Source organism: Haematomicrobium sanguinis DSM 21259, assembly GCF_000688395.1.
Classification (GTDB): Bacteria; Actinomycetota; Actinomycetes; order Actinomycetales; family Micrococcaceae; genus Haematomicrobium; species Haematomicrobium sanguinis.
Genome location: NZ_JIAG01000013.1, coordinates 1 through 103,504 on the forward strand (window position 1 = coordinate 1; position 103,504 = coordinate 103,504).

Annotated in this window: 90 protein-coding genes, 2 tRNA genes, 2 pseudogenes and 3 riboswitches; of the genes and pseudogenes, 52 read left to right on the forward strand and 42 right to left on the reverse strand. The window is 61.8% G+C overall.

Annotated features, from left to right (window positions below; translation table 11 throughout):
* On the reverse strand, positions 1-941 hold a 941-nt coding region (locus O148_RS0111420; RefSeq protein WP_026531021.1), incomplete at its 3' end, for an IS110 family RNA-guided transposase.
* 550 nt (positions 942-1,491) lie between these two features.
* On the opposite strand from O148_RS0111420, the gene O148_RS0111425 reads away from it, so the two are divergent.
* Positions 1,492-2,202: a DUF998 domain-containing protein gene (locus tag O148_RS0111425; protein WP_084157276.1), complete on the forward strand. Its 711-nt coding sequence runs from the start codon at positions 1,492-1,494 to the stop codon at positions 2,200-2,202.
* Positions 2,203-2,222: 20 nt separating this feature from the next.
* Here the strand turns inward: O148_RS0111425 and O148_RS0111430 are convergent, their stop codons facing one another.
* From O148_RS0111430 to otsA, 4 genes are all read right to left on the reverse strand, one after another.
* On the reverse strand, positions 2,223-3,590 hold the full coding sequence (locus tag O148_RS0111430) for a DUF4032 domain-containing protein (RefSeq protein WP_026531023.1): 1,368 nt from the start codon (positions 3,588-3,590) through the stop codon (positions 2,223-2,225).
* Between the two features lie 140 nt (positions 3,591-3,730).
* The gene (locus O148_RS0111435) at positions 3,731-4,813 is read right to left on the reverse strand and encodes an ABC transporter ATP-binding protein (RefSeq protein ID WP_026531024.1); all 1,083 of its coding nucleotides are present in this window, start codon (positions 4,811-4,813) and stop codon (positions 3,731-3,733) included.
* A gap of 108 nt (positions 4,814-4,921) precedes the next feature.
* On the reverse strand, positions 4,922-5,704 hold the full coding sequence (otsB, locus tag O148_RS0111440) for a trehalose-phosphatase (RefSeq protein WP_026531025.1): 783 nt from the start codon (positions 5,702-5,704) through the stop codon (positions 4,922-4,924).
* The gene (gene otsA / locus O148_RS0111445) at positions 5,705-7,177 is read right to left on the reverse strand and encodes an alpha,alpha-trehalose-phosphate synthase (UDP-forming) (RefSeq protein ID WP_026531026.1); all 1,473 of its coding nucleotides are present in this window, start codon (positions 7,175-7,177) and stop codon (positions 5,705-5,707) included.
* 223 nt (positions 7,178-7,400) lie between these two features.
* Here otsA and O148_RS0111450 point away from each other — a divergent pair, with 223 nt between their 5' ends.
* Both O148_RS0111450 and O148_RS0111455 read left to right on the forward strand, forming a co-directional pair.
* A complete protein-coding gene (locus O148_RS0111450) occupies positions 7,401-8,309 on the forward strand; it encodes a DsbA family protein (protein WP_026531027.1) in 909 nt (302 codons plus the stop codon).
* A gap of 98 nt (positions 8,310-8,407) precedes the next feature.
* Positions 8,408-8,481: transfer RNA gene (locus O148_RS0111455), tRNA-Thr, on the forward strand.
* A 94-nt stretch (positions 8,482-8,575) separates the two neighbouring features.
* Here the strand turns inward: O148_RS0111455 and O148_RS0111460 are convergent.
* Positions 8,576-9,304, reverse strand: a complete 729-nt coding sequence (locus O148_RS0111460) for a GAF and ANTAR domain-containing protein (protein WP_026531028.1) — start codon at positions 9,302-9,304, stop codon at positions 8,576-8,578.
* A 152-nt stretch (positions 9,305-9,456) separates the two neighbouring features.
* Between O148_RS0111460 and O148_RS0111465 the strand changes: the two genes are divergently transcribed.
* The 3 genes from O148_RS0111465 to O148_RS0111475 are packed head-to-tail and all read left to right on the forward strand — an operon-like array spanning position 9,457 to position 12,798.
* Positions 9,457-10,623 (forward strand): acyl-CoA dehydrogenase family protein, encoded by a 1,167-nt coding sequence (locus O148_RS0111465; RefSeq protein WP_051620144.1) that lies wholly within the window; start codon positions 9,457-9,459, stop codon positions 10,621-10,623.
* On the forward strand, positions 10,623-12,026 hold the full coding sequence (locus tag O148_RS0111470) for a PIG-L family deacetylase (RefSeq protein WP_051620145.1): 1,404 nt from the start codon (positions 10,623-10,625) through the stop codon (positions 12,024-12,026). The genes O148_RS0111465 and O148_RS0111470 overlap by 1 nt, the downstream gene beginning before the upstream one ends.
* Positions 12,007-12,798, forward strand: a complete 792-nt coding sequence (locus O148_RS0111475; protein WP_026531031.1) for a glycosyltransferase family 2 protein — start codon at positions 12,007-12,009, stop codon at positions 12,796-12,798. Before O148_RS0111470 ends, O148_RS0111475 begins: the two co-directional genes overlap by 20 nt.
* A 16-nt stretch (positions 12,799-12,814) precedes the next feature.
* On the opposite strand, the gene O148_RS16305 is transcribed toward O148_RS0111475, so the two are convergent.
* Complete coding sequence (locus O148_RS16305) at positions 12,815-12,997, reverse strand: hypothetical protein (protein ID WP_035745964.1); 183 nt, start codon at positions 12,995-12,997, stop codon at positions 12,815-12,817.
* A 161-nt stretch (positions 12,998-13,158) separates the two neighbouring features.
* Between O148_RS16305 and O148_RS0111485 the strand changes: the two genes are divergently transcribed.
* Positions 13,159-14,679: a threonine/serine exporter family protein gene (locus O148_RS0111485; RefSeq protein WP_026531032.1), complete on the forward strand. Its 1,521-nt coding sequence runs from the start codon at positions 13,159-13,161 to the stop codon at positions 14,677-14,679.
* A gap of 95 nt (positions 14,680-14,774) precedes the next feature.
* Here the strand turns inward: O148_RS0111485 and O148_RS0111490 are convergent, their stop codons facing one another.
* Positions 14,775-15,629 (reverse strand): siderophore-interacting protein, encoded by an 855-nt coding sequence (locus tag O148_RS0111490; RefSeq protein ID WP_026531033.1) that lies wholly within the window; start codon positions 15,627-15,629, stop codon positions 14,775-14,777.
* A 253-nt stretch (positions 15,630-15,882) separates the two neighbouring features.
* Positions 15,883-16,575 (reverse strand): uracil-DNA glycosylase, encoded by a 693-nt coding sequence (locus O148_RS0111495; protein WP_026531034.1) that lies wholly within the window; start codon positions 16,573-16,575, stop codon positions 15,883-15,885.
* 101 nt (positions 16,576-16,676) lie between these two features.
* Here O148_RS0111495 and O148_RS0111500 point away from each other — a divergent pair, with 101 nt between their 5' ends.
* The 4 genes from O148_RS0111500 (at position 16,677) to groL (ending at position 20,166) form a co-directional block, all read left to right on the forward strand.
* Entirely contained in the window at positions 16,677-16,970 is a 294-nt protein-coding gene (locus O148_RS0111500; protein ID WP_026531035.1) for a DUF3263 domain-containing protein, read from the forward strand.
* A gap of 42 nt (positions 16,971-17,012) precedes the next feature.
* The gene (locus O148_RS0111505) at positions 17,013-17,633 is read left to right on the forward strand and encodes a LytR C-terminal domain-containing protein (protein ID WP_026531036.1); all 621 of its coding nucleotides are present in this window, start codon (positions 17,013-17,015) and stop codon (positions 17,631-17,633) included.
* 17 nt (positions 17,634-17,650) lie between these two features.
* Complete coding sequence (locus tag O148_RS0111510) at positions 17,651-18,241, forward strand: GNAT family N-acetyltransferase (RefSeq protein WP_240470859.1); 591 nt, start codon at positions 17,651-17,653, stop codon at positions 18,239-18,241.
* Between the two features lie 296 nt (positions 18,242-18,537).
* On the forward strand, positions 18,538-20,166 hold the full coding sequence (gene groL, locus O148_RS0111515; RefSeq protein WP_026531038.1) for a chaperonin GroEL: 1,629 nt from the start codon (positions 18,538-18,540) through the stop codon (positions 20,164-20,166).
* A gap of 221 nt (positions 20,167-20,387) precedes the next feature.
* Here the strand turns inward: groL and O148_RS0111520 are convergent, their stop codons facing one another.
* From O148_RS0111520 to O148_RS0111535, 4 genes are all read right to left on the reverse strand, one after another.
* Entirely contained in the window at positions 20,388-20,678 is a 291-nt protein-coding gene (locus O148_RS0111520) for a WXG100 family type VII secretion target (RefSeq protein WP_026531039.1), read from the reverse strand.
* A gap of 161 nt (positions 20,679-20,839) precedes the next feature.
* Positions 20,840-22,309 carry a sensor histidine kinase gene (locus tag O148_RS0111525; protein WP_035745967.1) on the reverse strand — a complete coding sequence of 490 codons (1,470 nt, stop codon included), beginning with the start codon at positions 22,307-22,309 and terminating at the stop codon, positions 20,840-20,842.
* An 8-nt stretch (positions 22,310-22,317) separates the two neighbouring features.
* Complete coding sequence (locus tag O148_RS0111530) at positions 22,318-23,028, reverse strand: response regulator transcription factor (protein ID WP_035745990.1); 711 nt, start codon at positions 23,026-23,028, stop codon at positions 22,318-22,320.
* A 75-nt stretch (positions 23,029-23,103) separates the two neighbouring features.
* Positions 23,104-23,355, reverse strand: coding sequence for a hypothetical protein (locus O148_RS0111535; RefSeq protein WP_157374627.1), 252 nt, complete (start codon positions 23,353-23,355; stop codon positions 23,104-23,106).
* Positions 23,356-23,589: 234 nt separating this feature from the next.
* On the opposite strand from O148_RS0111535, the gene O148_RS0111540 reads away from it, so the two are divergent.
* Together O148_RS0111540 and O148_RS16310 are read left to right on the forward strand one after the other, a co-directional pair.
* Entirely contained in the window at positions 23,590-23,970 is a 381-nt protein-coding gene (locus tag O148_RS0111540; protein WP_026531043.1) for a cold-shock protein, read from the forward strand.
* 21 nt (positions 23,971-23,991) lie between these two features.
* On the forward strand, positions 23,992-24,534 hold the full coding sequence (locus O148_RS16310; RefSeq protein WP_051620146.1) for a DUF3027 domain-containing protein: 543 nt from the start codon (positions 23,992-23,994) through the stop codon (positions 24,532-24,534).
* A gap of 24 nt (positions 24,535-24,558) precedes the next feature.
* Here O148_RS16310 and serC read toward each other — a convergent pair whose 3' ends face one another.
* Positions 24,559-25,686, reverse strand: a complete 1,128-nt coding sequence (gene serC / locus O148_RS0111550) for a phosphoserine transaminase (RefSeq protein WP_026531044.1) — start codon at positions 25,684-25,686, stop codon at positions 24,559-24,561.
* 144 nt (positions 25,687-25,830) lie between these two features.
* On the opposite strand from serC, the gene O148_RS0111555 reads away from it, so the two are divergent.
* The 4 genes from O148_RS0111555 (at position 25,831) to O148_RS0111570 (ending at position 29,440) form a co-directional block, all read left to right on the forward strand.
* Positions 25,831-26,535: an iron-dependent transcriptional repressor DtxR gene (locus O148_RS0111555; RefSeq protein WP_026531045.1), complete on the forward strand. Its 705-nt coding sequence runs from the start codon at positions 25,831-25,833 to the stop codon at positions 26,533-26,535.
* 120 nt (positions 26,536-26,655) lie between these two features.
* Positions 26,656-26,864: riboswitch (cyclic di-AMP (ydaO/yuaA leader) on the forward strand.
* Positions 26,865-27,659, forward strand: a complete 795-nt coding sequence (locus O148_RS0111560) for a M23 family metallopeptidase (RefSeq protein ID WP_051620147.1) — start codon at positions 26,865-26,867, stop codon at positions 27,657-27,659.
* Between the two features lie 124 nt (positions 27,660-27,783).
* A riboswitch (cyclic di-AMP (ydaO/yuaA leader) is annotated at positions 27,784-27,944 on the forward strand.
* Positions 27,944-28,714, forward strand: a complete 771-nt coding sequence (locus tag O148_RS0111565) for a hypothetical protein (protein WP_026531047.1) — start codon at positions 27,944-27,946, stop codon at positions 28,712-28,714. Its footprint overlaps the riboswitch before it by 1 nt.
* Positions 28,715-28,939: 225 nt before the next feature.
* Entirely contained in the window at positions 28,940-29,440 is a 501-nt protein-coding gene (locus tag O148_RS0111570; protein WP_026531048.1) for an HNH endonuclease, read from the forward strand.
* An 84-nt stretch (positions 29,441-29,524) separates the two neighbouring features.
* Here O148_RS0111570 and O148_RS0111575 read toward each other — a convergent pair.
* A tRNA-Arg gene (locus O148_RS0111575) sits at positions 29,525-29,601 on the reverse strand.
* Between the two features lie 442 nt (positions 29,602-30,043).
* Here O148_RS0111575 and O148_RS16315 point away from each other — a divergent pair.
* Positions 30,044-31,660, forward strand: coding sequence for a beta-N-acetylhexosaminidase (locus O148_RS16315; RefSeq protein ID WP_051620148.1), 1,617 nt, complete (start codon positions 30,044-30,046; stop codon positions 31,658-31,660).
* A gap of 101 nt (positions 31,661-31,761) precedes the next feature.
* Here O148_RS16315 and O148_RS0111585 read toward each other — a convergent pair whose 3' ends face one another.
* Positions 31,762-32,412 carry a hypothetical protein gene (locus tag O148_RS0111585; RefSeq protein ID WP_026531049.1) on the reverse strand — a complete coding sequence of 217 codons (651 nt, stop codon included), beginning with the start codon at positions 32,410-32,412 and terminating at the stop codon, positions 31,762-31,764.
* Between the two features lie 35 nt (positions 32,413-32,447).
* Here O148_RS0111585 and pcrA point away from each other — a divergent pair, with 35 nt between their 5' ends.
* From pcrA to sucD, 3 genes are all read left to right on the forward strand, one after another.
* Entirely contained in the window at positions 32,448-34,805 is a 2,358-nt protein-coding gene (gene pcrA / locus O148_RS0111590; RefSeq protein ID WP_157374628.1) for a DNA helicase PcrA, read from the forward strand.
* Positions 34,806-35,008: 203 nt separating this feature from the next.
* Positions 35,009-36,175 carry an ADP-forming succinate--CoA ligase subunit beta gene (gene sucC, locus O148_RS0111595; protein WP_026531051.1) on the forward strand — a complete coding sequence of 389 codons (1,167 nt, stop codon included), beginning with the start codon at positions 35,009-35,011 and terminating at the stop codon, positions 36,173-36,175.
* A gap of 28 nt (positions 36,176-36,203) precedes the next feature.
* Positions 36,204-37,118 carry a succinate--CoA ligase subunit alpha gene (gene sucD / locus O148_RS0111600; RefSeq protein ID WP_026531052.1) on the forward strand — a complete coding sequence of 305 codons (915 nt, stop codon included), beginning with the start codon at positions 36,204-36,206 and terminating at the stop codon, positions 37,116-37,118.
* A gap of 145 nt (positions 37,119-37,263) precedes the next feature.
* Here sucD and O148_RS0111605 read toward each other — a convergent pair whose 3' ends face one another.
* Entirely contained in the window at positions 37,264-37,839 is a 576-nt protein-coding gene (locus O148_RS0111605; RefSeq protein ID WP_026531053.1) for an HdeD family acid-resistance protein, read from the reverse strand.
* Between the two features lie 132 nt (positions 37,840-37,971).
* On the opposite strand from O148_RS0111605, the gene O148_RS0111610 reads away from it, so the two are divergent.
* Positions 37,972-39,198, forward strand: a complete 1,227-nt coding sequence (locus O148_RS0111610; RefSeq protein WP_157374629.1) for a glycosyltransferase 87 family protein — start codon at positions 37,972-37,974, stop codon at positions 39,196-39,198.
* A gap of 32 nt (positions 39,199-39,230) precedes the next feature.
* Here O148_RS0111610 and O148_RS0111615 read toward each other — a convergent pair whose 3' ends face one another.
* Complete coding sequence (locus O148_RS0111615) at positions 39,231-40,334, reverse strand: VIT1/CCC1 transporter family protein (protein WP_026531055.1); 1,104 nt, start codon at positions 40,332-40,334, stop codon at positions 39,231-39,233.
* A gap of 290 nt (positions 40,335-40,624) precedes the next feature.
* Between O148_RS0111615 and O148_RS16320 the strand changes: the two genes are divergently transcribed.
* Genes O148_RS16320 through O148_RS0111630 form a run of 3 tightly spaced genes read left to right on the forward strand, consistent with a single transcriptional unit; the run spans position 40,625 to position 42,188 of the window.
* Positions 40,625-41,446: a TerC family protein gene (locus O148_RS16320; protein WP_084157279.1), complete on the forward strand. Its 822-nt coding sequence runs from the start codon at positions 40,625-40,627 to the stop codon at positions 41,444-41,446.
* A gap of 1 nt (position 41,447) precedes the next feature.
* A complete protein-coding gene (locus tag O148_RS0111625) occupies positions 41,448-41,834 on the forward strand; it encodes a YidH family protein (RefSeq protein ID WP_026531056.1) in 387 nt (128 codons plus the stop codon).
* A 6-nt stretch (positions 41,835-41,840) separates the two neighbouring features.
* A complete protein-coding gene (locus tag O148_RS0111630) occupies positions 41,841-42,188 on the forward strand; it encodes a DUF202 domain-containing protein (protein WP_026531057.1) in 348 nt (115 codons plus the stop codon).
* On the opposite strand, the gene O148_RS0111635 is transcribed toward O148_RS0111630, so the two are convergent.
* Positions 42,185-43,663, reverse strand: a complete 1,479-nt coding sequence (locus O148_RS0111635) for a sodium:solute symporter family protein (RefSeq protein WP_084157286.1) — start codon at positions 43,661-43,663, stop codon at positions 42,185-42,187. The two genes, O148_RS0111630 and O148_RS0111635, sit on opposite strands and share 4 nt — an antisense overlap.
* A gap of 223 nt (positions 43,664-43,886) precedes the next feature.
* On the opposite strand from O148_RS0111635, the gene O148_RS0111640 reads away from it, so the two are divergent.
* Complete coding sequence (locus O148_RS0111640; RefSeq protein ID WP_026531059.1) at positions 43,887-44,459, forward strand: helix-turn-helix domain-containing protein; 573 nt, start codon at positions 43,887-43,889, stop codon at positions 44,457-44,459.
* Positions 44,460-44,510: 51 nt separating this feature from the next.
* On the opposite strand, the gene O148_RS0111645 is transcribed toward O148_RS0111640, so the two are convergent.
* Entirely contained in the window at positions 44,511-46,439 is a 1,929-nt protein-coding gene (locus O148_RS0111645) for an amino acid permease (RefSeq protein ID WP_051620159.1), read from the reverse strand.
* Between the two features lie 305 nt (positions 46,440-46,744).
* Between O148_RS0111645 and speB the strand changes: the two genes are divergently transcribed.
* The 4 genes from speB to O148_RS16330 all read left to right on the forward strand — a co-directional run bounded on the left by speB (position 46,745) and on the right by O148_RS16330 (position 50,803).
* Positions 46,745-47,731: an agmatinase gene (speB, locus tag O148_RS0111650; protein ID WP_051620149.1), complete on the forward strand. Its 987-nt coding sequence runs from the start codon at positions 46,745-46,747 to the stop codon at positions 47,729-47,731.
* A gap of 69 nt (positions 47,732-47,800) precedes the next feature.
* The gene (locus tag O148_RS16325) at positions 47,801-49,459 is read left to right on the forward strand and encodes a thiamine pyrophosphate-binding protein (RefSeq protein ID WP_051620150.1); all 1,659 of its coding nucleotides are present in this window, start codon (positions 47,801-47,803) and stop codon (positions 49,457-49,459) included.
* 177 nt (positions 49,460-49,636) lie between these two features.
* Entirely contained in the window at positions 49,637-50,062 is a 426-nt protein-coding gene (locus tag O148_RS0111660) for a hypothetical protein (RefSeq protein ID WP_026531062.1), read from the forward strand.
* An 84-nt stretch (positions 50,063-50,146) separates the two neighbouring features.
* Positions 50,147-50,803: an FMN reductase gene (locus tag O148_RS16330; protein ID WP_035745974.1), complete on the forward strand. Its 657-nt coding sequence runs from the start codon at positions 50,147-50,149 to the stop codon at positions 50,801-50,803.
* Here the strand turns inward: O148_RS16330 and O148_RS0111670 are convergent.
* Positions 50,800-51,978: a glycosyltransferase family 4 protein gene (locus O148_RS0111670; RefSeq protein WP_026531063.1), complete on the reverse strand. Its 1,179-nt coding sequence runs from the start codon at positions 51,976-51,978 to the stop codon at positions 50,800-50,802. The genes O148_RS16330 and O148_RS0111670 overlap by 4 nt on opposite strands.
* Before the next feature lie 166 nt (positions 51,979-52,144).
* On the opposite strand from O148_RS0111670, the gene O148_RS0111675 reads away from it, so the two are divergent.
* Positions 52,145-53,428, forward strand: a complete 1,284-nt coding sequence (locus tag O148_RS0111675) for a cell division protein PerM (RefSeq protein ID WP_026531064.1) — start codon at positions 52,145-52,147, stop codon at positions 53,426-53,428.
* 112 nt (positions 53,429-53,540) lie between these two features.
* Here the strand turns inward: O148_RS0111675 and O148_RS0111680 are convergent, their stop codons facing one another.
* The gene (locus O148_RS0111680; RefSeq protein ID WP_026531065.1) at positions 53,541-53,987 is read right to left on the reverse strand and encodes a hypothetical protein; all 447 of its coding nucleotides are present in this window, start codon (positions 53,985-53,987) and stop codon (positions 53,541-53,543) included.
* Positions 53,988-54,026: 39 nt separating this feature from the next.
* On the opposite strand from O148_RS0111680, the gene purN reads away from it, so the two are divergent.
* Positions 54,027-54,593 (forward strand): phosphoribosylglycinamide formyltransferase, encoded by a 567-nt coding sequence (gene purN, locus O148_RS0111685; RefSeq protein WP_026531066.1) that lies wholly within the window; start codon positions 54,027-54,029, stop codon positions 54,591-54,593.
* 118 nt (positions 54,594-54,711) lie between these two features.
* Here the strand turns inward: purN and O148_RS0111690 are convergent, their stop codons facing one another.
* From O148_RS0111690 to O148_RS0111715, 6 genes are all read right to left on the reverse strand, one after another.
* Positions 54,712-56,094, reverse strand: coding sequence for an MFS transporter (locus tag O148_RS0111690; RefSeq protein ID WP_051620151.1), 1,383 nt, complete (start codon positions 56,092-56,094; stop codon positions 54,712-54,714).
* 157 nt (positions 56,095-56,251) lie between these two features.
* Entirely contained in the window at positions 56,252-57,478 is a 1,227-nt protein-coding gene (locus O148_RS16335; protein ID WP_169737534.1) for a substrate-binding domain-containing protein, read from the reverse strand.
* 4 nt (positions 57,479-57,482) lie between these two features.
* Positions 57,483-58,673: an ABC transporter permease gene (locus tag O148_RS16340; protein WP_075204357.1), complete on the reverse strand. Its 1,191-nt coding sequence runs from the start codon at positions 58,671-58,673 to the stop codon at positions 57,483-57,485.
* Positions 58,670-60,232 carry a sugar ABC transporter ATP-binding protein gene (locus tag O148_RS0111705; protein WP_026531068.1) on the reverse strand — a complete coding sequence of 521 codons (1,563 nt, stop codon included), beginning with the start codon at positions 60,230-60,232 and terminating at the stop codon, positions 58,670-58,672. The genes O148_RS16340 and O148_RS0111705 overlap by 4 nt, the downstream gene beginning before the upstream one ends.
* A gap of 11 nt (positions 60,233-60,243) precedes the next feature.
* Entirely contained in the window at positions 60,244-61,035 is a 792-nt protein-coding gene (locus O148_RS0111710; protein WP_051620153.1) for an IclR family transcriptional regulator, read from the reverse strand.
* On the reverse strand, positions 61,032-61,946 hold the full coding sequence (locus O148_RS0111715; protein ID WP_026531070.1) for an SMP-30/gluconolactonase/LRE family protein: 915 nt from the start codon (positions 61,944-61,946) through the stop codon (positions 61,032-61,034). The genes O148_RS0111710 and O148_RS0111715 overlap by 4 nt, the downstream gene beginning before the upstream one ends.
* A 174-nt stretch (positions 61,947-62,120) precedes the next feature.
* On the opposite strand from O148_RS0111715, the gene purH reads away from it, so the two are divergent.
* The 4 genes from purH to O148_RS0111740 all read left to right on the forward strand — a co-directional run bounded on the left by purH (position 62,121) and on the right by O148_RS0111740 (position 67,210).
* The gene (gene purH / locus O148_RS0111720) at positions 62,121-63,842 is read left to right on the forward strand and encodes a bifunctional phosphoribosylaminoimidazolecarboxamide formyltransferase/IMP cyclohydrolase (RefSeq protein WP_084157281.1); all 1,722 of its coding nucleotides are present in this window, start codon (positions 62,121-62,123) and stop codon (positions 63,840-63,842) included.
* 707 nt (positions 63,843-64,549) lie between these two features.
* A complete protein-coding gene (locus O148_RS0111730) occupies positions 64,550-65,770 on the forward strand; it encodes an NADP-dependent isocitrate dehydrogenase (protein WP_026531072.1) in 1,221 nt (406 codons plus the stop codon).
* Positions 65,771-65,858: 88 nt separating this feature from the next.
* The gene (locus O148_RS0111735; RefSeq protein WP_026531073.1) at positions 65,859-66,626 is read left to right on the forward strand and encodes a helix-turn-helix domain-containing protein; all 768 of its coding nucleotides are present in this window, start codon (positions 65,859-65,861) and stop codon (positions 66,624-66,626) included.
* A gap of 110 nt (positions 66,627-66,736) precedes the next feature.
* Positions 66,737-67,210 carry a DoxX family protein gene (locus O148_RS0111740; protein WP_026531074.1) on the forward strand — a complete coding sequence of 158 codons (474 nt, stop codon included), beginning with the start codon at positions 66,737-66,739 and terminating at the stop codon, positions 67,208-67,210.
* A gap of 1,104 nt (positions 67,211-68,314) precedes the next feature.
* Here the strand turns inward: O148_RS0111740 and O148_RS0111750 are convergent.
* Genes O148_RS0111750 through O148_RS0111765 form a run of 4 tightly spaced genes read right to left on the reverse strand, consistent with a single transcriptional unit; the run spans position 68,315 to position 74,156 of the window.
* Positions 68,315-70,006 (reverse strand): ABC transporter family substrate-binding protein, encoded by a 1,692-nt coding sequence (locus O148_RS0111750; protein WP_026531075.1) that lies wholly within the window; start codon positions 70,004-70,006, stop codon positions 68,315-68,317.
* A gap of 21 nt (positions 70,007-70,027) precedes the next feature.
* Positions 70,028-72,169 carry a dipeptide ABC transporter ATP-binding protein gene (locus O148_RS0111755; RefSeq protein ID WP_051620160.1) on the reverse strand — a complete coding sequence of 714 codons (2,142 nt, stop codon included), beginning with the start codon at positions 72,167-72,169 and terminating at the stop codon, positions 70,028-70,030.
* A 23-nt stretch (positions 72,170-72,192) separates the two neighbouring features.
* Positions 72,193-73,173: an ABC transporter permease gene (locus tag O148_RS16350; RefSeq protein ID WP_035745979.1), complete on the reverse strand. Its 981-nt coding sequence runs from the start codon at positions 73,171-73,173 to the stop codon at positions 72,193-72,195.
* Positions 73,173-74,156 carry an ABC transporter permease gene (locus O148_RS0111765; protein ID WP_026531077.1) on the reverse strand — a complete coding sequence of 328 codons (984 nt, stop codon included), beginning with the start codon at positions 74,154-74,156 and terminating at the stop codon, positions 73,173-73,175. Before O148_RS0111765 ends, O148_RS16350 begins: the two co-directional genes overlap by 1 nt.
* Before the next feature lie 566 nt (positions 74,157-74,722).
* Here O148_RS0111765 and O148_RS16355 point away from each other — a divergent pair.
* Together O148_RS16355 and O148_RS0111775 are read left to right on the forward strand one after the other, a co-directional pair.
* Positions 74,723-75,694 (forward strand): bile acid:sodium symporter family protein, encoded by a 972-nt coding sequence (locus O148_RS16355; protein WP_035746013.1) that lies wholly within the window; start codon positions 74,723-74,725, stop codon positions 75,692-75,694.
* A gap of 60 nt (positions 75,695-75,754) precedes the next feature.
* Positions 75,755-76,390: a S1 family peptidase gene (locus tag O148_RS0111775; protein ID WP_026531078.1), complete on the forward strand. Its 636-nt coding sequence runs from the start codon at positions 75,755-75,757 to the stop codon at positions 76,388-76,390.
* On the opposite strand, the gene O148_RS0111780 is transcribed toward O148_RS0111775, so the two are convergent.
* Positions 76,371-77,435 (reverse strand): Gfo/Idh/MocA family protein, encoded by a 1,065-nt coding sequence (locus O148_RS0111780; protein ID WP_026531079.1) that lies wholly within the window; start codon positions 77,433-77,435, stop codon positions 76,371-76,373. The two genes, O148_RS0111775 and O148_RS0111780, sit on opposite strands and share 20 nt — an antisense overlap.
* A gap of 305 nt (positions 77,436-77,740) precedes the next feature.
* On the opposite strand from O148_RS0111780, the gene O148_RS17825 reads away from it, so the two are divergent.
* The 6 genes from O148_RS17825 to O148_RS0111815 all read left to right on the forward strand — a co-directional run bounded on the left by O148_RS17825 (position 77,741) and on the right by O148_RS0111815 (position 85,594).
* Positions 77,741-77,833 carry a potassium-transporting ATPase subunit F gene (locus O148_RS17825; RefSeq protein WP_026531080.1) on the forward strand — a complete coding sequence of 31 codons (93 nt, stop codon included), beginning with the start codon at positions 77,741-77,743 and terminating at the stop codon, positions 77,831-77,833.
* Positions 77,830-79,494, forward strand: a complete 1,665-nt coding sequence (kdpA, locus tag O148_RS0111795) for a potassium-transporting ATPase subunit KdpA (RefSeq protein WP_026531081.1) — start codon at positions 77,830-77,832, stop codon at positions 79,492-79,494. The genes O148_RS17825 and kdpA overlap by 4 nt, the downstream gene beginning before the upstream one ends.
* Positions 79,494-81,641 (forward strand): potassium-transporting ATPase subunit KdpB, encoded by a 2,148-nt coding sequence (kdpB, locus tag O148_RS0111800; RefSeq protein ID WP_051620155.1) that lies wholly within the window; start codon positions 79,494-79,496, stop codon positions 81,639-81,641. The genes kdpA and kdpB overlap by 1 nt, the downstream gene beginning before the upstream one ends.
* Before the next feature lie 64 nt (positions 81,642-81,705).
* Complete coding sequence (kdpC, locus tag O148_RS0111805) at positions 81,706-82,311, forward strand: potassium-transporting ATPase subunit KdpC (protein WP_026531083.1); 606 nt, start codon at positions 81,706-81,708, stop codon at positions 82,309-82,311.
* Positions 82,308-84,917: a sensor histidine kinase gene (locus tag O148_RS0111810; RefSeq protein ID WP_026531084.1), complete on the forward strand. Its 2,610-nt coding sequence runs from the start codon at positions 82,308-82,310 to the stop codon at positions 84,915-84,917. Before kdpC ends, O148_RS0111810 begins: the two co-directional genes overlap by 4 nt.
* Entirely contained in the window at positions 84,914-85,594 is a 681-nt protein-coding gene (locus O148_RS0111815) for a response regulator transcription factor (protein WP_026531085.1), read from the forward strand. Before O148_RS0111810 ends, O148_RS0111815 begins: the two co-directional genes overlap by 4 nt.
* Positions 85,595-85,745: 151 nt before the next feature.
* Here O148_RS0111815 and O148_RS0111820 read toward each other — a convergent pair whose 3' ends face one another.
* The 7 genes and pseudogenes from O148_RS0111820 to purU form a co-directional block, all read right to left on the reverse strand.
* Positions 85,746-86,849 carry a substrate-binding domain-containing protein gene (locus tag O148_RS0111820; RefSeq protein WP_026531086.1) on the reverse strand — a complete coding sequence of 368 codons (1,104 nt, stop codon included), beginning with the start codon at positions 86,847-86,849 and terminating at the stop codon, positions 85,746-85,748.
* Positions 86,850-86,871: 22 nt separating this feature from the next.
* The gene (gene mmsB, locus O148_RS16360) at positions 86,872-88,143 is read right to left on the reverse strand and encodes a multiple monosaccharide ABC transporter permease (RefSeq protein ID WP_051620156.1); all 1,272 of its coding nucleotides are present in this window, start codon (positions 88,141-88,143) and stop codon (positions 86,872-86,874) included.
* A gap of 24 nt (positions 88,144-88,167) precedes the next feature.
* Entirely contained in the window at positions 88,168-89,724 is a 1,557-nt protein-coding gene (mmsA, locus tag O148_RS0111830) for a multiple monosaccharide ABC transporter ATP-binding protein (RefSeq protein ID WP_026531087.1), read from the reverse strand.
* 146 nt (positions 89,725-89,870) lie between these two features.
* Positions 89,871-91,076: an ROK family transcriptional regulator gene (locus O148_RS0111835; protein WP_026531088.1), complete on the reverse strand. Its 1,206-nt coding sequence runs from the start codon at positions 91,074-91,076 to the stop codon at positions 89,871-89,873.
* Between the two features lie 305 nt (positions 91,077-91,381).
* Positions 91,382-91,921: a gamma carbonic anhydrase family protein gene (locus tag O148_RS0111845; protein WP_026531089.1), complete on the reverse strand. Its 540-nt coding sequence runs from the start codon at positions 91,919-91,921 to the stop codon at positions 91,382-91,384.
* Positions 91,922-91,979: 58 nt separating this feature from the next.
* A pseudogene (locus O148_RS0111850) lies at positions 91,980-92,168 on the reverse strand (DUF1737 domain-containing protein); the annotation flags it as partial.
* 39 nt (positions 92,169-92,207) lie between these two features.
* Positions 92,208-93,071, reverse strand: coding sequence for a formyltetrahydrofolate deformylase (purU, locus tag O148_RS0111855; RefSeq protein WP_026531091.1), 864 nt, complete (start codon positions 93,069-93,071; stop codon positions 92,208-92,210).
* Between the two features lie 243 nt (positions 93,072-93,314).
* On the opposite strand from purU, the pseudogene O148_RS16365 reads away from it, so the two are divergent.
* The 4 genes and pseudogenes from O148_RS16365 (at position 93,315) to O148_RS0111875 (ending at position 97,789) form a co-directional block, all read left to right on the forward strand.
* Positions 93,315-94,784: pseudogene (locus O148_RS16365) on the forward strand (OFA family MFS transporter).
* A gap of 3 nt (positions 94,785-94,787) precedes the next feature.
* Positions 94,788-94,895 carry an MFS transporter small subunit gene (locus tag O148_RS18265; RefSeq protein ID WP_420805795.1) on the forward strand — a complete coding sequence of 36 codons (108 nt, stop codon included), beginning with the start codon at positions 94,788-94,790 and terminating at the stop codon, positions 94,893-94,895.
* Between the two features lie 472 nt (positions 94,896-95,367).
* Positions 95,368-95,454, forward strand: a riboswitch (ZMP/ZTP riboswitch).
* Positions 95,455-95,529: 75 nt separating this feature from the next.
* Positions 95,530-96,828 carry a serine hydroxymethyltransferase gene (glyA, locus tag O148_RS0111870; protein WP_026531092.1) on the forward strand — a complete coding sequence of 433 codons (1,299 nt, stop codon included), beginning with the start codon at positions 95,530-95,532 and terminating at the stop codon, positions 96,826-96,828.
* Between the two features lie 73 nt (positions 96,829-96,901).
* Positions 96,902-97,789 carry a bifunctional methylenetetrahydrofolate dehydrogenase/methenyltetrahydrofolate cyclohydrolase gene (locus tag O148_RS0111875; protein WP_026531093.1) on the forward strand — a complete coding sequence of 296 codons (888 nt, stop codon included), beginning with the start codon at positions 96,902-96,904 and terminating at the stop codon, positions 97,787-97,789.
* A gap of 489 nt (positions 97,790-98,278) precedes the next feature.
* Here the strand turns inward: O148_RS0111875 and O148_RS0111880 are convergent, their stop codons facing one another.
* Complete coding sequence (locus O148_RS0111880; protein WP_026531094.1) at positions 98,279-99,199, reverse strand: LysR family transcriptional regulator; 921 nt, start codon at positions 99,197-99,199, stop codon at positions 98,279-98,281.
* 71 nt (positions 99,200-99,270) lie between these two features.
* Here O148_RS0111880 and O148_RS16370 point away from each other — a divergent pair, with 71 nt between their 5' ends.
* The 4 genes from O148_RS16370 to O148_RS0111900 are packed head-to-tail and all read left to right on the forward strand — an operon-like array spanning position 99,271 to position 103,092.
* Positions 99,271-100,329: a YeiH family protein gene (locus O148_RS16370; RefSeq protein WP_035745984.1), complete on the forward strand. Its 1,059-nt coding sequence runs from the start codon at positions 99,271-99,273 to the stop codon at positions 100,327-100,329.
* 45 nt (positions 100,330-100,374) lie between these two features.
* Positions 100,375-101,304: an ABC transporter ATP-binding protein gene (locus O148_RS0111890; protein ID WP_026531095.1), complete on the forward strand. Its 930-nt coding sequence runs from the start codon at positions 100,375-100,377 to the stop codon at positions 101,302-101,304.
* Positions 101,297-102,214, forward strand: a complete 918-nt coding sequence (locus O148_RS0111895) for an ABC transporter permease (protein WP_240470860.1) — start codon at positions 101,297-101,299, stop codon at positions 102,212-102,214. Before O148_RS0111890 ends, O148_RS0111895 begins: the two co-directional genes overlap by 8 nt.
* Positions 102,211-103,092, forward strand: coding sequence for an ABC transporter permease (locus O148_RS0111900; protein ID WP_084157283.1), 882 nt, complete (start codon positions 102,211-102,213; stop codon positions 103,090-103,092). Before O148_RS0111895 ends, O148_RS0111900 begins: the two co-directional genes overlap by 4 nt.
* Positions 103,093-103,187: 95 nt before the next feature.
* On the opposite strand, the gene O148_RS0111905 is transcribed toward O148_RS0111900, so the two are convergent.
* The coding region (locus O148_RS0111905) for an IS30 family transposase (protein ID WP_035745987.1) at positions 103,188-103,504 on the reverse strand (317 nt) is incomplete at its 5' end.

The window sequence follows — 103,504 nt, forward strand, 5'->3', positions numbered from 1 at the left end:
GTGTGGGAGTCGTGGGTCATGCGTGAGACCGCGATCATGTGCAGGGCCGCGTTGAGTTTCCGGTCGCCGCTGCGGTTGAGCCGGTGGCGTTGCGTGTTCCCGGAGGAGGCCGGGATCGGGTTCACGCCTGCTATCGCGGCGAACGCGGCTTCGCTTTTCACCCGGCGCGGGTGGGACCACACGATCATCGCCCGGGCGGCACTGATCGGACCGATCCCTTTTTCTTTCAAGAGCACGGCTGCTTCGATGTGTTCCAGGGCGTGGGTGATCAATTCTTTGTTCTCGGCGAGTTGCTCGTCGAGGTCCTGGATGCGTTTGGCCAGCCGGATCGCTTCATGACGCGCGGTAGCGATGTCCAGGTCCTCGCCCTTGCGGGCACGCCAGCCGGCGATCATAGTGATCGTCGCTTTGGACAGGGCTTTGCGGGTGTCCAGACCGAACTCGGTTTTACGTACCAAAGCGCCGAGCGCGTTCACATGCTCGGTGCGTTCCTTGGTCATCGAGGTGCGCGCGGTGTCCAGGATCGCTAATGCTTGACGGGCGTCCTGGTCCTGGCGCGGATAACGCAACTGGTGAGGGTGTAAGTTCCGGACACTGTGCGCGATCCGGTGCGCGTCAATGGTGTCGTCCTTGCCCTGAGCGTGCCGGTCTTTAGCGGACATCCGGGCCGCTTCAACCACCTGGTTCCCCACCTGAGTCAGTGCCCGGTATAACCGTGCCCCGTATGACGCGGCCCCTTCGATCACCCACAAGTTCTCCTGGCTCCCGTGAGTGCGCTTCCCAGCCCAATCGATCGCGTGGTGGTACCCGCGCGAGGTCGAGGGGAAAGAGCGGGTATCCACACTTTCCCCGGTATTCGCGTCAATGAGCGCGAACACATGATTTTTCGCGTGCGTGTCGATCCCGATGATAAACGCGTGTGAGTGCGCGATGATAGTCATAGCGGTTGCTTCCCTTCGGTCAATGAAGTGATACACGGCCGCTCAAGGGCGGCCAGTCACCGGTCCCGGGAAAGCGTTTCGAGACAACACTGTAACGAGCCACACCACACCAACAACGGTATGGTGGGCAACCTTCTGATCAAGTCATCGGAACGAGCGGAAAGAGCACTGGCCGCCCACCCTTGTTCACGTGCCGGACAAATCGACTTCAAAGCACACCCAACCAAGGGCGGCCAGCGCTACATCGAGTCACAACACCACAACAAGAGCGAACAACCAATACCCATCCTGCTAGCCAGTCCCAAACCAGCCAACCCAATCCTTACAGCGCTACATAGATGAGGGGCGACGGCGGTGACTCGCCTTAAGGAGGCGAGTCACCGCCGTCGATCCTCACCTGGCAGCAACCCCGCCCGACCGTGCCCCGCGCACCTGGCATTCCGCCGTTAGACTCTTCTGCACGTAATTCGCGACGAATTACGTGCAGAAGAGTCTAACGGCGACGCGGCGTGATCTAGCCAGCGTGTGTCTAAGCGCTTAGACTCGTGATATGGGTTCTCACGGATTTCGGATGACGCCGGGCGCGGGGCTTTCCCGCGGTCGTTTGTGGGTGTCGGCGGTGGCGCTGACCCTGGTGATTCTGTATGTTGTCGGGGAGGCCATCACGGCCTTGGCCTGGTCCAGGGCGCCCTACAATTGGGCCGACAATTACATCAGCGATCTCGGCGTCCCCGAATGCGTTGAGCTTGACCGGACTGTGTGCTCTCCGCTGTTCTGGCTGATGGATGCGACGTTTGTTCTCACGGGGCTGTTAGCCTTGGTCGCGCTGGTTGCGCTGTGGCCCGTGTTGGCGGGATGGCGCCGGATCATCGCCGTCCCGACGGTGCTGTATGCCATCGGGATCATCATGGTAGGGGTCTTTCCGGGGTCCTTCGCCGAGAACATCGGCGGGGACGCGACGCGGGCGCTCTTGCACAGCGTTGGCGCGCTGTTGGCTATTGGGGTGGGAAACCTCATGGTGCTGACCGGAGGAATCATTGCCTGGCGATCGAACCGCGGCTATGCGGTGGTCTCGATAATCTTGGCTGCAACCGGTATTGCGGCGATCGTGCTCATGCAGACCGGGAATGACCTTGGACTTGGCCGCGGCGGGATCGAGCGTATGACGGTGTACCCGATCGTCGCGTGGCTCGTCGCCACGGGCCTCTCCCTCATCTATGTAGCAGTTAATGCCCATGGTTCACGCCGTGATGGGCATTAACTGCTACACAGTCGAGGGGGTTAGTCTTGGCCGGCCTCCATCGCCTTGAGCGTCGCCGTATCGGGGTTGAGCATGATTGTCGCTTCGTCGCGGCGGTGGCGCAACACCCCATCAATATATGACTGCACCGCCTCGGCGAGGGGCACGTTGCGGTCTTGCTTCTCGGACATGTACCAGCGGTGTTCCAAGACCTCGTGCACCACTTCGGCCGGTTCGAGCTTGCCGCCTAGATCCCGCGGAATGGACCGCACGATCGGTTCAAAGACCTGCGACACCCAACCGTGCGCGCTGATTTCCTCGTCCTGGTCAGGGAAGTTGTCGGCCCGGTAGGAGTCCATGTCATTCAACAGCCGCCGCGCTTGATTCTCTTGAGCGTCGATACCGGTCAGCCGCAGGAGCCTGCGCTGGTGGTGCCCCGCGTCCACCACTTTAGGCTGCAAACGGATTCGTGCACCGTCATCGGTGGTCTGAATCGCATACTCCTCCACGTCAAAGCCCAACTCGTTGAGCCGCCGGATACGCGCGTTGACCCGCCAACGGTCCGCCAAGTCGAAGTCCTCGGTTTCGGTCAATTCCTTCCACAAATTGCGGTAACTCTCCATGATCCGCTCGCTGGTGGCCATCGGGTCCACAGACTCTTCGATGAGACCAGCCTCCAGCAAATCCATGAGCTCGCCAGCGATATTGACCCGAGCGATCTCCAGATCATATTCACGTTGCCCGGTGGACAAATCCGGGTACAACTCGCCGGTTTCGGCATCCACCAGGTACGCGGCAAAGGCGCCCGCATCGCGCCGGAACAGCGTGTTAGACAACGAGACATCGCCCCAATAGAAACCCGCCAAGTGAAGCCGCACTAACAACACCGCGAGCGCGTCAATCAAGCGAGTCAAGGTGTCTTTGCGCAACATTTGGGAGAACAGCGCCCGGTACGGTAGCGAAAATTTCAGGTGCCGGGTGACCAACGCCGGATCAAGTTCTGTCCCGTCCGGCGCCCGCCGCCCGGTGATGACTGCCACCGGCTCCACGCACGGAATGTCCAAACGCTGCAGTTTCCGCAACATGTGATATTCGTGCCGGGCCACGTGCTCGCCGGTCTCTTTGACCGCGATCACCGAGCCGCCTAAATGGGCAAATCGCACAACGTGACGGGAAATACCGCGTGGCAACGCCGCCAAGTATTCCTGCGGCCAATCCTCCAACGGAATCGACCACGGCAAATCCAGCAGTTCGGGGTCGGTCGCCGCTGCAGTGATGCTGAGTGCGGACGGCGCCACCGCGTCGGAAACCGGCACATTGCGGGGGAGCTTGCCGAGTTGTTCGAAGTCGGTCGGCTCATCGGTCCACTGCGCACCCGAACCGGCACTCTCATCAGAATTGGTTGCCACTTACTCCACCCGTCTCATCTCACTTGCCCCGTCCTCAAAAACTAAGTGAGGCGCTTTAACCATTGTCCGCCATAACCGGCACCCAAGAGCTAAAACGCCTCACCTCGATCCCGTCATCCCGGGAACGTCGTGCAACTCAGTTAGTTGCCAATACGCTCCCCGGTCTTGGAATCAAACAAGTGCACGTGACCGCGCTGCGGACGCACGTGGATGACCTCTTCGGCCTGCGGGGGACGGCGGCCGTCCACACGGACCACCAGGTCGGTTTGCTTGTCATTAATAGTCGCGTGGCCGTAGACGTACGCGTCGGCACCGAGCACCTCGACCACATCCACGGTGACCGCGAGGCCCTCGCCCTCGGGGGCGGTTTCCAGATCCTCCGGACGCACCCCGACAACTACCGTATTTCCGGTTGCTTCCACCAGGATCGCCTCCGGCACGGGGTAGGTGTGTCCGCCAAAGACCACGCCTTCCTTCACTGCCGGAAGTTCCATGAGGTTCATTGCCGGGGAGCCGATGAATCCGGCCACAAACACGTTGCCCGGCCGGTTGTACAGTTCATCCGGGGTGTCGACCTGCTGCAGGATCCCGTCCTTGAGCACGGCCACCCGATCACCCATGGTCATCGCTTCCACCTGGTCGTGCGTGACGTACACGGTGGTGACGCCCAGGCGACGAGTCAGCGAGGCAATCTGGGTACGAGTCTGCACACGCAACTTCGCGTCCAGGTTGGAGAGCGGCTCATCCATCAGGAACACCTGCGGGTTACGCACAATCGCGCGCCCCATCGCCACGCGCTGACGCTGACCGCCGGAAAGCGCCTTCGGCTTGCGGTCCAGGTACTGCTCCAGGTCCAGAAGCTTCGCCGCTTCCTTCACACGCTGCGCGCGCTCTTCCTTGGATACGCCCGCAATTTTGAGGGCAAAGCCCATGTTGTCGGCCACGCTCATGTGCGGGTATAGCGCATAGTTCTGGAACACCATGGCGATGTCGCGGTCCTTTGGCGGAACGTCGGTGACATCGCGTTCGCCGATAAAAATGCGTCCGGCGTTGACGTCTTCAAGCCCGGCGAGCATGCGCAACGCGGTGGATTTACCGGAACCAGAGGGTCCCACAAGAACAAGAAATTCTCCGTCGGCAATGTCGATATTGAGCTTATCGACAGCAGGAGTTTCGGTGCCTGGATACAGGCGGGTGGCATCTTCGTATTTGACGGTAGCCATCATTTTCCCTTCACCGGCAGGTACGTGCCGGACGATCCGTTGTGAATGGTGAATATTTAGTTGGTACCGGACACACAAACAGCTAGAGTGGCGTGAGTCACAGTGGATTCAGTATGCCACATTTTGCCGGGCCGCCGCTATGGCCTGCAACACACCGGGCAGTTCCTCGGGCCCGGCAATGCGAAATTCGGCCCGCGTATCACCAGCACCGACCTTCACACCGACGTCGCCTCGAGCCGGATCTAACGCCGCGAAACCGTTCTCATCGGTGACGTCATCGCCGGCAAAAAACACCGCATCGGCACCGGTTGCCTCGCGCAAAATGTCTAGCGCTTGCCCCTTGTCGACCTGCAATACCGACACCTCGACAACCCGCTTTCCCAGCGTCACATGCGTTCCCGGAATGCGTTCAAGCGCCTCGAGCGCGGCCCGGGTGGCGGCCGCATCTTCCGTCTCGCTCAGCTCCCGGGTGTGAATGACGACGCCGACCGGTTTCCTTTCCACGCGGGTTCCCGGAAAGCGTGTGCTCACCTGGGCGAGGGCCGCTTGCGCGGCATTCAGCGCCTCGGATTGCTCGGGGCTGAGTTCTATGGGCGGCTGGATGTTCGAGGGGCCCCACCAAAACTCGGCACCGTGAGAGCCGACCAGAAGCGTGTGCTTGTCCGGCGAGGCGACCGAACGCAAAGATGCCAATGCGCGCCCGGAGACGAGTGCCGTCGTCGTGCTTCTCAAGGAGCCAAGCGCAGCGAAGGCGACCGCCGTCTGTTCAAGCGGGCGCGCATCTTCGGGGCGTTGGACGATGGGCGCCATGACGCCGTCGAAATCGAGGGCGACCAGGATGGTGCCGGTGCGGGCGAAGCGATCGAGTGCGGCGGAGAGTTCCGGCGACATTTACACGTCCAAATCGGAGTTGAGGGCTTCCAAGAATTTTTTCGACCAGGCTTCCACGTCATTGGTCGCGATGATGCGGCGCATGACGCGCATCCGGCGGGATTTCTCCTCGGGGTCCATGGTGAGGGCCTTGACGATGTCCTCTTTCATACCGTCAATGTCATGCGGGTTGATCAGGATGGCTTGTTTGAGGGTGTCCGCGGCGCCGGCGAATTCGGAGAGGACTAACACCCCGTCATCGTGGATGCGCGAGGCGACGTATTCTTTGGCGACGAGGTTCATGCCGTCGCGCAGCGCGGTCACGAGCATGACGTCCGCGGCCATGTAGAGCGCGATCATTTCCTCGATCGGGTAGGAGTGGTGCAGGTAGCGGACCGCGGAGTGTTGGGTGGTGTCGAAGGTGCCGTTGATGCGCCCGACGGTGGACTCGATTTCTTCGCGCAGCAACCGGTATTGTTCCACGCGCTCGCGGCTTGGGCTCGCGACTTGCACGAGCGTCACGTCGCCGACCTTGGTGCGCGCGTCATTGAGGAGTTCCTCATAGGCCTTGAGACGGTGGCGGATGCCCTTGGTGTAATCCAGGCGATCCACGCCGAGCAGGATGTATTTCGGGTTGCCGAGGTCTTCACGGATTTGGCGGGCACGCTCCTGAATGTCGGGGCGGGCGGTGAGTTCGTTAATGCGTTCCATGTCGATGGAGATCGGGAACGCGGCGGCGCGGGCGATTCGGGATGGAACGCCCTGATCGTCGCCGACGTGGATGCTGTTTTTGACCACGTTGTGCGAGGTGAAGCGGGTCACCGATCGGCGGAAGTTCGCGGCGTCGCTATCGCGTTGGAAGCCGATCAGGTCGGCGCCGAGGAGCCCCTCGAGGACGGCCTTGCGCCACGGGAGTTGCGCAAAAATCTCGAGCGGCGGGAACGGGATGTGGTTGAAGAAGCCGATCTTGAGGTCGGGGCGTAGTTCCCGGAGCATTTTCGGGACGAGCTGGAGCTGGTAGTCCTGCACCCAGACGGTGGCGCCTTGATCGGCGATGTTCGCGGCGGCTTCGGCGAATCTCCGGTTGACCTTTTTATAGGCGTCCCACCAGGTGCGGTGGAATTCCGGCGGGGCGATCACGTCATGGTACAGCGGCCAGAGGCAGCCGTTGGAGAAACCCTCGTAATATAACTGGATTTCCTCTTCGGAGAGGCTCACCGGGTGCAGATGCATGTTTTGTTCATCAAAGGGAGCCAAATGATCCCCGGCCGCACCCGACCAACCGATCCACGCGCCGTCGTTATTCTCCATCACCGGGGAAAGCGCGGTGACCAAGCCGCCGGGGGAGCGGCGCCAGGATTCCTCCCCATCGGGACCGGTGACGCGGTCCACCGGGAGGCGGTTGGAAACCACTACAAAATTAAAGGTCTCATCGCTGGTGTGTGTCTCGTCTGCGCTTGCCTGGTCTGCAGGTTCGGACGTGCTGGTAGCCATCGCGTTTCACCCCGGTTTTCGCCTAGTGCCTCACCTTCTACCCTAGTCGGGATTTGGGGGTGTGGCCGAAGTGCGGTGACGGCCGGTGAACTCTTCCGGGCCGGGGTGCGTCTTTCTTGGAGGTGTTTGCCTGGCTGCGGTTAGGTTTTCACCCCGGTAGCTCACCTACAATGAGAAAGTTGCCAGTGGCTACCACTCATTTACCCATCGGACCAGAGGAACCATGAGCAGTAACAATAAGAACCGTTTGACCAAGGCGGAGCGGCAGTCGGCCGCTCGCGAAAAGGCGAAAGCGCTCCGCGAGGCGCAGCTGAAGAAGGAAAAGCGGAATAAGCAGATTCTGGTCTGGTCTATCGTCGGTGTGGTTGTCGCCATCGGTGCGGTGGTGGCCCTGCTCGTGGCGAACTCCCTCAATTCCGCCGTTCCGGATGCCGGTCCCGCCCCGGCTAACCAGACTCAGTATGGCGGTGTGGTCTTTAATAAGGACGGCATTGTGACTTCGGAGTCGGTGGGAGAGGTCAACATGGCCAACCTGCCCTCTCCCCTTCCGGCACCGTCCCAAGCTCCGGATCAAAAGACTGAAGCCCAGATTGAGGGAATGAAGGTCAAGGAAAAGGGCAGCAAAGACCCCATCCAGGTGATCATTTACGCCGATGCCATCTGCCCGATCTGTAAGCAGTTTGAGGACATGAACGGCGCCCAACTGGACACGCTTGTCGAAGAGGGAAAGATCACCACCGAGACCCGCATGGTCGGTTTGCTTGACACGTACTCGCAAGGCTCCAACTACTCCTCGCGTGCGGCGAACATGCTCGCGTGTGTGGCCAATGAGGCACCGGAAAAGTACAAGGACGTGGCGAACCAGATTTGGGCGCAGCAACCGGCCGAGCAAACCACCGGTCTGGACAACGCCACACTCAACGCGATGGCCGCTGATCAGGGTGTGACCAACATCGAATCGTGCGTCAAGGACGGCACTTACCGCCCGTGGGTGAAGTACCAGACGCAGCTGGCGACCAACACCCAAGTCACGGGAACACCGTATGTGGTGGTTGACGGCGAGTACTGGGACGGACGCAAAGACGGCCAGTTCTTGGACTTCTTGAACAAGAAGATCGAAGAGAAGTCCTAACGCTCTAGACGTCGGTGGCGGCACCGGGTCGATTTCGTTCGGCCCGGTGCGCTACCCTTGTAAAGCGCTGTTTTGCGGGCATTACCCGCCGGCGCCGCGCCTCCTTAGCTCAGTTGGCCAGAGCACCTGTCTTGTAAACAGGGGGTCGCCGGTTCGAATCCGGCAGGGGGCTCTATTTTTATGCGCGGGTTGCGTGGCAGCTGACCCGGCGAAACTGCCACATAATCGATTATGTGGCAATTTCGGCAGCGAAACTGCCACATAAACTACGCGTCGAAGTGAGACGTAATCGGCACCTTGGACACCGACTCCACCAACTCGCCCGCCAGCACGCGCAATTTCACGTTGCGGTTGCTGGACGCGTTGCGCAAGATGGAAAACGCCTCGTCCTGGCTGCACCGGTTCTGCGCCATCAAAATGCCCACCGCAATGTTGATCGTGGTCCGAGACTCCATCGCCTCACGCAAATCCGCCGCCAACTGGTGCTTCGCCGCAATCCGCACCGCCAACAGAAGCGCCCGTTGCGCCTGCTCGGAGTACTCGCGGCAAATCTTGATGCTCGTCTCGTCGAAGGCATCCTCGGTGCGCGAAAAATAGTTCAACGCCGCCCGCGCATTATCATCCAGGGTCAGCGGCATCGCGAGAACGCTGGATTGGCCCACCGCTTGGATTGCCTCCAGGTAGTCCCGCCAGCGCGGATCCGTGGCGACATTGCGGACCAGCTGCACCTCGCCGGTCTTCATCGCCTCAATACACGGCCCTTCACCATACGCGGCCTGCACCTCGTCCAACGCCTTCGCCTCTGCGGTATTACCGGCCAAGGTCACGGTCGGCCGCTTCTCCCGCTTGAGCGTAACGGCGCATTGAATGGGGTGGCCGGCCACCTCGGTCACGGTGGCGGCGGAGAACTCGGAAAGCTCCGCAAGGAACACGCTGACGTCCTCGCTGTGCAATACCAAATCTTGGAGCTTTTCGGAGACCGATGAAATCTGCATGCCTTTGAGTCTAGGCGCTTCACACCCGGTTAGCGCCATCTGATTTTCAGACTTCACCTCCGCGAACCACGCCGGGGTGCAATAAGATAATGCCTAGTCAGGTTCAGTCTGCGGCCGCACAACTCTTCCCAAAAATGTCGAGGAGCCGCCACATGCTTTCCCCCGCACAAGACCGTCCGGTCGCCGATCGGGCAACGGTTTGCCTGTGCGCCCGGTCAGCACCCTTTGCCCGCGAGACGATCACCGGCACCCGGTGCCCCAATCATGCGACGTTGGCCGCGCTCATTGACACTCTCGAGCCGCACTTTGGCGATGCCCGCGCTTTGCTTGCGCTGAGCGCGCAGGTGGAGGAAGCGGCCGGATTGCCGGGGCAGGGCAATACGCGCACGCTGTGGGAAACATTGGCCACCATTGCGATGTACGACGTCGGTGCCTCCAGAATCTTCGAACCTCACCTGGATGCTCGCGCCATTCGAGCGCAAGCCGGGCTCGCCGTGGACGCGGAGGGCACCTGGGGCGTGTTCGCCGCCGAAGCGCCGCATGCGCGTCTCACCGCCGAACGGGCACCGCACAGTTCGAGCGGGGAACGCGCGGCCGGCGCGGGAGAAGAGTGGAAACTCACAGGCGCAAAAGCGTGGTGCTCCCTCGCGTCCACCCTTGATCACGCGCTGGTGAGCGCCTTCATCAATGACACGGACCGGGCGCTCTTTGCAGTGGATTTGAAAGCGCCGGGCGTCACTGCCTCGCAAGACGGTTGGGAAGCGCACGGGATGGCCGAGGTCCCCAGCGTCGGCGTCGCCTTTGACCGGGCGAGTGCAACCATGGTTGGCGAGCCCGGCTGGTATCTGAATCGACCCGGTTTCGCGTGGGGCGGCATGCAGGTTGCCGCCGCGTGGTTTGGCGGCGCGCTGGGCCTCGTGCGCGAATTCGACACCTCTCTCACACGGCGCGAACCCGATCAGATCGCCCTGGCAACTCTGGGCAGGCTTTGCCGTGAGGTGTCCGCGTGCGCCGCGCAGTTCGCGGTTCTGGCCGATCTGATCGACGCTGCCGAAGAGGGCGCCGCAACTCGCTCTGGCGATTCTCAGGAGGGACAGCCCGAATGGTGGCCGGCCGCCCTAACGCTTCGCGGAAACGTCGCCGCGAGTGCCGAGTCAACTCTGCACACGGTGTTGCAGGGGATGGGCCCGGCGCCGCTTGCGCTCAATGCCGCTTTTGCCAAGCGCGTTGCAGATCTCACCCTGTATCTGCGGCAACACCACTTCGATCGCGACGACGCAAGCCTTGGCACGCTCATGCGGAAAGGAGAAGAATCCTGATGTCCTTCACACATCTGGATAAGGGCACCGCCGCGGATACCTGGGACGATGCGGGACTCGGCGATCTGCCCACACTGCCCTTCACCGAGCAGGACCTCTCCCGCTCAACCGTGGTTTTACTAGCGGCACACCCCGATGACGAAACTCTCGGCGCCGCCGGTCTCCTTCATGCGGCACGGCGTGCCGGGGCGACGGTACGGATCATGTTGGCGTCGTTAGGCGAACGCTCACACCCCGAATCACTCACCCACTCGCAGGCCGACCTGAAGGAAATTCGGGCACGCGAATTTCACAGTGCCATGGAGCGCCTTGGCCTGGACACCTCTTTTACCGTGGTCCGCTTTCCCGACGGCCACCTCGGAAACCATCACAAAGAAATCTTGGGCGCCCTTTACGGACAGGTCGATGAGTTTCACGGCGCGGGCCGGCAACTACTCCTCGTAAGCCCGTACCGCGCAGATAAACACCCCGACCACGAGGCACTTGCCAAGGTTGCCGCGGAAGCCGCCGAAGAATTGAGCGCCACGCATTTGCAGTACCCGATCTGGTATTGGCATTGGGCGATGCCCTCGAAAAACAGAGACTGGACCAATTGGTATCGGTGGCCACTCAACGCGGCCGATCTGGAAGCGAAACGCGGGGCGCTCGCCGAGCACCGCTCGCAAATTGCGCCGCTTTCTGACCAACCGGGGGATGAGACGCTGCTCTCCGAAAACTTTCAACAGCACTTTGGGCGCGAATGGGAGGTTTTCTCGATGAACAAACATTCCACTCAATTCACCTCCCATGACGCTGCCCGGGTCTTCGACGAGGTGCACAGCGACCAACCCGACCCGTGGGGAACCGAAAGCACCTGGTATGAGCAGCGCAAGCGGCGCCTGTCCATGACCATGCTGCCCTCGGAGCGATACAACAATGTCCTGGAGATTGGTTGCTCCATCGGCACCATGACCGCAGACCTCGCCACCCGCGCCGACACCGTCTTCGCTCTTGACGCGAGCGATAAAGCCGTCGCACTGGCCCGGCAAAACACCGCCTGCTTGCCCGGTGTCGCCATTGAGCGCGCCACCTTGCCCCAGGATTTGCGATCCGTCGTCACCGGCCAGGGAGAATTCGACCTGATCGTCCTTTCCGAGGTGGGCTACTATTTCACCGCCGAGGAACTCGACGAGCTCTTGGACACCGTGGAGTCGATTTCCGCTCCCGGAACACAGTTGCTCGCCTGCCACTGGCGCCACCCCATCCTGAACTGGAGTATCGACGGCGACACCGTGCACCGCACCTTGCTCTCCCGCCCGGCGTGGACCGGTATTGCACACTATGACGAGACGGATTTCCGTGTCGATATTCTCGCGCTCACGCCAGACACTCGATCGGGAAACCATGGCGCCGCAACCGGTTAGCTCGGCGATTGTCATCGTCCCGGCGCACAACGAGGCGGCCCGCATCCCAAGCGCGCTTGCCGCAGTGGCGAGCGCGCTGGGTCACCTGGGCAAGACGCATCCGCAGATTCGAGGGCGAGCCGTCATTGCACTCGATAGATGCACGGACGGCACCCGGGACATCGTTGCCAACCACTGCGCGCGGGACACCCGGTTTGCGAACGTTACCGGAGACTTTGGTTCCGCAGGCGCGGCCCGGAACGCGGCGGCGCAGCGGGCACTCGGGGCGCTGCCACCCGGCGACTCGGGTCACGTCTGGATCGCCTGCACCGACGCCGACTCGGTGGTGCCACCCGCATGGCTTCAAGCGCAGGTAAACCTCGCCGATGCGGGCGCTGACCTGGTCGCCGGTGCGGTTGACCCGAACCCCGCCGAGATCGACCCCGACCTCTTAGCGCACTGGTACCGGCTGCACACCGACCGGCTGCGCACCGACCAGCTACCCAGCACCCAACACGCGCCACAGGGCACCGACGTCCCGCAACACATCTTTGGGGCCAACCTTGGTATCCGCGCGAGCACGTATCTTGCCCTCGGCGGTTTTCGCGGATCGAGCGCCGGCGAGGACCGGCGGCTCGTCGAAGACGCGTTCCGACTCGGCGCCCGCATCGTCACCGAACCGGTGCCGCGGGTGCTCACGTCGGCGCGCACTGAGGCTCGCGCACCCGGAGGTTTTGGCGAATACCTCAGCCGCCTCGCTCAGGCGAGCGGGCACCGCGCGCGCACCGGGTGAGTATTACGCCCGGCGGCTATCCGGCATCGAAACGAGTATCGCCGTCGTCCTTCTCATCGGTGGGTGCATCATTGCCCGAACCGTCCGGCAATTCCTCGGTGTTGATCTCCGGTGTGGCGCGCTCGGCGTCCTCGGTTTCGCCGAGCCCGGCGCGGTCCTGCTCGCCAATTTCCCAGGTGGACTTCTGTTCCTTCGCCATCAGTGGATCCTCACGTTTTTGCAATGAAATCCGCAGGCGGCTTTACGGCGTTCTTGTCCCATCGTAGCCCCGCGAGCAAGTAGCGTTAAGGGTGGAAGTACGACGGCGATGCCTCCACCCGCGCACGCCTCACCGGCGCGGGTGGTGAAGTGAGGTGACAGGTGAACGATCGGGCGCGGACCAAGCCGAGCGGGCGGCCCAAGGGCGGCAAGAATGCACCCAATCCCACGGCGGCCCTGCCGACGACCCCGCTCACCCCCAAGGCCACCGGATCGCCATCGGCAAACGCCGCCGCCAAGCGGATGCTCAAGCGGCTCATTCAAGGCGAACAGCCGCCAACCCAGCCGATGTCAATTGTGGATAGGCTGGCCGGCAGCCCCTATTCGAACCCGATTATTCAGGTAAACCGGGTGGATCACGATGACCGGAAAACACTGGATTTTGCGCTCAATCTGTCCGAGAGCATGTTCCGCTACGGTGCCGGTGCGCTCGAGGTGGAAACCAGCCTGATTGCGGTGACCGCCGCGTTCGGGCTCAAGAATGTGGACGTGGACATCACCAATCAGTCGGTGATGATCAACTATGCGCCCAAGGACCAAATCCCGATGACTGTGATGCGGGTGGTGCGCTCCTGGACCGCGAATTATGCCGGGCTCGCGGCGATCCATCAGCTGGTGACCAAGATTGTGGACGGGGATGTGGACCGTGCCACCGCGAGCGTGGAGTTGCGCGAAATCACGACGTCCTCTAAGCCCTTCGCGAAGTGGATGGTGACCGCGTCAATTGCGGTGTTCGCGGCCGCGATTGCCGGGATTATTGGCGGGGACTGGCTCGCCTCGCTGTTCGCCGCGGCTGGGACCGTGATGGTGGATGTGATCCAGCGAGTGCTAGGCAAATGGCGGGTTCCCGAGTTCTTCTCAGTGGCCGCCTGCGCGTTCTGCGTGACCGCGCTGGCGGAACTGGTCTGGTGGTCGCCGATTCCGGTGCCGCCCGGGCTGGTGGTGGCGGGTGGAATCCTGCTGCTGTTGCCGGCGGGGCGGCTGGTGACCGCGACACAGGATGCGATCAACGGTTTCCCGGTGACTGCGGCTGGGCGTTTCCTCTCCGCGTTCCTGGTTTTCGGTGCGCTCATTTCCGGGATTTCGGTGGCGCTTGTGGTGGGCGCGATGCTCGGGATTCCGGAGCTGGATGTGGCCCGCACCTATGAGAACGGGTACCCGGTGCCGGTGGTGGTGGCGCTCGTCGCCGTTGCGGGCATGGCGATCTGTGTGGTGGAGCAGTCGGCGCTCAAGCTCGTGCTGCCGACGGCGTTGGTCGGTGTGGCCGGTTATCTTGTGGTGTTGCTGGCCGTGCAACTGGACTTCGGGTTCCGGCTCACGCCCGCGATCTCCGCGGTTGTTATTGGGTTCGTCGCCCGGTTTGTGGCGTTGCGCATGGGTGCCCCGCAGCTTGTGGTCGCGATCCCGGCGACGCTGTTCTTATACCCGGGACTCTCGATTTTCCGGGCGATGTATGGGATTTCCATCGACGCCGCGAACATTCAGCCCGGTGTGGTGTCGCTGTTCAACGCGCTCGCAGTGATCTTGGCGATCGCGGCCGGACTGGTGCTCGGCGATAACTTGGCGAGGCCGCTGACCAAGGGCCTCAACTCGAATGAGCGGCGCCGGTCGCGTCGGCGGTAGCCACCCCAGCCCTCCCCGCAAAAATGTTGGCGCAGATTAACTTTTTTGTGCGGGATCCCGCACAACTTCGGTAATCTGCGCCAACATTTTTGGGGCTAGGCGGTGGCAGTGTCCTCTGGCTCGAAGATTTGGCCAACCGGCGTACGCTTTTCGGCCTGGAAGTCATCCTCCACACGCCCAAAGGCCCAATACCCGGAAAGAGATAGAGCCTTGCGGTCCACCCCGCGCTCGGTGCGGAAGTAGCGGCGCATCGCCTTCATCGCCTCGCGCTCGCCGTGGGCGAAGACATCGACCTCGCCCTCAAGCCACGGTTGCACTCGCACGGCGTGCTCGGTAATGCTGGCGTCCCCTGCCGGTTCGCCGCCGCGGACTACCCAGTGAACGGCCAGGTCCTCCGGCGCCGCAAGATCCATCCGATCCGACTCCTCGGCAATTTCAATAACGGCCCAGCCGCGTGCTTCTGGTTTGGTTTCCGCCAAGGACTCCAACGCCGAAGAGATCGCCGGAATCGCGGACTCGTCTCCAACGAACGCGTACCAATCTGCTTCGGTGTTCGGGGAGTAAGCGCCCACCGGGTTCAGGAATGTCAGCTTATCTCCGGGCTGCGCGTTGAGAGCCCACGGCCCCGCCAAACCCGAATCGCCGTGCACCACAAAGTCGATCCAGACCTGCTTGGCGTCCTGGTCAATGCGCCGAATCGTGTAGGTGCGCGTCACCGGCCACTGCTCGCGCGGCAGCTCTTCGCGCACCGCGTTGATGTCGAACGGCGCGGTGACCCCGGAACCGGGCACCGGGAAGAGGAGCTTGCTATAGGTGTCGGTGTAGCCCGGGTCGGTGATTTCGTCGATGTCGCCGTTGCCAAGGATGACCCGCTGGAGGTGGCTCGTGAGTCTCTCGGTACGGAGAACTTCCAGGGTGAGCGACTTGCGGGGCTTGCGTACGGTAGACATGACACCTCGAGGTAGAACTTAGGCTTACCTAACTCACCCTACCTCATCTGTGTAGCGCGAATTACGGGTTTTTCGCGATTTTCCCGCATTTCGCGCTATATAGACGGGGGTGCCGGCCACACGCTGGTGAGGATCGACGGCGTTACTCGCCTCCTTAAGGCAACGCATCGCCGTCGTGGTTCAGTAGGCGACCCTGCCGTGCCATGCGACCATGCCGCCCCGTCCCACCCGTGCGACAACTCCCGGTCACGGATTACGCCTCGGCGAGGTTCCAATTAATGGGAGCGACCCCGCGCGATTCCAAATATGCATTCGCGCGACTGAACGGCCGGGACCCAAAAAACCCGCGGGAGGCCGACAACGGGCTTGGATGCGCAGATTCGATGATGTGCGCGTCGCCGAGCAGCGGTTTCAAGTTTTGCGCGTCGCGTCCCCAGAGGATCGCTACGAGCGGGGTCCCGCGATCGGCAAGCGCACGGATCGCAGCCTCCGTCACCGTCTCCCACCCCTGGCCGCGGTGGCTGCCGGCCGCACCGGAGCGCACCGTCAAGACGCGGTTGAGCAGCATGACACCCTGATCGCTCCACGCGCTCAAATCGCCCGTGGCTGCCGGGGGAACCCCAAGGTCTGACTCCAACTCCTTATATATGTTCTGCAGACTGCGCGGCAGCGGACGCACCGCGGGATCCACCGAAAAGCTCAGCCCGACCGCATGTCCCGGCGTGGGGTAGGGGTCCTGCCCCACAATGAGCACCTTGACCTGGGCGCGCGGCCGGTGAAACGCACGCAACACCTGAGGCGGCGCGGGGTGGACCACATGGCCGGCCGTGCGCTCGGCAGCAAGGAAATCTCGCAACCGCGCAAGTGACGGTTCGTTTTGTGCCAGCGTTGGCTTCCAATCCTCGGCGATTCCCGGTTGCAGAGGCATTGCTGGTTCACTCGTCATGGCCCACATCTTCGCACGCACGCCGGGCCCCAGGCGAATGACACCAATGTAATTCCGGGTCTATGATGGAGTGAAACACGGTGCACCACGGAAGGAGCGGCATGAGCCAGGTGGCCCACGAGTTCAACCAGGAACTCAGCATTGACGAGTCCAGCCCGCTCTCCGAACGCGACCAGCGCATGCTTGCTCTGGAGCGCCAGTGGTGGAAATACGCCGGGGCGAAAGAGCAAGCCATCCGCGACCTCTTCGACCTTTCCGCCACCAACTATTACCAGATTCTGAATCAGCTCATCGACTCCGAGGATGCGCTGGCGTTTGACCCGATGCTCGTCAAAAGATTGCGTAGACTACGTACGTCACGACATCAGAACCGAACCTCGCGTCGGCTCGGCTAGGGTCGTGGCGCCCAACCGCCAACGTTCAAGGACCCTTTACGCATGAGCAGCGAATACCCCCGCGACGAATTCGATGACGTCCCCGAGAATTCCGACCGGCAAGGTGTGCACCGCGAAAGACTTTCCAAGCAACGCGGCTCCGGACTGGGCCTCATCATCCTGGTCGCGGCGCTCGTGCTCATCATTGGTGTGATTTCCGCCCTCGTGTTCCCGCGCCTGGGGATCGGCGGTGCTCCCACGGCGGGCCAGACGCCTCCGGCCGACCAGCAGACCTCGAGCCCGGCGGCTACCAGCACCGCGCAGCCGACCACCCCGGAGACGACCCCGCCGGCCGAAGAAGAAACACCCCCCGCCGAAGAAACTACCCCGCCGGAAACTCCCGCGGTCGACAAAACCGTCCCGCTCGTGGTGTACAACGCGACCCTGACCCAGGGCCTTGGCACAGTGGTCTCCACCCGCGTCACCCAGGACGGCTGGACCGTCAACAGCGTGACCAACTGGCCCGGCAACCCGCTGGACACCTCCTACGTGTTCTACCCGCGCGAGGACTTGGCGCCGTCCGCCCAGGCGCTCGCCGACCTCCTGGGCATTCAGCAAATCCTGCTCGACCCCAGTTTCGGCGACACCATCGCGGTGGTCGCGGGCCCGGGCTACCAGGGCTAGCGCAGGGGCCTTTTCGCGTGGCTCGCCAACTGATGCTCGACGGCGACGGGTTGCGGGTGCGGGATTTCTCACCTGAAGATATGCTCGCCTACCGGCACTGGTTGGCACCTGAGCGGGAATGGCACCTCTGGGATGGGCCCTATTTTGCCAAGGCGACCGCGGGCGATATTGACCGCATCGTCTCGATGGAAGAGGAACGGGCCCGGACTCTTTACGTCGGTGGTGAGCTCGAGTGGCCGCGCCAGCGCGCCGTCATCGCGGACCGCGATACAGACCAGCTCATCGGGACGCTCAGCTGGTATTACGAATCTCCGGAGTCCGATTGGCGCCGGGTCGGCATGGTGATCTATGACCAGGCCCGTCGTGGCAAGGGGCTTGGGTTGGATGCGCTCCGGGTGTGGACGAGCTACCTTTTTGACACCACGAATGTGCGCCGACTCGATTTGGCGACCTGGTCGGGAAACGTTGCGATGTGCCGGGTTGCCGAGAAGCTCCGGTGGCGCGAGGAAGCCCGGTTTCGCCAGGCACGAGAGGTTCGGGGCGAGATCCATGACAGCGTTGTCTATGGCGTGTTGCGTTCTGAGTGGAATGGCCGGGAGGCGCTCTAAAGCGGCCGCGCTACGCCCTCAGATGAAGCACGATCGCTCGCTTGGAAGTAGCTTGCACTCTCCTAGGCAGAGTGCTAATTATTGACTTAGCACTCTTTGGTCTCGATTGCTAACGCCGGGTCAATTCGTCCCGGCTGATGCGGCCGGACTAAAGAGGAACAAAGTCTTCTCTTGCGAGGCCAGAAATGCCCGGGACCGATCCCGCGGTGTTGCCGGCCGTCCGTCGCGGGCGCAGGGTCGATAACCAAGACTGCTTAACTTCAAGCATTCGAGTTCCGGAAGGACTGATTGCCGCCATGGCAAAGATCATTTCATTCGACGAAGAGGCCCGCCGCGGGCTGGAGCGTGGACTCAACACGCTCGCCGACGCCGTCAAGGTGACGCTCGGCCCGCGCGGTCGCAATGTTGTGTTGGAAAAGAAGTGGGGCGCCCCCACCATCACCAACGATGGCGTGTCCATCGCCAAGGAAATTGAACTGGATGACCCCTACGAGAAGATCGGTGCCGAACTGGTCAAAGAGGTCGCCAAGAAGACCGACGATGTTGCCGGTGACGGTACCACCACGGCTACCGTTCTTGCCCAGGCTTTGGTCAAGGAGGGCTTGCGCAACGTCGCTGCAGGAGCGGATCCGCTGAGCCTCAAGCGCGGCATTGAAAAGGCCGTCGGTGCCGTCACCGATCAGCTTTTGGACGCTGCCAAGGAAGTGGAGACCAAGGAAGAGATTGCCGCTACCGCCTCCATTTCCGCCGGTGACCAGCAGATTGGCGAACTTATCGCCGAGGCGCTGGACAAGGTCGGCAAGGAAGGCGTGATCACGGTTGAGGAGTCCAACACCTTTGGTTTGGAACTCGAACTCACCGAAGGCATGCGCTTTGACAAGGGTTACATTTCCGCGTACTTCGTGACCGACGCCGAGCGCCAGGAAGCGGTACTTGAGGATCCCTACATCCTGATCGTCAACTCCAAGATCTCCAACGTCAAGGACATGGTGGGCATCCTGGAGAAGGTCATGCAGTCCGGCAAGCCGCTGTTGATCATCGCCGAAGATGTGGAAGCCGAAGCATTGGCCACCCTGATCGTCAACAAGATCCGCGGCACCTTCAAGTCCGTTGCCGTCAAGGCCCCGGGCTTTGGCGATCGCCGCAAAGCGATGCTCTCCGACATTGCCACCCTGACCGGTGGCCAAGTCATCTCCGAGGAAATCGGTCTCAAGCTGGAGAACGCCACCTTGGACATGCTGGGTCAAGCTCGCAAGGTTGTTGTCACCAAGGACGAGACCACGATCGTGGAAGGCGCCGGTGACGCCGACGCCATTGCCGGTCGCGTCAACCAGATTCGCGCCGAGATCGAGAACTCCGATTCCGACTATGACCGCGAGAAGCTGCAAGAGCGTCTGGCGAAGCTCGCCGGCGGTGTGGCCGTCATCAAGGCCGGTGCGGCGACCGAGGTTGAACTCAAGGAGCGCAAGCACCGTATCGAAGACGCCGTGCGCAACGCCAAGGCCGCTGTTGAAGAGGGCATTGTGCCCGGCGGCGGTGTCGCTTTGATTCAGGCTGGCGAAAAGGCATTCGAGAACCTGGACGTCAAGGGCGATGAAGCAACCGGCGCCAACATCGTCAAGGTTGCCATCGAAGCTCCGCTGAAGCAGATCGCGTTCAACGCCGGACTCGAGCCCGGAGTGGTTGCCGCCAAGGTGCGCAGCCTGGAGCCCGGTCACGGTCTCAACGCTGCCACCGGCGAATACGAGGACCTGCTTGCCGCCGGTGTGAACGACCCGGTCAAGGTGACCCGCTCTGCCCTGCAGAACGCGGCATCCATTGCCGGCCTCTTCCTCACCACCGAGGCAGTTGTCGCCGACAAGCCCGAGAAGGCCGCGCCGGCCGCACCGGGCGCCGACGAGATGGGCGGAATGGGCGGCTTCTAAGCTAGAGCCCCGTTCACGGACGTCAACACGACGGGCGCGAACTCACCAGAGGTGAGTTCGCGCCCGCTTTGTGTTCCCCCACATGACTCCCGATCGGACAGGGGTGCACCAAAGCACCGCGAAACCCGATCGGGAGCCTGTGCCCTTCCGCGGGGGACAGCCACGGAAGAGCACAGACCTTGAGCGCTTGACCACTCGCCCCGGCTTCGCGAAGCGCCGGCCTAGACGGTAAACATCTTGGTATTGGCCTGCTCCGCTTCGGCGTATTGCTGCGACGCCAAGTTCAGCGCCTCATTAATGCTGGAAAGCGACTGTTCGACCTTGGCCTGGGTGTTACGCCAATCGCCGATGAGCGCCTGAAAGTTGGTAGCGGCCGAACCGGTCCACATCCCCTCCAGTGCTCGTAGTCCGCTTTGCATGCTGTCCACTTCGGACTGCAAACGAGAGATGGTGCCGCGCACTTCGCTGCTCTTCTGCGCCAGCGCGTCGCTGTCTACCTGGAAAATTGCCATGATCTTCTCCTCCTTGTTGAGTAAACCAACGCCAATGAATTGGTCTGATTCGAGACTAGGGAGAAGTCGGCCGACCCGCTGTGCCCAGCGCAAAATTGTGGATAACTTTGCCGATTTTCGACAAATCAGGCGCCTGTGTAGGAACAGTGCCAACCCGGCGCTTAGGCGAGTTCGCCCTCTGGGGAGGCATCGCCGTCGTCCTTCACATGGGGGAGACGAATCGACAAGGTGGCCCCGCCGCCCGGAGTGTCGGTGAGCCGCACGCTGCCATCGTGCTGGGCGACAAGCGCGGCAACAATTGCCAGACCAAGGCCGGTGCCGCCGGTTTCTCTGGTGCGCGAGGTGTCCGCGCGGTAGAAGCGCTCGAAGACGCGCGCCGCGTCCGCCTCGCTGATGCCCGGACCGTGGTCGCGGATTTCCAAAACCGCATCCGAGTGGCCATGCAAAACCTGCTGCACCCCCACGGCGATCTCGATCGGCGAACCCTCCGGGGTGTACCTGAGTGCGTTCGTCAGCAGGTTCGCGACGACCTGCCGCAACCGCGCCTCATCTCCGACCGTGGTCGCCGAGACGGGTTTGGGCCCATCTAAGCCCACAACCGTGACTTCGCGATCCGGGGCGCTAGCCTTCGCGTCGAGGGCGGCGTCATTGCCAAGCAAGAGCAGGTCCACCGGTTTGGCCTCGAGCGGGCGCTGTTCATCGATGCGCGCCAACATGAGCAGATCCTCGACGAGCTGCCCCATGCGCTTGGCTTCGCTTTCGATGCGCCCCATGGCCTCGGCGACGTTCTCTTCCTGAGGCAACCCGCCGTGGCGGTACAACTCGGAAAAACCGCGGATGGTGACCAGCGGGGTTCGTAATTCGTGCGAAGCGTCGGCCACAAAACGGCGCATTTTGGCTTCGGACTCGCTCCGGGCGGCAAAGGCGTTCTCAATATGGGCGAGCATCGCGTTCAGCGAACGGGACAGCCGCCCGATTTCGGTCGCAGGGTTGCTCACCTCAACGCGTCGCGACAGATCTCCCGCGGCAATGGCGGCGGCGGTCCGCTCCACGCGGCGAAGCGGAACGAAGGCTCGCGAGACCGCCAAGTACGCGATTCCGGAGGCCACAAAAATGGCGATGACGCCGGTGATGGAGATGAAAATGGCGGCCTGATCTACCGCACGGTTAACGTTTTGCAGGCTGTATGAGACCAAGACGGAATTGCCGCCCTGGAGCGGGGTGATGATGGTTCGCCACCCGGCAGAGCCCTTCTCCTTGCCGGGCAAGGTGAACGGGAGACCCTTGGCTTTGTCGACAAATTGCGTGTCGAGGCCCGGTGGGAGGACCGGTTCATCGTCGGTGTAGGTCGGGATGACGTTGATGACGCTGCCGTCCGGGGCGATCAAAGCCGCATAGTAGTTATCGCCGAATTGGATTTGTTTGGGGGTATCGATCGAAGAATTTATGGGTTGCAACGCTTGGGCCATGCGCAGGGTGTTGCTCTTAATGTCGGTTTCGGCCTGGCTGACTAGGGTGCCTCGCAACAGCGCGATGGTGATAAAACCGGTAAAACCAATGATGACCACCATGAGAAGGGTCATGATGGTCACCAGTTGGGACCTCAGCGAGGTGTTTTTCCAAAAGCGCATAGACGCAATTATCGCTTGTCGGTACTCCGCAGCAGATATCCGACGCCGCGCTTGGTTTGAATCATCGGCTCCCAGTCCGGATTCGAATCGATCTTGCGGCGAAGGTAGGAGATATAGGACTCCACGATGGATGCATCGCCGTTGAAGTCGTACTCCCAGACGTGGTCAAGGATCTGCGACTTGGAGAGCACCCGGTTGGGGTTCATCATCAGGTAGCGCAGCAGTTTGAACTCGGTGGGGGAGAGGTCGATGACTTCTCCCGCTCGGCGAACCTCATGCGCGTCGTCATCGAGCTCAAGGTCGTCAACGCGCACCACGGCGTCATCCTCTTCCAGGGGCGCGGTGCGGCGCAACACGGCGCGGATGCGGGCAACCACCTCATCCAGGCTGAACGGCTTGGTGACATAGTCATCGCCGCCGACCGTCAGTCCGGTGACCTTGTCTTCGGTGTCATCCCGAGCGGTGAGAAACAGCACCGGGAAGTGCTTGCCCGCGGCCCGCAAGCGGCGGGTGACGGTGAACCCGTCCATGTCCGGGAGCATTACGTCCAAGACGGCGAGATCGGGGTTATGGGATTCGGCCGCGGCAAGGGCATCGCGCCCGGTGCCTGCGGCAACAACGTCAAAGCCGGCAAAGCGCAAAGAAGTTGAGAGCAACTCGCGAATATTGGGCTCATCATCAACAACAAGAAGCTTGGCTTCGGGTCCAGTCTTTTTCATCACAACCACTAGTATTCACCCAGAAACTGAATGTTGACTGGACGCCTCTGATGTAAATGCCATACGCAAGCTGTTCTATTGGCGGGCGTGCGCTGAGTCCTTGCGGGCGCGGCGCATCAGGATCGATATGGCGATCACACCGGCCAAGAGCACAAAGGACCAGGGCAGGCACCATGTCACCAAACCAATCGAGAGCGGCGTGACCTCGGTGCCGGCCGCGGCGGCAATGAGGATCCAGGCCAACGCCGCTACACCGATCAATGCAAGAATTCCGGCGAGGACCGCGAGCACGAGGCGCACGGTCGCCAACAATGAACGTGACTTCATGACGTCAACGCTACCGGCACCACGGCTTAAGCTGATGGCAAAGTGCGGCGAGGTTCGCCCAGACGCCAGGGGCTGTACTGTAGTTAAAGCAGACTTTTTGCGCGAGGCTACACCCTGCCCTGTTTTAGCTTGCGCTCCTCAGGTTATTTGCTGAGAGGTGCCAGGGGGGAAACGGTTGCGGGTGCAAGCACGCAGGTTAGAGAGGGCGCATGCCCTAGAAGATGAGGTACCGCCATGCCAACTGGCAAAGTGAAGTTTTTCGACGCCGAAAAGGGTTTCGGATTCCTGGCCGCCGATGACGGTCAAGAAGTGTTCCTGCACGCATCCGCCCTTCCTAGCGGTGTCACCGACGTTAAAGCCGGAACCCGTGTGGAGTTCGGAATTGCGGATGGCCGCAAGGGGGCGCAGGCGCTCTCGGTGCGGTTGCTGGAAGCGCCGTCGGTAGTGCGCGCCCAACGCAAACCCGCAGATGAGTTCGCCACCATCGTCGAAGATGTCATCAAGATGCTGGATGATCTCTCCAACGGCCTGCGCAAGGGCCGTTACCCGGACCGTTCCCACTCCAGCAAGGTGGCCACCGTGCTGCGCCGCGTCGCCGATGATCTGGACGCATAAGAGCCTCAGGGCGAGAAGCTAATGCCTCCACGTAAGACGCACAAGAGCGATCACATCCTGGCCGCGGCCACGGATAAGGCTCGCTCTGCCATCCTGGAAATCACCGCGGAAAACACGCTGGGCGCGCACCGTGACTATGTTCAAGAGTCCGAGCGCATCGGCACCCACCGCTTTGAGAACAACCTCGCCGGATACCGCGGCTGGGTGTGGTTTGCCACCGTGACACGTGTGCCTCGAGGCAAGGAAGCCACGGTCAGCGAGGTGGGCTTGATCCCCAGTGACGGTGCTCTACTGGCGCCGGACTGGGTGCCCTGGTCTCAGCGAGTTCGCCCGGAGGACCTCGAGCCCGCGCACGCCGACGGCGATGTGCCGCTAAGCGCTGATACCGACTCTGAAGGCGCACAGGCCGAAGACGGCAAAGGCACTGCGCCGAGTGAGGCCGACGCAGCGGCGACCAGCCCCGACGGCGCCGACGATGACCTCGACGATGACGTGGAAGACGTCGAAGACATCGAGGAATTCAAGGCCGCCAAGCGCAATCCGCGCAGACGCCGTCGCCGTTAGACGGTGAGACAGCGGGGCCGCCGGTCAGCCTTGCAGCTGACCCACAACATAGTCAATGCTGGCCAGGAGCGCCGAAACGTCCTCGGGCTCGATGGCCACAAAGGTGGCAATGCGCAATTGGTTGCGCCCTAGTTTGCGGTACGGTTCCACGTCCACGATCCCGTTAGCGCGCAACACCTTCGCCACGGCGGCGGCATCCACGGCGTCGTCAAAGTCCACCGTGCACACCACCTGGGACCGGTCTGAAGCGGCCTCGACGTACGGACGGGCGAAATCTGAGGTCTCGGCCCACTCATAGACCCGCGAAGACGAGTCTCTGGTCCGCCCATCGGCAAATGCCATGCCGCCGCTCTCATTGAGCCATGTCACTTGATCCGCCAGAGAGACCAGGGTTGTCAAGGACGGAGTGTTGTAGGTCTGGCGTTGCCGCGAATTATCCACCGCTAACTTGAGACTCAAGAAGTCCGGGATCCAGCGCGATTCCGCCTTGGCCACACGAGCAACACGCTCCAGTGCGGCCGGTGAAAAGAGGGCCAACCACAGCCCGCCATCGGACGCGAAATTCTTTTGCGGGGCAAAGTAGTACACGTCGGTTTGAGACGCGTCCACCGCAACACCGCCGGCGGCCGAGGTCGCATCCACGACCATCAACGCGCCCTCATCCACTCCCGCGACCCGCTCCACCGGCGCCATCACACCGGTGGATGTTTCGTTATGCGGCCACGCATACACATCGGCGCCGGGCACCGCTTCAAAGGCGGGCCGCGTTCCCGGTTCGCTGGAGAGCACCACCGAATCCTCAAGGAACGGTGCGGCGGAGGTCTCCTTGGCGAACTTGGACCCAAACTCGCCAAAGGACAAGTGAGCGGCCCGTTGCGAAACCAGCCCAAAAGTAGCCGCGTCCCAAAATGCGGTCGAACCGCCGACGCCCAACACCACCTCATAGTCGGAAGGGGCTTGGAAGAAGTCCAACAGCCCATCTTGGACCCGTCCCACAAGCTCGCGGACCGGCGCTTGCCGGTGCGAGGTGCCGAGCAAGCGAGGCTGGGCCGCGGCAACAGCGCTCACCTGGGCGTCTCGCACCTTTGACGGCCCGGAACCAAAGCGCCCGTCGCGGGGCAACAGGTGGGCAGGGATGGTGATATCAGGCATGAGGTCTCCCAAGATTGTGCGCGGTACCTAACCGATTCTGCCTCAGGAAATGAAAGGCACGCCATTTTCCGTTACCTTTATTGAGAATAGTTCGTTTTTAGCGGTGGACACGTGTGCCACCTGGCCGAAGGAGCTCCGTAAGCCGTGACCGATCTTATAGACACCACCGAGATGTACCTGAAGAGCATCTTGGAACTTGAGGAAGAGAACATCACCGCTCTGCGCGCGCGCATCGCCGAGCGGTTGCGGCACTCCGGGCCCACCGTTTCACAAACCATCGGTCGCATGGAGCGTGACGGCCTGGTGGTCGTCAGCGGCGACCGGCACCTGGAGCTCACGCCCGAGGGTCGGCGGCGCGCGGTCGAAGTGATGCGCAAGCATCGCCTCACCGAGCGGCTGCTTTCCGACGTGATTGGCTTGGAGTGGGCGTACGTGCACGATGAAGCGTGCCGTTGGGAACACGTGATGAGCGAGCGGGTGGAACGTCGACTGTTCGACATGCTGGGCCAGCCGGATCACTCGCCCTACGGAAACCCCATCCCGGGCCTCGAAGAATTAGGTGGTACCGCTGCCCCCGCCTTCGATCCGAACCTGCGCACGCTCTTGGAAGTGATGGAGACCTACCAAAACGGCGACAAGGTTATCGTCAAGCGCCTGAGCGAGCCGATCCAAGTGGAGCCCGAGCTCTTGACCCAACTCGACGAGGGCGGCATTAAGCCGGGCGCGGATGTGAACTTGGCCATGGCCGGCGAGTACGTCTCGGTGCGCGTCCCCGGCATTGAAGGCGCACTGGAGCTACCGCCAGAAGTCGCGGTTCACGTCTTTGTAGAGCACCAGGCTGGGAGCTGAGGGCCGGCACCCAACCCGGGCAACGCCGTCGTACTTTTCCACAAAAAGTTTTATAACGAAATTGTAACTGTGAGACCAAGCCGTTATAGTTGCTTGTGGATGTCGACACCGTGACATCACTTCCTTGGCACGCCGAGCCCTGTCGGCCGGGGTCGAATTGAGCCAGAAGACAGGGGCGGGGGAACCACACTTTTGACGCGAATCGCCGCGTCTTGGGGTGAAGTTCCGCTTCGGTGCCAGACGCGAAAGCTAGGCGCCCGTTGGCGGAACCGAGGTGAACCTGCCTCGAATCCGACAGCTAACCTCGTAGGTGAAAAGGAAGAGGAACTTTGTCTAAGCATTCGGCCTACGCGCACACACCCCACGGTGACGCGTACCCAGAATTGCCTAGCCGCCGGCAGATCCATCAGACGCCGCGGCGGGCCAAGCTAGACGCAACCCGTTCGCCCAAGAAATCCTTCAACGCTTCGGCCACCTCGCAAAAGGTGGCCATGGTCGCTGCAGTTTCCGGTCTCGCTTTGACCGCGGCGCTGCCGACCACCGCCGCCGTCTCGGCCGACGGGGAAAACCCGCAGCGCCAGCAGATCACCCCGGAAAGCCTTGAAGTTACCGCGGACCCCAACGCGTCATTGCAGCTTTCGAAGCCGTCAGAGATCACCAAGGTGGATCCTGACCAACAATTGCGAAGCATCGTGAGCGCTTCGGCGGCGAAGGTCACCCCAGAAGCCTCCAAGGGCACGCTGGACTTCCCGCTGAACACCCCGATGCAAATCAACTCCCCCTTCGGGCCGCGTGTTGCGCCGGTAGGCGGAGTCTCAAATTTCCACAACGGGCTGGACCTCCAGGCGGCATGCGGCGTGAGCGTCGACGCCGCCGCCGAGGGCACCGTGAAGTCGGCCGGGTGGGATAACACCGGGTACGGCAATCGAGTCGTGGTAGATCACGGCAACGGTTTGGAAACCACCTACAACCACATGTCATCCGTCGCCGTGAAAGTTGGCGATAAGGTGTCGCGCGGTCAGCAGGTGGGAAGCGCAGGGACCACCGGTGCCTCCACCGGGTGCCACTTGCACTTCGAAGTACAGGTTAATGGCGAGACCATTGACCCGCTGAAGTGGCTCTAAGCCGCAGGGATGACACGACCGTAACCGGAATGTGACATTTCAACCAAAATGTTATAACCTCATAATCGTGCCTCATTCGAAATGATGAGGCGCACCGGAGTAGCAAGCCGAGCTCTGCCACTACATCCGGTTCCCGTTCACTTCTATGACGGCAGAGACGGGGGAACCACTTCTGGTCTTCCTCACACGAAGAAGCCCTTGGGGTTAAGTCAGGTGCACTATGCCTGGCCGGATGTCTCCCATCCGAACCCGACAGCTCACCTCGTAGGCTCAAGGAGAACACATTGGCTACATCTAAGCTTGGTCGTCACAGCGCGGGCCGCGCCACCATGATGACCTCAATTACCAAGGCTGTTGCTGGTAACGCTGGTTCCTTTGGGCGCCAAGCAGCTGTGGTCGCCGCCGCATCCGGTTTGGCACTGACCGCAGCCGTTCCAGCTAACGCTGACGCTCCCGCCCTCAAGCGCGAGGCGACCGAGGCCGTTGCCCTCGCCGCTCCGTCCGTCGCTTCGAGCGCTGTGACCGCAGACGTCAAGGCAGCTCCCGCATTCTTCAGCGCACCGGTGACCGTTGAGGCCGCACCGGAGCCTGTCATCACCCCGCAGTCCGCTCCGGCGACCGCGCAGACTGCTCCCGCCCCGCAGGGCGGACAGTCGGCTCAGCAGGGCAACCAGGGCCAGCAGGCCGCTCCGAAGCAGGAGGCCGCTCCGGCCCCGGCTCCGCAGGGTGGATCCGCCGCCGCTTCCGGCCTTGTGGCCGCTGCCTATGGTCAGCTCGGCGTGGTGCAGGATTGCACCAAGCTGGTCGAGAACGCTCTCGCTTCCATCGGCCGTCCGGTTGGCGATCTCGCTCCGATGCAGTTCGGCGTTGCGGGAACCGTCGTTTCCGATCTGCAGCCCGGTGACATCCTGATGCAGCCCGGCCACGTGTCCATCTACGTCGGCAACGGCCAGGTCATCAGCTCCAACTGGTACCCCGCCGGCGGCAGCACCGTTGTTCACCCCTACAGCTACTTGTCTGCAGGCGGCCCAATCACCATTGTGCGCGTGAGCTAACACGAACACTGTTTTCCAGGAGGTCTCATCCCGCGTGACGGGGTGGGGCCTCTTCGGTTTAACGGGCATCTCGGAATGACCGGCGGATGAATTCTTGGCGACACGCCCCACCCTGGGGGCCAGTGATTAGGAAAAGGGCCCACCTGCCCATAATCTAAGGTTGTTGATCCAATGAGTTGCGCTCGGGCGCACCGGCTCGGGCGCATCGACGGGCAAGGACCAGGTATGCGCACCTTAGTTCTGAATGCTGGATATGAACCGCTGGCGGTGGTCACCTTCCGCCGGGCGCTCGTTCTTGTCTTGACGGGCAAGGCGTCCGTCCTCGCCGAGGATCAAGAACCGGTCTTCAGCCCCACCACGATGGTCGCTCGCCCCTCCGTCATCCTCCTGAACCGCTACGTGAAGCTCCCGTACCGCGTCAATCAGACGGTCACCCGCCGCGGGGTCTTGCGCCGCGACGGCCACGAATGCGCGTACTGCGGCAAACACGCCACCACCGTGGATCACATTCACCCAAAGTCGCGCGGCGGGCGGGAAAGCTGGGAGAACCTGGTTGCCTGCTGCCTGAACTGCAACAACAAAAAGGGCGACCGCACCCTCGCGCAAATGGGCTGGAACCTGCGCGTCACACCGCGTGAGCCGCGCAGCCCGCACTGGGCGATCCGCGAACTCGAGCGCCCTCGAGACGAATGGTCAGATTTCTTGAAGGTTGGCTCGGCCGCCTAGTTACTTCCCTGAAGAACGACGGCGTTGCCCGCCATCGCGGCCGCCCGGAGCCTGGGCGCGGGGCTGGCAGAGCGATCCTGTTTCTGGTGCCCCGGGCCGGAATCGAACCGACGGCCTACCCTTTAGGAGAGGGTCGCTCTATCCTACTGAGCTACCGAGGCGTGCATGCTCGCTCCGTGGCGGAACGGGCGCGGCTAACAGTCTATCGCGAACGGTGCCGAGCAGTGTCGTCGCAGCGTCGTCGCAGTGTCGTCGCAGCGTCGCTACGGCCGCGCCCATCCAGTTTGTAGGGTTGTTTCGACATTTTAGGGTTGTATACCGCCCTATTTTGTCGAAACGGCCCTACAAAGTCGGGGCTCGCGGTGACCGGGACAGTGGCGAGGGAGTGGGCTCGCGGTGACCGGGACAGTGGGGCGGGAGTGCGCTCAGGGTGGGGCGGGAGTTGGGCACCGTGCGAGGCGAGTTTTGGAAACTTTCGGCGCGTCGTAGACATCCGATGAATTCCTGGTAAGAATGGGAAGACCTGCTCAATGCACATTCGCAATGCACACGCTCAGTGCACATTTCGAGCCAGGCAAACGCACACCCTACCGAGGAAAGAGAATGCCTCTTAGCATCCTGCCCCAACCCAAGGACCTGACCGAAACCGGCGAAAACTTCACCGTCACCGCCGAGACGACCATCCACGCCGACGAGACTGCGCTCCCCGTTGCCTGGCAACTCCACGATCTGATTGCCACGAGCACGGGGATCCGTCTCCCCGTGGAGAAGGCGACAAGCGGCCGGGGGGAGGCAACGCCGTCGAACATCATTGCTTTGCGCACGGTAGGTGAGGGAAACGAGGAGTCCTACACGCTCGCTGTGGACGCCAACGGCGTGGAGATCACTGCACCCAGCGGGGCCGGTTTCCAAAATGCGTTCGCGACGCTGATCCAACTGATGCCGGTGAGCGTGCTGCGGCAAGCCGGGAGCGCGGAAAGCGTGAGCGTGGCCGGTGTGCAGATCGCTGATGAGCCGAGCTACGGCTGGCGCGGATTCATGCTGGATCCGGCGCGGCACTTTTTGCCCAAAGAGTTCGTGATGCGGATGCTGGATATTGCGGCGCTGCTGAAGATGAACAAGATGCACTTTCACCTGACCGATGACCAAGGCTGGCGCATCGAGGTGCCGGGATGGCCCAAGCTCGTGGAGCAGGGCTCGTGGCGGCCAGAGACGGTGATTGGGCATGCGGGCAAGTCCGACCGCGATTTCGATGGGACGCCGCACGGCGGCTACTACACCACCGAGGACTTGCAGGAAATCGTCGCGTACGCTGCCGCCAGGAACATTGAGGTCGTGCCGGAGATCGACCTGCCCGGGCACATGGGGGCGGCGTTGCGGGCGTACCCGGAGCTTGGGATTCCCGGGACGATTGTCGAGCCGACCATCTGGGGGGTCTCCGACATGGTGCTCCGTCCCTCGCCCGAGGCGCTGCAGTTTGTGCAGGACGTGGTGGCGCACACGCTCACCATCTTCCCCGGCGAGTACATTCACTTGGGCGGCGACGAGGTGCCCAAGACCGGGTGGGAAAATGACGAGTATTCGCGCGGCCGGGTCGAGGAACTGGGCCTGAATTCGGTCGAGGAGCTACAGAACTGGTTCTTGAAGTCGTGCGTGGCGCAGGTGCGCGAGGCCGGGCGCAAGGCGATCTGCTGGGATGAGGCGCTGGAGGCGGACGGCATGCCCAAGGACACCGTGATCGCGGCGTGGCGGGTGTGGGGCGGCGGCGAAAACCGTCCGGATGTCCAAGCGCTGAAGGCCGGGCACCAGATTGTCAATTGCGCGCACGAATGGACCTACCTGGACGCCTATGCATCCGAGGACGCCGAGGAGCCGCTGAGCATTGGCGGGCTGCTGCCGGTAGAGAAGGTCGCCGAGTTTTCGCCGGTGCCTCCGGGAGTGTCCGAGGAAGAGGCTAGCCGCGTTCTGGGTCTGCAGGGGCAGCTGTGGAGCGAGTACATGAAGGACGGGCGCGCGGTGGAGTATCGGGCGTTTCCGCGCTTGTCGGTGCTGGCCGATATCGGTTGGGCTTCGCCCGAGGTGCGTGCGGCTCACCCCGTGGCGGATCGGTTGCCGGCGCACCTGGAACTCCTGGATGTGCTCGGGGTGAACTACCGGCCGCTTGCCGGGCCGCACCCGTGGCAGCAGGGCGGCACCGGGCGGTTGAACCGGAACACCTAGGCGCTGGACGGCGCGGCGGCGGTTTCGCAGGCGGGAGCGCCGCCAGTTCGCAGGCCCAAATTAGCAGGCCCAAATTAACAGTGCAGGCCCATATATGGGACTTAATTGTTAAATTGGGCCTGCGAACCTGTTTCAGGCTTCGGTCGGGGCAGAAACACGGCAACGAGCGCCGCGACGAGGGACAGCCCGAGCAAAATCCAGCGCGCCACGGTGAGCGCACTCGCCGCGGCCACCATCCCCGGATCTAGGGTCGCGGCGCCGAGCATCGAGTCAATGACCACGTTCTCGGTAATATCCACCACCGCAAACAGCACCACCGGCGCCCACAACAGCCAGCGCCACATCCGCGATGCGACTTGCGTGGAAATCAGCAGTAGCCAGGTTGCCGCGAAAATCAGGGGGAAGAGGGTGCCGGCGGTCTTGTGGATGAAACTGAGCTGTCCGCGGTCATCCTCATTCATGACGGCGCGCAACGCCTCGATGTCCGCCACCGAGTAGCCGCCCATTCGCGAATCCGGCATCGCAAGCCCGTCGCTCAACTGCGTCATCTGTTCGAGCGAATACAGGTGCAGGTAGGCAAAGAGCGCCAGCGAAATGACCGCGCCCGCGATCAGGACCATCCGCGCATTGCTCTGCGCCTTCGCCGGGGTGCGCCGCGTGGTCGGATTGATCGGTTGCGCGGAACTCGCCGCGGGGGCGCCGGTTGCGCGGTCGCCGTGTTTTGCCGCGCGCTGCGCTGGAGTTTTAGCCATGAGCACCATTATCCAACACCTAAACTAGAGGGAACATGGATATGATTTTTGACCCGTACTCAGACCGCAAAACTCCCGCCGCCACACCGGTTGCCGAGAGTTCGCGCGTGGATGGCTTGCTGACCGGGCTCAACCCGGAGCAGCAAGCGGCAGTGGAGTACGACGGCGGTCCCCTCCTCATCGTCGCAGGTGCGGGTTCGGGAAAAACCAGGGTGCTGACCCACCGGATCGCGTATTTGCTGGCTACCGGCAAGGCGCATCCGGGGGAAATCCTTGCTATCACCTTCACCAATAAGGCCGCGGCCGAAATGAAGGAGCGGACAGCGGCGCTCGTGGGGGAGGCCGCCAAAAACATGTGGGTCTCCACTTTCCACTCCTCATGTGTGCGCATCCTGCGGCGAGAAGCCAAGAACATTGGGAGGGCGTCCAACTTCAGTGTCTACGATTCGGCCGATTCGCTCCGCCTGATCACGCTCATCTCCAAAAACCTGGAACTGGACTCCAAGCGCTTCCCGGCCAAGGCGATTCAACACCGCATTTCCAGCCTTAAAAATGAACTCATCGATGAGGAAGACTTCGCGACCCAACACAACCATCAGGACCCCATGGATAGCGCGGTGGCGGACGTTTATAAGGAGTACATGCGTCGCTTGAATGCGGCTAACGCCATGGACTTTGATGACCTGATTGCCCAAGTGGTCTATATGTTCCGGGCGTTTCCGGCGATCGCGGACTACTACCGCCGTCGCTTCCGGTACGTGCTCATTGACGAGTACCAGGACACCAACCACGCGCAATATGCCTTGGTGCGTGAGATCACCAAAGCCCCGGAAACCATGGACGGGGTGCCGGCGGGTCAACTCACCGTTGTGGGCGACTCGGACCAGTCGATCTACGCCTTCCGCGGTGCCGACATCCGCAATATCGTCGAGTTTGAGCAAGACTACCCGGACGCGCACACCATCTTGTTGGAGCAGAATTACCGCTCCACCCAAAACATTTTGAACGCCGCCAACGCGGTGATTTCGCGGAACCCCGGCCGCAAGGACAAACGGCTGTGGACCGCAGAGGGCGCGGGCGCCAAAATCATCGGCTACGTGGGCGAGAACGAGCACGAAGAAGCAAAGTTCATCGCCGCCGAAATCGATAAGCTCGCCGATAAAGAGGGGATCAAACCTAAAGACGTTGCGGTCTTCTACCGCACCAACGCGCAAAGCCGCTCCCTCGAGGAAATCCTGATGCGCGTCGGCTTGCCCTACAAAGTGGTCGGCGGCACCAGGTTCTATGAGCGCAAGGAAATCAAGGATGCGCTCGCGTACTTGCGCACCGTGGCGAACCCGGATGACGATGTCAGCCTGCGCCGCATTTTCAACGAACCCAAACGCGGTCTGGGGGCGCGTGCCGAAGCCAGTGCCGCCGCTCTCGCGGATAGGGAGCGCATCTCCTTCATGGCGGCACTGCGCCGCGCCGAGGAAGCGCCCGGAATGGGCACCGCCGCCCTGAAAAAGATCAAAGAGTTCGTCACCTTGATCGATGACCTCAAGGAAGTGAGCGAAAGCTCCGGTCTTGTCGCGCTCCTGGAAGCGACCCTGGAGCAAACCGGATACTTGCGGATGCTCCGCGAATCGAAGGACCCGCAGGATGAGGGCCGGGTTGAGAACCTTTCCGAGCTCCTGGCAGTGGTGCGCGAGTACCTTGCCGAGAATCCCGAGGGCGATCTTGATTCCTTCCTGGAGCAAGTGTCGCTGGTCGCGGACGCGGACCAAGTGCCTAGCGAACCAGAAGCAATCGCACAGGGCGTGGTGACGCTCATGACCTTGCACACAGCCAAGGGGCTTGAGTTTCCGGTGGTGTTCGTCACCGGCATGGAGCTCGGCGTCTTCCCGCACCAGCGCTCGGCCACCGATGCGAAAGAAATGGCCGAAGAACGCCGCCTTGCGTACGTCGGCCTGACTCGCGCGCGGCAACGGCTCTACGTCACACGCTCGGAAATGCGCACGCTCTGGGGTCAAAGCCAATTCAACCCGCCGAGTCAATTCCTCGACGACATCCCCGCAGACCTGATTCACTGGGAGCGCGAGGGAACGTCGCGCAGCTTCGGGCGCATCGATTCCTCCCCGGACCGCCGCTTCAGCGGCTCCTTTTGGGGCGCTGGCGCGCCCGGAGGAACGACGGCGAGTGGCTCGGTACCGCTCAAAACCAGCGTTGGGCGCGTGCAACCGGCCAAGGAAGTCATTGACCTGGACGTCGGGGACGAGGTCGAGCACAAGTCCTTTGGCCGCGGCAAGGTCATCGCCATGGAAGGTTCCGGTGACAAGGCGATCGCCAAGGTGAGCTTCCCGGTGGGGGAGAAGCGGCTCATGCTCCGCTACGCGCCGCTGACCAAGGTCTAACCGGCGCCCGAACGGGGCCCTCGGTGGTTGGCGCGAAACGCGGGGACGGCGTGTGGGGTTGGTCACGAAAATCGCCTCGGGTTCTGCAATGGGCGTCGAAAGTACTAGAGTTCCAAGGAGAGGCCCGCGGGTTCAGCTATGCGGGTTCACACCGTACTCGGTAGTGCACAAAGCGACTACTTCGACGTAGAAGGAATAAGACCTTGGATCTGTTTGAATACCAAGCGCGCGATCTCTTCGAGGCACACGGTGTACCCGTGCTTGCCGGCATCGTGGCGCAAACTCCTGAAGAAGCGAAAGCTGCCGCCGAGAAGATCGGCGGCGTTGTTGTTGTCAAGGCACAAGTCAAGGTCGGCGGCCGCGGTAAGGCAGGCGGCGTGAAGGTTGCCAAGACCCCGGACGAGGCCTACGAATACGCCAAGCAAATTCTCGGCATGGACATCAAGGGCCATACCGTGAACACCGTCATGATCGCCCAGGGCGCAGACATTGCCGAGGAATACTACTTCTCGGTGTTGCTCGACCGCGCGAACCGCAACTACTTGGCTATGTGCTCGGTCGAGGGCGGCATGGAGATTGAACAGCTCGCGGTCGAGCGCCCCGAAGCGCTCGCCAAGGTTGCCATCGATCCGCTTGTGGGCATCGATGAGGCCAAGGCCAAGGAAATCGTGGAGGTGGCTGGTTTCGACGCGGAAACCGGGGCCAAGGTTGTTCCGGTGCTCGTCAAGCTCTACGACGTGTTCAAAGGCGAAGACGCCACCCTGGTCGAGGTCAACCCGCTGGTCAAGACCGGCGCCGGCGACATCCTGGCCCTGGATGGCAAGGTCACCCTGGATGAGAACGCCGACTTCCGCCACCCGCGCCACGCCGCCCTCGAGGACGCCGCATCGACGGATCCGCTGGAGGCCAAGGCCAAGGAAAGCGACCTCAACTACGTCAAATTGGACGGCGAAGTCGGCATCATCGGCAACGGCGCCGGGCTAGTCATGTCCACCCTGGACGTTGTCGCCTACGCCGGGGAGAAGAACGGCGGGGTCAAGCCCGCGAACTTCCTGGACATCGGCGGCGGAGCGTCCGCCGAGGTCATGGCCAATGGCCTCGACGTCATCCTGGGCGACCCGCAGGTCAAGAGCGTGTTTGTGAACGTCTTCGGCGGCATCACCGCGTGTGATGAGGTTGCCAAGGGCATCGTCGGCGCGCTCGCCGAACTCGGCTCCAGCGCGAACAAGCCGCTCGTGGTCCGCCTGGACGGAAACAAGGTGGAAGAGGGCCGCAAGATCCTCCAAGACGCCAACCACCCGCTTGTCACCCTGGCCGCAACCATGGACGAGGGCGCCGACAAGGCTGCCGCGCTCGCCAACGCCAACTAGGCCCAAAAGACGAGATAGAGAGAAGAACATGTCTATTTTCCTCAACAACGATTCCAAGATCATCGTCCAGGGCATCACCGGTAGCGAGGGCACCAAGCACACCGCGCTCATGCTCAAGGCCGGCTCCAACGTGGTGGGCGGTGTCAACGCCCGCAAAGCCGGCACCACCGTGATGCACAAGGACAAGGACGGCAACGACGTAGAACTCCCCGTCTTCGGCTCGGTTGCCGAAGCCATGGAGAAGACCGGCGCCAACGTGTCTGTCGCGTTTGTGCCCCCGGCCTTCACCAAGGACGCCGCCGTCGAGGCCATCGAAGCCGGAATCGGCCTGCTCGTGATCATCACCGAGGGCGTGCCCGTGCAGGACACCGCCGAATTCTGGGATCTCGCCAAGCAGCGCGTGGACGCCGACGGCAAGCAGATCACCCAGATCATCGGCCCGAACTGCCCCGGCATCATCTCCCCGGAAGAGTCCCTCGCGGGCATCATCCCGGCAACCATCACCGGCAAGGGCGGCGTGGGTCTTGTGTCCAAGTCCGGCACCTTGACCTACCAGATGATGTACGAGCTGCGTGACCTCGGCTTCTCCACCGCCATCGGCATTGGCGGCGACCCGATTGTCGGCACCACGCACATCGATGCGCTCGCCGCGTTCGAGGCCGACCCGGAGACCAAGGCCATCGTCATGATCGGTGAGATCGGAGGCGACGCCGAGGAGCGTGCCGCCGAATTCATCAAGGCCAACGTCACCAAGCCGGTCGTCGGCTACGTGGCCGGTTTTACCGCACCCGAAGGCAAGACCATGGGTCACGCCGGTGCGATCGTGTCCGGTTCCGCGGGCACCGCTCAGGCGAAGAAGGAAGCCCTCGAGGCGGCCGGCGTGAAGGTTGGCAAGACCCCGACCGAAACCGCCGAATTGTTGCGCGAGATCTACCCGGGCTAATTCTTACTGAAGAACGACGGCGGTGACTCACCTTAAGAAGGTGAGTCACCGCCGTCGTTCTTTGCGTTTCGCATCCCCTTACCGCGTTTCACGACCCGTATGAGGGGATGAAAATGCGGTGCGGGGATGTGAAACGAGGGGAGGGTTAGAGCCCCGCCTTCTTGGCATCCGCGCGCGCCTGGAACGCGAGGATCACCATGACCACGCCAAAGGCGATCATGAAGAACCCGATGGTGGTCATAATGCCGTAGAGGCCGGCGGCCGGGTTCATCGCCAGGATGACAATACCGAAGACCACCGAGATCAAACCGGACAGGATGAGCCACAGCGATTGCCCGCCGCTTTCCTTACGGAAGCTGAACGCGCCGAAGATCTGCGCGGCACCCAAGGCGATGGCCCAGAATGCGACGACGTACAGGCCGACGAGCGTTGCGAGTCCCGGGGTTGCCATCACGGCAATACCGGCAATCACCGAAATGATGCCCCACACCAGGTGCCAGCCCCAGCCGGAACCGGGAACACGGTTCGTGAATGCGCCGACAATTGAGATGACGCCGTCAACGAAAATGTAAGCGCCGAACACGATCGCAAGTGCGATCGCGGCGCCAAACGGATTAGCGAGTGCGAGAATACCGAAAATAATGGCAAAAATGCCGCGAAGCAGCAACAACCACCACACGGTCTTCCCCACGCTGGTGAGTGATTCTTTGAGAGTAGACATTCTTTTCCCCTTTGTCTCATATGGTTGTTTCGTTATATACCCGCTGGCGTAGGATTTCTAGGCGGCGCGACGACCGCCACGGCTTTGACGGCGGAATCGTTACGTTGGCGGCTGGTGAATTAGCATGTTGGAGTGAAGAATCTGTATCGATCGCCCGTCGTGACCTCGCCCATCACATTGATGGTGGTTTTCGCGGCGGTCCACATTTTCTTCTTCATTTACACGTTCCCGTACTACACCACCGGCGCGACCTTTTCCGATGTGGACTGCTACCGGTCCTGGGCCTTCGACGGCATGCTCAACGGCGAGTGCTACACCATTGACATCAAGTGGGTGTATCCGGTGGGGGCGATGCTCCCCTTCTGGGCCTCCGCGATTCTGGGTTACCAGAACTACATGCTGGCTTGGGTGATTATGGTGACCGTGCTCAACCTAGCGGCGGTGCTGGTGCTCTCGCGGGCCGGCCGCTCCCGGTACGGAACCTTGGCGAGCTACTGGTGGCTCGTGGCGATCACAGTGCTGGCACCGGTCACGGTGGCCCGCATCGATGGTATCTCGGCGCCGTTGGCGATCATCGGTATGAGTTTGCTTGCGGCGCTCCCGGTGTTTGCCGGAGGAATTTTGGCGCTCGCAACGTGGATCAAGATCTGGCCGGCCTCGATTATTGTCGCCGCGCTGATCGTCAGTAAGAATCGCCTGAAGATTTTCCTTGCCGGACTGGGAGTCAGCATAGCGGTGGCCCTAGTGACCTATTTCGCGGGGACAACGAAATACCTGTTTGGTTTCATCACCGAGCAGAACGGCCGCAATATGCAGACCGAAGCGGTGTTCAATATTCCGGTCTATTGGGCGATGATTTCTGGCGCTGAACAGAACCGCTTTTTCTACAACCGCGACATTAATACGGTGGAGATCGTGGGTCCCATGGCCGAGGGGATTGCACCGTGGATGCAGCCCTTGCTCATCCTGTCCCTTGTGGTGGTCGCCGGACTCATGTTGTTGGCGCTACGCCGCGGGGCGCACTCGGCGGACCTCATTACCGTCGGGGCCTTCGCGCTGGCCGCGGCCATGATCGTGTTCAATAAGGTCGGCTCGCCGCAGTTCAACCTGTGGCTGGTAGCGATTTGCGCGGTGGGGCTGGCTACCAGGCCCAAGATCTGGAAACTCCCCGCGCTCGGATTGTTGGTTGTGGGAGCAGCGACAACCCTGATCTACCCGGTTCTTTACGACCGGATCTTTGTGCTGGACCCTGGCGTGATTGCGTTGCTGAGCGCGCGCAACGTGTTGCAAATACTGCTCTTTGCCTGGGCGATCTTCGAACTGGTGAAGCTGTTACGCACCGAGCCGGAACGGCTCTGAGCGGCCCCGGCCAGGTGCGCAACATACCGGCGCTAGCCCGCCGAGACCCCGAATATCAGACCCAGCAGGTACGTTACGGCGGCCGCGCCCCAGCCAATGCCCAACTGGCGAAGCGCCCGCTTGAGCGGGGACGCGCCCGAAAGCACGCCCACCACGCTGCCGGTAAAGAGCAATGCGATACCAACCAATACGGCGGCGGTGATCACGGCTGGGATTCCAGTGATACCTAACAGGTAGGGGATCACCGGGACAATCGCGCCAGAGGAGAAAAAGAGGAAGCTGGAGGTGGCCGCGCCGAGCCCCGTTCCGACCGTCTGTAGCTCGTCTTGATCCGCGCGCTCCGTTTCCGGGCGTACCGAAAGGCTCGGATCGCAATCGCAATCCAGCTCGCCGAAACGCTCCTTCACCCGGTGCTTGGCAGCCTCCCGGCTCATACCGCGGGCCAAATAAACCAGTTCCAGTTCGTTGGCCTCCAAATTCAAGTCAGGTGCCGCGCTCAACGTAATTTGAGTGGGACGCGAGGCGCTCAAAAGCTCGCGCTGGGAACGCACCGACACGTACTCGCCGGCGCCCATCGAGAGCGCTCCGGCCAAAAGCCCCGCGAGGCCGCTGAGCAGAATAAAGGAGTTGGGCGCCCCCGACGCGCCGACGCCAAGCACCAGCGCCAGGTTGGAGACCAGTCCGTCATTGGCGCCAAAGACAGCGGCGCGGAAGTTACCGGAGATCTTTTCGCGGCCGTGATTGGCCAGCGCCCGGACAATTTCCTCGTGAATGGCTTCGTCCGCTGCCATCGTGGGTGTCGCATCGGGGTCGGTCGCGTACGGCGAGCGTCCCTCACTGCGTTGGGCCAAGGCCAGCACAAACACCGAACCGAAATACTTAGCCATAAACGCCATGATGCGGCTGGACATGCTTCGGCGCGGGTTTCCTAGCTCGTCGCCGAGTAGCTGAGTCCAGTGTTCTTCGTGGCGTTTCTCCGCTTCGGCAAGGCGGAGAAGAATTTCTCGGTCTTCGCCATCGCGCTTTTGCGCGAGAAGGCTGTAAAGCTCGCCCTCGGCCCTCTCATCGGCGACATATTTGCGCCAACGTCGAATCTGCGCCGAGGTAGGCCGGGCAGGTGATGCTGCGGGGTTCATGCGAAGGCCCTCTTTCCACGTCAGGTGAAAGTGACCGAAAAAATAGAGACATTCGGCCACATCGATCTGGCCGAAGGTCTCGCTCGCCTGGTCACGCCAAAAGGCACCAGGTGGACTGCCGGGTGAAGAACACCAGTATGTCGACAGGCCTCCACGCTTCCGATCCGCGTTCGAATCAAAATCGGTGGAGCTACTCCCCTTCGCTACAAATCATCTTACCGCCCCGTACACTAAAGACATACTTTTGCGCTCATTGCGACAAGCGGCCACGATCTATCAAGAATGGAATTATGGAATTCGCACTAGAGTTCACCCCCGACTTAATTGCCATCTTCCTCACGCTCTTCGTTTTGGAAGTGGTCTTGGGTGTCGACAACGTCATCTTCATTTCGATCCTTGCCTCTAAACTGCCTAAAGAACAGCAGAATAAGGCGCGTGTTCTCGGCCTGACCCTCGCCATGTTTATGCGAGTGGTGCTCGTTCTCTTTGCCGGCTGGATCATCTCGCTCAAGGAAGAACTCTTCGAAGTCTTCGGCATGGGATTCTCCGGACGAGATTTAGTCTTGATCGTCGGCGGCGGCTTCCTCATTTACAAAGCCGTCAGCGAAATCCACAATCGCCTTGAGGGCACCGACGATCATGGCGGCAAGTCCGGTGTCGGCACGGCAACATTCGGGGCGGTCCTCGCCCAAATTCTCGCCCTGGACCTGGTCTTCTCTCTGGACTCGGTTATCACCGCAGTCGGCATGACCAACAACATGCTGATCATCATTACGGTGGTCGTCCTGTCCTTCGGTATCCTGCTCTTCGCGTCCAAGTGGATCTTCAACTTCGTGAACAAGCACCCCACCGTAAAGATGCTGGCGCTCTCCTTCTTGCTCTTGATCGGCGTGTTCTTGGTCGCCGACGGCTTTGGCCTCAAGATCGATAAGGCCCTGATCTACGGCCCAATGGCCTTTGCCGTCCTCGTCGAATCGCTCAACCTGCTCTACGCTTCCCGCAAGGCGAAGCGCGGCGGGGCTAAGGCGGAGCCGGTGGCCATGCACTCGGGCTACACCCCCGAAGAGGAAAAGCAGGGGCTTCAGGGCCTCGAAAGCTCGGCCAAGAAGTAGCGTGGCTAGCCCAGAGGACACACCGCGGCGCGGCCGCCTCGCCGGACGAGTGCTGGCCGGCGGACGTGAACCGGATCCCCGGTTCACCCTCGCTAACGAGCGCACCTTCCTGGCCTGGATCCGCACCTCGCTGGCGCTGCTAGCCGGCGGCATCGCCGTCGAGGCATTCACCGTCGATATTTTCGTGCCAGAAATCCGCAAGGTGATCGCCATCATCTTGCTGGGTATCGCGGTGATCATCGCGGCGCTCGCCAGTTTCCGCTGGCTACAGGTCGAACGCGCCATGCGCACCAACAAACCGCTCCCCATCCCGGTGCTGGCCCCGGTCGTAGCGCTCGGCGCGTGCCTGGCGGCGGCCGTCGTGATCGTATTCGTGATCCTGCGATGAGCAGCCATGAGCCATCTCACTGACCCACAACGGCATCGCGATCCAGGTCTCCAACCCGAACGCACCATCCTGGCTTGGGGCCGCACCCTCATGGCCATGGTGGTGGTCGCAGCCATCTTCTTGCGCTGGGTTCCGGCCCACGGCGCCGCCGCACTCGCGCTCATCCCGCTCGTGCTCATCCCGGTGGGCCTCGTCTACCTAACCCAGCGCCGCCGCTACCTGCGCATGGACGCAGGAATTCGCTCCGAACGCATCGAGGCGGACGTCTGGGCCGTCTTCGCGACCTCCGCCGCAATCATCCTCACCGGGGTGCTGGGCATCCTGGTGGTGCTCTTGTGGAACCCGACCAGCTAACCCGTTTTCTTGCGGGCTAGCGAAAGCCGCTCATCCCACGCGCGCCGCACACCTTCCGGGGTCGGCGGGGTCATAAGAGATACGACGACGTAGCTCACCAAGGCGGCCAGCAAACCATAAATGATGGGTTCATTGGCATATACACCGGTCTGCCAATCGCCAGCGGCAACGCCGATACCGACCATGAGCCCGACGGTCACCAAGAACCCGACCGCCATTGAGGCGAGCGCGCCGGCCGCGTTGCCGCGCTTAAAGAACAGTCCGCCCACAATGGCAACCAGCAACCCGCCCACCAGAATGTTGTAGGCGATCGTCAACGCCGCGACCACGTCGGAGAGCGCAATTGCCAAAATAATTGTGATGATGCCGTAGATCAGCACCCACATGCGGTCCTTGCCCAGCTCCTCTGCTTCACTCGTGCCGCGGTGTTCGGGGTGGTGGGCCGCCGCGCTCGAGGAGGCATCGCCGTCGTTCTTGGCGCGCCAGGAGGCGAGCATGGGCAGAATGTCCACCCGGGTGACGGTGGCGGCCGCAATGAGCGCGCCGGATGCGGTGGACATCATGGCGGCCACCGCGGCCGCCAGCACCAAGGCGCCGATCCCGGCGGGGAGCAGGTCGGTGGCGATGCGGGCGTAGACATCGTCCTTCGCGGCGATCTCGTCACCGGAAAGCGCGGCGCGGGCGGCCATGCCGATCACGGCCCCGGCGATACCGTAGAGAACCACGTAAATGCCGGAGGCGAAGCCGCCCCACTTGGCGACGCCTTCGCTGCGTGCCGTGAACACCCGTTGCCAAATGTCCTGGCCGATCAAAAGTCCCAGCGTGAAGGTGATGAAGTAGGTGCCGATCATTGTCCAGCCGATTGAGTCCCAGGTGGTGAACTGGGCGCCGAGGCGTTCGCTGATACCGCTCCAGCCGCCGGCCGCGCTCAGGGTAAAAGGGAGCATGAGCGCGAAAATGCCGATGGTTTGGAACAGGAACTGCGCCATGTCGGCAAGCGTGATGGACCACATGCCGCCGATGGTGGAGTAGATGACAACGATGACGCCGCCCAAAGCAATCGCGAGCCACCGCTCCATGCCAAAGACAACGATAAACACCGTGGCATAGGCCTGGGTCGAGGTCGCGACCAGCATGAGCGTATAGAGCAACATGATGATGGAGGAGGCGCGGGTGGCCTTTGCGCCGTAACGCAGCGACAGCATTTGCGAGACGGTGTAAATCTTGAGCCGGGAGATGGTCCGGGCAAAGAGCAGACTGAGAAGAATGACGCCGACGCCGATGGAGATAACGAGCCACATACCGGAGAGGCCGAACTTGTAGCCGAGCCCGACCCCTCCCACAGTGGATGCGCCGCCGAGCACCAAAGCCGATAGCGTGCCGACGTAAAGGAGCGGGCCGAGGCGCCGGCCGGCAACGAAAAAGTCTGCGGTGTCCTTGGTGCGGCGGCGTCCCCACCAACCGAAGACGAGCATGCCGGCGAGATAGAGCGTGATAATCGCGACGGTGAGAAAATCCACGGGGGGCTCCTGCGGGGGAAGTAGCCTAGTGCGTTGCGCCTCGGCGCCGGGTGAGCAAGACCACTGCGGTTGCTCTTGGTGCAACTTTTGTTGTCAGATAGGCTACGGGTGGGCTGTGTGACACGTCAACTGTAAGTCATAGAGGCGGTGCACAGCTCTCGCGGAAAGGAGCGCGCCCATGAAAGCCCTACCGGTGGAACCCAGCGGCACCGCCCATTTGATCGGCGCCCGTATTCGCGCGGCACGGCTCGCTCAGCGAATGACCATCGGGCAGGTCGCCGAAAGCGCGGGGCTGACCAAAGGATTTCTGAGCCGGGTGGAACGCGATTTGACCTCGCCCTCGGTCGCGAGCCTGCTCACCCTGTGCCAGGTTCTTTCCGTGGACGTGGGCGAATTGTTTGCTTCGCCGGAACTGCACCTGACCCCGGCGGCGGATGCGCCGCGCATTAACCTGGGCGGCAACGGCATCACCGAACGGTTGTTAACCTCGCGAGCCGAGCGCCGCGTCCAGGTCATTCGCGCCGAGGTGGAGCCGGGCGGCAAAGGCGAGTCCGAACTGTATTCGGTGGACTGCGATCTGGAAGTCCTGCACGTGATTTCGGGGCGGTTCACATTGCGTTTTGCCGAGGATAGTTTTGATCTTCGGGCTGGGGACACCCTGACCTACCCCGGCCGCGAACCGCACTCTTGGGAGAATCCGCACCCCGAGCCCGCCCAGGTGATGTGGACCTTGGTGCCAGCAGCGAATTAGTCGGGGACACGCCGTCGTACATCCAACACGGCGCTTGGTGCGCCCGCGCGCTTAGCTCACGTGCACCCAGGGCCGGCGCTCAACGTTGGGCTCCGCTTCACGCAACACTTCGCGCGTGACCGGCGCGATCTCGCCTTCGCCAAAGAACAAGAACTTGAACATGTTTCGTAGCGGGCTGCCCTCGGTCCACCGGAAATAGACGTGCGGCATGACGCCGGTGATGTCGCGGATGTGCAGCAGGACGGCGGCGATCGTGTTCGGGACGTTGTTGCCCTGGACTTGCAGGATGCGGAATCCGTTACGTTCGATCCCCTTGACCTCCAGGGATTTCTCGAACTCGGAGGCGTCATCGAGATCCACCTCGATGAAGAGGAAGGGCTCGCCCTGCGGGATGTTACTCGCGTTGCAGGCGTGCCAGAGTTTGCGGCGGTAGGCGGCCGGGGAGATCTTGCGCGGCTCGTGGGCGATGATGCGCAGCGTGCCTTCATCGGCGCCGGATACGAATTCGAGGGCGCGCTGATCCATGTGCACATCCGAGGCGCGCAACTCCAGTGAGCGGCGGATGCGTGAAAGGAAGGAGACGATGACAATGATCGCAGTGAAAATGAGGGCGATTTTCAGGCCGTCCGGGCGCTCGACGATGTTCGCGATGGTGGTGTAAAGGAACACCAGGGTGATGGCGCCAAAGCCGATGATCGCGGGCTTCTGGCGGCGCCGCCAGGCGGAGATCAACACCGCGATGGATGCGGAGGAAATGAGCACGAGCACGCCGGTGGCGTATGCGGCGCCCTGGGCGTTGACGTCCGCCTGGAAGATGAGTGTGATGACGACGCCAATGAGGGTTAAGACGATGACCAGCGGGCGGGCCGCGTTGGCCCAATTGGGTGCCATGCCGTACTTGGGCAGGTAGCGCGGAACGAGGTTGAGCATGGCCGCCATGGCGCTCGCGCCGGCAAACCACAAGATGGCGATGGTGCTGATGTCATAGGCGGTACCGAAGATGTCGCCGAGGTATTTGTGCGCGAGGTAGGCCAGTGCGCGCCCGTTAGCGGAGCCGCCCTCCTGAAATTCTGCCGGGGGAATGAGGATGGTGGTGACGATGGAGGAGGTGAGCAGGAAACCGCTCATGATGAGCGCCGCGGTGGTCAAAAGTTTCTTGGTGCCCGCGATGCGGCCCGTCGGGTTGGTGACGGTGTCGGTGACCTTGCCGCGCACTTGCGGCATCACCGCGACGCCGGTCTCGAACCCGGACATGCCCAGGGCCAACTTGGGGAAAAGGATCAGCGCAATGGCCACGCCGAGCACCCAATTGCCGCCGGTGGCTTGACCCATCCGGGCGAACCAGTCGTCGGTGAGGCCGGGGGCTTGAAGGACCTCGCCCATAGCCACCAGAATCACGACCAGGTTGAGTGCGAGGAAAACGCCGACCAAGATGACCGCAACGCCGATCGCTTCACGGAATCCGCGCAGAAATACCGCGGCGAGCAGAGCCAGGAAAAAGAGGGTGAGCGGGACCTGGGCGCTCTCTAGCCACTCGGGGGCAAAGGGGTTTTCGATCACGTGTGCCGAGGCGTCAGCGGTGGAAAGGGTGATGGTGATCATAAAGTCGGTAGCGGCGAAGCCCAACAGTCCGAGCACCAACAGCTTGGACTTCCACTTGGGGAGAAGCTTTTCCAAGAGCGCTAGCGAACCCTGGCCGTGCGGGGATTCCTTGGCGATTCTCCGGTACACCGGAAGTGCACCGAAAAGCGTTACGGCAATCAAGACCAGGGTCGCTATGGGTGATAGCGCTCCGGCAGCCAATGCTGCAATGGCAGGCTGATAACCCAACGTGGAGAAGTAATCAACGCCGGTGAGGCACATGACCTTCCACCAGGGCTGCTTCTTCTCTTCGGGGACCTGCGATTCTCGTTCGGAGGCGAGTAGCCACGCGCGCATCTTCTGGTGGTCGCCGCTCAAGCGGGCCCGTTCCAAGTCCATGGGAGCCTGGGGCTCGCCAGAGTCAGCTGCGTTGCCAGCGGGGGATTCCTCCGAGGTGGCGCCGCGGCCCATTTGCTTAGGTGCCGGGGGCATGGACGCATCGGTGCTCGTCTTCACCCTAGGAGCTTAGACCCGCTGTTTGGCGGTAGCGCCCCGTTTTAACGACATCTTTACGCGGGTGTTGCCAAGGCCACGGTAATGCCAAGGTCATGCCACGGTGCGGGGTTGCCTTGACCCGAAGCGCGCCACACAAATAGCCTATGGTGAAACGGGCGGTGCTTATTTGAAAACTCTTGGAGGGTTACATGGACGTGAATCAACACATTAGCGACGGCGGCAACGTGGGCCCGATCGATTCGTCCCGCATTCCGCGCTACGTGGGTTCGGCGAGTTTCGCCCGGTTGCCGCGAGTTGACCAGGTGGACCGTGCAGATATTAAGGTCGTGGGCATTCCCTTTGATTCGGGTGTTTCCTACCGGCCCGGTGCGCGATTTGGGTCCACGCACGTGCGCGAATCCTCCCGTCTTTTGCGTCCGTATAACCCGGCTCAAGATGTGTCTCCATTCGCGCTCGCCCAAGTGGCAGACGCCGGGGACATCGCGGTCAATCCCTTCAATATCAATGAAGCCATCGACACGATGGAATCTGCTGCCGGGGAGCTTTCCGCGGACGGGGCACGGCTCCTCACCCTGGGCGGCGATCACACGATTGCGCTGCCGTTGTTGCGTAATGTGGCAAGCCAACATGGGCCGGTGGCGTTGCTGCACTTTGACGCCCATCTGGACACGTGGGACACCTATTTCGGCGCCGAGTACACGCACGGCACCCCGTTCCGCCGCGCGGTGGAAGAAGGCATCGTGGACACCGAGGCGCTCACCCATGTCGGCACTCGCGGGCCGCTATATGGCAAAAAGGACCTGGAAGATGATCGCCGCTTTGGGTTTGGCATCGTCACCTCCTCGGATGTGTACTACCAGGGGGTGCGCGAGGTAGTGGATAAGTTGCGCCAGCGCATTGGCAACCGTCCGCTGTACGTTTCGGTGGACATCGACGTGTTGGATCCGGCGCACGCGCCCGGCACCGGTACTCCGGAAGCCGGCGGCATGACGAGCCGGGAACTGTTGGAAATCATCCGCGGCTTGCGCGGGCTGAATGTGGTGGGCGCGGATGTGGTGGAAGTGGCTCCCGCCTATGATCACGCGGAAATGACCGGTGTCGCGGCCTCCCATGTGGCCTATGACTTGATAACCCTGATGTCGGAGCTGCCGGCGAACGCGCCGCGCAACAACTGAGGCCCCGCTGACAGCCCAACCATCCGTCTGCAAGACTAAGAGCACCCCCGCAAGGAATTGAGTACATCCATGGACAACGCTGCCCAACTCGCCGAGACCACTAACGCCACCCGCAACGGCGGCGATCTGGTGGTAGAGACCCTCAGTGCGCTCGGCGCCACCACCGTTTTCGGTATCCCCGGTCAGCACGCGCTGGGCCTTTTCGACGCACTGTCCCGTTCCGATCTCGAGTTCGTCTCATCCCGGGTGGAGAATAACGCTGCCTTCGCCGCCGACGGTTTCGCCCGCGCCACCGGCCAGGTGCCGGCGCTCTTTCTCTCCACCGGACCGGGCGCCCTCACCGCGCTCGCCGGGTTGCAGGAGGCCTACGCAACCGGTGTCCCGATGATCGTGGTGGCCAGCCAAATTCCGATCGAAGGTTTGGGTGCCCGGCGAAAGGGCATGTTGCACCAGCTGGATGATCAGAAAGCCTCCGCGGCCAACGTCACCAAGAGCCAACGCCTCATCCAGCATGCCTCCGGCATCCCTTCTGCCATTCAAGATGCCTGGACTGAAGCGATCTCGTCGCCGGCCGGTCCGGTCTGGATTGAGATCCCGCAAAACGTGTTGTTGGAACCGATCGTGGTGCCGCCGGTTGTGGACGCGCTCGCCGAGCCCTTCGACAACCCGCCGCGCGCCGAACTCGTCACCGAAGCCATCGCCTGGTTGGAGAAAGCGGAAAAACCCGCCATCATCGCCGGCGGCGGTGTGCGCAGAGCGGGAGCCAAAGACGCGCTCTTGAGCGTTGCCGAGAAACTGAACGCCCCGGTCGTGATGACGCCCGGCGGCAACGGCGCGTTCCCGTGGAATCATGAGCTGTCGCTGCAGTCCTGGGTCGAAGACCGCTACACCACTGACCTTCTAGAGGAAGCCGATGTGCTCCTGGTGATCGGGTCATCGCTCGGAGAGGTCACCTCCAATTACTTCACCTTTGAACCCCGCGGCCGCATTATCCAGATCGACGCCGAGCCGCGAGTCTTGGAGTCCAACCGGCCCGCCCTCGGCATCCGCGCCGACGCCCGGCAAGCCCTCGACGCCATTGCCGAACGCCTGACGCCCAGCGCGGTGAGCGGCCGCGAGGGCGCGGCCAAGCGCGTCGCAGCGACCCTAGCCAAGGTTCAGGGCAGGCTTGACCAGCAGGACCTCAACCTCGAGCGCACCTTTATGGCAGACGTCCGCGCGGCGGTTCCGGACACCATGCAAACGTTCTGGGACATGACCATTGCCGCGTACTGGGGGTGGAGTGCGTGGGATGCCCGCGAGGGCGAATTCCACTCTGCGCAGGGCGCCGGCGGCCTCGGTTACGCCTACCCGGCGGCCCTCGGCGGCGCGGTGGGTCTCGGCCAGAGGGTCCTTGCCGTCTCCGGCGACGGCTCCTCGATGTACTCCATCGCGGAACTGGCCACCGCCCGCCAACACAACCTCCCGGTCACCTGGCTCATTGTCGATGACGGCGGATATGGCATCCTCCGCGAATATATGGAGGGCGCGTTCGGGAAGGCGACCGCCACCGAGCTTGCGGGCCCGGACTTCGTGAAGCTCGCCGAAAGCTTTGGCATCCCGGCTGAGCGGGTCGAACCCGAAAATGTCGGGGACGCGCTCGAGGCGGCGTTCAAGGCCAAGGGGCCGAACGTCGTCGTGGTTAAGACGCTCCTGAAGATGTTTGCGCCCACGCACGTGGGCAATTAGCGGGCGCGGGGGCGAGCGCCCCTCGCTGCAATCCAATGTTGCACCGCAAGGAACGCGAAGGATGAGCCCCGCACCCTCCGCGGGGCCGCAAGATCAGCCTGAACGCTGAGGGGGAATTCCATCCAGGGGTGGAGGAAATCTCTCGATCGCACCCGCGCGAATTTCTAGCCTTAATACATGGCTACTCTTCACATTCCGCACCGCTCCGCGCTACCGACCATCGGCACCAAACGGCCCTCGGCCCGCCCGCCGCAACAGTTTTCCGCAACCCGCGCCTATACGCCGGATGAGGACTTTCTCCTGGAACCGGAAACGGTTCGCACCGAGGCGGAGGCCAAGCGCGTCCATGCCTGGCTTGGCGCCGGCGTGTTCGCCGTCGCGGCGCTGACCCTGTTCCTCGCATTCATCCCCAAGTTCATGATGGCCGTGCTGCTGATCGGCGGAATCACGTTCCTCACCTCGCTGATCGGCGTGGCGTATGCGCGCGCCGGGCGGTTCGGGTTCGGGGTGGCGAGCGTCGTTTCCTTGCTGGCGATCGCCCTCGCGTCATCCATGAACGTGGTGCTCGGCTGGTTTAACAACGTGCTGGGCTTGTTTTCCTAGCGAGCCATCCACGGGAATATCCTAGAGACATCGCAAGTTCAACTGTATGCAAACGCATGTACTTGGTTGAAAGGTGTTTCGAAGATGCAAACCGTGAACGTTGCCGTGATCTCCGGCGGTTTGGGCGTCCCGTCCTCCTCCAGGATGCTTGCCGACCAATTGGCCGAGGCGACAGCCCGCGCGCTTGCCGACCATGACATCCAGGTCAACCTCAACGTGGTTGAACTTCGCGAACACGCCATGGCCATCACCAACACCATGACCTCCCGCTACGCGAGCCCGGAATTCCAAGAGGTCATCGACTCGGTGACCGGCGCCGACGCCATCATCGCGGTTTCCCCGGTCTTCACCGCATCGATCAGCGGCCTTTTCAAGTCCTTTTTCGACATCCTGGAACCCGATTCCCTCATCGGCAAGCCGGTACTGTTGGGAGCCACCGGCGGTTCGGCCCGCCACTCGCTCGTCATCGATTACGTGATGCGGCCCATGTTCGCCTACCTGCGGACCCTCACCGCACCGACCGGCGTCTACGCCGCACCGAACGATTGGGGCCGCGGCGACGAGAACATCATTCCGCTAGATGATCGCGTCAAGCGCGCCGCCACGGAGTTCGCGAATCAGATCATGTTCGCCCGCGGTTTTGGCCCCGGCGCGCAGCCCAGCGCCAAGCAAGAGAAAGCCGAGGACCCGCAGTCCTTCGAGTCGCTCATGAGCAACCTCGCGGGCATCAACGTGCGCTAGTACTCAAAGTCCACCTCGGGAGCGGTGACAAACGCGCGTCCGGCGGCAATGGTGCGGCGCTTCACCAGCATCGCCCGCTGATAAAAGCTGACCAACGACTCGCACAATACCGGCCAGGTACGTCCCTGCACCTCGGCATGCGCGGTGGCGGCAAAGGCGCGCCGCTTGGCATCATCGCCCACCAAGTCCCGCACCGACGCGACCATCCCGTCCAGGTCGCCCGGCTCATACAGCCACCCCGTATATGAGGGCCGCACCAGGTCAAGCGGCCCGCCGCGCCCCACCGCGACCACCGGTACCCCAGAGGCCATCGCCTCCTGAACAGTCTGGCAGAACGTCTCGGACTCACCGGGATGCACAAACACATCGAATGAGGCCATCAACCGCGCCAAGTCCGCGCCCGCTTGGAACCCGGCAAAATGCGCTCGCGGCATCAGCGCCTGCAAACCCGCCTTGGACGGCCCCGACCCCACAACCACCAGTTGCACGCCCGGCATTTCGGACACCCGCGCAAGATCCTCCACTTGCTTCTCCGCCGCGAGCCGCCCGACGTAACCGACAATTTTCCGTGAGCCGGCTACGGAAGCCCGCCACTCGCCGTCGTAATTCCTGGGCGAAAAACGCGTGGTATCCACGCCCCGCCGCCACATGTGCACCCGCTGCACCCCGTGCGCGTGCAGCTGATTGATCGCGAACGTGGACGGCGCGAGGGTCAGCGTCGCGGCATCGTGAATGTTCACGACGCGCTGCCACAGGAAATTCTCCAGCCACGGGAACCCGTAGCGCGCCGCATAATTGGGGACCTCGGTTTGGTAGATCGCCACGCTCGGCAGCCCGAGCTGATTCGCGGCCTGCACCGCCCGCCAGCCGAGCACAAACGGGGAGGCGATGTGCACCACATCCGGGGCGAAGTCCTCCAAAATGCGCCGCACGCGCAGCACGGTCCCGGCCGCGACGCGCACATTCGCGTATCCGGAGAGCGGGAAGGACGGTAACCGGACCACGGGGTAGCCGCTGACCTCGGCGGGCGCTTCATCGTCCAGCCAGGAGGAGGACGGCGCGATAATCAGCGCCTCGTCGCCGCGTGAGCGCAGGTGTTCCACCACGCGCAGCAGCGAATGCGTGACCCCATTCATGTGGGGCAGAAACGATTCGGCAACCACAGCAATTCTCACCTTTTGAGCGTGGCATCTGATGTTCGACGGCGCGTGGTCGCCTTCTTTCGCGTCGGTGAACTTTGCGCGAATAACGTGGGTGCGTCGGTGGGCGCGGGTCGCCAAAGTGGGCGCGCTCGGCGTGGGATTCGGGGCTGGGGCGGCTGAAGATGGCACGATGGGTTCGATGAAACTTCCCCAACGCAAGAGCGGCAAGCCGTGGCTCTCGATGCCGCTGTGGCTTCAGGGTGTCGTCGAAGCGATCCTGATCAATTTGTGCATCGCCGTGGTGCTCATTGCGCTCATGTTTTGGCTGGGGTTGAGCGGGGCCGTCGGCGCGCAGGATGCGATGAGCGCGCTGGTCTTGGCGGGGCAGTCCTGGCTGTTGTTGCACGGTGTGCCGCTGGAGCTCTCGATTCGGATTGCCGGGGATGACCTTTCCGGGACGCTCTCGCTCATCCCGCTCGGGTTGACGTTGCTCTTGATCATCCCGTGGTTTTTCGCTGGGCGCCGATTGGCGCGGGCCTCGTATGAGAAACAGTTTTGGCAGCCGCTGTTGGCTGCGGCCCTGGCGCAGGCGCTGATCGGCTTTGCGACGGCGACGGCGTGCCGGAATGAGGTCGCTTCGGCGCCGCTGCTGGCCGGGACCCTGGTTCCTGTGGTGGTGGCTGTGGTGGGCATTTTGGCCGGGGCGTACCGCGAAGCCGGATCGTGGGACCGGATTATTGGGGTGAATGCCGCCGATTGGGTTGCCCGGACGAGCCAGTACTCGCGGTGGGCCGGATCCTATGTGTGGGCCGGGGTGCAGGCCGCCTTTGTTGCGGTGCTGTGCATTATTGGGCTGTCGGCGGCGCTGTTCGCGGTGATGTTGGCGGTGCACTGGGCGGATATCGTCACGATTTACGAGCGGCTGCAACCCGGGCTTGCCGGCGGGATTGTGCTGACTCTCGCGCAGTTGGGGTACTTTCCGAATCTGATGACATGGACGATGGCGTACTCCTCCGGCGCCGGGTTTTATGCGGGGACGGGGAACTTGGTCTCGCCGCTGAGTACCCAACTTTCCGAGCTACCTGCCGTGCCGGTGCTGGCCGCGATCCCCGAGAGCACCTCGATCTATGCGTTGGCGGTCCTGGTGCTCCCGGTGATTGCCGGTCTGCTGGGCGGCTGGTGGTTCTACCGCGCCGGTGAGAATCACCTCGATGAGTGGCTGTCGCTGAAAACCCGCGTGCGATGGTTGAGCTGGTCGGTTTCCAGTCTGGTGGCTGGGGTGCTCATGGGGTTTGTGGCGATGCTTTGCACGTCGCTCATTGCGTGGCTCGGCTCTGGCGGGGCCGGGTTCGGGCGGCTCGCTGACTTCGGTGCCGACCCGTTACGCACCGGGGTATACCTCGGGGTGGAAGTCGCCTTCGGGGCGTTTATCGGCATCATGCTGGGGCCGTGGATGGAGAACGAGCGGCACCACTGGGACTGACCTCCCGCCCCGCTCCCGCTCTCGTACCCCTCCCCGCGTTTCGCATCCCCGTACCGCATTTTACGAGGCGCATACGGCTCAATTTTTGCTGTACGGGGATGCGAAACGCGGGCTAGGGGCGGGTCACGCCAGAGAGCTTGTTGAGCTTGTCCATCAGTTCCGTGGTGCACGCCTCCCGGCTGGAATCGGTCAGCGCCTGCGCGACACACTGCTCATACGGCGCGGTATAAATAAACATGGCGCTCCACGCCCCCAAAACCACCATCAGCAGCAAATTGCACGCAATCAGCAGGCTCACGCCAATCCGGAACAGCGCACCAAAAGCGACACCGCGCGCGGTGATCAGCGTAATGATAAAAAGCACGACGGCGCCCATCGCCGTGAGCACGCCAGTCGCCTTGAGCGGCAATTGCAGAAAATAGAGCGCCACGAGAGTGAGTGCCGAGAGGATTGTCGCGGCAATGGCGAATTTGCGGGCGCGCTTGCCCTCGGGGGAGTCGATGGCGCGTTGCGGAGTGCGGCTCGAGGCGTCGGGGTGGGGCGGTGCCGGTTGAGACATGATTCCAGCTTAGGCGCTCGCAAGCCCTAGTCTTGACTCATGCGCATCGTAGTCCTGGTATCCGGCTCCGGTACCAACTTGCAAGCCATTATTGACGCTGTCGCTTCCGGGGAACTCAATGTGGAGATTGCCGCCGTGGGCTCGGACAGGGTAGGGACGTACGGGGTGGAGCGTGCACGGGCAGCGGGAATCGATACCTTTGAGGTGAACTTCAAGGACTTTGCCGCACGCGCCGAGTGGGACGCGGCGCTTTTGTCCGCTGTGCAGCGATATGAGCCAGATGTGGTGGTGTCCGCCGGTTTCATGCGCATTGTGGCACCGAGTTTTATCGACGCCTTTCCCAACCGTTACGTCAATACGCACCCGGCGCTGTTGCCCTCATTCCCGGGTGCGCACGGCGTGCGGGATGCGCTCGCCTACGGTGTGAAGGTGACCGGGTGTACCGTGCACTACGCTGATGCGGGGGTCGATACCGGGCCGATCATCGCCCAGGCCGCCGTCGCGGTTCAGGCGGGCGATACCGAAGAAACCCTGCATGAGCGCATCAAAGTCGAAGAGCGGCGCCTCCTGGTGGCAACACTCGGCGAGCTCGCGCGCTCGAGGTGAGCATCGCCGTCGTACATCCCTCGCCTCCTCTCGTTTCGCATCCCCGTGCCGCAAAAATTGACCCGTATACGGCTCTGAAAATGCGGTACGGGGATGCGAAACGAGGGGGGGAGGGGAGCTAGCGGAGGGCCTTGGCGCGGGTCTCTGGCGAGACGAATGCCATGATGACCACCGCGACCAGGACCATCGCACCGGCGACCCAGAAGGAATTGGCGAGGCCGATTGTCGGCCAGAGCGCGGTCGCGAAAATGAGCGGACCGAAGCCGGCGCCGAGCCGCGAAAATGTCGACGCCCAGCCGAAGCCGCGGCCGCGCAGGTCGGTGGGGTAGAGCTCGGACACGTAGGCGTAAAGCACCGGGATCGCGATTTGGATGACGAAGCCGAAGACGAGGAGCCAGGTCACGGCGGCCGGGGGAGTGCCGAGCGAGTAGGCGACAATCGCGAGCAGCGCGGCCGAGAGCGGGCCGGTTATCGCGAGGATCCATTTGCGGCCGGTGCGCTCGACGAGTACCGCGGCGACGACGACCCCGAGCAACCCCACCGCGGCCATGGCGCCGTTGGCGAAGAGTGCGGTTTGGGCCTGCATCCCGGCTTCGATCAGGATGCTCGGCATCCAGTTCAGCGCTAAGTAGTAGACCAGCAGGATGGTCAGGAAGAGCAGCCAATTGGAGGCGGTGACGCGCCAATTGAAGCGCCAGATTTCGCTGAATTGGTCGGTCAGCGTACGCCAGGTGAACCGTGGCGGCGCTTCCGCTGGGGGCAGAGTGTACTCGGTCGCGGGTGCGCCGGTGTCTTTGACGAGCCGATCGATGACTCCGCGGGCGGCATCGGGTTTGCCCTTGGATAAGAGGAAAAGCGGGGACTCCGGGACGCTGCGTCTAATCCAGAACACCATCAGGGCCGGGATCACCATGACCACCAGGATGAGCCGCCAATTAGAGGTGAACATCTGGATGAGCGCGGACACAAAGAAACACAGCGCCGCGCCGATGGGCCACCAGCCGTCCATCGCGGTGAGGACCTTGCCGCGTTGTTTGGTCGGTGCAAATTCGCCAACCAGGGCGTAGTCCACCGGGATCGCGCCGCCGAGCCCAAACCCGGCAACGAACCGGAAGATGCAGAACCACAGGAAGTCCGGGGCCAACGCTCCGGCGAGCGTAAAGACGGAGAAGACGAGCAGGGTTGCGCTGAAGGCGGCCTTGCGACCGATCCGATCCGCAATGGCACCCCACACGAACGCGCCGAGCGCCATACCGACGAGGTTCGCCGTGGACAGGAGCCCTGCGGTCGGCCGATCGAGCGCCCACTCCTTGGACACGAGCGGTATCAAGACGCCATTGAGGGTGACGTCCCAGGCGTCAAACATGAAGCCGAGGCCGCCGATGAGGAAGATGCGGCCTTGGACGCGCCAACGCCACGGCAGATTTTGGACAACGTCGGCCGCCGTGGGCAGGCCGGTTCCGGGCGCGCCAACGCTACCCGAGGAGACGTGCGAGGTCATGGCTCCACCCTAGACCCTTCCGGTGCCCGATGCCCGATCGAGTTGCGCGCCGTGACGCGCCCCGACCCGCACCGTTCATCCGCCAATTGCATTTTCATGGCGCAATTGCCGGATGAAAACGCAATTAGCGGATGAACGGCGGGAGAGCGCCGGGAGGTCAGCGACCCCAGACCCCCAGGTACACGTCCCGGTACCCCGAGTTCGGGTCGAAGACGTCGCCCTTGGGTGCATTCTGCTGGGTGATCAGCCCGGGGCTTGCCACAAAGTCGCTCGGTCCTTCCCCGGCCAGAGCCCGGTTGATTTCGTCCACAATCTGCCAACCTTGCAGGTACAGCGGCTCTGCCACGGTTGCCGCTTGGTAATTGCCGGTGCGGATCCGCTGGAACTCGGCCGGATCCCCGTCCCCGGCAGCCACCGACTTGGGCGGCCCGCTCGCCGGTTTCCCGGCCGCACGCAACGCCTGCTGCGCGCCGCCGAAATAATTGCCGTTGATACCCAGCAAATAGGTGAGCTTGTCCCCGTTGTTTTGCAGCAGCGTCGAGATCAGCCCGGGCATCCGCTGATCCGCCTCGGCAATCGGCGAGTCCTCATAGCTGAGAACCGAACACCCAGAACACGCCTCAATGTACTGGCGCATCGCATCCGCCTTTTGCACCGCGATCTCATACTGCCCGTCGGTGAAAATCGCCACGCCCGCGGTGCCACCGGAGTCCGCGACCGCGTACGCCGCCGCCAACTGGGACACCTTGATCGGGTCGGTCGTGATGTTCGTGAACAGCCCGTCGCCCGGCCCGGCGGCGGCCTTCGCGTGCCAGCCCACCACCGGGATCCCGGCGTCGGTTGCGCGTTTGATGGAACTGGCCTGCTCCTTGGTATCGAAACCGCCAATCACAATCGCGGCCGGCCCCGCGGCAATCGCCTGATTCATCGCGTTGGAGCGGCCCTGCGCGCTGGCCTGACCGTCATACACGTTGACCGTCCAACCGATCGCTTTGGCCGCCTCCTGCACGCCGGTCGCCACCGCATTGATGCCGCCGTTAGAGAGATCCGAGCCGACAAACGCGATCGTCGCGCCCTCTTGCTGCGCGCTCGGCCCGCTCGCCGGCGGCTCAAAACCGGTGCGCCCGGCGAGGCTCTCCTGCACCATCTGGCGCGAGGCCGCCACAATATCGCCGTCCGGAATCAGCTGGGTTTGCGGCCCTTGCGAACCCTGCTCGGCCTCCGAACGCTGGTTCGCCTCCCGCACCGTTTCACTATTGCAGGCGGCCAGGGGCAGCAGAAGAACGACGGCGATGCTCGCCACCAGCGCGCGGGTCCAGTTGCGCTGTGCTCGCCTGGGTGCCGCGGGTGCTGTTGCGGCTGTGGGAGAAGTTGAGCGTTTCATGGTGTCACCGTCCCTTTTCCGTCTCGGTTGAGTTGCCGTGGGTATCTGGTTCGCCCGGGCTCGGGCGAGGTGCGCGCGGTGGTGATTCATCGCCGTCGGGCATCACGGTGGGTTCGGTGAGATCCGTTCCCGGGTCTCCTGCCGTTGCTGCCGCGCTCTCATTGGTGGTGACCGCCGAGGCGGAGGCGAGGCGCTTGCGGGAGGCGAGCGAAGCGATGGTGATCGCCGCGACCAGCGTGAGGCCGTTGAAGAGCGGCTCGAGGAAGAACTGGCCGGGCAAGAGCTGTTGCAGCCCGGAGATGCCGATGGTCGCGATCGCGACGCCGAGGATGGTGCCAAGGGCGTTGACGCGGCCCGGTCGGATGGTCGTGGAGCCAAGGAATGCCGCCGCGAGGGCCGGGAGGAGGTACTCGGGGCCGATGTTCGCTTGTGCGACGCCCGCTTGGCGCGAGGCCAACAGGATTCCAGCGACCGCCGTGAGCATTCCGGAGGCGGTCATCGCGAGGATGACGTAACGGCGGCGGCGGATGCCGGTGAGTTCGGCCGCTGCCGGGTTCGCGCCGACCGCATACAGGTAGCGGCCGACCGGCATGAAGTCGAGGAAGAGCCAAATTAGCACGCCCAGGGCGAGCGCGATGATGAAGGGCCCTGGGATGGGGCCGAGCGACCAGGTTGCCAGCGCGTCGAAGGCGACTTGGCGGTTGCCCTCGGAGTCGGTGACCTGCTTGCCGCCGGTGTACCAGTAGGTGACCGCGTAGATGACCTGGCCGGTGGCGAGGGTGGCGATGAACGCGTCGACTTGCGCGAGTTCGACCAAGAGCGCGTTGAGCAGGCCGACGATCGCGCCGCCAATGAGCGTCATCAGGATCACCAGCCGGTAGTCGATGCCCTGGATTTGCCAGGAGAGCGACATGACTTGCCAGAGCCCGACGCCATAGCCGACGGAGAGGTCGATCTTGCCGGCGACCATCGGGAGGGTCACGGCGAGCGCGAGAATCAGCAACACGGATTGGCCGGAGGCGAGCAGCTGGAAATTGAGCAGGCTCGCAAAGGTGTCCGGTTTCAGGATCGCGAAGATCGCGAAGAGGACGATCGTGAGCAAGACCATGCCGTAAACGGTGTAGAGCTTGCGGAACCAGGGCGCTCCCGGGGCCGGTTCCAATGCCGTGGATTTCAGGGATGTGTTCATGCTCATGATGCTTCTCCTGTGGTGGTGACGCTCTCGAGGTCGGAGGCGGCGGCAACGAGATTCGGGACGGTGAGTTCGGTGCCGCTCAGTTCGGCGACGACTTGGCCGCGGCCAAAGACAATGGCGCGGTGGGCGATTTTGGCGACTTCTTCCATGTCGGTGGACACCACGACGGCACTGGTGCCGTCCTTTGCGGCTTCGGCGAGGATGGCGTAAATGTCGCTCTTGGCGCCGACGTCCACACCCATGGTGGGTTCTTCTAAGACGATGAGGTCTCTGCCGACGCCGAACCAGCGGGCCAGGATGACCTTTTGCTGGTTGCCGCCGGAGAGCGTGTCCAAGGACAGCTCGGGGTTGGGCGGGCGGACGCCGAACCGGGTGATGTGTTCCATCGATTCGCGGTCCTCGGTTTTCCGGCGCTTGGGGTTCAGGCCCCTCCAGCCCCACACCCGCGGGTTGAGGTACAGGTTCTCGGAGATGCTCATCCCGGGCGCGACCGCCTCGGTTTCGCGGTTGGAGGTGGCGAAGCCGACGCCTTGGAAGACGGCGTCGTGGACGCTGTCTGGTGTATACGGTTGGCCATTGAGGCGCATCCCGGGTTGGGCGTTGGCGCGGCCTGTGCTGGGGACGCTGAGTGTGCTGGGTGTGCTTGCTTTGGGTGTGCCGGTCTTCAGTGCCCCGGCAATGGCGCGCCCCACGTGCTCTTGACCGGCGCCGCGCAGTCCGCACAGGGCCAGAACTTCACCGCGATGGACTTGGAAGCTCACCGGTCCCACGTCTCCAACGGTGAGGTTGTCGGCTTCCAGGGTGAGCTCTTCTCCGGGTTGTGAGAAGTCCGGGTCGGGGGCGTCGCGGCCGACAATGAGTTCGACGAGTTCGCCGTGGCTGAGCCCGGACACCGGGCGCTGCGCGACCACCCGGCCATTGCGCATAATGACGGTGCGAGAGGAGATTTGATAAATCTCATCCAGGCGGTGGCTGACGTAGATCATGCCGACGCCGCTATTGCGTAATTGGTGCAGCACCTCAAAGAGGCGGTCCACGTCATGGTGGGGGAGCGACGCGGTCGGCTCGTCCAGGATGAGCAGTTTTGGCTTGGACATGAGCGCACGGGCAATGGCCAACAGGCTGCGTTCGGCGCGCGGTAAGTCAAAGACGCGGGCCTCCGGGTCGATGCCGCCGCCAACGTTCGCGAGAATCTCTTCGGCTTGCGCGTTCAGTTTGCGTTGGTTAATGAGTCCGAAGCTGCGGGGATATCCCATGGTGAGTGCAATGTTTTCGGCCACCGTCATCCATTCGGTCAACCCCAGGTTTTGGTGCACGATCGAGAGGCGGTCACGGGCACCGGGTGCGCCGAGTTCCTGCCCTGCAAGTTTCATGCTGCCGGAGTCCGGTTTGTAGACGCCGGCGAGCATTTTGATGACGGTGGATTTTCCGGCGCCGTTCTCGCCGAGCAGGGACACGATTTCGCCTTGATTCACGTCGAAGGAGGCGTTGTCCACCGCGCGGGTAGCGTGGAAGGACTTTGAGAGGTTGTCGACCTGTAAGAGAGGGATCTCGCTCATGTCTGCTGCTTTCAGGATTGGGAGTCGGCGATGACGCCCAAGCGGTTGGCCAGGATGGTGAGGTCTTTTATGAGTGCGTCTTTGAGCCGCTCGGTGATGCGTGCGCTGAGCAGCGTGGTGCTGACGGCCTGGGGACGGTTGGCGTTCGGGACGCTGACACTGAGGCAGAGCACGCCGACGGTGTTTTGTTCGTCATCGAGCGCCCAGCCGCGGGCTTTGGTTTTCACCAAGTCTTGGTAGAGCGCTTGGTGGGTGCGGTGGGAGCGCGGCGTCACGTGCGGCAGTTCCGGGTAGCGCTCGAAGAACTCCTCAATTTCTGCGGGTTCCAGTGCTGCCAACATGGCTTTACCGAGAGCGGTGACAACGGCCGGGAGCTTGCGCCCGATATCGCTGGCGAGCCGGACGCTCTGTGTGCCGTCGCGCCGGGCCAAGTAGAGCACGTCCGGTCCGTCCAGGGTGGCCAGCAGCGTGGTTTCGGCCCGCAGGTGGGGAAGCGAGGAGGCAATGTCCCGGAATTGGGTCATCAGGTCGGTCCCGGAGATGGCGCTCTGGCCAATTTCTAGCGCCTTGTAGCCGATGAGCCATCCGGTGCCGCTGCGCCGCAACATGCCAACCGCCTCCAGCGACGAGATCAGGTTTGACATGGTTGAGCGAGCAAGCCCCAACTCGGTACACAGTTCCGAGGCGCGCACCGGCTCGTTGCTGGCCGCGACGGCCTCCAGCACAGCTACCGCACGGACCACCGCGGGAACAGTCACGCCCGTGAGGGCGTTCGCGATGGGCTGTGCGGAGGACGGGTTCATGACCGCCACCGTGAACTCGCGTCCCGCACCCGGGTGGGGATGCGGTACAGGCTGGTGGTCGCCACGATAAAGAGGTCGGTGCCTTCCGGGCCGCCAAAGGTCAGATTCCCCACCGTTTCCGGGACCTCGATGACACCGAGCAGTTCCCCCTCCGGGGAGAAGACCTGCACCCCGGAAGCACTAGAGGAAAACACGCGGCCGTCCTCGTCCACCCGAATGCCATCGGCAAGTCCCGGCGAAATCTCGGCGAACACGTGACCACTCTCCAAGGTGGGTGGCCCGCCTGGGTGTGCAACGACGTCGAACTTCATGATGTGGTGGTGACCCGTGCCATCGGTGCGCAACGCGGCCGAAGTGTCGGTGACGTAGAGGATGCGCTCGTCGGGGCTGAAGGCGAGCCCGTTAGGTTCCTCCATGTCGGTAATGACGGCGCTGAGGGTGCCGTCGGGGACGAGGCGGAAGACGTAATTGCCGCCGTATTCGGGGGTGCCGAGGTGGCCTTCGTGCGCCTGGGTGATGCCGTAAGGCGGGTCGGTGAACCAGATGCTGCCGTCGCTGTGGACGATGACGTCATTGGGGGAATTGAGGCGGTGGTCGCCGAAGCGGTCGATCAGCGTTTCGAGGTGGCCGTCCCGCTCGCGCTCGATGGCGCGGCGCCCGTGCGAGCATTGGATGACGCTGCCGTCTGCGGCGAGGGTGCGGCCGTTGGCGAATTCGACGTCGGTTTGGTAGACGGTGAGCTCGCCGGTGTCAGCGCTCCACTGGAGGATGCGGTTGCCGGGGATGTCGCTGAAGCGCAGCGTGCGGGTGGCGGGAATCCAAGCGGGTCCTTCGCCCCAGGTCGCGCCGGTCGCGAGGCGTTCAAGTGTCGCGCCGGGGGCGAGAATATCGGCGAGCGCCGTGGTGGACATGGAAACCTCCTTGTTCCCGAGTGTGCTGCGTCCGTGTTGAGCGGTGTCTTTACTGGACGGTTTCTATACTGAACACCCGCTCGGGCCGCGGCACAAGCCCCTAGTTCGAAATTTCGAACAACATTCTGAACTGTTGTCTGGCGGTCGGTACACACCGGTTGCCCCATCTAGCGGATGAGCGCGCCACACAGCGCCACACAGGGTCACCACCCATCACCACCCACTTCCCGACAACGCACCTCCGCACCGCCCACTACACTTGTCTCTGTGACTGACACCGCCCCCGCCGAACGTTTGCCCATCCGCCGCGCCCTCATCTCGGTCTATGACAAGACCGGCGTCGAGGAGCTCGCGATCGCCCTCGATGCCGCGGGCGTCACGATCGTCTCCACCGGCTCCACCGCCCAGCGCATCAAGGACGCCGGCGTCCCGGTCACCGGCGTCGAGGACGTCACCGGCTCCCCGGAAATGCTCGACGGCCGCGTCAAGACCCTCCACCCCCGCGTGCACGCCGGAATCCTCGCCGACCGCCGCAAGCCCGAGCACGTGCAAACCCTCGAGGACATGGACATCGAGGCCTTTGACTTGGTCGTCGTGAACCTGTACCCGTTCGTCCAGACGGTCGCCTCCGGCGCAGCGCAAGATGACGTCGTCGAGCAGATCGACATCGGCGGCCCCGCCATGGTGCGCTCGGCCGCGAAGAACTTCCACTCGGTCGCGATCGTGGTGGATCCCGCGCGTTACCCTGCCGTGGCGGACGCCGCGCAGTCCGGCGGCTTCACCCTCGCCGACCGCCAGCGCCTGGCCGCCCGCGCCTTCGCGCACACCGCGAGTTATGACAACGCGGTCGCCTCCTGGACCGCGCAGCAGTTCCCCGATCTGAAGAACGACGGCGATGCCTCCTCCTACGCGTGGCCCGCCTATGCGGGGGTGTCCTTGGAGCGTGCCGAGGTGCTGCGCTATGGCGAAAACCCGCACCAGCCGGCAGCTCTCTACGTGACCCAGGGAGCGCCCGCCGGTATTGCCCAAGCCGACCAATTGCACGGCAAGGCGATGAGCTACAACAACTACGTCGACGCCGATGCCGCGCTACGGGCCGCCTTTGATTTCACCGAACCCGCGGTCGCGATCATCAAACATGCGAACCCGTGCGGCGTGGCCGTGGGCTCGCCGGATGCGACCGATCCGCTCGCCGACGCGTACCTCAAGGCCCACGCCTGCGATCCGGTCTCAGCCTTTGGCGGCGTGATCGCCGCGAACCGACAGGTCACCGCGGACATGGCTCGCGGCGTAGCGGAAGTGTTTACCGAGGTGGTGGTGGCCCCGAGCTTTGAGCCGGAAGCGGTCGACATCCTCTCGGCGAAGAAGAACATCCGGCTCCTAGCTCTTCCCGATGGATACTCGCCGGTCGAAACCGAATACCGCCAAGTGTCCGGCGGGATGCTCGTGCAAAAGCGCGATGCGATTGACGCCGATGGCGACTCCCCATCCTCGTGGACGCTCGCGGCAGGCGAACCAGCCGACGCGGCAACTCTTGCCGACCTGGACTTTGCTTGGCGTGCGGTCCGGGCGGCCAAGTCTAACGCGATTGTGCTCGCCAAGGACGGTGCGACGGTGGGCGTCGGCATGGGCCAAGTGAACCGCGTGGATTCCTGCAAGCTCGCGGTGGAGCGCGCCAACACGTTGGCTACGGATGGCGCCGAACGGGCCCGCGGCTCCGTTGCCGCCTCCGACGCATTCTTCCCGTTCGCCGATGGTCTGCAAATCCTGATCGATGCGGGCGTGAAAGCGGTCGTCCAGCCCGGTGGGTCGGTGCGAGATGAAGAGGTCGTCGGGGCCGCCAAGTCCGCTGGCATCACGATGTACTTCACCGGGACGCGCCACTTCTTCCACTAGTTTCGGATGGTGCGATACCCGCTCTCTGGCTTCGCGGAGAGGGCGACAGTAAACGGCGACGCCCTGACTAGGCCGCGTTGTCCGCGGTGGAATTCTCAAGGACCGCCACGAAGGCAGGAATCGACTCGTCAGCGCTAACCTCAACCACCCACTTTTCGCACCGATGCGAACCATCGTTGAGGCCACTTACGGTCCAATCCCCGTGCTCCGTGACGCATTGAGCGAGGTCGATGGAGCGGAGCTTGTTTTCGTCTATGGATCCAGGGCGGCTCGACGCGCTGGGGTTGCCGGTCCGTTCCCTAACGACATCGACGTACTCGTGGTTGGCACGACGCCCCGTAGAGTGCTCGCGGACATCGCCACATCAGCGGGCGATAGGTTGGGGCTACCGGTCAACATCACTCGGGTCTCTCCTGAGGAGTGGACCTCGAATGAACCTTCGCCCTTCTTATCTACCGTCCAGTCAAAGCCGACAGTCAACGTGGTGACCGGGGAACTACATGAGTAAACGCTCGGGCGAAATTGAAGCCATGATGAGAAGCGGCCAGCTCGAAAGGGTTGAGCCCAATCCTCAACATGCAAAGGATCTGGTCGACGTCGCCACACGGCACGTCGATACTGCACCCCAACCCCTGAATTTAGGCCTCAGCCCCCGAAATATGGCATAGTTGACGGTGGAAATCCCTGGAAATCGCATAGGAGCAACCGTGTCAAAAATCAAGGTTGACAACCCCGTCGTCGAACTCGACGGCGACGAAATGACCCGCATCATTTGGCAGTTCATCAAGGATCGTCTGATCCACCCGTACCTGGATATTGACCTTAAATACTATGACCTCTCGATCCAGAACCGGGACGCTACCGATGACCAGGTCACCGTTGACGCTGCGAACGCCATCAAGCAGTACAACGTCGGCGTCAAGTGCGCCACGATCACCCCGGATGAGGCCCGCGTCGAGGAATTCGGCCTGAAGAAAATGTGGGTTTCCCCCAACGGCACCATCCGTAACATCCTCGGCGGAGTCGTGTTCCGCGAGCCCATCATCATTTCCAACATCCCGCGCCTTGTCCCGGGCTGGAACAAGCCGATTATCATTGGCCGTCACGCGCACGGTGACCAGTACAAGTCCACCAACTTCAAGGTCCCCGGCCCCGGCAAGATCACCATGAGCTTTGAGCCCGAAGACGGCAGCGAGCCCATGAAGTTTGACGTCGTGACCATGCCCGAAGACGGCGGCGTCGCCATGGGCATGTACAACTTCAACGACTCCATCCGCGACTTTGCCCGCGCGTCCTTCAAGTACGGCCTGAACCGCAACTACCCGGTCTACCTGTCCACCAAGAACACCATCCTGAAGGCCTATGACGGCCAGTTCAAGGACATCTTCCAGGACGTGTATGACACCGAGTTCAAGGAAGAGTTTGAGGCCCGCGGCCTGACCTATGAGCACCGCCTCATCGATGACATGGTTGCCTCCGCCATGAAGTGGGAAGGCGGTTACGTCTGGGCCTGCAAGAACTACGACGGTGACGTCCAATCCGACACCGTCGCCCAGGGTTTCGGTTCGCTCGGCCTGATGACCTCCGTGCTCATGACCCCGGACGGCAAGACCGTCGAGGCCGAAGCCGCGCACGGCACCGTGACCCGCCACTACCGCCAGCACCAGCAGGGCAAGCCCACCTCCACCAACCCGATCGCCTCGATCTTCGCGTGGACCCGCGGCCTGATGCACCGCGGCAACCTGGACAACAACCAGGAACTGGTGAACTTCGCCGAGACCCTGGAAGACGTGGTCATCAAGACCGTCGAATCCGGCAAAATGACCAAGGACCTCGCGCTCTTGGTCGGCCCCGAGCAGGAATGGCTGACCACCGAGGAGTTCCTCGGCGCGATCGATGAGAACCTCAAGGAGCGCCTCGCCGCCTAAGCGCGCAGAGCCCGCAAGCGCACGGCCCCGAACCGCCAACGGTTCGGGGCCACTGCTTTAACCGCGCTCCCTTGGCTAGGCTGGCACTATGGAAAACGGCTTCTCGCAAGACCTCATTGACCTCGGCGCCGGCTTCATGAGCTCTGGTCTGATGGGCCAAAGCGATCGCGACCGCGGTTATCCGCGCGGCAGCACCTACATGCGCGGCCGCCTCGCGGCGCTCGGCGACATTGACGCCACCCAGGCGGTACGCACCTTAGGCATTTTTCCCACCAAAAACGTCGCGTATGTTTGGAGTACGACGGCGGATTGGTCACCTCGGGACGCAATGCTCACCTATCAACGGATTGCGGGGGAGTGGGCCGACTCGCACCTCGGAGACGACATTCCAGGCGAAGTGCTCGACGCCGTGGAAAAGGTGCTGGCATCAGCAAATGCGCCGGAGGACACAATTTTCGCGTCGTGGCACGATGCCGGAGACGATCAACTCAGTGGCGACCGGCAGCGTTTTTACTGGGACGTGGTGCAACTTCGTGAACTGCGCGGGTTGCGACACTTCCAAGCACTCGAAGAACAGGGGCTCACCCCCGATGTTGCGGTAGTCCTGAACGAGAGGCAAGAGCCAACCCCGTTCTTAAAGTTCGCTGGATACGATGAGGAGGCGTCGGCGTCGTTGTTCACGCGCGCGGAGGCCGTCGAGAACTCAAAGGCGCGCTGGGAGGCGGCCGAAGCGGCCACCGACGAGGCCTTCGAGCGTGACCTCGCGGTGCTGAACGAGGGCGAGCGGGCGGCCGTCGCCGAGGCAATATCGGCGCAGATGAGACGGGTGGCCGAGCAACGGCTTCACGGTAAGTGACAGGTTCCCGTGTGAAGAATCATGGCGGGGTCGTGAACCGCCCCGGCGGATGCTTCGTTTAGCCTCTTGAGAATGCGGCGTGTGCCGCGTGTCGCTTCGAGAGGATAGACATGAACCTGCCCAAGAACCCGACCGTGAAGACCCTGGGCATTGGCCTTTTGATTGTGCGCGTGAGTTTCGGGGTGCTGATGATGATTCACGGGGTGCAGAAACTCCCGGATGTCCCGGGGACGATCGCTGCGGTTGCCGGGATGGGCTGGCCGGCGCCGGAGCTGTTCGCGTGGCTGACGATCGCCGGTGAAATTGGGCTCGGTTTCTGCTTGGTTCTTGGGGTTTTTGTGCGCATCGCCGGTGCATTTACCGCGTTGCTGTTTGCCGCGATCTGGCTAACGACCTCCCTCGGCAAGCCGCTGTTCACCGACGCGCCGGGTGTGACGGGGGAGCTTGCGCTGGTCTATTTTGTGCTGGGCTTCGCGTTCATGTTCATTGGGGCCGGGCATATTCGGGCAGATCGGGTTCTGGTGAAGGAAGATCCGTTGATTGAGGCGTCCGAGGTGCGTGAGCAGGAGCTCATTCGGTCTTAATTCCTGCGAGGGTGACAATGCCATAACGATGCTTTGGTTTTGTTTTGGATGGGTTCCTTTCTGGGGAGTAGATGCTTAGCCTCGAGCTATCTTCGAAACCTGTCGGAGAGAAGAATCGAAAGGAAGTTTCCATGCGGACAAAGAAGTTCATTGTCGGACTGATTGCGAGCATCGCCTTGGCGACGGTATCTGTGTTTGGTGGCATAAGTGCCGCTGGCGCGTCAGGCACATCCACGGAGTGCAAACCCGCGAAGGTAATCTGTAGGGAATAGATATGCAACTTTAAACTGATGGTGGGGCGGCCGGATAAATCCGGCTACCCCACTTTCGCGAGTTAGTACCAGTAGCCCGGAGGTGGAGGCGGAGGATAGGGAAGACCTCCGCCTCCGCAACTAGGTCTCACTTCAGCAAACGTCAAACTTGATGTCGATGAGGAGATCTTGCCGCCGAACGGCATGCAAGGTAGCCCGCTAGAGGCAACTACGGACGTAGTGGTAATAGTCAGAGCGGATATAACGGTCGCCAGCGCCAAGGCTGCCGTCAAACCAATGGGGATAGCGATCCTTCTAAATCGTGGCAACATTGTCGAACCTCCACTTTCAACGTGAATGATTACGGTGTCGTAAGTCTAGACAGAGAAACCAATCTTCATAACCCCGTTTGCGACATTCCTGAGCGTCAAAGTGGCGCGGAGAACTAGATGCCACTTGGGCCAATTGCCGTGTGCCTCCAATTTTGAAGATTAGTATGTCAATTTAGTAACGATGCGCTCACCGTGGTGACAGGGTGTTGTGCGTCTCATCTTATGTCGGTAGCTTGTGGCACACCTAGGAAAACTCTTGGGGACCGAATAAGACGGGAAAATTTCATGCGGACAAAGAAGTTCATACGGTTAATGGCAATCGCGGCATTTCTTGGGATCGGTGCGGTTGGCGGCGGAGGCACCGCGGCCGCAGCAACAAGCGGATGTCAGGCACCTTCGGGCTGTATCTGTGAACCTGGTGCAACTTATCCGGTCTGCCCAGCGTAGGAAGAACAATGGGGCCCCAAGCCACGGGTGGTGGTTTGGGGCCCCACTGCGTTTAAATAGCTAGCAGATCTGGACTACTTCTGCCAACCGATTTCGGTCCAATCAGGAGTGCGGAAAAGCATCGGCCCGTAATTGGCCAAGCCATTCTTCACAAACATGATGGACGGACCATTCATGATCGTACCGAAGACGAAGTACTTCTTCTGGTAGTCTCGTTCGATATTCATCGACTCGGTGCGGCGCTCATCGTCATTTTCGATGCCAGACACCGCATCGATGCGCTTGTTGAGCTCTTCGTCGCCAGTTTCGAATTGGTTGTTTGTACTGTAGTACTGGGCAATGCTCTCAGTATCAGGTCCGACAGAGTAACCGGAAGTCGAGACGTCGAATTGGAGTTTGCCGACAACATCAGCAAATTGAGAAGACGCTTTTTGGTCGATTGACGCGTCCAAACCGGCATCTTTGAATTGCTTCACCATAGTATTGACGTAGGCAAGTGAGATAGGATCGTCACCAAAATTGACGACCTTGACCTGTGCAGTCTTACCGTCTTTTTCGAATACTCCCTTGTCGTTGAGTGTATAGCCCGCGCTTTCCATGACCTTCTTGGCACCTTCCGGGCCCTGCTGATCTTCTGGGACTGGCCAATTGTCTTGATAGTTGGGAGCAAAAGGCATGAGCAACATCGATCCCGGATTGCCCTCGGTGTAGTTCAACCCGTTGAACCGAACATTACGGAGTTCCTCACGGTTAACAGCCGTAAAGATCGCCTCGCGAATCTTAGGATCCTTCAGATTCTCCGATTTCGGGTTCACCATCATTCCGCCGTTGAAAAGTCGCTGTCCTCGACGGATGTCTGAGTTAGGCGTACCTTCGAGCCCAGAATATGACGTCTGGGTGTTTACACTTGCAGCGTCAATCTCGCCGTTCCTGAACGCAGCAATAGTTGCTTGTGATTCGCGCTGGAGGAAAGTCACTTTGTCGAGAACGGGCTTATCTCCCCACCACTTCTCGTTAGGAACCATGGTGACGGTTTGAGCAGCCGAGTCGTAGTTCTCCAACTTGAAGGGGCCCGCCATCCATTCCGGCTTGAGGTTCCCCACAAATCCCTTGTTGAAGATTTCTGGTGAATTAATTGCTGGGTGGAAGAACGTGTAGAAGAACGCCGAGAGAGGATAGGTCGGCTTCTTGGTCTTAACAATCACTTCTTTATCGCTGGAGCCACGTTCCACCGAGTCGATTTGATTCCAGTAATCCGCGGACACGATATCGTAGTCCGGGTTGGATCCGTTCAGGATTTGCCAGGTGTTTTGGAACGTCTTGTAATCGATGGGCGTTCCATCGTTCCAAGTAGCCTTGTCGTTCAGCGTGATGGTAATCGTCTGCTGTCCATCAGAGACTTCAGACTTGAAATCAGTGCAGAAGTTCTTGTTGAGTTCGGCCTTACCCTCTTCGGTAAAAGTCCAGCAACCATCAATGGCTTGATTCATCGGTCGGTTCAAAGTGGCGTTATCTGAAGAGTTGCCACCATTGGAATTGCCGTTGAAGTCTGGTCCAATCTGACCCAGCGGGAGCGTCAGTTCTCCGCCTTGCTTCAAATTCTCTTTGGGCTGAGGGTTGTAGGACACAAGCTTAGACAAGTCAGTACCTTGCGTAGCCTGAGATCCCGCGTCCGGTCCATTGCTTTCAGTTCCGCCGCCGCATCCCGCCAGAAACAGGGCACTGACAGCAATGAGTGCTGCCCCCATTTTGAGCTGATGTTTCATTTTTCCCTTTCTTTTTTTGGGCTACGAGCCCAAAACTTGATGGCCCACGACAACCATTTCCTGGTTCACCTTCTCGTCTGGGAAGAAGCAAGCGTAGGCGTGATCCTTGTGAGGTACTTCTTCTAACTCTGGCACCTCGTCAAGACATTTACTCTTTTTATTATCCGGAAGAATAGCGAAAATTGGGCATCTTGTTGCAAAATTGCAACCTTTTGGAACGTCAAGAGGTGAAGGTAGATCCCCCTCAAGAATGATACGCTCTCGCTGGCTTTCCTTTACGGGATCGGGAAGGGGGATCGCTGACAATAAGGCGCGAGTGTAGGGGTGCTTAGGGTTGTCAAACACTTCGTCGACATTTCCAATTTCTACAATCTTGCCGATATACATGACTGCCACACGATCGGAAATATGTCGAACTACTCCCAGGTCGTGCGCGACGAGTAGGTAGCTCAAGCCAAGGGTAGATTTCAACTCCGTCAACAGGTTGATGACACCTGCTTGAACTGATACGTCGAGCGCAGAAACTGGCTCATCAAGAACAATAAGCTTGGGGTCTACCGCAAGCGCTCGAGCAATGCCGATCCGTTGTCTTTGTCCTCCAGAAAATTGGTTCGCAAAACGATTGACGTGATCGGGCTGTAGCCCTACCAATTTCATGAGTTCTAGAACCCGCTTGCGTTTGTCCGCGCTAGACATCGATGTAAGGTTCAACGGTTCCGATAGAACTTCATTCACAGTAAACCTAGGGTCCAGAGCTTCGGCGGGGTCCTGGAGCACGATTTGTGTGTTTCGCCGCATTCTCATGACTTCAGAGCCTTTGGCAGTATCGCTCTGGACCCCATCAATGCTAATAACACCTGGCTGGTCCTTCTTGAAGTCCATGATCTCAAGCAAGGTTGAGGTCTTACCTGAGCCCGATTCGCCCACAATGGAGAGACACTCTCCCTCTCGGATGTCGAAAGTCAGATCGTCAACGGCGCGCACGGTTCCAATGCGAGTTTTGAACAAGGCACCTTTTGTGAGGGGGAAATGGCGAACGATGTTCTTGACTTCAAGGACTTTCGGGCGTTGGTCGCGGGGCTGGAGTTCGACCTCAGATAAATCGACTTCGGGCACATCGAAGATGGTGCTCGCGAACTTGGCATCCGCCAACTCTGAAGAACGCAGGCATGCTGCAAAGTGCTCGGGACTCCCGTCGACTTTCTCCAATCGAGGGTCTGTGTTCCAGCATTGTGATTCCGCGATAGGGCAACGTGGAGCGAAGGAGCAACCTGTGATCTCTTCGATGAGATTGGGCGGAGTTCCTTTGATCGGGATCAGAGCATCGGTTCGCGCTTGGTCAACACGAGGGACGGCCCCAAGTAGCCCGATCGTATACGGCATGCGAGGACGATAGTAAATATCGTCGGTGTCTCCCTCTTCGACAGCCCGGCCGCCGTACATGACCGTAATGTCATCGGCCATTCCTGCCACAACGCCAAGATCGTGAGTGATCATGAGTAACGCGGCACCGGTTTCTTCCTGCGCCGTTTTTAGCACTTCCAGCACTTGCGCTTGAATCGTGACGTCGAGCGCGGTAGTTGGTTCGTCAGCGATGATGACGTCCGGGTCATTTGCCATGGCGATGGCAATCATCACTCGTTGCCTCATGCCGCCAGAAAGTTCATGAGGGTACGACTTTATGCGCTTCTCGGGTGCCGGAATGCCCACTTTTCGAAGCAGATCGACGGCACGATTCACCCGATCCTGCTTGTTGAGACCCGGCGAATGAATCTTCAACGTTTCGGTGATCTGATCGCCAACCGTATAAACGGGGGTAAGGGATGAAATAGGGTCCTGAAAGACCATCGCCAGACTCTTGCCGCGCAACTTTGACATTGCCGAATCCGACTGGCCGATAAGTTCACGTCCGCGATAGGTAATCGAACCGGTGATATCAGCCGTCGGCGGTAAGAGCCCCATGATGGCCATCGAAGTAACCGATTTTCCAGACCCGGACTCGCCAACTAAACCTAGCGTTTTTCCGGGGTACAGATCGAGACTAATGCCTCGAACAGCGTGGTTAACTCCGTTCTCGGTATTGAACCGGACGTTTAGGTCACGGACAGAAAGAACAGCTTCTTCATTGGTGGGCGCCGCTGATTCTAAATTTGTGTTTCCAATGGCTTCGGGTAACTGATCTGCGCTCACTGGCCCTCCTCCTCCTTCTTCTTCCGCTTTTTCTTACGAGCTTTGCCGACCGAGCTCGATGTTGGGTCTAGCGCATCGCGCAGGCCGTCATTCATGAGGGCGAAAGATCCAGTCAGCAAAAACATGACAGCCAACGGAATCCAAAACATCCATGGCCCTGTGTTGATTTGAGCGTTGCCTTGCGAAAGAAGTACGCCGAGGCTCACGCCCGGCGGCTTGATCCCGATGCCGACAAACGACAGGCCGGTTTCAGAGAGAATTGCAATCGACACTCCGAGCGTGAACTGAAGTATCAAAAGTGAACCCAGATTTGGAAGGAGATGCCGCCAAATAATTTGTCGATTTGGAACACCAACGTATTTGGCTGCACGGACAAAGTCCCTTGACATCGTGGAGAAGGAGAGGGCGCGAATCAGGCGGGCGGTGCCCATCCAGCCAAAAATAATCAACACAATACAAAGCGTGATCCAGTCGGGGAAAATTTCGCTGAGCGTGCTATTCCCACTGGTTGCGATGGCAATGATGATGATTGAAGGAACCATGATCAACATCTCAAGGAACAAGAGCATGATCTTGTCCAACTTCCCACCGTAGAACGCTTGGGTGCATCCGTATACGGCGGCAATGAGGGTGGTCGCGATGCCCACTACCAACCCGATCACGATAGATATACGCAGACCATCGACTAGCCGTATGTATAAATCCTGGCCGGATGGTCCCGTTCCGAGTATGTGATCCTTACCCGGCGGCTGGTTGATGGCTAAGAAGTCAAGGTCCTCAGAAGTCCACTTGGTGAAAAATTGTCCGGTGAGGGAGAAGATGACCAGCAGAATAAAGATTGCAAGTCCGACTACGGCAACTTTATTCCGGAGAAATCGACGAACAATGATTGTCGACTTTCTCATCGCAGCAGGTGCTTTTTCAAGCTCCTTTTCCTCTGCTACCCCCACAGCATCAAAATTTGGGTTAATTGCCATTATTGAACCCTAACTCTCGGGTCGACAAGTGAAGTTGCCAAGTCGGCTAGAATCGCACCGAAAGCAAAGATGACTGCACCAAATGCGACTGTCGCAGTGGCAGAATTCACGTCGCCTTGTGAGATTGCGGCGATCGACCACTGGCCGATTCCCGGCCAAGCGAAGATAATCTCGGCAAAGTAGCCGCCCGCGAAAATTGCGGGGATCGTGAAGGCGATTGACTGCGCGACTGGAATGAAAGAGACTCGAAGAGCGTGTTTCCGAATGGCCTGCGTCCGCGTCAGGCCCTTGGCACGAGCTGTGCGCACGAAATCGGCATTGACGTTGTCTAGTAGGTACTGCCGCTGGGCGATCTGGTAATTCCACCAGCCCAGAATGGTGATCGCGAATGTAGGAACAAAATAGTGCGCCACCCCATCCCAGAATGCGGGCCAGCCTGGTTGAACACCGGGTGTTGATATTCCAGTGACGAAGAAGACGGTTGATCCCAGCGCCTGGTTGATGGCGATGAATAGCAGCTGGATCAGGAAGTATCCGATAACTGCGGGAAGAATATAAGAAATGTAGCTATAGCTTGTGATAACGCGATCTTGCCATTTGTACTGTCGGGCAGCGGAATAAACTCCGAGAGCGATTCCGATCACCATGGTCAGTATGATGGCGGCGACGTAGAGGCGGGTCGAGACCCACACCCGGTCGCCAAATTCCATGTTGACGCTACCGCCGAGCGGAGTTCGCCCCCAGTCCCACCGTGTTATAACACCGGTGATCCAGTCGAGGTACCGTTCAAACGGGTTCTTCGTGAAGTCTAGCCCGAGTAGTCGGAAACGATTTTCAATTTGCTCCGGACTGGGGCGAGGGTTCTTGTTCTCATCGAGAAGCCACGGCTTGAACGTGGTGACGGTGATCAAGTATGTCACGCTCGTGACAATGAAGACCATCACGCTATACGTGACGATGCGCTTGGCAAGATATTTGATCATGTTTGGCTAAAAACTAATGGCGCGTACTCGAGGACTCCAACGCAAAGCTGGTGGGATGAACGGAGACTAAAAACTTACCCAACGGATACTCCTCGGGACGCGGTGTGTGGGCTCGTGACCCACGTGCGGACGTGTTGCCGAGCAACTGTGATCACGGTCACTCGATGTGTGGTTTCAGAAAGTCTATAACCATGTGGGGGGTGATCCTGACCATTTTGTGTGTCGTCTTGATAAAGCCTGAACGTTGCATCCGGATATGCGTGCGCACCAATGAAAATTCATCGTGGCAGAGCGCCCACCGGTGTTGTAGAATTTCCGCGCTCGCAGCCTCCGCACAGTGCGCTTCCCCGAAAAATCAAGGAAGTGGCTCCGATCGCTAAAGCGGTTGATATAGTCCAACCAGCGAGCAATGTTGAGAATGTGTAAACTCTCGGCACCGCGCGACGGCAAAATTTTCGAATAACAATCTGGTTACGCGTAAGAATTATTCGCAATGCCGATTGGCGTGGCGCGCCGAGTAGAGTATCCGCATGGCTCCCAATCCGCACCCGCCGCACCGCGGCACCATGGAAAAACTGAGTGCCCGCCAACGCAGCGAGGCCAAGACCGAGCGCTCGGCCCGCATTGCCGTCACCATCTTCCCGCTCATCATTCTCGGCGCAGGGGTCCTGGCACTCTTTGTCCGCGAACCATTCCAGGCGCTAAGCCCGGCGGTGAACCCGCTCCTTGGCATCATCATGTTCGGCATGGGCTTGACACTCACCCCGCGCGACTTCACCGCCATCGGTAAACGCCCGTGGTCGGTCATTGCCGGTGTCATCGCACAGTTCGCCATCATGCCACTACTCGGGTGGCTCATCGCAGTCGCACTCAGCCTTCCGCCGGCGCTCGCCGTCGGCGTGATCCTTGTCGGATGCTGTCCGGGCGGCACCGCCTCCAACGTTGTCACCTACCTGGCGCGCGGCGATGTTGCGCTCTCGGTCGCCATGACCTCGGTCTCCACATTGATCGCCCCGCTCATGACCCCCATCTTGACCCTATGGCTTGCCGGGCAGTTCATGGCCGTCGACCCGCTCGCCATGGCCCTTTCCATCGTGCAGATTGTCCTGGTCCCGGTCGTCCTGGGCCTTGTGGTGCGCCTCTTCTTGCCAAAACTCGTCGCCAAGGTCCTTCCCGCCTTGCCGTGGGTTTCGGTCGCTGCGATTGCCGTGGTCGTGGGTATTGTCGTCTCCGCCAGCGCCCAAAGCATCCTGACCGCTGGGCTGTTGGTGATCATCGCCGTCGTGCTTCATAACGGAGCCGGTTTGCTCCTGGGTTACCTGACCGGACTTGCCCTCCGGTTGCCGCGTGCGAGCCGGACCGCGCTCTCGGTGGAGGTGGGGATGCAAAACTCCGGTCTTGCCGCCTCGCTCGCAAAGAGCTATTTCCCCACCCCGGAAACCGCGCTACCCGCCGCCGTATTCTCGGTCTGGCATAACATTTCCGGCGCGCTTTTCGCGATGTGGGCGCGCCTGCGCGCGGGCCGCGCCAAAAGTTAATCTGCTCACCGTCAGAGCCGGGGAGTAGGCTCGGGGCACCGACTATTGAGGAGGTCCGTGATGGAGAAGATTATTGTTGGCGGCGCGCGAGTGCCCATTACCGCCGCGCCCTACGCGGCACAGGTGCAGTCCCAAGGCCAATTCATGTGCACCGGCGCAGTCATAGCGCCGGGGTGGGCGTTGAGCGCCAAGCATTGCGCGGGCGAGGACATGTCGGTGCTACTGGGTAGTGCCGAACTCGGCGATGGCGATCTCTACCAGGTGCGTCGGCAAGTGCCGTGGCCCTCGGGTGACTTGCTCCTGCTCGACCTGGCAACCCAGTGGGACGGCAAGGTCGCCGACCTGGGTTCCACCGAAGTGCCTTTGGGCACCGATGGCAGCATATTCGGCTGGGGGCGCACCACACCGGAGGGTCCGCCCGCGGCGCACCTGCGCATTGCCGATGTCATTGTCACCGCAAGCGAAACCGATGCCTACGGCGGTGCCGCGTACCGGCTCTCGGGTAGCGACGGCCAGGCATGGAAAGGGGACTCCGGCGGGCCGTTCGTAGTGGACGGTGTGGTGCAGGGGATCGCGTCCACGAGCGCAAGCATGGGTAGCGACCCTTACTCGGATGCCTGGTACACCAAGGTCGCCCCGGCCTACTCCTGGATCCAGTCGGTCATGAACGGGGGTACTACTCGCCCGGATAGTTAATACCTAATTGCGCGCGGGCTTCATCGAAGAGGCGCATGATTCCAATGCTCGCCTGCCAGTCCATGACGTCCGACGACGTGTCCCCGGCTTGTATGCGGCGGGTCACCTCGCGCAGTTCATACGTGTAACCCCGCCCGGTCACCTCGAAGCGTTCGGTCACCGGATCGGCATTGCCGCTTTGGTAGGTGATGGCGGTGGGGTTATGAAGCGGTCCCTCCGTGGTGCGCAGCCAGCCGCTAGTTCCGCCGACCGTCGCTTGGGCGGGCGTGTGCGCCTGGAGAGTGGAGAGCAGTTGGGCGGTGGAGCCATTCTCATAGGAGAGGGTTAGCGTGTTTTGCGCGTCGACGCCGTTGGGCGCCTTGTCCGCCGTGGCGCTGAGCGTGCTGGGAAAGCCGAGGGTGCCAACCGCCCAATTGAGCGGATAAATGGTGATGTCCAGTAGCGCGCCGCCGCCGGCCTCGGTCCCCCAGAGCCGGTGGCTGGTGTCGAATTCGGAAGCAAAACCGAGGTTCGCTTGAACCCAGCGTGGCTCACCGATGGCGCCATCGGCAATGAGATCGAAGGCGCGGGTGATGCCGGGGGTGAAACGAGCCCACAGCCCTTCCATGAGGAATAGGTTCTTTTCGCGCGCGAGGTTGACCAGCTCTTCGGCTTGCCGCGCATTGAGGGTGATCGCCTTCTCGACCAGCACATGTTTGCCTGCTTCCAGCAATTCGCGCACGATCGCAAAATGCTGCGCATGGGGCGTTGCCACGTACGCCACATCAATGTCCGCGTCCGCGGCCAACTGGGCTATCGCCGTCGTGCTTCCCTGATCCCAATAGGTGCGCGGCACGTCAAACTCGCGTGCGAATTCCTTCGCGTTGCCTTCTGTGCGGGAGGTGACGGCGAGGATTCGCGCGTCGGGGAGGCGCTGAAGGTCCCGGCTGACCGAGTGGGCAATGTTGCCGGTGGAGACGACTCCCCAGTTCAGGGTTTCGCCGGTGGCTTCCAGAGGTCGGTCGAGGACGGAGGCATCGGGGCGGGGGAAAGGGCGTTCGCTCATGCCTCCAGCCTAGCCGTGCCAGCCATGCCGAGCGCCGATGCGTTGCCGGTACCGTGCGGCCCAGGCGTGATCTCAACCCCAGGCGTCAAGACTACGTTAAGAATTGCCGCCGGGGCGTCAAGGAATCGTAAAAATGGCTAATGCCGGCGTTGGTGGCGGAGTGGAATGGGAAGTGCCCGCAGGGCGCGGGCACCCCGCATCGGGGACACACTTTGGGAGGATCGAGTGCTGGACGTGGCTTTTCTGGCCCTGACGCTCGCGGTATTCACCGGTCTCTTTGGATTGATCAAGGGGTTGGAGAGACTGTGAGCGTAGAAAATGTGATTGGCCTGGTGTTGGCCATCGCCGCGCTGATCTATGTCGGCTACGCGCTGTTGAACCCGGAGCGTTTCTCGTGAACGCGACCGTGGCCGGAATCCTGCAAATTGTCCTGGTGCTCGCGGCGCTCGCGCTAGTGCACCGACCGCTCGGCGACTATATCGCCGCCCAGTTCACCTCCGGCAAGGATTTGGCGGTGGAGCGCTGGATCTACCGGTTGTGCGCGGTGGATCCCCGCTCCTCGCAACGCTGGACGTCCTATGCGCGTTCGCTGCTGACGTTTTCGGTGCTCTCGGTAGTGCTGCTCTATGTGATGCAGCGGCTCCAGTCCTGGTTGCCGTTCTCGGTCGGGATGCCGCCGGTGGAACCCGATCAGGCGTGGAATACGGCCATTTCCTTTGTCACCAATACCAACTGGCAGTCCTATTCCGGGGAAGCGGCGATGAGCTATTTCACCCAGGCCGCCGGGCTTGCCGTGCAAAACTTTGTGTCCGCGGCGGTGGGCATTGTGGTGGCGATCGTGCTGATTCGTGGGATTGCGGCGCGCTCGGCGCAGGGCTTGGGGAACTTTTGGGTGGACCTGACCCGCACCGTGGTGCGGATTCTTTTGCCACTTTCCCTGGTCTTCGCGGTGGTGCTGATGCTGGGCGGCGTGATTCAAAACCTGCAGGAACCGCTTGTGGTCACAACCCTCGATGGCGGGACGCAAACCATCCCGGGCGGATTGGTAGCGTCGCAAGAGGTCATCAAGGAATTAGGCACCAACGGCGGCGGATACTTCAATGCGAACTCTGCGCACCCCTTTGAAAACCCTGCCGCGTGGACGAACCTCGTCGAGATCTTCTTGATTTTGCTCATCCCCACCGCGCTTCCGCGGACCTTTGGCCGAATGGTTGGCTCTCTCAGGCAGGGTTACGCGGTCATTGCTGCAATGGGGACGCTGTTTGTGCTTTCGCTGTCTGCGGTCATCCTGTCAGAGTTGGCAAATAATGGTTCGGCCATCGCCGCGGCCGGTGCCGCAATGGAGGGTAAGGAGGTCCGCTTCGGGATCATCCCGTCCAGCTTCTTTGCGGTCGCAACCACGCTCACCTCAACCGGTGCGGTGGACTCATTCCATTCGAGTTATTCCGCGCTAGGCGGCGGCGTTTTGGTGATGAATATGCTGCTCGGCGAGATTGCGCCGGGCGGAGTCGGTTCCGGGCTCTACGGCATGTTGATTATCGCCATCCTGGCGGTGTTCATTGCCGGGCTCATGGTCGGGCGCACACCTGAGTATATGGGCAAGAAAATCGGGGCCACGCAAATGAAACTGGTTTCGCTCTACATCCTGGTGGTCCCCTTTGTGGTGCTGGTGGGAACCGGGATTGCGCTCGCGATTCCCGCCACCTGGGATTCCATTCTGAATGCCGGCCCGCACGGTTTGACCGAGGTGCTTTATGCCTTCACGTCCGCGGGCAATAACAACGGTTCCGCCTTTGCCGGGCTGAGCGCCAATACCCCGTTCTTCAACGTGGCGTTGGGACTAGCCATGGCGATAGGCCGGTTTGTGCCGATCGTGGTGATCTTGGCGCTCGCCGGGTCGCTTGCCGGGCAAAAGCCGGCACCGGAAACCGTCGGCACGCTACCGACGCACCGTCCGCAATTCGTATCCGTCATGGTCGGCGTTTCGCTGATCGTCACTCTTCTGACCTTTTTACCCGCGCTCGCGCTGGGTCCGCTCGCCGAAGGACTGAGCTCATAATGGCACTGACCACAACATCCCATCCACAAACCGCTGCCGAAGAAACTGCCCCGCACGGCGTACCCGGACGGGAGCCGAAAGCACCGCCTTCGCTGGGTTGGGAGTCCGTGCGTCACGCGATCCCGCAGGCGTTGCGCAAACTCGACCCGCGGATCATGGTCAAGACCCCGGTCATGTTTCTAGTGGAAGTGGGTGCGTTACTGGTCACGCTGATGGCCGTGATCACCCCCAGCGTGTTTACCGTGTCGATGGCGGCGTGGCTCTGGCTGACCGTGCTCTTCGCGAATCTGGCCGAGGCCATTGCCGAGGGACGCGGCAAGGCGCAAGCGGACACGCTCAAAAAGACCCGTACCACTTCGGTGGCGACGCTCCTCGCCGCGGACGGGCGCACCAAGGAGGTGCCGGCCACCCAGTTGCGTCCCGGGGACCGGGTGGAAGTTATTGCGGGTCAAGAAATTCCCGGGGACGGCGATGTCATCGAGGGCGCGGCGACAGTGGACGAGTCCGCGGTCACCGGAGAATCGGCACCGGTGATCCGTGAGTCCGGTGGCGACCGCTCAGCCGTGACCGGAGGCACCAAGGTGCTTTCCGACCGGATTGTCGTACGCATCACCAGCGAGCCGGGTAAAACATTTATCGACAAGATGATTGCGCTGGTGGAGGGTGCGGCTCGGCAAAAGACTCCCAATGAGATCGCGCTCGGGATTCTGTTGCTGGTACTCACGGTGATATTCATTTTGGTGGTCGCCACCGTGCAACCCATGAGCGTGTTTTCCGGTCAGGCGCAGTCGCTCGTGGTGCTGGTCGCGCTATTGGTGTGCCTCATCCCAACCACGATTGGTGCCCTGCTCTCCGCCATCGGCATCGCCGGTATGGACCGGCTCGTGCAACGCAACGTGTTGGCCATGTCCGGGCGCGCCGTCGAAGCCGCCGGAGACGTCAACACTCTGCTTCTCGATAAGACCGGGACCATTACCTATGGGGACCGTCAAGCGAGCGAATTGCATCCGGTGCGCGGGGTGGAACCGGCGGAACTCGCCTGGGCCGCTCAGTTTTCCTCGCTGGCCGATGAGACACCGGAGGGTCGCTCCATTCTTACCCTGGTCGAAGAGCGGTACGGTTGCCCAGCGGCGCAGGAGCGGGAGTACGCACACGCCGAGTTCATCCCCTTTTCGGCGCAAACCCGGATGAGCGGCATCAATTTCGGCGACGGCACCGTCATCGTCAAGGGCGCAGCCAAAGAAGTGATGGCGTGGGTGGAAAACGGTGGGCACACTTCGGGTGAGGAAGGCGGCCAAGGTGACTTTGACGCCGTCGTGCATCAGCAGATTCGGGGGATTGCCGAACTGGTGTCGGACGCGGGTGCCACGGCGCTCGCGGTCGCGGAACGGCGCGGCGACTCGGCCCGGCTGCTCGGCGTGATCGAGCTCAAAGACGTGGTGAAGGACGGGCTACGCGAGCGGTTTACCGAGCTACGCGAGATGGGGATTCGCACGGTGATGATCACCGGCGACAATGAACGCACGGCCAGGGCGATCGCGGCCGAAGCGGGGGTGGATGATTACCTTGCGGAGGCAACGCCGGAGGACAAGCTCGCGCTGATCCGCAAGGAACAGGAAGGCGGCAAGCTCGTCGCGATGACCGGGGATGGCACTAATGATGCGCCCGCGCTCGCCCAATCCGACGTCGGGGTCGCCATGAATACCGGGACCTCGGCGGCGAAGGAGGCCGGGAACATGGTGGACCTGGACTCCGATCCAACCAAGCTCATCGACATTGTGCAGATAGGCAAGCAGTTGCTTATTACCCGCGGCGCGCTGACCGCGTTCTCGATCGCGAATGATGTGGCAAAGTATTTCGCCATTATCCCGTCCATGTTTATGGGTATTTTCCCGGGTCTTTCCGCGCTCAATATCATGGGGCTATCTTCGCCTGCCACGGCAATTCTTTCCGCAGTCATCTTCAATGCGTTGATTATTGTCGCCCTGATTCCGCTGAGCTTGAAAGGTGTGCGGTACCGGGCGGTGAGCGCCGCTAAACTGCTGTCCCGCAACCTGCTAATTTACGGGCTCGGCGGACTCGTGGCGCCGTTCATTGGCATCAAGCTCATCGATATGGTGCTCGCGCTCATTCCTGGTTTGGGATAGCGGCCCGGGTTGCCACTCTGTCATTGCGAAAAATCCAAGAATTAAAAGAATCAAGGAAGTAATCATGGTAAATAAGGTGCCACATCCGTTTTCCAATGCCTCCACCGGATTGCGCATTCTCATCGCGCTCACCCTGTTAGTGGGGATTCTCTACCCGGCCGCTGTGCTGGCGATCGGGCAAGTGACCAAGGACACGGCGGACGGATCGATCATCCGGGACTCGGCGGGAGAGCCGGTAGGTTCGGCGCTGCTTGGACAGTCTTTTGACGGGGACGAGTATTTCCAATCCCGGCCCTCGGCGGCGGGGGAGTCCGGGTATGACAGCCTCTCCTCCGGGGCGTCCAATCTTGCCGCAGACTCCACCGTGCTCGCCGCCGATATCGCCGAGCGCAAGGCCGAAATCAGCGCGCGCGAGAGTGTTCCACCGGAAACCATCCCAGCGGACGCGCTGACCGCGAGCGCATCCGGACTCGATCCGGATATCAGTATCGAGTATGCGCGGTTGCAAGTGCCACGCGTGGCGGAAGCGAACGGGCTGAGTGTGGAGGCGGTGCGTTCCGCGGTGGCGGAGCAGACGTTGACGCCGGTGTGGGGATTTATCGGTGAGGAGCGGGTGAACGTCTTACGGCTGAACCTGGCGATACAGGAGTTGGCTGGCGCCCGCCGATGACAAACACTGGGACTGGCACGGCGAAACGGGGCGAACTCAAGGTCTACCTGGGGTTCGCCCCAGGCGTGGGCAAAACCTACGCCATGCTGCAGGAGGCACGGGATCTCGCGGCGCACGGCGTCGACGTCGTGGTGGGGCACGTCGAAGCGCACGGGCGGGCGAAGACCGAATCCCTTGCCGAAGGGCTGCCGACAATCGCACCCATGGAGCTGGTGTACCGCGGGGCGGCGCACAAGGAGATGAACCTGGAAGCACTTCTGGCACGCGCCCCCGAGGTCGCCATTGTCGACGAGCTTGCCCACACCAACATTCCCGGGTCTCCGCACGAGAAGCGGTGGCAAGATGTCCACTCGCTGCTGGAGGCAGGCATCAACGTCATTTCGACGGTCAATATCCAACATTTGGCCTCGCTCGTGGATGTGGTGCGCGCCATTACCGGAGTCACCCAGCGCGAAACCATACCGGATCGGGTGCTGCGAGCGTCCGATCAAATCGAGCTGGTAGACCTCTCCGCCGACGCGCTACGTATCCGGTTGTCCAAGGGCGAAATCTATCGGCCTGACCGTGTGGACGCCGCGCTCTCACAGTACTTCCGGGTGGGGAATCTGAACTCGCTTCGCGAACTGGCGCTCTTGTGGCTGGCGGACCAGGTTGACGAAGCGATTGCCGCCTACCGCGGTGAGAAGAACATTTCGGCGACCTGGCCGGCACGCGAGCGGATTGTGGTGGCGGTGACCGGCGGCCGCGAATCCGAAACGCTGGTGCGCCGGGGCATACGCATCGTGGGCAGGATTGCGGGTCGCCAATTGCTGGGGGTCCACGTGAGGCACGACGACGGATTGGTCGCCTCCCAGCCCGGCTCACTTCATGCGGCACGTGAGTTGGTAGAAAGTGCCGGGGGCACTTTTCATGTCGTGACCGGGGACGACGTGGCCAGCGCGCTTGTAGAGTTCGCCCGCTCGGTCAACGCGTCCCAACTCGTCATTGGGGTGAGCCGGGCGAGGTGGTATCACCGGCTCTTTGGGCCCGGCGTCGGCACCCGTGTCATCCAGGGATCCGGTGAGATGGATGTACACATGGTGACCCACCAAGAGGCGGGTAGCGGAGGACGCGGGGCGGTGCGTGATCGCGGCGCGAGGTTGTCTCTGGTTCGGCGCGTTCTCGGTTGGGTAGCCGCCGTAGTGGGGCCGCTTGGGTTGACCGGGCTGTTCATGGTCCTTGGTGGCGCCGAGACGAGCCTGACCGTGAATTTTCTGGTGCATTTTTCCTGGGTGGTGCTGGTGGCGCTCATCGGCGGGTGGTGGCCCTCGATGGTGTCCGCGCTTCTCAGTACGGCGTTGCTCAACTGGTTTTTCACGCTACCGTTAGGAACCTTCACCATCAGCCAACCCGAGAACATTGTGGCGTTGGCGCTGTTTGTGGCCGTCGCTGCGGGGGTGGCGCGTGTGGTGGATCTGGCCGCCAGGCGCCTCGCGGTGGCAACCAGGGCGCAGTATCAAGCCTCGCTGCTGTCCGATTTGGCCAGCGGGGTGATTTCCGAGGGGAACAACGTCCAGGGTCTGTTAGAGAAGATTCGCGAGACGTTGGGGCAGCGTTCGGTGACATTGAGGGGGCGCGGAGCGGGTGAGGCGGTGGTGTCTGGTGGAGTTGAGAATAGGGGCGCTGCAGGCGTCCCGCCGGAATTCTCCGGGGTGCCGAGCCGAAAAGTCTTGGCGCTGGATGACGACTATGAATTGGTCGCGGAGGGACCCCCCATTTCTGCGGCGGACCAAAAAATTTTGGCGGCGTTCGGCGGGCGCATTGTTGCGGTGTTGCACCAAGAAGAGTTGGCCGCCGAAAGGGTGCGCAGCGAGGAGTTGGCCGCGGCAAATGCCGCCCGTACAGCGTTGCTGGCGGCGGTATCGCATGACCTGCGAACACCGCTAGCCGGCATTAAGGCCAGTGTCTCCAGCCTGCGCACGCCCGGTTTAGACCTGGATCCCGTCGATCGCGAGGAGTTAATGTTCGGGGTGGAGCGGTCCACCGATCAGCTGTCGGCGCTCGTGGCGAATCTACTGGATATGAGCCGGATCCACGCGGGGGCGTTGGTGTCGATGCGTGAGGACGTGGATGTGGCGCACCTGATTCGACGGGTGCTCTCATCGGTTCCCGCCCACGGCCCGCAGGCCCCTCGGGAAGTAGCCGGGGCTCACCCCGACGCGCAAAGTAGTCCTCCGATTGACCTCGCGGTCGGTCCCGGGTGCGCCGTGGTGCGAACCGACGCGGGGTTGCTGGAACGTATTGTGGCCAACATCGTGGAGAACGCGGCCAAGCACGCGCCGGGGGCCCCGCTCGTGATTTCCGTGAGCCGCACCGCTTCCATGATGCAAATACGGTTTGCCGATCACGGGGCCGGGGTGAGCCCGGCCCAGCGCGCACACATGTTCCAGCCCTTTCAGCGCTTTGACGATACCTCCGCCGATGGCATTGGTCTCGGACTCGCGGTGGCGCGCGGACTCGCCGAAGCGATCGGCGGAACGCTCAGCGCGGAGGACACTCCCGGCGGTGGGTTGACGCTGGTTTTGACACTGCCTATGGACAACGAATCTTCACAGGAGGACACGTGAACACCATCTTGATCGTGGAAGACGATCCCACGATCGCCACGGCGATATCGGTCAATCTGCGCTCACGCGGATACGGGGTGCTCACTGCGACAAGTGGTACGAGCGCGCTCCGCCTGGCCGCACACGAGCACCCCGATGCGATCCTGCTCGACTTAGGGCTGCCGGGCCTCGACGGGCGCACCGTGATCGAAGGCATCCGCGGCTATTCGGAGGTTCCCATCATTGTGGTCTCGGCGCGCAGCGAAGGGCGGAGCAAAGTGGAATCGTTGGATCTCGGTGCGAACGATTACGTGACCAAACCCTTTGCCATGGACGAACTCTTGGCGCGGATTCGAGCCCAATTGCGCCGCGGCACCGCAAGCACCGACGAGGCTCTCGTGCGCACTCAGGACGGCAGGGTGGTGATCGATCTCGAGAAGAAGCGCGTCATCCGTGAGGGCAGTACCATCAAGGTCACCCCAACCGAGTGGAGGCTCATTTCGTTCTTCGCCAAGCACGCCGGCCGTCTAGTGGAAAAGGATGAGCTGCTCCACGCCGTGTGGGGGCCGGAGTATCACAGCGAGATCAATTACCTGCGCGTGTACTTGTCCCAAATCCGGCAAAAGCTGGAAATTGATAGCGCGCTACCCCAGTACTTTCTCACCGAACCCGGGCTCGGCTACCGCTTTCAACCGTAGCCCGACGCGCCCTCGTAACCACTACGGGTGGTGAGGACGCGCAGAAAAGGCGAGCATCGCCGTCGTTCTTCACTTTGGAGGTGAAACGGGTTGCCCCGCATCACCATGGTGATACGGGGCAACGGGAAATCGCCTCGGAGAGGCGCGGGTGCTACTTGGTGAGTTGTGAGAGTTTCGGATCGTTGGCATAGGCCTCGGCAGCGTTGTCCTTGGTGACAATGACCGGCTCAAGGAGGTACGTCGGGACGACCTTCACCCCGTTGTTATAGGACTCGGTGTCATTGACGTCCACGGTTTCGCCCTTAGCGGCCTGGCCGATCATCTTGATGGTCTGATCCACCAGCGCGCGAGTGTCCTTATTGATCGTGGAGTACTGTTCGCCCGCCATGATGGACTTGACCGACTCTGCCTCGGAGTCCTGGCCGGTGACGACCGGGATCGGCTTGCCCGCAGACTTCACCGAGGTGATGACCGCGCGGGCCAGCGTGTCATTGGGGGAGAGCACGCCGTCCAGCTCTTCGCTCTGGTAGGAGTCGACGAGGATGGTGTCCATACGCTTCTGCGCGTTTTCCGGCTTCCAACCCTGGGTTGCGGCCTGCTGCTGACTGGTTTGGCCGGAGCGGACCACCAAGGTGCCGTCATCGATCTTTGGCTGCAGAACGCTCATCGCGCCGTCGAAGAACTTGGCGGAGTTGGCGTCATCGGGCGAACCGGCAAGCAACTCGATGTTGTACGGCGCATCGCCCTTGAGCTTGGCGAGACCATCCAGGAGCGCCTGGCCTTGCAATTCGCCGACCTTGAAGTTGTCATAGGCGACGTAGTAGTCCACCGCGTCGGTGTTTTCCAGCAAACGGTCATAGGCGATGACCGTTGCGCCCGAGTCCTTGGCCTGCTTCAGCTGGTTGCCAAGCTGCTTGCCGTCCACGGCGCCGACAACGAGCACGTCAACGCCGCCCTGGACCATCGAGTTGATTTGGTTTTGTTGCTCGGAAGCGCCGCCGTTGGCGAACTGCACGGTGCCCTCGTAACCGGCTTCTTTGAGGCCGTCATTGAACAGGCCCTCCGCAAGAACCCAGTTTTCGCTGGTCTTTTGCGGGAGTGCCACGCCCACGCGGATGGTCTCGCTTGAGGTGCCGCCGGTGTTGTTGTCCGAGGACCCTGCGTTGGTGTCCTGGCGACCGCAACCCGTGAGCGCAAGTGCTCCCACGGCAACGAGGGCGACCAGGGATTTGGCTGCTTTGCCAGTGAATCGCATGTTCTTTCCTTCTTTTGTGTGGTTACTTTGTTTCATTCAAGGTCTCGGCCTGCTGTTGCTCCACAGATGGTTCAACGGTGGCTTGGGAACGCTTGAAATTCTTCATGAGGAGCCCAGTGATGGAGGGGCGTCCTTGGTTCTTGTTGTACACGTCAACGGCGACCGCCAAGAGCAGTACCAGGCCCTTGATCATGGAGGTGAATTCGGCCGAGGCGCCCATGAGCTGAAGCCCGTTCGTGAGGAAGGCCATGACCAGGCCGCCGACCACCGAGCCGAGCACGGTTCCGACGCCGCCGGAGACCGCTGCGCCGCCAATAAAGACCGCGGCAATCGCGTCTAGTTCCCAGTTCAACCCGTCTGCCGGGCCCGATGCGGTGGAACGGCCAATGAACATGACGGCGGCGATACCGGCCAAGAAGGACATGTTCATCATCACGAAGAAGTTCACCCATTTGGTGCGCACACCGGAGAGCTCCGCCGCGTTCCGGTTACCGCCAAAGGCGTAAACATGCCGGCCGAGGACGGTGCGGGAAGCGATAAAGCTGTAGATCAAAGTCAAGGCGATCAAGATGATGGCCGAAACCGGCAGCGAGGTACCCGGGCGGCCGGTGGCAAAGAGGTAGGTGATGTACAAGATGACGACGCACACCACGGCGATGCGCGTCACGGTGATCCACATGGGGACAACTTCGGCGCCAATCTTGACGTCGTTTGCCCGGGAGCGGAGTTGGCCCCAAATGACGAAGGCGCACGCGATGAGACCAATCAGTACGGTGAGGTTGTTGTATCCCGTGTTCGGTCCAATCTCGGGCAGGTAGCCTGCGCCAATGAATTGGATTTCGCGGGGCACCGGGATGGTCTGGGAAGCGCCGATGAGTTGCTGCAGACCGCGGAACCCGAGCATGCCGGCCAGGGTCACGATAAAGGCAGGGATGCCCCAGAACGCGGTCCAAAATCCCTGCCATGCTCCGATGGCCAGGGCGAGGGCGAGCCCGATAAGGATGCCCAGCCACCAGGGCAGTCCCCAGTTGGTGACCGAAATCGCGATGACGATGCCCACGAGCGCCGAGACGGAGCCCACGGAGAGGTCAATGTTTCCGGCAATAATGACAAACACCATGCCGATGGCCAGCACCAGGATGTAGGAGTTGCCATTGAACAGGTTTTGCATATTGGTGGGCGAAAGCACCTTCTGCCCGGTTGCAAAGTGGAAAAACAGCACGATCGCCACGAGCGCGATCACCATGCCGAATTGGCGAAGGTCTCCGCCAAAGAACTGCTTGAGTGTTTTCATCAGGGGTTCCTAGGTGCGAGTTATTTATGCGGCGCTCGAGCGACGGCCGGTGGAGGTCATAAGTTTCATGAGGCTTTCCTGATCGGCCGCGTCCTTGTTCAGGACACCGGTGATCTGGCCTTCAAAGATGGTGTAAATACGGTCGGAGAGTCCCAGGAGTTCGGGGAGCTCGGAGGAGATGACGATGACGGCCTTGCCGGCTTCGGCGAGCTTTTGAATGACGCCGTAGATTTCATACTTCGCACCGACATCGATTCCGCGGGTGGGCTCATCCAGGATCAAGATTTCCGGGTCCGTGAACAGCCACTTAGACAGCACCACTTTTTGTTGGTTGCCGCCGGAAAGTTTGGCAACGCCCTCATCAATGGACGGTGTCTTAGTGCGCATGCGCTGCACGTACTCCTTGGCCACAACACGCTCCTTGCGGTTGTCAACCACGTCATACTGACTGGAAATTTTCTTCAGCGCCGCGGCGACGGTCGTGGTTTTGATGTCATCTAACAGGTTCAGGCCGAGGCTCTTGCGATCCTCCGTGACGTAGCCGAGTCCGGCCTTGATCGCCTCAGGGACATTGCGCATGAAGACTTCTTTGCCGTTGATGAAGGTCTGGCCCGAAACGAACTGCCCATAGGAGTGGCCAAACAACGAGCGCGCCAGTTCGGTCCGGCCAGCGCCCATCAGCCCAGCGAATCCCACAATCTCACCGCGCCGCACAAAGAAGCTTTCGTCCTTGCACACCAACCGCTCGGCAACCTGGGGATGCCGAACCGTCCAGTTCTTCACTTCGAAAATGGTTTCGCCGATGTTCGGAGTGTGATCCGGGAAGCGGCTTTCCAGGGAGCGGCCAACCATGCCGCGGATGATGCGATCCTCGTCGAGTTCGCCGGTGGTGGCATCGATGGTTTCCACGGTTTTACCGTCGCGAATGATGGTCACCGAGTCGGCGATTTGCTCAATCTCATTGAGCTTGTGGGAAATCATGATCGAGGTGACGCCCTTGCCCTTGAGCCCCAGAATGAGGTTGAGCAGGTGTTGCGAATCTTCCTCGTTGAGTGCGGCAGTGGGCTCATCCAAGATCAGCAGCTTAACGTTCTTGGAGAGCGCCTTGGCGATTTCCACGAGCTGTTGTTTTCCGACGCCGAGGTTCTTGATCGCGGTGTCCGGGTCCTCGTTGAGGCCAACCCGCGCTAGAAGATCCAGTGCTTCGCGGCGCGCCGTGTTCCAGTCGATGATGCCCCAGCGGCGCGGCTCATTGCCTAAGAAAATGTTCTCGACGATGGAGAGCTCGGGAATGAGCGCGAGTTCCTGGTGAATAATGACGATTCCCGCGTCTTCTGACGATCTGATGCTGGAAAATTTGGCGACCTCGCTCTCAAAGACGATATCGCCGTCGTATGTCCCATAAGGGTAGACGCCGGAAAGTACCTTCATGAGCGTGGATTTGCCGGCGCCGTTTTCACCGCAAATGGTGTGAATCTCGCCAGCTCGAACCGAGAGGTTGACGTTGGAGAGCGCTTTGACGCCGGGGAATTCCTTGGTGATGCCGCGCATCTCGAGGATGAGGGGAGTGCCTACTCCCATGTTTCGCCTCCTGGGGACTTCGTTGTCTCATGGTCCGCGGTACGGACGTGGGTGGTGTTGTGACGGGCAACCCCCCTGAGTGTGATCATAGTGGGGAAACCGACCTTGCCGTCAAGTCTTGAACGCAAATTGTGATCTAAACGGGTTTAGGCACTCTTGGCCACCTGGGCAAAGCCTTCATTTTGCAAAACCAAGGAGGCGGCGCCCAGCACCTCGGCGCGATCGCCCAAGGTGGAGACGGCGAGCTCGGTCGATTCGCCCACAATCGGCACCGCGTGGCGGGTCAGTCCACGCCGGATGGGCTCAAGCAAGGTCTCGCCCAGTTCGTGAAGCGGGCCGCCGATGACAATGGTCGCCGGATTGATGAGGTTTGCGACGTTTGCGATGGCCTGCCCCACGGCCTGGCCCGCGTCATCGACCAGCCGGCTCGCGGCAACATCCCCGGAGCGCACCATCGACACCACGTCATCGCTCGTGAGCGTGCGCGCGCTCGCACGTGAAAGCACGTCGATCATGGTGGACATGGAGGCCACGGTTTCCAGGCAGCCGCGATTGCCGCAGCGACACACGATCCCGTTCTCGCGGATCGTCGCGTGCCCGATCTCCCCAGTGACCCCGATATTCCCGTAATAGAGATCCCCATGAAAAATCATGCCCGCACCTATCCCCGAGGCGATCTTGACGTACATCAGCTCCTGCGAGCCGGAGTGCGGACCCCAACTGACCTCGGCGAGCGCGCCGAGATTCGCGTCATTATCTACGTATACCGGCAGTTGGAATGCGTCTTCCATGCGCTCTTGCAGGTTGATTCCAACCCATTCGGGGAGGATCGCGCCCTGGGCCACGGTCCCGGTGCGCCGGTCGATCGGTCCGGGAATGCCGATGCCGGCACCCAGCAGACGGGAATGGTCCATGCCTTGCGCGTCAACGAGTTCTTGGAGCAATTTTTTCGCGGCGGCAATGGCGCTTTCCGCGCTATGACCGAGGGGAAGCGCGGTGCTGACCTCTTGAAGTATCCGATACCCAGGGGAGGCAAGCGCCACCCGAACATGCCTGCGCCCCACGTCAATGCCAACGGCGGCGCTGCCGTTTTCGTCCAAACGCACTGCGAGCGCGCGCCGCCCGGACGAGGTAGTGGGGCTGGTGCTCACGAGACGCGCCGACTCCATGATCTTGACCAGGTTGGACACGGTCGCGTTGGAGAGTCCGGTTTGCCGGGAGAGTTCGGCTTGGGTCAGCGCGCCGTTTTGGGCCAGGGCGGAAATGATCCGTTCCTGATTCTGCGCTCGCAGGGCGGATTGGGAGCCGGGGCGCCGGTGCGCGCGGCCGCCCGATGCACGATCGTTGGGCATGCACCTAAGCGTGCACCATGGACCCGTTGCAGTCAAGAATTGAACGCACCCCCCTCGTCTATGTAGCAGTTAATGCCCATGTTTGGGCTCATCATGGGCATTAACTGCTACACAGATGAGGTCGGGGTTTCGCGAATCTCCTTGGTGAGGGTCGACGGCGGTGACTCGCCTTAAGGAGGCGGCGTCACGCCGTCGTGGTTCAGTGGGGGACGGGCGTGCCGAAAGCCGACCGCGCGCCCGGCGCGGAAAGCAATCGCGGTGACAATGCTGCACACTCGAAATCGACTGTGCAGATAATGCACGCTTTAACGGCGTGTCGCGTGCGTGTTCTGCACAGTCGATATGTAGGTGGAGGCGAGGTCTACGTAGTGGGCGCCGTTCTCGCGGATGTGCGCCTGCTCCTCCTCGGTCAGGGGACGCCGCACTTTTGCCGGGACGCCCGCCACGAGAGAACCCGGCGGAATTTCGGTTCCCTCCAACACCAAGGCGCCGGCGGCGACCAGTGACCCGCGGCCCACTACCGCGTTGTTCAACACGGTCGCGTTCATGCCGATCAGACAGTCGTCCTCGATGGTGCACCCGTGAACAACCGCGCCGTGCCCCACGCTGATGCCATCGCCGAGCGTCGCGTGCGCGTGTTCGTCGGCGTGGACCACCACGTTGTCCTGCAGGTTGGTCCGCTCGCCAATGCGGATGGCGCCAGAGTCGCCACGGACCGCCGCCCCGAAAAAGAGCGAGGATTGCGCGCCAATGTTGACGTCCCCGGTGATGAAGGCGTTCTCGGCGACAAACACCGTCTCGTCAAGCTGCGGGGTCAGGTCATTGAAGGGAAGAATCGGGCTCATGTGCCCATCCTACTGGTGCCTCCAGGCCGAAGCCCGGGCGCGATTATTGGGATGAGTTTGGCAAGATCACAGCCTGCGCCACAATCACGGATTCGCCATTGAACGTCGCGGCCGGCGAACCGTACAACTGATAGCCGTCCTCCAACGCCGCGCTGATTCTTTCGCAAAAGGAGCGGTCATCCGGGCCGGTAATCAGCCGGTAGCGCAACGGCTCCTTGGGCGACGCTTCGGTGTTTTCACTGCTCATGACATCTCCTCGGTGGCGCGATGCTAATGGAACTCGGTGCTAGTTGAATATGACGGTCCGGTTGCCGTCCAAGAGCACTCGCTGTTCGCTGTGCCACTGCACGGCCTGCGTGAGCGTGCGCCCCTCGACGTCGCGGCCCAGCGCCACGAACTGCTCTGGACTGCGCGCATGGTTCACGCGAATGACTTCTTGCTCAATGATGGGGCCCTCGTCGAGGTCCGCCGTCACGTAATGGGCCGTCGCGCCAATGAGTTTTACGCCGCGAGCGTGCGCCTGGTGATACGGCTTGGCCCCTTTAAACGCAGGCAGAAAGGAGTGATGGATATTGATCGCGCGGCCCTCGAGTTCTCGACACAACTCGTCGCTCAAAATCTGCATGTAGCGAGCCAGGACCACCAATTCAATGTCATGATCGGCAATGAGGTCCAGAAGCTGCGCCTCCGCCTCTTGCTTCGTTTCCGGGGTGACCGGAATGTGCACAAAGGGGACCTCATAAAAGGCGGCCATGTCCGCGAGTGCCGTATGGTTGCTGACGATCACCGGAACGTCGATATTGAGGTTGCCGGCGTGACGGGCGTAAAGCAGATCATTGAGCGCGTGGCCGTCTTTGGACACCATGATCAGGGTGCGCGTAGGAACCTTGGCGGCCCGAAACGCATAATCCATCGAGAATTCGGCAGCCACCCCGGCCAGCGCCTCGGTCAACTCCACTTCGGTCACCGGGGAGAGCGCCGCAAACTCGACGCGCATAAAGAACGTCCCGGTCGGCGAGCCAAACTGCTGCGAAGCAACAATGTTGCCGCCCACACCGGCCAAAACCCCGGACACGGCGTGAACAATACCCGGTTGATCGGGACAGGAGAGCGTCAGGACAAAAACCGGCGTTTCAATCGTTTCGGACACAAACCCACCTTAGCCACCGCCGGGTCCGCCCGGGTAACCCCACGACCAAGTGTTGCGCCGCGCGGCGGTCGGGGACACGCCGTCGTGCATCTTTGGAGACCAAACTCTATCCAACGGGCTTGGCATCGCTTACGCTGTGGGAAAGATGTTTTTGCATATATCTTCGTGCACGAAATCATGGAGACCCCCACGAACCGGCGCTGCGCCGGTTGCTCGCATGTAGCAAGTGTCAAAGGAGACAGTATGAGTTGGTTGGAGAGAAGCCGGACGATTGCCAAGCCCGGCTTCAACCGCTGGATGATTCCGCCCGCCGCGCTGGCCGTGCATCTGTGTATTGGGCAGGTGTACGCGACCAGCGTCTACAAGACCGCCCTAGTGCAATACTTCGGTGTGTCGCAAACGTAAATCGGCATTATTTTTTCGATCGCGATTGTGATGCTCGGGCTGTCCGCCGCGGTGATGGGCACCTGGGTGGACACGAACGGGCCGCGGAAGGCCATGTTCACCGCGGCGTGTTTCTGGGGCGCGGGGTTCCTGGTCGGCGCGCTCGGCATTTTTACCGGGCAGCTCTGGCTCGTGTACCTGGGGTATGGCGTGATCGGCGGCATTGGCCTGGGCATCGGCTACATTTCCCCGGTCTCCACACTCATTAAATGGTTCCCCGACCGTCCAGGCCTCGCGACCGGTATGGCGATCATGGGATTTGGCGGCGGCGCGCTCATCGCGAGCCCCGTCTCCACCGCGCTGCTACGCGCCTATGACCCCAACTCCGGCGCGCAAGGCTGGGTCGCCTCCGGGGACGCCGTCGGGAAACTGTTCCTCACCCTGGGCATCGTGTACTTCATTTACATGCTGATTGGCTCCATCATTGTGCGGGTGCCCGCGCCGGGCTGGAAACCTGACGGGTTTGACCCCGCCACCGTCAAAGCCAAAGCCCTGGTCACCACCGCTTCGGTCAGCGCCAACAACGCCATCAAGACGCCGCAATTCTGGCTGCTGTGGGTGGTGCTGTTCTGCAACGTGACCGCGGGCATCGGCATTTTGGAGCAAGCGGCGCCGATGATCCAAGACTTCTTCCGCGATTCCTCCGGCGTCTCCATCGTGACCGCGGCGGCCGCCGGCGGCTTTGTGGGACTGCTCTCGATCGGCAACATGCTCGGCCGCTTCGGCTGGTCCACCACCTCCGATCTCATCGGCCGCAAACCGATCTACATGATTTACCTCGGCGTCGGCGCGGTGCTCTACACGGTTCTGGCCTTCGCCGGCAGCTCCTCGACCGTGCTGTTTGTCCTGCTGGCGCTGGTGATTCTGAGCTTCTACGGCGGCGGGTTCTCGACCGTCCCGGCATACCTGCGCGACCTCTTCGGCACCTACCAAGTTGGTGCCATCCACGGCCGGCTCCTCACCGCGTGGAGCGCGGCAGGCATTGCCGGGCCGCTCATCGTCAACGCGTTCTTGGACGCGCAGGGCAAGCCCGGCGAGTTGACCGCGCCCGCATATCAGCCCGCACTCTTGACGATGGTCGGCCTGCTGATCGTCGGGTTTGTCGCGAACCTCTTGATCCGCCCGGTTGCCGACCGGTTCCATGAACCGGCCGCGGCCGTGGTGAAGAACGACGGCGATGCCCTCACCAATGGCGGGGGTACTGGGCCTGCGGTTGGCGAGGTCGTCGTCGAAGAAGACGTAGTCATTGACAAGAACGAAAGGGGCTAGGCCGTGAACGCACGAGTCAAGCTTGTAGCCGTCTGGGTGCTGGTCGGAGTGCCGCTCATCTACGGCATTGTGCAGACGCTCTCCCGGGTGCCCGCGCTGTTCACCGGGTAGTTGCCGGGGCAGTTTGCGCGGCGGTGCTGCCACATAATCGATTATGTGGCACTTTAGGGCCCGAAACTGCCACATAAACTTCGCGTCCGGGTGACCCCGCTGGTCACCGGACCCGCGACCGCCTAGGTGACCGCGGTCCAGGGTGAGGTGCGGGTGTGAGGCGAGCAACGCCGTCGTGCCTCTGTGCCGTGCGCCTGGGTCCCGCGAGAAAGTAGGTCCGTATACCGCCCTACTTTCTGGGGCGAGGGCCGGGGATTGGGCTGGGGTGCGGACCCCCGGATCCGGGACTGTTTACCGGTTAGGCGCATGTCTGTTTGCGGGGCAGTTTGTGCGGCGGTGCTGCCACATAATCGATTATGTGGCACTTTAGGGCCCGAAACTGCCACATAAACTTCGCGTCCCGGGCGAGTGCCGAGTGAGGGAGAGCGCTGACGTGCTCGTACTTCGTGTCGGCGCCATGCGCTAAGCTGGTGCTGTTGGCCGTAACTGGCGTTCGGGTGGATGACCACCGGGGAGCGGCCGCAGCGCTTACCATGGATCGCGCGCCTGGGACCGTGGGTCGACTCAACGATCGAGCCGGGAAACCGGCATTCGCGATAGTCTGGCCACAATCTCGTCCCAATCTAGGAGTGCCATGTCCACCGAAACGTCTGCCCAAATCACCGATGCCCCCCTGTCCGAGGTTGACCCGGAAATCGCCCGGGTCCTGGACCAGGAATTGGGCCGCCAGCGCGACACGCTGGAAATGATCGCTTCCGAGAACTTCGCGCCGCGCGCCGTCATGGAATCGCAGGGTTCCGTGCTCACCAACAAGTACGCGGAGGGCTACCCTGGACGCCGCTATTACGGCGGCTGCGAGTTCGTCGATATTGCCGAGAACCTCGCGATCGAGCGGGCGAAGTCGCTTTTCGGCGCGGATTTCGCGAATGTACAGCCGCACTCCGGCGCGCAAGCCAATGCCGCCGCGCTCGCCGCGATGATCAAGCCCGGCGACAAGATTCTGGGCCTTTCGCTTGCGCACGGCGGGCACCTGACCCACGGCATGAAGCTCAATTTCTCCGGCAAACTGTATGAAGTTGCGGCCTACCAGGTGTCTGAAGATGACTTCCGCGTCGACATGGACGCGCTGCGCGAGCAGGCTCTCGCCGAACGCCCGCAGGTCATTATTGCGGGTTGGTCCGCGTACCCGCGCCAGCTCGATTTCGCCCCGTTCCGCGAGATCGCCGATGAGGTCGGGGCGCTGCTGTGGACGGACATGGCGCACTTTGCCGGGCTGGTCGCCGCGGGCCTGCACCCGAACCCGGTCCCGCTTTCCGACATCACCACCTCGACCGTGCACAAGACTCTCGCCGGCCCTCGCTCCGGTGTGATCCTGTCCCGCGACGGCGAAACCTGGGGCAAGAAGATCAATTCCGCGGTGTTCCCAGGCCAGCAGGGCGGCCCGCTCATGCACGTGATTGCGGGCAAAGCGACGGCGTTCAAGATTGCCGCCGGCGAGGAGTTCCGCGAGCGTCAGGAGCGGGTGCTCGAGGGTGCCCGGATTGTGGCTGAGCGGCTGAGCGCCCCGGATGTGGCCGAGGCCGGAGTGTCGGTGCTGACCGGCGGCACCGACGTGCACCTGGTGCTGGTGGATCTGCGCAACTCCGCGCTGGACGGGCAGCAAGCCGAGGATCTGCTGCACTCGGTTGGCATCACGGTCAACCGCAACGCCGTCCCGTTTGACCCGCGCCCGCCGATGGTCACCTCGGGCCTGCGCATCGGCACCCCGGCGCTCGCCACCCGCGGTTTCGGCGCCGCCGAATTCACCGAGGTCGCCGACATCATCGCGACCGCGCTCAAGCCGTCCCCGGACGTGGACGCCTTGTCCGCGCGCGTCAAGAAACTGACCGAGGACTTCCCGCTGTACCCCTCCTTGGGTCCAGCGCAGCAATAGTCGCAGCAATAGTCAAAGTACGACGGCGTGTCCCCGGCCCGGGTGCCTGGGCGCGCCAAGGACAGGGGTCACCATGGTAGCTACCGTTTTAGACGGCCGGGCAGCGGCCGCCGAAATCAAGGCCGAACTCGCCGAGCGGATCGACGCCTTGCGCTCTCGCGGGGTGACGCCGGGAATCGCCACCGTTCTGGTGGGCGAGGATCCGGCATCTCAGGTGTATGTCGGGATGAAGCACCGGCAATCCGAGGCGCTCGGCATGAACTCGATCCAGCGCCAGTTGCCCGGCGATGCCACTCAAGCCGAGGTGGAGGCTGTCATTGACGAGCTCAATGCCGACCCCGCCTGCCACGGGTATCTGGTGCAGCTTCCGTTGCCCAAGCACCTGGACACCGACGCGATTTTGGAGCGCATCGATCCGGCCAAGGACGCCGACGGGTTGCACCCGATGAACTTGGGAAAGCTGGTGCTTTCGGTGTCGGGGAAGATCGATTCGCCGTTGCCGTGCACGCCGCGTGGGGCGATCGAGCTGCTGTTGCGCAACGACTATGACCTGCACGGCAAACACGTGGTTGTGGTGGGGCGCGGGATCACGGTGGGCCGCTCGATCGGGCTGATCTTAACGCGCAAGAACATCAACGCGACGGTGACGCTGACGCACACCGGGACGTTGGATCTACCGTCCTACCTGCGTCAGGCCGACGTGATCGTCGCCGCGGCAGGTGTCCCCGGAATGATCACGGCCGCGGATGTGAAGCCCGGTGCGGCAGTGCTGGACGTGGGTGTCTCGCGCGAGGAGGACTCCGAGAGCGGCAAGTCGGTGATTGTCGGCGACGTTGCTCCCGACGTTGCCGAGGTAGCGGGGTACCTCTCGCCTAATCCCGGCGGCGTGGGGCCGATGACAGTGGCGTTGCTGCTGACGAACGTGGTGGAGGCCGCCGAGCGCGCCGCTGTCGGGAAGTGACACCTGCGCCGAGGTAGCCCAGGCTTCACCGGTTTGGCGCTCACCTGTTCTGCGCTCATCCCCTAGTTTCCTTTTCATCCCGTAATTGCGGGATGAAAAGGAAACTAGGGGATGAGCGGCGGAAGCGTTTCCTGTCACCCTGAAAATAGACGCTTTAACCGCGTGGATGCTGCACTCCGACCCCGCGGACAACAACCCGAGCGACGGCTCGCCCGGTCAGCTCTGGGTCGAAAGAATACGAGGGAGCTGGTTGGCCCCTGGGTAGACAACTTTACATTCCCATTCCGCGGGACTATTTTTGCGCGGCGTCAAGGTACGACGGCGTTGCCCCCGATCCGAGGCTTGGGGACCTCATGCGCATGGTCACCAGGTCGCGCAACGCGGACGGAGCCTGGACGCGAGGGAAGCGGCTTCCAGGCGAAATCTGGTTCGATGTCGATGTACCGGAAGGTGAGCCTTCCACGTGGCTCACACTGGTTGGAATGCGGGTCACCGCATGGTGGGAAAACTTGTAGCGGCGACGTCGATGAGCGCTCGTGCAGCTGGAGTCAGGTCTCCTTTCCATACTGCGGTCAACGGGCGTCCGAGCGCTATCTCGGTCGGTACCTGAAGCAAGGTTCCGTTATCTAGTTGCGCCTGGACGGCGTGCTGGCTCAGCACCGCTGGCGAGGAGCCGGTTTGGACCGCAATGCGGACGGCGGCATTACTGGAGACGACGTGCGCCGGCTCTGCGATGGGAACTCCCGGAAGGTGTCGGGCAAGGATCTCGGTGAAGGACTCGCGCGTGCCGGAGCCGGCCTCGCGGGTGACCAGCGGAGTCGCGGCGAGCTCTTCTAGCGAGACCTTGCTCGTACGCTCTGCCCAGGGGTGTCCCGGTGCAACGACAACTAGGAGGTAGTCTCCACCCAGATGCTTTTTGTTCACGCGAGTCGGGATGAGAGTGGTCTCGATAAACCCCAGTGCGGCTTTCCCCACTTCCACGTTTTGTAAGACGTGAGTCGAGTTGCCGACGTCCACTGTGACCTTTACTCCGGGGGAGTCCTTCGCGAAAGCAGTGAGCCACCGCGGGAGCAGGAATTCGGAGATTGTCATGCTCGCGACCACCTCTAACTGTGCAGAAGTTGTCGATGTCAGCTGGTTGCACCAGTTAGAAAAGTAGGCGGCTTCATTCAGCAATACGCGAGCGCGCTCGGCAAACTGGCGACCTGCTTCGGTAGGAACCGTTCCCGTAGTTGATCGATTTACCAGTGTGACGCCAAGTTCGCGCTCCAATTGCTTGAGGGCGCGGCTGGCGTTGGGTTGGTGTACACCGAGTTTTCGCGCCGCTGCGCTCAGGCTTCCGCCCTCCACGATCGCAACAAAAAGCGCGAGCGCGTCCAAGTTGGGAAGTACATTCCGGACGGTGGGCATATCACCATGATATGCCCGCATGCTATTTGGGTGTCTACCGCTCGGGGAGGGCGTCTGAGAAAGTCGGAGTGATGTTTAAGCGACAAGCCCGACCGGCCAATACCAGCTCCGCCGCCCTCGGCCACCGAGTGATCGCAATCCGCGCCACGGCTCCGGGACTCGTCGCATGTCTGATCGCCGCCGGCATCTCGCTAGCGGTTTCCCTCCTGTTACCCGGTGTAAGCGCGTTGCTCGTCGCGATCGTTCTTGGCGTGCTCCTCGCCAACGCCGTGCGCATTCCCGACTCGTGGTCTCCAGGTCTGGCGGTGTCGGCGAAGAAATTGCTTCGGACAGGAATTGTGCTTCTCGGACTGCAACTCGTCCTCGGAGATATCTTGGGGCTCGGCTGGGGCATGATCGTCGGTGTCGTCGCCATTGTGGTCGTCGGCATTTTCGGCACCGTCGCGCTTGGCAAGATCCTCAAGGTGCCCTCCCGGCTCACCCTTCTCATAGCCTGCGGTTTCTCCATTTGCGGTGCCGCAGCCGTTGCCGCGACCGCCTCAGTCATCGAGCCGACGGATCCCCAAGAACGCCGCCAAGCCGAAGAAGACACCATCACCGCGGTCGCACTGGTTGTCATGTTCGGCACTGCAATGATTGCCCTGGTGCCGCTGATCTCGGCGTGGCTCGACCTCCCCAGCACAGACGCCGGACTCTGGGCGGGCGGCTCTATCCATGAGGTGGCCCAAGTCGTTGCCGCGGGGAGCATCTTAGGCGGTGGCGCGCTCGCGGTTGCGGCCGTCGTCAAGCTCACTCGCGTGCTCATGCTCGCGCCGGTCATCGCCGTGCTGAGCGCCCGCGCGCGCAAGCGAGTCGGCGTAAGCGCCACGAAGCGCCCACCCCTGGTGCCGCTTTTCGTGGTTGGCTTTCTAGCGATGGTGGTCTTGCGTTCGCTCGTCGACGTCCCGCAAGGCGCACTCACCGCGGCGTCCGTCATGCAAACAATCCTGCTCTCGGCCGCGATGTTCGCACTTGGATGCGGGGTGAAGGTGCGCCAACTCGCAAAGGTGGGCGCGAAGCCCTTCCTGTTAGCCACCCTGTCAACGATCCTTGTGGCAGGTGTGGCGGGCATCGCCGTCGTGCTTCACTAAGCCAAGCCGTTGGGGAACGCCAACCGATTTTGCTAGGCTTGGCGAGTGACCCACAACACAGTGATCGAGGCGACGAACCTCACCAAGAAGTATGGCGATTTCACCGCCGTGGATGCGATCAGTTTTAGTGTGCCCGAGGGGGAGTCGTTTGGGCTGCTGGGGCCGAATGGCGCGGGCAAGTCCACGACCATGCGGATGATTGGCGGCGTGTCCTCGCGCGCCGGCGGTGAGCTGAGGATCATGGGGCTGGATCCGGCGAGTCAGGGGCCGGAGGTCCGCGCGCACCTGGGCGTGGTGCCGCAGCAGGACAATTTGGATGAGGAGATTCGCGTCTGGGAGAACCTGTACGTGTACGGCCGGTATTTTGGCCTGCCGAAGCGGTATCTGATGCCGCGCATCGAGGAGCTGCTGGATTTCGCGCAACTGACCGAGAAGCGCAATGAGAAGGTCACCGCGCTCTCCGGCGGGATGAAGCGGCGGCTCACGATTGCGCGCTCGCTCGTGTCCGAGCCGAAGATCCTGCTGCTTGACGAGCCGACCACGGGGCTGGATCCGCAGGCGCGGCACATCCTGTGGGACCGGCTGTTTCGGCTCAAGGAGCAGGGCGTCACGTTGATTTTGACCACGCACTTCATGGACGAGGCCGAGCAGCTTTCCGACCGGCTCATCGTGGTGGATCGCGGGGCGATCATGGCCGAGGGTTCCCCGGCCGCGCTCATCCGCGAGTACTCCACGCGCGAGGTGCTCGAGCTGCGCTTTGGCGCCTCCCGGAACGCCGCGGTCCTTGCCGAGTTGGAGGGTTTGGGGTCGCGGGTTGAGGTGTTGCCGGATCGGGTTTTGATGTACGACGACGATGGCGAGGCTCTCCTTGAATCGGTGCGTTCTCGGGGACTCACCCCGGTGACGAGTCTGGTCCGGCGTTCCTCGTTGGAGGATGTCTTTTTGCGGCTGACCGGGAGGAGTCTCATTGACTGAGAAGGCTTCTGTGGTGCCCCGCGGCGGGGCTGGCCGTGGGGTTGGTGACGATGCTACCGCGGGTTGTGTGGCTGGCGGAGTGCGAGCCGATGGCTGGGTGACGGCCGCGGTGTCGGCCAGGCGCGCACGGCGGTTCGGTGCGCTGTACATGGCTTCATACCTGATTCGGAATATGCGCCGGTACGGCGTGGTGCTGGTCGCGTATTCGGTGGGACAGCCGCTGATCTATTTGGTGGCAATGGGGCTCGGGCTGGGGACTCTGGTATCCGGGAACTCTGCGGCGCTTCCGGGAGGGGTGTCTTACCTAGTATTTTTGGCGCCGGCGATCTTGATTTCGACCTCGGTGATGGTCGCGGCGACGGAAACCACGTTTCCGGTCATGGCTGGGTTCAAATGGCAGCGGACGTACTATGCGCCGCACGCAACGGCGCTGTCCTCGGCGCAAATTGCGCAGGGTGTGATGCTTGCGGTGTGTGCGCGGGTGCTGTTTGGGTCGGTGGTGTTCTGGGTGTTCATGCAGCTCTTTCGCACGACGGACCGGATGGTGGAGTCCCTGTTAGTGATTCCCATTTCGCTGCTGGCCGCGTTGGCGTTTGGGTTGCCAGTGATGGCGTATGCGGCGTCGATTACCGAGGATCGCGGGCAGTTTGCGACTGTTCAACGGTTCATCATCATGCCGCTGTTTTTGTTCTCCGGGACGTTCTACCCGTTGGCGGTGTTGCCCGGGTATTTGCAGTGGATTGGGTGGCTTTCGCCGATTTGGCACGGGACTGAACTGGCTCGTGTGGTGAGTTTCTCCTATGCCGAGCCCGGGTGGCTGACCGCGGTGCACGTGCTGTTCCTGGTGGCTTTGGCTCTTATCGGGTACCTGCTGTCGGTGCGGAACTTTAGGAAGCGGTTGGACGCATGAGTGTTTCGGATTCGGACTCGGCTTCTGGTTTGGCCCCGGTGGCGGCGAGTGTCGGTGTTGGCGGGGGCCCGGCAGATGAGGTGACCGTGCGCCGCGGGCCACTCTCGGGCCTGTACTCCGGGAATATTCGTGCGGTGTTCAACCGTGGGTTGATGGCGGCCAAGGGCTCGACGTGGGTGGTGTGGCTCTCCGGTTTCTTTGAACCGGTGCTGTACCTGTTAGCCATGGGGATCGGCATGGGGGCACTGGTGGGTTCGGTGACCGGGCCCGGCGGGCAAGAAATGCCATATGCGGCATATATCGCTCCGGCGCTGCTGGCGGTATCGGCGATGAATGGCGCAGTGTTCGATTCCACCTGGAACGTGTTCTTCAAAATGCAGTATGCGCGGCTCTACCAGGCGATGCTTTCCACCTCGTTGGGGCCGCTGGATGTGGCGTTTGGCGAGATTTTCTTGGCGCTCTTCCGCGGGCTGCTGTATGCGACCGGGTTCACCGCGGTGATGGGTTTTATGGGTCTCTTGGTGTTGCCCTGGGGGCTGTTGTTGATTCCGGCCTCGCTCATCATTGCGTTCGCCTTCGCGTCGGTGGGCATGGCGATCACCTCCTTCATGAAGACGTTTCAGCAAATGGACTGGATCAACTTCGTGATGTTGCCGATGTTCTTGTTCTCCGCGACGTTCTTCCCCATCACGGTGTATCCCGAGGCGATTCAATGGCTGATCATGGCGATGCCGCTGTGGCACGGCGTTGAGCTGTTGCGAGGGATTAGCGTCGGCGAATTCGGCGGAATCTGGGTGCACTTGTGCTATTTCGCGGTGATGATAGCTGGCGGCCTGGCCCTCACGACGGCGCGGCTGCGCGCGCTCTTCCTCCGCTAACCGCGCACGGCTGCCCAAACCTTCCGTCTCCTGCGACCGGTGCCCCTCCGCCGATTCGCGAGTTGCCACGTGCGACGGTCATCCGGACGGCGGTTTCAAGGGGCTAGTGCAACACGGTTTGCTTGTATTTGTTGTTCCAGTTTGACGGTTGCGCTGAGGTAATCGTGCATTCGGCGGGGTCGGATGTTGATGAGGTGTTCCGTGTTCGCGATGTCCTCGTCGCTAATGTTGTTGAAGTTGGTGCCTTTGGGGTAGAAGTCGCGGATGAGCCCGTTCGTGTTCTCGTTGCTCGGGCGCTGCCAGGGCGAGTGCGGGTCGCAGAAGTACACTTTGCAACCGGTATCGATGGTGAATTGTGCGTGGTGAGCCATTTCTTGGCCTTGGTCCCAGGTGATCGCATTCGTGGACGCTT

Excerpts from the sequence above, each read along its gene's own strand:
- O148_RS0111425 (WP_084157276.1), top strand. The coding sequence starts at position 1,492 with ATGGGTTCTCACGGATTTCGGATGACGCCGGGCGCGGGGCTTTCCCGC.
- O148_RS0111435 (WP_026531024.1), bottom strand. The coding sequence starts at position 4,813 with ATGGCTACCGTCAAATACGAAGATGCCACCCGCCTGTATCCAGGCACC.
- otsB (WP_026531025.1), bottom strand. The coding sequence starts at position 5,704 with ATGTCGCCGGAACTCTCCGCCGCACTCGATCGCTTCGCCCGCACCGGC.
- otsA (WP_026531026.1), bottom strand. The coding sequence starts at position 7,177 with ATGGCTACCAGCACGTCCGAACCTGCAGACCAGGCAAGCGCAGACGAG.
- O148_RS0111450 (WP_026531027.1), top strand. The coding sequence starts at position 7,401 with ATGAGCAGTAACAATAAGAACCGTTTGACCAAGGCGGAGCGGCAGTCG.
- O148_RS0111460 (WP_026531028.1), bottom strand. The coding sequence starts at position 9,304 with ATGCAGATTTCATCGGTCTCCGAAAAGCTCCAAGATTTGGTATTGCAC.
- O148_RS0111465 (WP_051620144.1), top strand. The coding sequence starts at position 9,457 with ATGCTTTCCCCCGCACAAGACCGTCCGGTCGCCGATCGGGCAACGGTT.
- O148_RS0111470 (WP_051620145.1), top strand. The coding sequence starts at position 10,623 with ATGTCCTTCACACATCTGGATAAGGGCACCGCCGCGGATACCTGGGAC.
- O148_RS0111475 (WP_026531031.1), top strand. The coding sequence starts at position 12,007 with ATGGCGCCGCAACCGGTTAGCTCGGCGATTGTCATCGTCCCGGCGCAC.
- O148_RS16305 (WP_035745964.1), bottom strand. The coding sequence starts at position 12,997 with ATGGCGAAGGAACAGAAGTCCACCTGGGAAATTGGCGAGCAGGACCGC.
- O148_RS0111490 (WP_026531033.1), bottom strand. The coding sequence starts at position 15,629 with ATGTCTACCGTACGCAAGCCCCGCAAGTCGCTCACCCTGGAAGTTCTC.
- O148_RS0111495 (WP_026531034.1), bottom strand. The coding sequence starts at position 16,575 with ATGACGAGTGAACCAGCAATGCCTCTGCAACCGGGAATCGCCGAGGAT.
- O148_RS0111500 (WP_026531035.1), top strand. The coding sequence starts at position 16,677 with ATGAGCCAGGTGGCCCACGAGTTCAACCAGGAACTCAGCATTGACGAG.
- O148_RS0111505 (WP_026531036.1), top strand. The coding sequence starts at position 17,013 with ATGAGCAGCGAATACCCCCGCGACGAATTCGATGACGTCCCCGAGAAT.
- groL (WP_026531038.1), top strand. The coding sequence starts at position 18,538 with ATGGCAAAGATCATTTCATTCGACGAAGAGGCCCGCCGCGGGCTGGAG.
- O148_RS0111520 (WP_026531039.1), bottom strand. The coding sequence starts at position 20,678 with ATGGCAATTTTCCAGGTAGACAGCGACGCGCTGGCGCAGAAGAGCAGC.
- O148_RS0111525 (WP_035745967.1), bottom strand. The coding sequence starts at position 22,309 with ATGCGCTTTTGGAAAAACACCTCGCTGAGGTCCCAACTGGTGACCATC.
- O148_RS0111530 (WP_035745990.1), bottom strand. The coding sequence starts at position 23,028 with ATGAAAAAGACTGGACCCGAAGCCAAGCTTCTTGTTGTTGATGATGAG.
- O148_RS0111535 (WP_157374627.1), bottom strand. The coding sequence starts at position 23,355 with ATGAAGTCACGTTCATTGTTGGCGACCGTGCGCCTCGTGCTCGCGGTC.
- O148_RS0111540 (WP_026531043.1), top strand. The coding sequence starts at position 23,590 with ATGCCAACTGGCAAAGTGAAGTTTTTCGACGCCGAAAAGGGTTTCGGA.
- O148_RS16310 (WP_051620146.1), top strand. The coding sequence starts at position 23,992 with ATGCCTCCACGTAAGACGCACAAGAGCGATCACATCCTGGCCGCGGCC.
- serC (WP_026531044.1), bottom strand. The coding sequence starts at position 25,686 with ATGCCTGATATCACCATCCCTGCCCACCTGTTGCCCCGCGACGGGCGC.
- O148_RS0111570 (WP_026531048.1), top strand. The coding sequence starts at position 28,940 with ATGCGCACCTTAGTTCTGAATGCTGGATATGAACCGCTGGCGGTGGTC.
- O148_RS16315 (WP_051620148.1), top strand. The coding sequence starts at position 30,044 with ATGCCTCTTAGCATCCTGCCCCAACCCAAGGACCTGACCGAAACCGGC.
- O148_RS0111585 (WP_026531049.1), bottom strand. The coding sequence starts at position 32,412 with ATGGCTAAAACTCCAGCGCAGCGCGCGGCAAAACACGGCGACCGCGCA.
- pcrA (WP_157374628.1), top strand. The coding sequence starts at position 32,448 with ATGGATATGATTTTTGACCCGTACTCAGACCGCAAAACTCCCGCCGCC.
- sucD (WP_026531052.1), top strand. The coding sequence starts at position 36,204 with ATGTCTATTTTCCTCAACAACGATTCCAAGATCATCGTCCAGGGCATC.
- O148_RS0111605 (WP_026531053.1), bottom strand. The coding sequence starts at position 37,839 with ATGTCTACTCTCAAAGAATCACTCACCAGCGTGGGGAAGACCGTGTGG.
- O148_RS0111615 (WP_026531055.1), bottom strand. The coding sequence starts at position 40,334 with ATGAACCCCGCAGCATCACCTGCCCGGCCTACCTCGGCGCAGATTCGA.
- O148_RS16320 (WP_084157279.1), top strand. The coding sequence starts at position 40,625 with ATGGAATTCGCACTAGAGTTCACCCCCGACTTAATTGCCATCTTCCTC.
- O148_RS0111630 (WP_026531057.1), top strand. The coding sequence starts at position 41,841 with ATGAGCCATCTCACTGACCCACAACGGCATCGCGATCCAGGTCTCCAA.
- O148_RS0111635 (WP_084157286.1), bottom strand. The coding sequence starts at position 43,663 with ATGCTCGTCTTCGGTTGGTGGGGACGCCGCCGCACCAAGGACACCGCA.
- O148_RS0111640 (WP_026531059.1), top strand. The coding sequence starts at position 43,887 with ATGAAAGCCCTACCGGTGGAACCCAGCGGCACCGCCCATTTGATCGGC.
- O148_RS0111645 (WP_051620159.1), bottom strand. The coding sequence starts at position 46,439 with ATGGACTTGGAACGGGCCCGCTTGAGCGGCGACCACCAGAAGATGCGC.
- speB (WP_051620149.1), top strand. The coding sequence starts at position 46,745 with ATGGACGTGAATCAACACATTAGCGACGGCGGCAACGTGGGCCCGATC.
- O148_RS16325 (WP_051620150.1), top strand. The coding sequence starts at position 47,801 with ATGGACAACGCTGCCCAACTCGCCGAGACCACTAACGCCACCCGCAAC.
- O148_RS0111660 (WP_026531062.1), top strand. The coding sequence starts at position 49,637 with ATGGCTACTCTTCACATTCCGCACCGCTCCGCGCTACCGACCATCGGC.
- O148_RS16330 (WP_035745974.1), top strand. The coding sequence starts at position 50,147 with ATGCAAACCGTGAACGTTGCCGTGATCTCCGGCGGTTTGGGCGTCCCG.
- O148_RS0111675 (WP_026531064.1), top strand. The coding sequence starts at position 52,145 with ATGAAACTTCCCCAACGCAAGAGCGGCAAGCCGTGGCTCTCGATGCCG.
- O148_RS0111680 (WP_026531065.1), bottom strand. The coding sequence starts at position 53,987 with ATGTCTCAACCGGCACCGCCCCACCCCGACGCCTCGAGCCGCACTCCG.
- purN (WP_026531066.1), top strand. The coding sequence starts at position 54,027 with ATGCGCATCGTAGTCCTGGTATCCGGCTCCGGTACCAACTTGCAAGCC.
- O148_RS0111690 (WP_051620151.1), bottom strand. The coding sequence starts at position 56,094 with ATGACCTCGCACGTCTCCTCGGGTAGCGTTGGCGCGCCCGGAACCGGC.
- O148_RS16335 (WP_169737534.1), bottom strand. The coding sequence starts at position 57,478 with ATGAAACGCTCAACTTCTCCCACAGCCGCAACAGCACCCGCGGCACCC.
- O148_RS16340 (WP_075204357.1), bottom strand. The coding sequence starts at position 58,673 with ATGAGCATGAACACATCCCTGAAATCCACGGCATTGGAACCGGCCCCG.
- O148_RS0111705 (WP_026531068.1), bottom strand. The coding sequence starts at position 60,232 with ATGAGCGAGATCCCTCTCTTACAGGTCGACAACCTCTCAAAGTCCTTC.
- O148_RS0111710 (WP_051620153.1), bottom strand. The coding sequence starts at position 61,035 with ATGAACCCGTCCTCCGCACAGCCCATCGCGAACGCCCTCACGGGCGTG.
- O148_RS0111715 (WP_026531070.1), bottom strand. The coding sequence starts at position 61,946 with ATGTCCACCACGGCGCTCGCCGATATTCTCGCCCCCGGCGCGACACTT.
- purH (WP_084157281.1), top strand. The coding sequence starts at position 62,121 with ATGAGCGCGCCACACAGCGCCACACAGGGTCACCACCCATCACCACCC.
- O148_RS0111735 (WP_026531073.1), top strand. The coding sequence starts at position 65,859 with ATGGAAAACGGCTTCTCGCAAGACCTCATTGACCTCGGCGCCGGCTTC.
- O148_RS0111740 (WP_026531074.1), top strand. The coding sequence starts at position 66,737 with ATGAACCTGCCCAAGAACCCGACCGTGAAGACCCTGGGCATTGGCCTT.
- O148_RS0111750 (WP_026531075.1), bottom strand. The coding sequence starts at position 70,006 with ATGAAACATCAGCTCAAAATGGGGGCAGCACTCATTGCTGTCAGTGCC.
- O148_RS16350 (WP_035745979.1), bottom strand. The coding sequence starts at position 73,173 with ATGGCAATTAACCCAAATTTTGATGCTGTGGGGGTAGCAGAGGAAAAG.
- O148_RS0111765 (WP_026531077.1), bottom strand. The coding sequence starts at position 74,156 with ATGATCAAATATCTTGCCAAGCGCATCGTCACGTATAGCGTGATGGTC.
- O148_RS16355 (WP_035746013.1), top strand. The coding sequence starts at position 74,723 with ATGGAAAAACTGAGTGCCCGCCAACGCAGCGAGGCCAAGACCGAGCGC.
- O148_RS0111775 (WP_026531078.1), top strand. The coding sequence starts at position 75,755 with ATGGAGAAGATTATTGTTGGCGGCGCGCGAGTGCCCATTACCGCCGCG.
- O148_RS0111780 (WP_026531079.1), bottom strand. The coding sequence starts at position 77,435 with ATGAGCGAACGCCCTTTCCCCCGCCCCGATGCCTCCGTCCTCGACCGA.
- kdpB (WP_051620155.1), top strand. The coding sequence starts at position 79,494 with ATGGCACTGACCACAACATCCCATCCACAAACCGCTGCCGAAGAAACT.
- kdpC (WP_026531083.1), top strand. The coding sequence starts at position 81,706 with ATGGTAAATAAGGTGCCACATCCGTTTTCCAATGCCTCCACCGGATTG.
- O148_RS0111810 (WP_026531084.1), top strand. The coding sequence starts at position 82,308 with ATGACAAACACTGGGACTGGCACGGCGAAACGGGGCGAACTCAAGGTC.
- O148_RS0111820 (WP_026531086.1), bottom strand. The coding sequence starts at position 86,849 with ATGCGATTCACTGGCAAAGCAGCCAAATCCCTGGTCGCCCTCGTTGCC.
- mmsB (WP_051620156.1), bottom strand. The coding sequence starts at position 88,143 with ATGAAAACACTCAAGCAGTTCTTTGGCGGAGACCTTCGCCAATTCGGC.
- mmsA (WP_026531087.1), bottom strand. The coding sequence starts at position 89,724 with ATGGGAGTAGGCACTCCCCTCATCCTCGAGATGCGCGGCATCACCAAG.
- O148_RS0111835 (WP_026531088.1), bottom strand. The coding sequence starts at position 91,076 with ATGCCCAACGATCGTGCATCGGGCGGCCGCGCGCACCGGCGCCCCGGC.
- O148_RS0111845 (WP_026531089.1), bottom strand. The coding sequence starts at position 91,921 with ATGAGCCCGATTCTTCCCTTCAATGACCTGACCCCGCAGCTTGACGAG.
- glyA (WP_026531092.1), top strand. The coding sequence starts at position 95,530 with ATGTCCACCGAAACGTCTGCCCAAATCACCGATGCCCCCCTGTCCGAG.
- O148_RS0111875 (WP_026531093.1), top strand. The coding sequence starts at position 96,902 with ATGGTAGCTACCGTTTTAGACGGCCGGGCAGCGGCCGCCGAAATCAAG.
- O148_RS0111880 (WP_026531094.1), bottom strand. The coding sequence starts at position 99,199 with ATGCCCACCGTCCGGAATGTACTTCCCAACTTGGACGCGCTCGCGCTT.
- O148_RS16370 (WP_035745984.1), top strand. The coding sequence starts at position 99,271 with ATGTTTAAGCGACAAGCCCGACCGGCCAATACCAGCTCCGCCGCCCTC.
- O148_RS0111900 (WP_084157283.1), top strand. The coding sequence starts at position 102,211 with ATGAGTGTTTCGGATTCGGACTCGGCTTCTGGTTTGGCCCCGGTGGCG.